Origin of the sequence: Niallia sp. FSL W8-1348 (genome assembly GCF_038006745.1) — a bacterium.
GTDB lineage: Bacteria > Bacillota > Bacilli > Bacillales > Cytobacillaceae > Niallia > Niallia alba.
In genome coordinates, this window is sequence record NZ_JBBOVV010000001.1 from 3,438,256 (window position 1) to 3,553,598 (window position 115,343).

Annotated in this window: 93 protein-coding genes, 1 tRNA gene, 1 other RNA gene, 3 pseudogenes and 1 other annotated feature (1 of these 99 running past the window's edge); of the genes and pseudogenes, 79 read left to right on the top strand and 19 right to left on the bottom strand. The window is 34.5% G+C overall.

Annotated features, from left to right (window positions below):
* The first annotated feature begins 106 nt into the window (after positions 1-106).
* The 4 genes from NST60_RS16215 (at position 107) to zupT (ending at position 4,301) form a co-directional block, all read left to right on the top strand.
* A complete protein-coding gene (locus tag NST60_RS16215) occupies positions 107-883 on the top strand; it encodes a sulfite exporter TauE/SafE family protein (protein WP_169189095.1) in 777 nt (258 codons plus the stop codon).
* Between the two features lie 308 nt (positions 884-1,191).
* Positions 1,192-2,709, top strand: coding sequence for a flavocytochrome c (locus NST60_RS16220; protein WP_016203406.1), 1,518 nt, complete (start codon positions 1,192-1,194; stop codon positions 2,707-2,709).
* A gap of 197 nt (positions 2,710-2,906) precedes the next feature.
* Positions 2,907-3,158, top strand: a complete 252-nt coding sequence (locus NST60_RS16225; RefSeq protein ID WP_341099446.1) for a hypothetical protein — start codon at positions 2,907-2,909, stop codon at positions 3,156-3,158.
* Between the two features lie 333 nt (positions 3,159-3,491).
* A complete protein-coding gene (zupT, locus tag NST60_RS16230) occupies positions 3,492-4,301 on the top strand; it encodes a zinc transporter ZupT (protein ID WP_101729300.1) in 810 nt (269 codons plus the stop codon).
* A gap of 298 nt (positions 4,302-4,599) precedes the next feature.
* On the opposite strand, the gene NST60_RS16235 is transcribed toward zupT, so the two are convergent.
* A complete protein-coding gene (locus tag NST60_RS16235; RefSeq protein ID WP_016203403.1) occupies positions 4,600-4,821 on the bottom strand; it encodes a hypothetical protein in 222 nt (73 codons plus the stop codon).
* Positions 4,822-4,996: 175 nt separating this feature from the next.
* Between NST60_RS16235 and NST60_RS16240 the strand changes: the two genes are divergently transcribed.
* The 5 genes and pseudogenes from NST60_RS16240 (at position 4,997) to NST60_RS16260 (ending at position 8,671) form a co-directional block, all read left to right on the top strand.
* Positions 4,997-5,203, top strand: a complete 207-nt coding sequence (locus NST60_RS16240; protein WP_016203402.1) for a DUF1657 domain-containing protein — start codon at positions 4,997-4,999, stop codon at positions 5,201-5,203.
* Positions 5,204-5,292: 89 nt separating this feature from the next.
* Positions 5,293-5,421, top strand: a complete 129-nt coding sequence (locus NST60_RS16245) for a DUF1657 domain-containing protein (RefSeq protein WP_224427649.1) — start codon at positions 5,293-5,295, stop codon at positions 5,419-5,421.
* A gap of 96 nt (positions 5,422-5,517) precedes the next feature.
* Positions 5,518-6,376 (top strand): annotated as a pseudogene (locus NST60_RS16250) (DUF421 domain-containing protein).
* A gap of 92 nt (positions 6,377-6,468) precedes the next feature.
* On the top strand, positions 6,469-7,155 hold the full coding sequence (rpiA, locus tag NST60_RS16255; protein WP_224427650.1) for a ribose-5-phosphate isomerase RpiA: 687 nt from the start codon (positions 6,469-6,471) through the stop codon (positions 7,153-7,155).
* Positions 7,156-7,444: 289 nt separating this feature from the next.
* On the top strand, positions 7,445-8,671 hold the full coding sequence (locus tag NST60_RS16260; RefSeq protein WP_101729296.1) for an NAD(P)-dependent malic enzyme: 1,227 nt from the start codon (positions 7,445-7,447) through the stop codon (positions 8,669-8,671).
* Positions 8,672-8,758: 87 nt separating this feature from the next.
* Here NST60_RS16260 and NST60_RS16265 read toward each other — a convergent pair whose 3' ends face one another.
* Positions 8,759-10,096 carry a nucleobase:cation symporter-2 family protein gene (locus NST60_RS16265; RefSeq protein WP_016203397.1) on the bottom strand — a complete coding sequence of 446 codons (1,338 nt, stop codon included), beginning with the start codon at positions 10,094-10,096 and terminating at the stop codon, positions 8,759-8,761.
* 134 nt (positions 10,097-10,230) lie between these two features.
* Positions 10,231-11,880, bottom strand: coding sequence for a PucR family transcriptional regulator (locus NST60_RS16270; protein ID WP_169189091.1), 1,650 nt, complete (start codon positions 11,878-11,880; stop codon positions 10,231-10,233).
* A gap of 256 nt (positions 11,881-12,136) precedes the next feature.
* On the opposite strand from NST60_RS16270, the gene allC reads away from it, so the two are divergent.
* The 3 genes from allC to proS all read left to right on the top strand — a co-directional run bounded on the left by allC (position 12,137) and on the right by proS (position 17,591).
* Positions 12,137-13,372, top strand: coding sequence for an allantoate deiminase (gene allC / locus NST60_RS16275; RefSeq protein ID WP_169189090.1), 1,236 nt, complete (start codon positions 12,137-12,139; stop codon positions 13,370-13,372).
* Positions 13,373-13,915: 543 nt separating this feature from the next.
* Positions 13,916-15,145: a pyridoxal-phosphate-dependent aminotransferase family protein gene (locus tag NST60_RS16280; RefSeq protein WP_169189089.1), complete on the top strand. Its 1,230-nt coding sequence runs from the start codon at positions 13,916-13,918 to the stop codon at positions 15,143-15,145.
* Between the two features lie 703 nt (positions 15,146-15,848).
* Positions 15,849-16,065: a binding site (T-box leader), on the top strand.
* A 92-nt stretch (positions 16,066-16,157) separates the two neighbouring features.
* Positions 16,158-17,591, top strand: coding sequence for a proline--tRNA ligase (proS, locus tag NST60_RS16285; RefSeq protein ID WP_341099448.1), 1,434 nt, complete (start codon positions 16,158-16,160; stop codon positions 17,589-17,591).
* A gap of 100 nt (positions 17,592-17,691) precedes the next feature.
* Here the strand turns inward: proS and NST60_RS16290 are convergent, their stop codons facing one another.
* From NST60_RS16290 to NST60_RS16320, 7 genes are all read right to left on the bottom strand, one after another.
* On the bottom strand, positions 17,692-18,570 hold the full coding sequence (locus NST60_RS16290; RefSeq protein WP_341099450.1) for a cation diffusion facilitator family transporter: 879 nt from the start codon (positions 18,568-18,570) through the stop codon (positions 17,692-17,694).
* 206 nt (positions 18,571-18,776) lie between these two features.
* Positions 18,777-19,628, bottom strand: coding sequence for an RsiV family protein (locus NST60_RS16295; RefSeq protein WP_169189086.1), 852 nt, complete (start codon positions 19,626-19,628; stop codon positions 18,777-18,779).
* 15 nt (positions 19,629-19,643) lie between these two features.
* Complete coding sequence (locus NST60_RS16300; RefSeq protein WP_101729287.1) at positions 19,644-20,129, bottom strand: RNA polymerase sigma factor; 486 nt, start codon at positions 20,127-20,129, stop codon at positions 19,644-19,646.
* 323 nt (positions 20,130-20,452) lie between these two features.
* Complete coding sequence (locus NST60_RS16305; protein ID WP_341099455.1) at positions 20,453-21,829, bottom strand: MMPL family transporter; 1,377 nt, start codon at positions 21,827-21,829, stop codon at positions 20,453-20,455.
* Positions 21,830-21,974: 145 nt separating this feature from the next.
* On the bottom strand, positions 21,975-23,090 hold the full coding sequence (locus NST60_RS16310) for an IS4 family transposase (RefSeq protein WP_100525938.1): 1,116 nt from the start codon (positions 23,088-23,090) through the stop codon (positions 21,975-21,977).
* 133 nt (positions 23,091-23,223) lie between these two features.
* Positions 23,224-24,066, bottom strand: coding sequence for an MMPL family transporter (locus tag NST60_RS16315; protein ID WP_341099457.1), 843 nt, complete (start codon positions 24,064-24,066; stop codon positions 23,224-23,226).
* A gap of 120 nt (positions 24,067-24,186) precedes the next feature.
* Complete coding sequence (locus NST60_RS16320; RefSeq protein WP_101729285.1) at positions 24,187-24,816, bottom strand: TetR/AcrR family transcriptional regulator; 630 nt, start codon at positions 24,814-24,816, stop codon at positions 24,187-24,189.
* 371 nt (positions 24,817-25,187) lie between these two features.
* On the opposite strand from NST60_RS16320, the gene adhE reads away from it, so the two are divergent.
* The gene (gene adhE, locus NST60_RS16325; RefSeq protein ID WP_016203387.1) at positions 25,188-27,800 is read left to right on the top strand and encodes a bifunctional acetaldehyde-CoA/alcohol dehydrogenase; all 2,613 of its coding nucleotides are present in this window, start codon (positions 25,188-25,190) and stop codon (positions 27,798-27,800) included.
* Between the two features lie 69 nt (positions 27,801-27,869).
* On the opposite strand, the gene NST60_RS16330 is transcribed toward adhE, so the two are convergent.
* Complete coding sequence (locus NST60_RS16330; protein WP_016203386.1) at positions 27,870-28,895, bottom strand: HD-GYP domain-containing protein; 1,026 nt, start codon at positions 28,893-28,895, stop codon at positions 27,870-27,872.
* 259 nt (positions 28,896-29,154) lie between these two features.
* Here NST60_RS16330 and NST60_RS16335 point away from each other — a divergent pair, with 259 nt between their 5' ends.
* The 21 genes from NST60_RS16335 to NST60_RS16435 all read left to right on the top strand — a co-directional run bounded on the left by NST60_RS16335 (position 29,155) and on the right by NST60_RS16435 (position 52,746).
* Positions 29,155-29,436, top strand: a complete 282-nt coding sequence (locus NST60_RS16335) for a hypothetical protein (RefSeq protein WP_016203385.1) — start codon at positions 29,155-29,157, stop codon at positions 29,434-29,436.
* A 989-nt stretch (positions 29,437-30,425) separates the two neighbouring features.
* Positions 30,426-31,289 (top strand): STAS domain-containing protein, encoded by an 864-nt coding sequence (locus NST60_RS16340; RefSeq protein WP_101729282.1) that lies wholly within the window; start codon positions 30,426-30,428, stop codon positions 31,287-31,289.
* A 16-nt stretch (positions 31,290-31,305) separates the two neighbouring features.
* Complete coding sequence (locus tag NST60_RS16345; protein WP_016203893.1) at positions 31,306-31,539, top strand: CsbA family protein; 234 nt, start codon at positions 31,306-31,308, stop codon at positions 31,537-31,539.
* Positions 31,540-31,890: 351 nt separating this feature from the next.
* Positions 31,891-33,870, top strand: coding sequence for an excinuclease ABC subunit UvrB (uvrB, locus tag NST60_RS16350; RefSeq protein ID WP_169189082.1), 1,980 nt, complete (start codon positions 31,891-31,893; stop codon positions 33,868-33,870).
* 8 nt (positions 33,871-33,878) lie between these two features.
* A complete protein-coding gene (gene uvrA / locus NST60_RS16355; protein ID WP_212117437.1) occupies positions 33,879-36,755 on the top strand; it encodes an excinuclease ABC subunit UvrA in 2,877 nt (958 codons plus the stop codon).
* A 512-nt stretch (positions 36,756-37,267) separates the two neighbouring features.
* Complete coding sequence (locus NST60_RS16360; protein ID WP_169189079.1) at positions 37,268-38,392, top strand: DUF4097 family beta strand repeat-containing protein; 1,125 nt, start codon at positions 37,268-37,270, stop codon at positions 38,390-38,392.
* 137 nt (positions 38,393-38,529) lie between these two features.
* Positions 38,530-38,883, top strand: a complete 354-nt coding sequence (locus NST60_RS16365) for a phage holin family protein (protein ID WP_169189078.1) — start codon at positions 38,530-38,532, stop codon at positions 38,881-38,883.
* 339 nt (positions 38,884-39,222) lie between these two features.
* Positions 39,223-40,152, top strand: coding sequence for an HPr(Ser) kinase/phosphatase (gene hprK, locus NST60_RS16370; protein WP_016203888.1), 930 nt, complete (start codon positions 39,223-39,225; stop codon positions 40,150-40,152).
* A 91-nt stretch (positions 40,153-40,243) separates the two neighbouring features.
* Positions 40,244-41,056 carry a prolipoprotein diacylglyceryl transferase gene (gene lgt, locus NST60_RS16375; protein ID WP_169189077.1) on the top strand — a complete coding sequence of 271 codons (813 nt, stop codon included), beginning with the start codon at positions 40,244-40,246 and terminating at the stop codon, positions 41,054-41,056.
* A gap of 11 nt (positions 41,057-41,067) precedes the next feature.
* A complete protein-coding gene (ppaX, locus tag NST60_RS16380) occupies positions 41,068-41,730 on the top strand; it encodes a pyrophosphatase PpaX (RefSeq protein WP_040343729.1) in 663 nt (220 codons plus the stop codon).
* Complete coding sequence (locus tag NST60_RS16385) at positions 41,727-42,260, top strand: acyltransferase (RefSeq protein ID WP_169189076.1); 534 nt, start codon at positions 41,727-41,729, stop codon at positions 42,258-42,260. Before ppaX ends, NST60_RS16385 begins: the two co-directional genes overlap by 4 nt.
* A 401-nt stretch (positions 42,261-42,661) precedes the next feature.
* A complete protein-coding gene (locus NST60_RS16390; RefSeq protein ID WP_016205491.1) occupies positions 42,662-43,786 on the top strand; it encodes an IS4 family transposase in 1,125 nt (374 codons plus the stop codon).
* Positions 43,787-44,313: 527 nt separating this feature from the next.
* Complete coding sequence (locus NST60_RS16395) at positions 44,314-45,498, top strand: ATP phosphoribosyltransferase regulatory subunit (RefSeq protein WP_169189716.1); 1,185 nt, start codon at positions 44,314-44,316, stop codon at positions 45,496-45,498.
* Positions 45,495-46,139, top strand: coding sequence for an ATP phosphoribosyltransferase (gene hisG, locus NST60_RS16400; RefSeq protein ID WP_101729275.1), 645 nt, complete (start codon positions 45,495-45,497; stop codon positions 46,137-46,139). Before NST60_RS16395 ends, hisG begins: the two co-directional genes overlap by 4 nt.
* 18 nt (positions 46,140-46,157) lie before the next feature.
* Entirely contained in the window at positions 46,158-47,426 is a 1,269-nt protein-coding gene (gene hisD, locus NST60_RS16405) for a histidinol dehydrogenase (protein ID WP_341099465.1), read from the top strand.
* A 73-nt stretch (positions 47,427-47,499) separates the two neighbouring features.
* A complete protein-coding gene (hisB, locus tag NST60_RS16410) occupies positions 47,500-48,087 on the top strand; it encodes an imidazoleglycerol-phosphate dehydratase HisB (RefSeq protein ID WP_169189074.1) in 588 nt (195 codons plus the stop codon).
* The gene (gene hisH / locus NST60_RS16415) at positions 48,088-48,711 is read left to right on the top strand and encodes an imidazole glycerol phosphate synthase subunit HisH (protein ID WP_341099466.1); all 624 of its coding nucleotides are present in this window, start codon (positions 48,088-48,090) and stop codon (positions 48,709-48,711) included. It begins immediately after the preceding gene.
* A 5-nt stretch (positions 48,712-48,716) separates the two neighbouring features.
* Entirely contained in the window at positions 48,717-49,445 is a 729-nt protein-coding gene (hisA, locus tag NST60_RS16420; RefSeq protein ID WP_169189072.1) for a 1-(5-phosphoribosyl)-5-[(5-phosphoribosylamino)methylideneamino]imidazole-4-carboxamide isomerase, read from the top strand.
* Positions 49,446-49,486: 41 nt separating this feature from the next.
* Positions 49,487-50,245 (top strand): imidazole glycerol phosphate synthase subunit HisF, encoded by a 759-nt coding sequence (hisF, locus tag NST60_RS16425; protein ID WP_101729270.1) that lies wholly within the window; start codon positions 49,487-49,489, stop codon positions 50,243-50,245.
* Positions 50,242-50,886, top strand: a complete 645-nt coding sequence (hisIE, locus tag NST60_RS16430; RefSeq protein WP_341099468.1) for a bifunctional phosphoribosyl-AMP cyclohydrolase/phosphoribosyl-ATP diphosphatase HisIE — start codon at positions 50,242-50,244, stop codon at positions 50,884-50,886. The genes hisF and hisIE overlap by 4 nt, the downstream gene beginning before the upstream one ends.
* Before the next feature lie 345 nt (positions 50,887-51,231).
* Positions 51,232-52,746 carry a tetratricopeptide repeat protein gene (locus tag NST60_RS16435; protein WP_341099469.1) on the top strand — a complete coding sequence of 505 codons (1,515 nt, stop codon included), beginning with the start codon at positions 51,232-51,234 and terminating at the stop codon, positions 52,744-52,746.
* A gap of 122 nt (positions 52,747-52,868) precedes the next feature.
* Here NST60_RS16435 and NST60_RS16440 read toward each other — a convergent pair whose 3' ends face one another.
* Positions 52,869-53,117 carry a hypothetical protein gene (locus tag NST60_RS16440; RefSeq protein WP_016203874.1) on the bottom strand — a complete coding sequence of 83 codons (249 nt, stop codon included), beginning with the start codon at positions 53,115-53,117 and terminating at the stop codon, positions 52,869-52,871.
* A 146-nt stretch (positions 53,118-53,263) separates the two neighbouring features.
* On the opposite strand from NST60_RS16440, the gene NST60_RS16445 reads away from it, so the two are divergent.
* Both NST60_RS16445 and trxB read left to right on the top strand, forming a co-directional pair.
* Positions 53,264-53,611, top strand: a complete 348-nt coding sequence (locus tag NST60_RS16445; protein WP_169189068.1) for a helix-turn-helix domain-containing protein — start codon at positions 53,264-53,266, stop codon at positions 53,609-53,611.
* 273 nt (positions 53,612-53,884) lie between these two features.
* A complete protein-coding gene (gene trxB / locus NST60_RS16450; RefSeq protein ID WP_016203872.1) occupies positions 53,885-54,835 on the top strand; it encodes a thioredoxin-disulfide reductase in 951 nt (316 codons plus the stop codon).
* 274 nt (positions 54,836-55,109) lie between these two features.
* On the opposite strand, the gene NST60_RS16455 is transcribed toward trxB, so the two are convergent.
* Positions 55,110-56,063: a nuclease-related domain-containing protein gene (locus NST60_RS16455; protein ID WP_169189066.1), complete on the bottom strand. Its 954-nt coding sequence runs from the start codon at positions 56,061-56,063 to the stop codon at positions 55,110-55,112.
* 169 nt (positions 56,064-56,232) lie between these two features.
* Here NST60_RS16455 and NST60_RS16460 point away from each other — a divergent pair, with 169 nt between their 5' ends.
* The 5 genes from NST60_RS16460 to NST60_RS16480 all read left to right on the top strand — a co-directional run bounded on the left by NST60_RS16460 (position 56,233) and on the right by NST60_RS16480 (position 60,059).
* Complete coding sequence (locus NST60_RS16460; RefSeq protein ID WP_016203870.1) at positions 56,233-56,691, top strand: NUDIX hydrolase; 459 nt, start codon at positions 56,233-56,235, stop codon at positions 56,689-56,691.
* A gap of 22 nt (positions 56,692-56,713) precedes the next feature.
* Positions 56,714-57,595, top strand: coding sequence for an RNase adapter RapZ (rapZ, locus tag NST60_RS16465; protein WP_016203869.1), 882 nt, complete (start codon positions 56,714-56,716; stop codon positions 57,593-57,595).
* Entirely contained in the window at positions 57,592-58,548 is a 957-nt protein-coding gene (locus NST60_RS16470) for a gluconeogenesis factor YvcK family protein (protein ID WP_341099471.1), read from the top strand. Before rapZ ends, NST60_RS16470 begins: the two co-directional genes overlap by 4 nt.
* Positions 58,549-58,688: 140 nt before the next feature.
* A complete protein-coding gene (gene whiA / locus NST60_RS16475) occupies positions 58,689-59,633 on the top strand; it encodes a DNA-binding protein WhiA (RefSeq protein ID WP_169189063.1) in 945 nt (314 codons plus the stop codon).
* A gap of 177 nt (positions 59,634-59,810) precedes the next feature.
* On the top strand, positions 59,811-60,059 hold the full coding sequence (locus tag NST60_RS16480; RefSeq protein WP_212117394.1) for an HPr family phosphocarrier protein: 249 nt from the start codon (positions 59,811-59,813) through the stop codon (positions 60,057-60,059).
* Positions 60,060-60,418: 359 nt separating this feature from the next.
* Here the strand turns inward: NST60_RS16480 and clpP are convergent, their stop codons facing one another.
* Positions 60,419-61,024, bottom strand: coding sequence for an ATP-dependent Clp endopeptidase proteolytic subunit ClpP (gene clpP, locus NST60_RS16485; RefSeq protein WP_101729262.1), 606 nt, complete (start codon positions 61,022-61,024; stop codon positions 60,419-60,421).
* A 446-nt stretch (positions 61,025-61,470) separates the two neighbouring features.
* On the opposite strand from clpP, the gene NST60_RS16490 reads away from it, so the two are divergent.
* Positions 61,471-62,808: an ISLre2 family transposase gene (locus NST60_RS16490; protein ID WP_100525934.1), complete on the top strand. Its 1,338-nt coding sequence runs from the start codon at positions 61,471-61,473 to the stop codon at positions 62,806-62,808.
* A 206-nt stretch (positions 62,809-63,014) separates the two neighbouring features.
* Positions 63,015-63,086, top strand: a tRNA-Arg gene (locus NST60_RS16495).
* 92 nt (positions 63,087-63,178) lie between these two features.
* Here the strand turns inward: NST60_RS16495 and NST60_RS16500 are convergent.
* Complete coding sequence (locus NST60_RS16500; RefSeq protein WP_341099474.1) at positions 63,179-63,673, bottom strand: cysteine hydrolase family protein; 495 nt, start codon at positions 63,671-63,673, stop codon at positions 63,179-63,181.
* A 434-nt stretch (positions 63,674-64,107) separates the two neighbouring features.
* On the bottom strand, positions 64,108-65,223 hold the full coding sequence (locus tag NST60_RS16505; protein WP_016205139.1) for an IS4 family transposase: 1,116 nt from the start codon (positions 65,221-65,223) through the stop codon (positions 64,108-64,110).
* A 460-nt stretch (positions 65,224-65,683) separates the two neighbouring features.
* On the opposite strand from NST60_RS16505, the gene NST60_RS16510 reads away from it, so the two are divergent.
* From NST60_RS16510 to NST60_RS16540, 7 genes are all read left to right on the top strand, one after another.
* Entirely contained in the window at positions 65,684-66,700 is a 1,017-nt protein-coding gene (locus tag NST60_RS16510; RefSeq protein WP_016203864.1) for a sugar-binding transcriptional regulator, read from the top strand.
* 54 nt (positions 66,701-66,754) lie between these two features.
* Positions 66,755-67,765 (top strand): type I glyceraldehyde-3-phosphate dehydrogenase, encoded by a 1,011-nt coding sequence (gene gap, locus NST60_RS16515; protein WP_016203863.1) that lies wholly within the window; start codon positions 66,755-66,757, stop codon positions 67,763-67,765.
* Between the two features lie 112 nt (positions 67,766-67,877).
* Positions 67,878-69,062 (top strand): phosphoglycerate kinase, encoded by a 1,185-nt coding sequence (locus NST60_RS16520; RefSeq protein ID WP_016203862.1) that lies wholly within the window; start codon positions 67,878-67,880, stop codon positions 69,060-69,062.
* 35 nt (positions 69,063-69,097) lie between these two features.
* Positions 69,098-69,859, top strand: a complete 762-nt coding sequence (gene tpiA / locus NST60_RS16525) for a triose-phosphate isomerase (protein WP_016203861.1) — start codon at positions 69,098-69,100, stop codon at positions 69,857-69,859.
* Positions 69,852-71,387, top strand: a complete 1,536-nt coding sequence (gene gpmI / locus NST60_RS16530; protein WP_341099475.1) for a 2,3-bisphosphoglycerate-independent phosphoglycerate mutase — start codon at positions 69,852-69,854, stop codon at positions 71,385-71,387. Before tpiA ends, gpmI begins: the two co-directional genes overlap by 8 nt.
* 27 nt (positions 71,388-71,414) lie before the next feature.
* Positions 71,415-72,710 (top strand): phosphopyruvate hydratase, encoded by a 1,296-nt coding sequence (eno, locus tag NST60_RS16535; RefSeq protein ID WP_016203859.1) that lies wholly within the window; start codon positions 71,415-71,417, stop codon positions 72,708-72,710.
* Between the two features lie 158 nt (positions 72,711-72,868).
* The gene (locus NST60_RS16540; RefSeq protein WP_341099476.1) at positions 72,869-73,786 is read left to right on the top strand and encodes a tyrosine-type recombinase/integrase; all 918 of its coding nucleotides are present in this window, start codon (positions 72,869-72,871) and stop codon (positions 73,784-73,786) included.
* 133 nt (positions 73,787-73,919) lie between these two features.
* Here NST60_RS16540 and NST60_RS16545 read toward each other — a convergent pair whose 3' ends face one another.
* The gene (locus NST60_RS16545; protein WP_341099477.1) at positions 73,920-74,261 is read right to left on the bottom strand and encodes a helix-turn-helix domain-containing protein; all 342 of its coding nucleotides are present in this window, start codon (positions 74,259-74,261) and stop codon (positions 73,920-73,922) included.
* Positions 74,262-74,511: 250 nt separating this feature from the next.
* On the opposite strand from NST60_RS16545, the gene NST60_RS16550 reads away from it, so the two are divergent.
* From NST60_RS16550 to ssrA, 17 genes and pseudogenes are all read left to right on the top strand, one after another.
* A complete protein-coding gene (locus NST60_RS16550) occupies positions 74,512-75,168 on the top strand; it encodes a hypothetical protein (RefSeq protein WP_341099478.1) in 657 nt (218 codons plus the stop codon).
* Between the two features lie 581 nt (positions 75,169-75,749).
* A complete protein-coding gene (locus NST60_RS16555; RefSeq protein ID WP_341099479.1) occupies positions 75,750-76,715 on the top strand; it encodes a hypothetical protein in 966 nt (321 codons plus the stop codon).
* 479 nt (positions 76,716-77,194) lie between these two features.
* Entirely contained in the window at positions 77,195-77,620 is a 426-nt protein-coding gene (locus tag NST60_RS16560) for a recombinase family protein (protein WP_341099480.1), read from the top strand.
* A 367-nt stretch (positions 77,621-77,987) separates the two neighbouring features.
* Entirely contained in the window at positions 77,988-79,217 is a 1,230-nt protein-coding gene (locus tag NST60_RS16565; RefSeq protein ID WP_341099482.1) for a hypothetical protein, read from the top strand.
* Between the two features lie 3 nt (positions 79,218-79,220).
* Entirely contained in the window at positions 79,221-79,754 is a 534-nt protein-coding gene (locus tag NST60_RS16570) for a hypothetical protein (RefSeq protein WP_341099484.1), read from the top strand.
* Positions 79,739-81,658 carry a hypothetical protein gene (locus NST60_RS16575; protein ID WP_341099486.1) on the top strand — a complete coding sequence of 640 codons (1,920 nt, stop codon included), beginning with the start codon at positions 79,739-79,741 and terminating at the stop codon, positions 81,656-81,658. The genes NST60_RS16570 and NST60_RS16575 overlap by 16 nt, the downstream gene beginning before the upstream one ends.
* Positions 81,659-82,005: 347 nt before the next feature.
* A complete protein-coding gene (locus tag NST60_RS16580; protein WP_144546919.1) occupies positions 82,006-82,452 on the top strand; it encodes a VOC family protein in 447 nt (148 codons plus the stop codon).
* A 364-nt stretch (positions 82,453-82,816) separates the two neighbouring features.
* The gene (locus NST60_RS16585) at positions 82,817-83,956 is read left to right on the top strand and encodes a serine hydrolase domain-containing protein (protein WP_341099489.1); all 1,140 of its coding nucleotides are present in this window, start codon (positions 82,817-82,819) and stop codon (positions 83,954-83,956) included.
* A gap of 514 nt (positions 83,957-84,470) precedes the next feature.
* Entirely contained in the window at positions 84,471-85,571 is a 1,101-nt protein-coding gene (locus tag NST60_RS16590; RefSeq protein ID WP_341099491.1) for a hypothetical protein, read from the top strand.
* Between the two features lie 16 nt (positions 85,572-85,587).
* Positions 85,588-87,033 carry an AAA family ATPase gene (locus NST60_RS16595; RefSeq protein ID WP_341099492.1) on the top strand — a complete coding sequence of 482 codons (1,446 nt, stop codon included), beginning with the start codon at positions 85,588-85,590 and terminating at the stop codon, positions 87,031-87,033.
* A 263-nt stretch (positions 87,034-87,296) separates the two neighbouring features.
* Entirely contained in the window at positions 87,297-87,566 is a 270-nt protein-coding gene (locus NST60_RS16600; protein WP_341099493.1) for a hypothetical protein, read from the top strand.
* 403 nt (positions 87,567-87,969) lie between these two features.
* A pseudogene (locus NST60_RS16605) lies at positions 87,970-88,086 on the top strand (hypothetical protein); the annotation flags it as partial.
* 334 nt (positions 88,087-88,420) lie between these two features.
* The gene (gene secG, locus NST60_RS16610; RefSeq protein ID WP_031540682.1) at positions 88,421-88,654 is read left to right on the top strand and encodes a preprotein translocase subunit SecG; all 234 of its coding nucleotides are present in this window, start codon (positions 88,421-88,423) and stop codon (positions 88,652-88,654) included.
* Between the two features lie 250 nt (positions 88,655-88,904).
* Positions 88,905-89,648 carry an alpha/beta hydrolase gene (locus NST60_RS16615; RefSeq protein ID WP_341099495.1) on the top strand — a complete coding sequence of 248 codons (744 nt, stop codon included), beginning with the start codon at positions 88,905-88,907 and terminating at the stop codon, positions 89,646-89,648.
* Positions 89,649-89,714: 66 nt separating this feature from the next.
* A complete protein-coding gene (rnr, locus tag NST60_RS16620) occupies positions 89,715-92,006 on the top strand; it encodes a ribonuclease R (RefSeq protein ID WP_407939869.1) in 2,292 nt (763 codons plus the stop codon).
* A gap of 116 nt (positions 92,007-92,122) precedes the next feature.
* Positions 92,123-92,590, top strand: coding sequence for an SsrA-binding protein SmpB (gene smpB / locus NST60_RS16625; RefSeq protein WP_016203855.1), 468 nt, complete (start codon positions 92,123-92,125; stop codon positions 92,588-92,590).
* 167 nt (positions 92,591-92,757) lie between these two features.
* Positions 92,758-93,093, top strand: a transfer-messenger RNA (tmRNA) gene (gene ssrA / locus NST60_RS16630).
* Between the two features lie 520 nt (positions 93,094-93,613).
* On the opposite strand, the pseudogene NST60_RS16635 reads toward ssrA, so the two are convergent.
* Positions 93,614-93,903 (bottom strand): annotated as a pseudogene (locus NST60_RS16635) (transposase); the annotation flags it as partial.
* A 345-nt stretch (positions 93,904-94,248) separates the two neighbouring features.
* Here NST60_RS16635 and NST60_RS16640 point away from each other — a divergent pair.
* The 12 genes from NST60_RS16640 (at position 94,249) to NST60_RS16695 (ending at position 113,949) form a co-directional block, all read left to right on the top strand.
* Positions 94,249-95,796, top strand: a complete 1,548-nt coding sequence (locus NST60_RS16640; protein WP_016203854.1) for an ABC transporter substrate-binding protein — start codon at positions 94,249-94,251, stop codon at positions 95,794-95,796.
* Positions 95,797-95,934: 138 nt separating this feature from the next.
* Entirely contained in the window at positions 95,935-98,958 is a 3,024-nt protein-coding gene (locus NST60_RS16645; protein ID WP_341099498.1) for an extracellular solute-binding protein, read from the top strand.
* On the top strand, positions 98,936-99,898 hold the full coding sequence (locus NST60_RS16650; protein WP_016203852.1) for a carbohydrate ABC transporter permease: 963 nt from the start codon (positions 98,936-98,938) through the stop codon (positions 99,896-99,898). The genes NST60_RS16645 and NST60_RS16650 overlap by 23 nt, the downstream gene beginning before the upstream one ends.
* A gap of 19 nt (positions 99,899-99,917) precedes the next feature.
* On the top strand, positions 99,918-100,796 hold the full coding sequence (locus NST60_RS16655) for a carbohydrate ABC transporter permease (RefSeq protein WP_236681264.1): 879 nt from the start codon (positions 99,918-99,920) through the stop codon (positions 100,794-100,796).
* 1 nt (position 100,797) lies between these two features.
* Positions 100,798-102,822 (top strand): YIP1 family protein, encoded by a 2,025-nt coding sequence (locus tag NST60_RS16660; RefSeq protein ID WP_101729259.1) that lies wholly within the window; start codon positions 100,798-100,800, stop codon positions 102,820-102,822.
* Entirely contained in the window at positions 102,816-105,086 is a 2,271-nt protein-coding gene (locus NST60_RS16665; protein ID WP_016203848.1) for a DUF5696 domain-containing protein, read from the top strand. The genes NST60_RS16660 and NST60_RS16665 overlap by 7 nt, the downstream gene beginning before the upstream one ends.
* The gene (locus tag NST60_RS16670) at positions 105,083-105,943 is read left to right on the top strand and encodes a carbohydrate ABC transporter permease (RefSeq protein ID WP_016203847.1); all 861 of its coding nucleotides are present in this window, start codon (positions 105,083-105,085) and stop codon (positions 105,941-105,943) included. The genes NST60_RS16665 and NST60_RS16670 overlap by 4 nt, the downstream gene beginning before the upstream one ends.
* Before the next feature lie 50 nt (positions 105,944-105,993).
* The gene (locus NST60_RS16675) at positions 105,994-106,935 is read left to right on the top strand and encodes an ABC transporter permease subunit (RefSeq protein WP_051993973.1); all 942 of its coding nucleotides are present in this window, start codon (positions 105,994-105,996) and stop codon (positions 106,933-106,935) included.
* Positions 106,936-107,123: 188 nt separating this feature from the next.
* Positions 107,124-108,905, top strand: a complete 1,782-nt coding sequence (locus NST60_RS16680; protein WP_341099502.1) for a glycoside hydrolase family 66 protein — start codon at positions 107,124-107,126, stop codon at positions 108,903-108,905.
* A gap of 430 nt (positions 108,906-109,335) precedes the next feature.
* Complete coding sequence (locus NST60_RS16685; RefSeq protein WP_169189058.1) at positions 109,336-111,123, top strand: cache domain-containing sensor histidine kinase; 1,788 nt, start codon at positions 109,336-109,338, stop codon at positions 111,121-111,123.
* A 4-nt stretch (positions 111,124-111,127) separates the two neighbouring features.
* On the top strand, positions 111,128-112,675 hold the full coding sequence (locus NST60_RS16690) for a response regulator (protein ID WP_016203843.1): 1,548 nt from the start codon (positions 111,128-111,130) through the stop codon (positions 112,673-112,675).
* 14 nt (positions 112,676-112,689) lie between these two features.
* On the top strand, positions 112,690-113,949 hold the full coding sequence (locus tag NST60_RS16695) for an extracellular solute-binding protein (protein WP_341099505.1): 1,260 nt from the start codon (positions 112,690-112,692) through the stop codon (positions 113,947-113,949).
* Between the two features lie 658 nt (positions 113,950-114,607).
* Here the strand turns inward: NST60_RS16695 and NST60_RS16700 are convergent.
* Positions 114,608-115,343: the 3' portion of a GntR family transcriptional regulator gene (locus tag NST60_RS16700; protein ID WP_101729258.1), read on the bottom strand. 416 nt of this gene lie beyond the right edge of the window; only the last 736 of its 1,152 coding nucleotides appear in the window; its start codon lies off the right edge, out of view; its stop codon occupies positions 114,608-114,610.

Here is a 115,343-nt window from a genome sequence, read left to right on the forward strand (position 1 = left end):
CAGGGGGTGGCAATTTTTTTGCTCAAAAAGCCCTCTATTATAGGATATAATAGCCTATTTCTATATAAAGTTTTGACAATACGTTTTCTAAAGAGGGGGGATCTATATGGATATTAATTTCATCATCACTATTTTCACAATTGGCTTTATTGGTTCCTTTCTTTCTGGAATGTTAGGAATAGGAGGAGCCATTATAAATTATCCAATGTTATTATATATTCCAGTAATTTTAGGGGTGGGTCATTTTACATCACATGAAGTTTCAGTAATTACAGCCATCCAAGTGTTCTTTGCGACGCTTGGTGGTGTTTGGGCTTATCGTAGTGGCGGATATTTAAATAAAACATTAATTGTTAATATGGGAATTAGCGTTTTAATTGGGAGTTTTATTGGGGGAATGAGTTCCACTCACATGTCGGATAGTGGAATTAATATCGTATATGGCATTTTAGCTATTATTGCTGTTATTTTAATGTTTGTACCTAAAAAAGAAATCGATGCTAACCGTTTAGATCAAGTCAAGTTTAATAAATGGCTAGCTGCTTCATTTGCCTTTATCGTAGGTGTAGGATCAGGTATTGTAGGAGCAGGAGGAGCATTCTTATTAGTTCCTATCATGCTTGTCCTATTAAAAATACCAACAAGAATGACCATTGCATCATCCTTAGCCATTACGCTTATTTCATCAATAGGAACTGTCTCAGGAAAAATCTCAACAGGCCATGTACCTATATTGCCTTCTCTTATTTTGGTTGTTGCCAGTCTGATTGCTTCACCTATAGGAGCTAACGTTGGAAAAAAGGTCAATACAAGGGTCTTACAAGGAATAATGGGAATTTTAATTTTAGCGACAGCAGTGAAGACTTGGATGGAAATATTATAAATATTTATTGATTAAATAAGTCTCAATCATAGCATTAAGACAGGAGATATTAAATCGTCTAAAATAGTGTGGATAAAATTACTTTAGATAGCAATATGTATTTAATCTAGTTAAAATAACTCAAGCTGTCGATAACCTTTTCAAAAAAGAAAATCGACAGCTTTTTTGATTCCTACCTTTTCTAGAATTAAAAGGAATTTTTAATTTTTTGTGAACTTATGCACAAACTATAATTATGATGCTATACTTTGGTAGAGGAATGCATCAGAGCAATTAACAGATTATGTAATTTTAATGGAGGAAAAAAGATGAAAAAGAAATTAACAGCTGCTTTTATTTTTGCTTTTTCGCTAGTGCTTGTTCTTGCTGGCTGTGGAAATGATAAAGCGAGTAACACGTCAAAACAAGAAAAAGAAGAAAAGGAAGCTGAAGCTGTATCAGGAGCATCTCAAACGAGCTACACACCGTATGAAGAACTTAAAGATAGTTATGATATTATTATTGTTGGAGCTGGTGGAGCTGGAATGACAGCTGCATTGGAGGCAAAGGAAAAAGGATTAAACCCAGTTATTTTTGAAAAAATGCCGGTTGCGGGAGGAAATACAACAAAAGCCTCTTCCGGAATGAATGCTTCTGAAACTAAGTTTCAAAAAGAACAAGGTATAGAGGATAATAATGATAATTTTTATGAAGAGACATTAAAAGGTGGACATGAAACAAATGATAAAGAAATGTTACGTTTCTTTGTTGATAACTCTGCAAGTGCGATTGAATGGTTAGATTCAATTGGTATTCGTTTGAATAATTTAACTATTACAGGTGGAATGAGCGAAAAACGTACCCACCGTCCTGAAGATGGCTCAGCGGTAGGACAGTACATAGTAGATGGGCTATTGAAAAATGTGCAAGAAAAAGGCATTCCCCTATTCGTTAATGCAGAAGTGAAGGAAATAACGGAAAATGATGGAACTGTAAATGGAGTTAACGTTTTATTCAATCAAACCGATGAAAAAACAATTACTGCTAAAGCAGTCGTTGTCACTACTGGTGGATTCGGTTCTAATATGGAAATGATCAAAGAAGTAAGAAGTGATTTAGGAGACTATGTAACAACAAACCAAGCTGGTAGCACTGGTGATGGAATTAAAATGATCGAAAAATTAGGCGGGACAACAGTTGATTTAGATCAAATTCAGGTCCATCCAACTGTGCAACAAGATGAATCTTACTTAATTGGTGAAGCTGTTCGTGGCGAAGGAGCAATAATGGTTTCTGCAGATGGAAAAAGATTTTCCAATGAATTAGATACACGTGATAAAGTTACTGCAGCAATCAATGAGCTTCCAGAAAAATCTGCATATTTAGTGTTTGATGCTGGTGTGAAATCTCGTGCGAAAGCTATTGAACAATATGAAAAAATGGGCTTTGTATTAGAAGGGGAAACAATCGAAGCTCTTGCTGAAAAGATGAATGTTTCTGCTGAAGAGTTAAAAACAACGCTAGAAACATGGAATAGTGCTGTTAACAGTAAAGACGATAAAGCTTTTGGAAGAACAACAGGAATAGAAAATGATTTATCTACTGCACCTTTCTATGCAATAAAAATTGCTCCAGGCATCCATTATACGATGGGAGGAGTAAAAATTAATACAAATACAGAGGTGCTTAATAAAGAGGGAGAACCAATCCCAGGATTATTTGCCGCAGGAGAAGTAACGGGTGGTCTGCACGGTGAAAATAGAATCGGCGGAAATTCAGTTGCTGAAATTATTATCTTTGGTCGTCAAGCTGGTGTGAAATCCGTTGATTATGTAAATGCACAATAAGTATTATAAATTCAAGTAAAAGTTTAGCTCTGCTGGACTGTACTATAGGGGATGTAAAAGGTTCAAATCGCTTTTGATTTGAACCTTTTATTGTGCAATTATTGATTATGAAGTGAATGTTCGACTGTATGGATCATTTGCGGACATTGGACAATCTCTTTCTTTCATACGCTAAATGCAAAGGGGCGATGGAAGAAATGAATGATAATAGAAAAGAAGTAATTATTGTAATTATAGAACTTTCGCAAATGAAAAGATTTTTTATGATGGATATGGGGATTGGTACCTTGTCATATTATTTAGTTAAAATGATTAATGGGAATATCATTATTGATTTAATTGGAAGTACTATTATTACAGAAGGAGTAAAAAGAGTGTATAAAGGGATGAATAATAAAGAAAAAAAACAATCAAATAAATTTCAAGATATAGATTTCGAAAATACATAAAAGAGAGGAAAGAAATTTACTTTTTTACGTATAATTTAAATAAGTTATCTTAATGGTTCCATCAATGGGGGGACTTTCATTCCCTACTCATGGTTAGTCGAACTATAGTAGATATCCCATCTATCTTTCTCGATTTTTCATAAGCTTACGGATGAGTCTTACTATCCGTTAAGAGTGGGATAAATACAATTTACACATAATATGTATATATGGATTGACGAATATTTGGATTTTGGTTAAAATTTTTCCTAAGAGAAACATTTTTAAATCAAGATATAATTTTTATATAAATGAAAAAACGTAGAAACTACAGAAAGATTAAGGGGGATTTAAATGCCCGAAAATTTATTGATTGCCTTTGGTTTAACCTTATTAGCAGGTCTTGCTACGGGAATAGGAAGTATGCTTGCTTTTTTTACTTCAACGACGAATACGAAATTTCTTTCATGGATGCTTGGATTTTCTGCCGGAGTCATGATTTATGTATCAATGATTGAGATATTTGTAAAAGCAAAAGATGCGCTAGTCGGATCATTGGGGCAACAAACCGGTAATTGGCTTACCGTTGCAGGATTCTTTGGAGGAATCTTGCTAATTGCTTTAATTGATAAATTTGTACCAGAGCAAGGAAACCCACATGAGTTAAAGAAAGTAGAAGAAATTAATAAATCAAATGTGAAACAGACAGACCATTCTTTATTAAAAATGGGAAGTTTTACAGCACTAGCTATTGCTATTCATAACTTTCCAGAAGGAATTGCAACCTTTACTGCAGCTTTACAAGATCCAGGGCTAGGTGTAGCAATTACAGTCGCAATAGCAATACATAATATTCCAGAAGGAATCGCAGTAGCAGTGCCCGTATATTTTGCCACAGGTGATCGAAAAAAGGCATTTAAGCTTTCCTTTTTATCAGGATTAGCAGAACCAGTTGGCGCATTAGTTGCTTTCCTCATCTTAATGCCATTTCTAAATGATGTTATGTTCGGTCTAATATTTGCAGCAGTTGCAGGAATCATGGTATTTATTTCTTTAGACGAATTATTACCAGCTGCTAAGAAATACGACGAAGGACACCTCTCGATATACGGTCTAATAGCTGGAATGGCAGTCATGGCAGTAAGCTTGTTGTTGTTCATATAACATTGTTGAAATAGGCTGTTTTCTAAAGGATTGTTGTTTTTTCAATAGGGAAAAAGAATTAGTTGGAAAAATGGAGCAGCCGGAATACACGAAGACGCCACGAGGATTAGCGAGACAGTCTGAGACCCCGGAAGCGAAGCTGAGGAGGCTTAAGCTTAGCCCCACGGAAAGCGAAGTGTATTCCGGCTGCGGGTAATCGCAACAAACTTTACGAAAACAGCAGGTCTCATTAAATGAACAAACAAAAGCTTCCAAGTTTTTACGACTTTGGAAGCTTTTTATTTTACAATAAAAATCATCATTCCCTCTTTTCCAATAAATTATTTTCTTTTTCCATTTTCACCACTTCTAATTTTAATTTATCCGTTTCTATTAAAAAGTTTTCATGTTTTAATCTTTCAAGCTCCAATTGATCCTTTAACATAGCATGGTTAAGTTTTGCCTTTTTTTCCAAATGATCAGTTATGATACCGGCTAGGGGAATGGAGAATACAGCTAAAACAATAATGATAGTAATCATTTTTTTAACTCCCTTATTTTTGTTTTACTAATCATACGACAATAGCCTTCAAAAGTTACAAAATTAGCTAAAGATATTTTCTCTCTCGAATTGGAAACATTTTAACGGAATAACAAAGGAATTAAATGAAATCATATAAGAGTAACAAAAAAATTTAAGGATGGTGGCAGCTGACATGACTGTAATTACAAATGTAAAACAAACAATCGCTGGGCTAAAAAGTGCACAAGCAAGTTTAGAAACCTTTGCTTTATCCACAGATAACCAATCGGCAAAGCAGGTATATCAGACTGCTGCGCAACAAACACAACAAATTATTGATTCCTTAAATCCACGTTTACAAGAAATCGAGCAAGAAGAACCACAATATGCTCAACAATAATTCATGCTAGCAAAAAATCGAGAAGCCGTTTTCGAGGAGAATTGACTTCCCTTCTAATTCAACGGCTTCTCTTTTATTGGAGGGAAGGTATGACGGTTGCATCAAATGTAAAACAGACTTTAGCGAGTTTAAAAGGAATTGAGTCACAGCTATCTGCTTTTGCTTTGAATTCCATGGAAGAAGAGGCCCAAAAGGCTTTTCATGACGCAATGGTATAAGTTGGAGAGATTAAAAACGATATTCAATTAAGGGTGTATCAATTAGAGCGAGAAGAAAAGGAATATAGTTCTTCATAATAACGGGATGGTGAAAACATGTTAGCAGTAGTTTTGCGTGCTTTGCTATTTGTAATTGTTCTATTTATTACAACAAAGCTATTAGGAAAAAAAACATATCTCCCAGCTGTCACTTTTTGAATACATAGCAGGTATTACACTGGGAGATATAGCAGGAGAGGTAATTTTAAATTCTAGTCTTAGTGTTATGCATGGGATTCTTGGGATTTTTGTATTTGCAGTAATATCATATTTAGCTGATGTGATTTCCTTAAAAAGTAAGAGATTGCGTAATGTGATTGAAGGAACTGGAACAGTCTTAGTGGAAGATGGAAAGCTGTTGGAGGAAAACCTGAAGAAAGAGCATTATACAATTGACGATTTCTCTACATTATTGCGACAAAAAGACGTTTTTAGCTTAGCTGAAATTGATTATGCTATTCTCGAGCCAAAGGGAATGCTTAGTGTTTTACTGAAAAAGGAAAATAGACCACTTACCCCTAAAGATTTAAATATGAAAATGCCAAGTGAAAAAGCACCACAAACGATTATTATGGATGGCAATATCGTTTACGATTCTTTAAAAAAAGCAGGAAAAACACCGGCCTGGTTGCATATGGAATTAGAAAAATTAGGTGTAACATTAGATAATGTATTTCTAGGGCAGGTAAACTCATATGGAGAACTAACCATAGATATATTTGATGATAAAATCAAGCTAGCAGAGGCACAGGAAAGACCACTGTTGCTAGCAACAATAAAAAAAGTAGAAGCAGATTTAGAAATGTTTTCGTTGCAAACAGATAATCAAGAAGCAAAAGCCATGTATAGAAAAAATGCAGATAAAATGGAGCAGGTGATAAATGAAGTGAAAGTTTATTTAGGAGATAATTTCTAATGAAAAATAGATGAAAGAGTAGGAGTTATCATCTATTATAGAAGGAAGATAACTATTTAGATAAATATAAAATAAGTGTGTAGGTGAATAAGATGGATAGACAGAATGAAAAAGCGTTAGTAGGGGAAGCAGCAGTTATTCAATTTGTAAAGGATGGAATGGCAGTTGGACTAGGTACAGGCTCTACAGCTTATTATGTTATAAAAAAAATGGGAGAAATGATTAAAGCTGGCATGAAACTAAAAGGAGTTGCAACTTCAAAAGCCACAGAAAAATTAGCAATTGAATGCGGAATTCAATTGATTGATATAAATGAGGTAGAAGAATTGGATCTTGCCATCGATGGAGCGGATGAAATTGATGCTAATTTCTATGCCATTAAAGGGGGAGGCGGAGCATTGTTGCGAGAGAAAATAATTGCTAATGCTGCTAAAACCTTTATTGTTGTTGCTGATGGAAGTAAAAAAGTCCAATCATTGGGTAAATTTCCTCTCCCTATTGAAGTGGTTCCCTTTGGCTATAAACAAACCGAGAGAGCAATCCGCAAATTTGGCTGCAAAACAGAGATACGGGAAAAAGATGGGGAGATTTTCGTAACAGATAACGGAAATTATATTGTGGATTGTTCTTTTTCTAGTATCCAAAATCCCACTCAATTACAGCAGGACTTGAATAATATAGTAGGGGTAGTAGAAAATGGCCTCTTTATTGATATGGTAGACGTATTAATTTCTATTAAGAAGCATAAAGAAATTAGCGTAGAATATGTTAAAAATTAACGCTTTGGAAAAGGACGTTAGTGGATTTTAATGAGTATTGGAAAGTACTCCGTTTTTACAGACAGGTGATCCTTGCTATTTCGGAAAGGACAACTGTCCGTAAAAAATAAGTCTATCTAAATTGATTTGAGCAGATTTTAAGATATTCTTTATTTTTTCTTGAAAGCGTTTCTTTTTTTAATTATACGGTATATCATCTTAGATAGGGAGGGGAATCCTTATCAAGAAATGCGGCCAATTGAAGGCAGCAATCATGTAAGAGGAAAATGCGCTAAAAGGGAGAGATAGAATGTCTTTACGAGAAGATGCTTTACATATGCATCAAGTCAAACAAGGGAAATTGGAAATCCAGGCGAAGGTGGAAGTGAAAAATGCCCAAGATTTAAGTTTAGCCTATTCTCCAGGGGTGGCAGAACCGTGTAAAGAAATTTTTGAAAATCCGGAAAAGGTATATGATTTTACGATGAAAGGCAATATGGTTGGTTTAGTAACAAATGGTACATCTGTACTTGGTTTAGGGAATATTGGAGCAGAGGCATCCCTTCCAGTTATGGAGGGGAAAGCAATCTTATTTAAAAGCTTTGCGGGGGTAGATGCTTTTCCGATTGCCTTAAATACAACCGATGTAGATAAAATAGTTGAAACAGTTAAACTGATGGCACCTACATTTGGCGGGATCCATTTAGAGGATATTGCTGCACCACATTGTTTTGAAATAGAAGAACGACTAAACAAAGAACTAACAATTCCTGTATACCATGATGATCAGCACGGTACTGCCATTGTTACATTGGCAGGGTTAGTCAATGCTCTTAAGATTGTTAAGAAAAAAATGAATGATTTGAAAGTTGTTATAAACGGGGCTGGTGCATCGGGAATAGCTATTTCAAGGCTTCTCTATTCTTATGGTGTAACTAATATGATTATATGTGATACTAAGGGTGCGATATATGCTGGAAGGCCAGTTGGCATGAATTCAGCAAAAGAATCTGTAGCGGTATACACAAACGCTAAGGGAGAAAAAGGCTATTTAAGTGATGTAATGAAAGGAGCGGACGTATTCATTGGTGTTTCTGTTGCAGATACCTTAACAATAGAGATGGTGCAGACGATGAAGGAAGATGCGATTATCTTTGCCATGGCTAATCCGGTACCAGAAATAAGTCCCGCAGATGCAAAAGCAGCAGGTGCTATTATAGTAGGAACAGGACGATCTGATTTTCCGAACCAAGTGAATAATGTATTAGCATTCCCAGGTATTTTTCGTGGCGCTCTTGATGTTCGTGCAACTACAATTAATGAAGAAATGAAAAAAGCAGCTGCTGAAGCCATTGCAGCTTTAATTGCGGATTCAGAGTTGACGGCGGATTATGTAATTCCAAGTCCTTTTGATCCCAGAGTAGCTCCAGCTGTAGCAGCTGCTGTTGCAAAAGCAGCCATGGAAACAAATGTAGCTAGAATTCAAGTTGATCCAGAGCAAGTGAGATTGAAAACAATGAAATTGACGGCAATATAGAAGTAAATATAGGTACTAATAAAAGAGGCTAGTTCAATGAACTGCCTCTTTTAGTTAGACTGCGAGTGATAACAACGAAAACAGCCTTTATGAAATGGTATGTGTTTCACTTACCTCTTGTTTGTTAAGAAGGGAGGCACTAGTGCTTTTTTTACTTGCTTTTACATTAAAAAGAAGATTTAAGAAAATCGCTGCTAGACTTCCAGTAATAATTCCATCACTTACAATAATACGAAGTGCAGAGGGAAGTTGATCAAACAGTGTAGGAACCGCTGTTGCACCTAAACCAATGGAAATGGAACAAGCCATTATTAATAGGTTAGCTTGATTCGTGAAATCAACTTTGCTCAGCATTCTAATGCCAGAAGCAACAACCATCCCAAACATAACAACTGTTGCCCCTCCCAAAATTGGTGTAGGAATAATAGTCGCAAAAGCGGCGATTTTAGGAATAAACCCTAAGAAAACGAGGATCCCACCTGCTGCGATAACGACATTTACAGTTTTGACTTTTGAAAGTTGCACAAGACCGACGTTTTGGGCAAAGGTATTATACGGAAATGCATTAAAGAGCCCACCGATAGTAATTGCTAGACCTTCCGCGCGATAACCCCTCGTTAAATCTTTTTCACTTAGTGGCGTATCGGTAATTTTACTTAGTGCAAAAAAAACTCCAGTTGATTCTATGACAATGACTAAACCAACAATTAACATCGTAAGAATCGGGCCAATTTCAAAGCTAGGAGTTCCAAAATAAAATAGTTCAGGGAAATGGAACCACCCAGCCTCTTTTACTGGGGAAAGATTCACTTTTCCAAGAAAGGCAGCAACAACAGAACCTACTATAATTCCGATTAAGACAGATAATGATTGCATAAATCCTTTCGTGAAACGGTTTAGTAAAAGAATGAACAATAAAACACCGAATGAAAGCAGCAGATTTTCAATGGATCCAAAATCGTCACTTGTTGCACCGCCGCCCATATTTTTAATGCCTGATGGAATAAGCGATAATCCAATAATTGTTACAACAGTTCCGATTACAACAGGAGGAAAAAGCTTTGTAATTTTGCTGAAAAAAGGAGCACAAATAATCATGAACAGTCCAGTAATAATAATGGCTCCATAAATTGCTGTTACCCCATAATTTGTACCAATTGAAATCATTGGGGTAACAGCGACAAAGGAACTACCGAGTATAACAGGTAAGCCAATTCCTAAATATTTATTTTTCCAAGCTTGAAGCAATGTAGCAATACCGCATGTTAATAAATCAATTGCAACAAGGTATGCAAGTTGTTCTGTGGTTAAATTTAATGCCCTACCAACTAATAGTGGGACCAGTATAGCACCTGCATACATCGCTAGCACATGCTGTAGTCCTAAAGAAAAAATTTTCAAACCCTTTTCTTCGCTCTGAGCCATTATTTACACTCCTTTTCTCCTTTGTGTTAGAAATGATAACACGTATAGTTATGTTAATTAACATAATAGTTAGCAAGGAGAAAGAAGTCATTGGTTATATTGTACAAAATATTTAGAAAATATAGATTATATATCTAATATATTGGCGTCTGTTTTTTTCTTTCATTTGTTTTTAAAATCGATTTTATCCGGAAAGCAAAGCGAAGATGGAAGGTAGTTTCAGGATCCTTTAGGCTTTTTCCTAATAGTTCTTCGCATTTCTCCAATCGATAGATTACTGTGTTGCGATGGACATAAAGACGTTTTGCAGTTTCGGAAATTTGACAATGGGTCTCTAAGTAAACAGAAAGTGTGTTGAGTAGTATTTGTTCTTCGTCCTGCTGATGATTGCTTGAGAATGCTTGAAAAATATGATCATAAAATTCCAGAAGGTCCTTTGTTGGAATGATTCTTAACATTTCAAAGACATCCTTTGGGCGATGGATCTGAATAAAAGGCGTATTTCCAGAAAGGTTTCCAGTATGTAAAGCACTAAGAGCTTCTCTATAAGCATTAGGTAAATTTAAGAGTTGCTGGTAAACGTTGCTTATACCAAGTGACATATGTCTTTTAAAGGTGTTTGCAATATAACTTTGAATATTTTGCAAATAAGGAAGAATGGAGCTGTCTAGATCATAAGAGGAATGCACGACTTCCATGATAAGAATACAATGATCATCTTTTATAAAAAGCTGGGAAGCGAAAGGTGCTTTCTTTATTTCAGTTTCTAAGAATTCATAAATATAATCGATTTCTACAGAATGTTGGGTAAAGGATTTATATTGCTCGCTGCTATCCATTTTGCCTATGATTGCGATGGAAGCTTGTTCTCTCTTTAAGGAAAATTCTTTAGCTCTACTTTCGATTTCCTCAGCAAAAGTAAACTTTCCTTCCACAAAATGAGTGAAGAAATCATTTCTTGCTCTTCTGGTATATTGTTTAACTGTGTTTTCCCTCATTAGTTCAAAGGAGAGGACGTTAGTTGCTTGTTCAATTGTAAGAAGTAAGCTTTGGTCTTCTAGTGGGATTTCCCCTAGCACAACTAAAAAAGCTGGTTTTTTCATGTGCGTATAAATAGGGAAGATAGTAAAAACCTCTTCTGTATTTCTGCTCGAAAAATAAGAATAGGGCGAGTTTGGTAGTAAAAATTCAAATCCACTTGTATGGAGCGAACTAAAAAAGTTCTCAATGGAATTTCTATTATAAGAAGAAGTATGCAGCTGAAAATGTGCATCAAATAAGACAATACGCTTGTTAATCATATGAGATAAGTCATCAACAAGTCGTTTTATACCTTTCCCTTTTAGTATATGTTGTGTGAATTTACGATGGGTTTCAAATGCTGTAGTTAATTCTGCTGTTCTCTGACTCAACATATAATTTAAAGAGGCATTAACGATTTCACCAAGGGATGTTTCTAAAGGAATTTCTAAAAGTGGAAAGCCTTTATCATTGGCAAATTGTATCGCTTCATTTGGTATATGTCCTAAAAATCTTTTTGATTTAATTCCTAAAGCAGTACAATCTTTTTCCTGCATACTTTTTATTAAAGAAAGCAAGACACCAGGCTTATCTTTTAGGTGGTAGGCAGTAGTGACTAGTAAATCGTTCGGGTTTAAGTAGTCCACGATATCAGGTGCATCCATCATTGTAATATGCTTTATTTCTTTATTTAATCCGGTGTGACCTGCAATTACTTCTACTTTATCAAAGACAGGTTTCTGTAGAATTTCTGCTAATTTCATCGTATTCCTCCTAAAGCAATTTCTTTATTATCAATAAATATAATTTAGTTATGTTACACAAAGTATTTAGATAATTCTAACACTTTATCTAATGTATTGCTAGAAGGTGCTTATTAAAATAATGGTTACATAATAATAGCGCGTAGTTAATGTTTTTATATATCAGAAAAATATTATTGGAAAATAACAAAAAGCTTCCGTAGGTTTTAGGTGTATTTTGAATGAATAGGGTGAATCAGCGAGAGGAGCGATAGAAATGAAGACATCTATTGATATAGATACAAAAGAGGTGGGTGAGTGGATAGACTGGCTGGCTGGATTTGGATACACGAAAAACGGTGGGGTTACACGACTTCTCTATGATGAAAATTGGCGGTTAGCGCAAAATTCCCTTTTTCAAAAAATGAATGAAAGTGGTTTAAAGACACATTTTGATGGTGTCGGCAATCTGTTTGGCAGGCTAGATGGGACGGAAAAAGGCGAGAAAACTATTTTAACAGGTTCCCATATTGATACAGTTATAGATGGTGGTAAATATGATGGTGCATATGGAATAATTGCAAGTCTCATTGCTGTAAATTATTTAAAGCAACGCTATGGATCACCCCAAAAATCGATAGAAGTTGTATCTCTATGTGAGGAAGAAGGGAGTAGATTTCCTTTAGCATTCTGGGGATCTGGATCAATTACGGGTAAGTTTAATAGGGAGGATTGCTCTGGTTTATACGATACGAAGAAGGTTTCATTTTCTCATGCGATGAAATCCATGGGATTGCAAACAGATAAAGAACAAGTAAAACGAGATGATATTGATTGCTTTATAGAAATGCATATAGAACAAGGTGCTGTATTAGAGAAGGAGAAAAAGTCCATTGGCATTGTCTCCCATATCGTTGGACAAAGAAGGTTTACTATTAAAGTAAAGGGCGAGAGTAACCATGCAGGTACAACACCAATGCCTTATCGGAAGGACAGTATGCATATCGCAGCCGAATTAATTACATATGCACTCAAACAAGTTACCGAAATTGACTCTCAGTTAGTTGCGACAGTTGGAAGAATACTTGCAATACCCAACGTTCCCAATGTTATTGCGAAAGAAGTTACCTTTACATTAGATGTTAGGCATCACCAAGAAGAAGTGCTAGATTACTATTGTGAGAAAGTTTTTGCTTGTTTTGAACAGAAATGTAAAGCAGCTGGCATGAATGTGGAGTGGGAGCAATGGCTGGATGTTAAGGCTGTTGCGATGGATGATAAATTAACAGAACTAGCCTATACAATTGTTCAAGAAATGGATATTCCTTATCGAAAAATGATCAGTGGAGCAGGACATGATGCACAAGTCTTTGGAACATACTGTTCGACAGCGTTAGTATTTGTTCCAAGTGTAGGGGGAATCAGTCATTCACCAAAGGAATACACAAAACTGGAAGATTTAACGAGAGGCATTATAGTACTAATTGAATTATTGTATCGATTGGCTTATTAAAATGTTAGCCAGTGAATGAACGCCAAAAAAGCAGAGGAGCAAAGGGAAAAGTGGTGTTCATCAAGCGAATGAACGCCAAAAAGCAGAGGATCAAAGAGAAAAGTGGTTTTCATCAAGTGAATGAAAGCCAAAAAGTAGAGGAGCAAAGAGAAAAGTGGTGTTCATCGGGTGAATGAAAGCCAAAAAGCAGAGGCGCAAAGGGAAAAGTGGTTTTCATCAAGTGAATGAAAGCCAAAAAGCAGAGGAGCAAAGGGAAAAGTGGTGTTCATCAAGCGAATGAACGCCAAAAAGCAGAGGAGCAAAGAGAAAAGTGGTTTTCATCAAGTGAATGAAAGCCAAAAAGCAGAGGCGCAAAGGGAAAAGTGGTTTTCATCAAGTGAATGAAAGCCAAAAAGCAGAGGAGCAAAGGGAAAAGTGGTTTTCATCAAGCGAATGAAAGCCAAAAAACAGAGGCATAAGGGGAAAAGCGGCGTTCATCAAAAGTAAAAATAAAACAAATTAATCTAGCGCTTTCAAAATATAGATAAAGAAAGGATGTAAACAATGACTTTTTCAGAATTAAGCACACCCTTAAGAACGATTATGACACCAGGACCAGTTGAAGTGGATCCGAGAGTGTTAAGGGCATTGAGTACACCGATTTTAGGTCAATTTGATCCTGCGTTTACGGCTATTATGAATGATGTGATGGGAATGATACAACAAGTTTTTCAAACAAAGAACCAGTGGGCATTTCCGATAGATGGGACATCAAGATCAGGCCTTGAAGCTGTATTGGCCAGTGTCATCGAGCCAGGAGATAAAGTGTTAATCCCTATTTATGGGAGATTTGGACATTTATTAACAGAGATTTCCGAAAGATATGGTGCAGATATTCATTTGCTTCATTGCGAATGGGGAGAAGTTTTTGATCCAGACGTAATTATTGCGGAAATGAAAAAAGTGAAGCCGAAAATTGTTGCTCTTGTTCATGGAGAAACATCAACTGGGTGCATGCAACCGTTAGAAGAGGTTGGCAGAGCATGTCGTGAACAAGATATTCTCTTTATCGTTGACGCGGTTGCGACAATTGGTGGAGTAGATGTTCAATCAGATAATTGGTATATAGATGCAGTTATAGGTGGAAATCAAAAATGTTTATCTGTGCCATCAGGCAATGCTCCAATCACTTATAATGAACGCATTGAAAAGGTATTAAATGCGCGGAAAAAAGTAGAACGTGGGATAGCAACCGATAGTGAATTAGCAGAGAAAAAAATGCATGCTCCTATTCGTTCCAATTATTTAGACTTAGCACAATTACAGGATTATTGGAGTCCAAGAAGATTGAATCATCATACAGAAGCAACTTCGATGTTGTACGCACTATATGAAGGTTTAAGAATAGTATTAGACGAAGGCTTGGAGACTAGATTTGCGCGTCATCAATACCATGAACAAGCACTAATCGAAGGAATAGAAGGAATGGGTCTTGAATTGTTCGGTGATAGAAGATGGAAACTGCCAACTGTAACATGTATTAAAGTACCAGAAGGAATCGATGCAGAGTCTGTACGGAGTATGATGCTCCAGCAATTCGGTGTAGAAATTGCAAGCTCCTTTGGTCCTTTACACGGGAAAATATGGAGAATCGGAACGATGGGCTATAGCTGCCGAAAAGAAAACGTCCTATTTGTGCTTGCCAGTCTAGAAGCCTGTCTCATCAGACACGGAGTGAAAATCCCAGCTGGTCAGGCACTCCAGGCAACATTAGATTTTTATTCAAGAGATTAGAAGGGATACTATAAAGTGAAACTTCCATCAGTGAGGGGTTTCCGTCCTCCCCCACTGATGGTTAGTTGAACCAATCGGACCTTTACGGACAGTTGATCTCCCACCTTTCTTTCTCGTATTCTCCTATGCTTGAGGGGGAGTCTTACTGTCCGTTAAGAGTGGGATAAAGTGAAACTTCTATCAGTGGGGGGGCCTTCCTCCCCACTGATGGTTAGTTGAACCAATCGGACCTTTACGGACAGTTGATCTCCCACCTATCTTCCTTGTATTCTCCTAAGCTTGAGGTGGGAGTCTTACTGTCCGTTAAGAGTGGGATAAAGTGAAACTTCTATCAGTGGGGGGGGCCTTCCTCCCCACTGATGGTTAGTTGAACCAATCGGACCTTTACGGACAGTTGATCTCCCACCTTTCTTTCTCGTATTCTCCTATGCTTGAGGGGGAGTCTTATTGTCCGTTAAGAGTGGGATAAAGTGAAACTTCTATCAGTGGGGGGGGGCCTTCCTCCCCACTGATGGTTAGTTGAACCAATCGGACCTTTACGGACAGTTGATCTCCCACCTATCTTCCTTGTATTCTCCTAAGCTTGAGGTGGGAGTCTTACTGTCCGTTAAGAGTGGGATAAAATAGTTTCTAAAAAGAATAAAAAAAATCCATATTGACAATAATGTTTCTATCCGATATGATTTTTCACAAAGAAATGAATAAAGAAACTATAAAAAGGAATAGTATGCAGCAATGTCTATTAAAGAGAGGGTCTAAATGCTGAAAGGACCTATAGGCTCACCTGTTGAACCTGCCTTTTTCGTTCTGTATCGAATAGACTTTGTTTAAAAAGATTCAGCGGTTCAAGACCGTTAACATGGAAGAGTGTAAAGCTTTGCTTTGAATTAGGGTGGTACCGCCATTATTTGGTCCCTAATGAATGGCAAAGCTTTTTTTTATGGTCTTTTTTCAAAGAAAAGGCCAATCGAAATATTTTTAAAAACGACTAATAAAATAGGAGGCCCCTAAAATGGCAAAGGATTTTGTAAAAAGCATTACCAGTATGGAAGACGATTTTGCCCAGTGGTATACAGATGTTGTAACAAAAGCAGAACTAATTGATTATTCCAGTGTAAGAGGTTCGATGATCATTCGACCATATGGAACGGCAATTTGGGAGAATATTAAAGAAGCATTAGACAAACGTATTAAAGAAACAGGTCATGAAAATGTCTATATGCCATTATTTATTCCTGAAAGCCTTTTACAAAGAGAAAAGGATCATATCGAGGGATTTGCACCAGAAGTAGCATGGGTTACACATGGCGGAGACGAGGAATTAGCAGAAAGACTTTGCGTGCGCCCAACATCAGAAGTCCTATTTGCAGAGCATTATAAAAATATCATTCATTCCTATCGTGATCTTCCAAAGCTATATAATCAATGGGCAAATGTAGTACGATGGGAAAAGACAACTCGTCCATTTTTACGTACATTGGAATTTTTGTGGCAAGAGGGGCATACATGCCATGAAACAGAAGAAGATGCAGATAGAGAAACCATTCAAATGCTTCAAGTCTATGCTGAAATATGCGAAAAATACTTAGCACTTCCAGTTATTAAAGGGCGTAAAACAGAAAAAGAAAAATTCGCAGGTGCAAAATATACGTATACGATTGAAAGTTTGATGCATGATGGAAAAGCATTGCAATCAGGAACCTCTCATAATCTAGGTGATGGCTTTGCTAAATCCTTTGGCATTCAGTTCTCGGATAGAGACGGAAACCTCCAGCATGTACAACAAACATCATGGGGCTTTACTACTAGAATTATTGGTGCAATGATTATGGTTCATGGCGATGACCGTGGTTTAGTAGTACCGCCAATGATTGCTCCAACGCAAGTGATGATTGTACCAATTGCCCAGCATAAGGAAGGTGTATTGGATTTTGCTTATGATTTACAGAAGAAATTAAGCAGTACAATCCGCATTGGCATTGATGCAAGCGATAAAAAGCCAGGCTGGAAATTTAATGAGTATGAAATGAAAGGAATCCCTTTGCGTTTAGAAGTAGGACCAAAAGATATGGAGAAAAACCAAGTAGTTCTTGTGAGAAGAGATACAGGAGAGAAACAATTTGTCTCGATGGAAGGATTAGAAGAAACAATTGCGCAATTATTAATCGAGATTCAAGACAATTTGTTAAAGAAAGCCACAGATCATAGAGAAGAAAACACTCATACTGCTTTAAATTTTGATGAATTTAAACAATGGACAGTGAAAGAAAAACCAGGGTTTATTAAAGCGATGTGGTGCGAAGATCAAGCGTGTGAAGACAAAATAAAGGAAGAGACAAGTGCAACATCTAGATGCATGCCTTTTGAACAGGAAGCAATCGCCGAGACTTGTGTATGCTGTGGTAAAAAAGCAAGTAAATTAGTGTATTGGGCAAAAGCATATTAATTTTTGATGTGATATAAATAGAAAAACGAAGGATACGGATTCCTTCGTTTTTTCATTCTTAATAGGCAGTAAGACTCTCGCTGCTTGCTGGAAGTTTTCTTTACTGTTTTTCTTCGTCTGGCTCAATATGGACATGTACCTCTAACACATTAAATTCATTTATTAAAGCATTCTCTACAGCAGAAGAGATATCATGGGCATCGGTAATATCTAGTTTCTGATTAACAGTAATAACAACATCCACGACTGGACTGTTCCCATAGTTTCTCGCTTTAATTTCTTTTACAGCTTTAACGCCATCGGTATGTAAAATGGTCTTTTTATAGTTGTCAATCAATAGAACATCAAATCCATCTGTTAAATAGTGAGTTGTTTCTCGGAATATTCCCCAGGCTGTTTTACAAATTAACAGGCCGACAATACAGGCTGCTAGTGGATCTAAAAAGCCTAAGTTTATTTGTGCTCCAAAAATACCAACAGCAGTCCCAAAGCTAACCATCGAGTCGGAGAAGTTATCTTTTGCAGCTGCCTTTACAGCTTGGCTATTTATTTTCTTCCCTAATCGTAAATTGATGCGATAGACGAAGAACATAACCGTACCACATGCGATAGCTGTATAAGCTGCCACTAAATCAGGTGCTTGTCTTGAATGAGTAAAGAAAGACGATACTGCTTGGAATAATACTTGCAAACCCACGCTCATCATAATGAAAGAAGCAATTAACGAAGCGACAGTTTCCGCTTTCCAATGACCATAAGGATGATCTTTATCGGCTGGTTTTTGGGATAGTCGCAAGCCGATTAGAACGGCAACTGAAGCAATAATATCGGTGAAATTATTCCAACCGTCTGCTTTCAATGCCTGGGAACCAGAACTGTTCCCAATAAATAATTTCACAGAAGCTAAAATAATATATGTAAAAATACTTAATATAGCAGCTCGTTCGCCGAGTTTTAAGTCTGCATATTTTTTATCCATCACAAACGCCCCCTTAACTAACCCACTAATCATATCAAGTCATTATAGGGTGGGTCTAGAGCAACGTTTTTATACATATCAACAAAAGTGTTAGCAAGAGAAAACAGTTTGACAGAGGAAAACTTTTCATCCATAAAAAAGAAAAAGTCAGAGGGAATGAGATATGTTCGTTCCTCTGACTAAGTCTATTGAACCGATGCTTATGTTTACTTTATATATAAATCACTTACTAAATGATCTTTTATGATTTCTGTCGGAATAGGAAACTCGATCGTACCCATATAACCTGGTGCTACCTCATATTCATCAAAGCAAATCACTAATTGATGGTTTGTGTTTATATAGAAGTTTTGAGAGCTATCGATTTTTTCAAATCCATCTGGATCGTTTTGATTTTTTATGAAGTAATTTCCGGTCTCTGCTTTTATTTGTTGATTCATTTCATTTAAAATATACTCACTGATCGAATTAATATAGGATTCATCCTTAAATAAGCTAGGTAACGTGATTAATAGTTCGTTTTGCTTATCGATTGTAACATAGTGAATAGTTTCTGCAGCCGATGCCTTTATTTCTGTTGTATATCTACCAAGGGAGAATATTAAATCATCATCTGTTTTAACGATATAGCCACTTTCAAGTGAATAGTTTCCAGCTTCATTTGCTGTTTCTTGTTGAAATTTAGCATAAAGCTCTTTTGATTCTTGTACATATTGTTGGTTTAATGCATGTGAAAGAGCTTCATTCTCTAAGCCAGTTACTTTAGGAGTTTTTAAATTTAGCTGACTATTTTCCTTCGTTTCTTTCCATTCTGCTATTGTAACGACTTTAATGACTTTGTTTAAAAATGGAATATCTGCTAAGGTGCTTGCTGCTGCTGGACTTATATTAACTGTCGTAATTAATAAAAGAATGGATGCTGCTAGGAAGATAGCATTATGTGAAATTCTTTTTAAAGTACGATGCCTTTTAATGGACTTAAGTATTCGCTTCTCAAGTTCCTCTGGAATTGCAACACTTAAATATTCATTTTTCATATCCTCAAATTTTTTATCCATTATATTCCTCCATCATTATTTCATTTCTATGCGTAGTATTTTTAGTGCTTTATAAAGCTTCGTTTTGACTGTATTAATATTTTCGCCTAATACAGAAGCAATTTCCTCCAGCTTTAAATCTTCAAAAAAACGAAGGATAACAATTGTTTTGTAAGATGGAGGAAGCTGATTAATAGCTTGTTCTAAATCTAAATTTTTGTAAGTATCGACTGAACTTGAAGCGAGTATTTCCAGATTTTCATCGTCTGTAACATGCCATCGTTTCCTTTTTCGCAAAAAATCAAGAGAGGTAGTAGCGACTATTCGATAAAACCAACTTTTCATCATAGAAATATCCTTTAATTGGTGCTGTTTTTTAAGTGCTTTATGAATAGAATCTTGGACAATATCCAAGGCATCTTCTTGATTTCGTACATAGGAATATGCAAATCGATAGAAGCTTGCTTTATTATCCATAATAAATGCAATTAACTCCGTTTCTTTTTTATTTTTGTTAAACATACAAGAGCTCCTTTATGGAATTAAATACGTAATAACTTAAGTTTTACAAGTGATAGACGGATGGGAAGAGGGTTTTGTTTTAAGAAATTGAAATTTATTTAGAAAAAATGGAGAAGGCTTTTTTAAAACTATGCTTTTTTTATTTAGGATAAGCAAGGGTGAGAGGAGTAAGTTTGAAGATAAAAATTCCTCCAAGGCTTCTCTTAAAATAAGCTTGGAGGATTGAATAAAGTGAAACTTCTATCAGTGGGGGTTTTCCTTGCTCCCCCACTGATGGTTAGTTGAACCAATCGGACCTGTACGGACAGTAAGAGTGGGATAAATTATTCGTTTTCTTTTACATGAATTTTCTTGCTTGGCCAAAAGACAGCATTTCCTAATAGGGAAGTAATTCCTGGTACTAAAAAAGGTCTTACAATAAAAGTATCTAAAACAATTCCAATAGCCGTTATCGTTCCAAAGTGGACAAGTACTTGCATAGGTAAAGTAGTCAATACCATAAAGGTAGCAGCTAAAATAACTCCAGCAGAAGTAATAACGCCACCTGATTCTGCAACGCCTTCTTTCACTGCTTGTAAGAGCGGCATCTCTTTGCTTTTCTTCCATATACTTGAAATCATAAAAATATTATAATCTTCTCCTAATGCCACGATAAATACGAAGGAGTACAACGGAATTAACCCTTGAATTGCTTCTACGCCAAAACCATAATGGAGAATAATCCATCCTAGACCTAACGCACTAAAGTAGGAAAGAAGAACAGATGCGATTAAATAGATGGCTGCCGTAATGGAGCGTAGATAAATAAGTAAAAGGATGGCAATCATAACTAAAATAACCGGAATAATTAGTTGGGCATCTTCGTTTGTTACTTCTCTTGTATCATATTGTTCTGCAGTAATTCCAGAAAGCCAAATTTTATCCTTTGGATTTTTAATGCCACTATCTTGAAGTTTCTGTTCCAATGTTTCACGAATAGTTGGTAGTTTATCCATCGCTTCATTCGAATAAGGATTGTTTTGGAGTTCCAAGGAATACTTTACTAATTCAGGGTTGCTTTTACCTATTTCAGCCTCTGATACGGTGGCGATAAAATCCAATTCTTTTAAGGATTCCTCCACTTTTACATCTTTTCCTTCTGTATTAATCATAACAGAGACTGGAGCGAGTTCTCCCGCATTAAAGTGATCTTCAATTAAAGCAAATCCTTCTCTAGAAGGCATATCATCAGGGAAAGAGGACAATAAGTCATACGTATACTCTGTTTTAAGGGAAAATAGAGCAAAAAAACCAAGCAATATTGTCGTTAGAATCGTCACTTTCCATGGATGTTTTGTTACCATAGTACCAATCGCGTTTCCAAGTGATTTTCTTTGATTAGGTAATTTATTTGCACCTTTTTTTAATAATAATTCCTCTGTTTTAGGAACGAATGGATAAAAAGACAATCTTCCGATAATAGATAGAATAGCAGGTACTAGACTCAGACTCGCAATCATCATAATAAGGATAGATAAGCTAAATGGGATAGCAAATCGATGGACAGCGCCATACTGAGCTAATAATAATACAAGGAGGGAAAACACTACTGTTAAGCCACTCATTGCTACTGCTCCGCCGGAACGTTCCAGTGCTTTTTGCATCGCAATTTCTTTTATAGATTCTTTTGTTAATAAAGTTCGATATCTACTAATTATCACTAGTGTTGCATAAATGTTGTTAGAATATTCAGTTTAAATATGTCCCCTGTTAAGAGCCAAAAAAGTAAATACCCAACTAAAGGTGGATCCATCCATTTGGAAATTTTTTTACAATTAGACTTAAGAGACGACGACAATTTGTTTATTAAGGAATGGTTTTTCCTTCAATCTTTCGAAGCCAAATATGTGCTGGTTTCCACAAAGCTGCCCGTAAATATCGGCTAATTTGTAGGGTTTTTCGTTTACTTTTTGTCTCGATTTGTGCGAGAACATGCAGGCAAAAAACAATAAGTGCGATAAACACTTGATTCTGAATTGCCCATTCGCTTTGGCCGTAAAACTTTTTGATATGGAGATGTTGTTTAATCCATTTGAAAAATAACTCAATCGCCCAGCGTGATTTATACATCTTTGAGATTTCTTCAGCACTTAAATCAAAACGATTTGTGATTAAATGAAGCTCATTTCCTTTTGAATCAATCACTTTTAGAAGACGAAAGTAATTTTCGGCACGGTTTTGCGTCGTACCAATCAACACCATTTGATCCGACAAAACAGATGTATTCTCGGGTAGTTTAAAATCGTAAACCTCCCGTATGACTGCGTTTTTTCGCAGCCTAGAAAGGAAAAAGTAGCCGTCATCTGTCATCCGATCAAAGCGTTCGTAGTCTAAGTAACCACGGTCAAACACATACATACATTCCTTGTCATCAACCATTACTTCAAGCTGACCGCGGTCATGTTCTTTGGCCGTTGTCATAATGGCCTTTTCGGGATAGGATATACCTTTTTCCATAAACACAAGGCGTAAGTGCAATTTAACACCCGCTTTTGTTTTGCGGAATTTTGCCCATTTATGATTAGTCAAATTGAGAGGCAATGTGCTTGAATCAATGATTTTTAATGGCATCACAAGTTTCGTGTTGTGCGTTTTGGCATGAATTTGTGAAACTAAATCAAGGAAAAGCTTTTGGAATAAGTCTGGATTCATGCCATTTAAACGGCGTGAGAGTTGGGAAATACTGATAGAATCAAGATCAATGCCCTTTTGCAGTTGATCATCGAAAAGACAATCGCTCAGCGCATGCAGACTTTCGACTTCTTCTAGCTGCGCAAAAAGTAATAATTTTAGAAATGACTCTGTCGTTAGTTTTTTCGTATAGAAATCTAATTTCAACGTTTTCACGTTTTCTTCAAATAATTGAAGATTTATTGGTGAAAACCATTGTCCAAATGAAGTTTTTCGTGTAATCTTGTCCATGCGATAGTCCTTTTTAGTGGATTTGGACGGGTTACCACCTAACTTATCCATTATAAAGGACTTTTTCTTTGCATAAAATGATAAAATTGAACATTTCAAGTATTTTTAATAGTTAAATTAAATTAACGCAACACTAGTGACTAATTATGAATAAACAATAGTCTGTACCAGCTCCAAAAAGTAATACAGTCATTATGGCAATGCTCTGAGAATCGAATTCAATCCATCCTAACTCTCCAAAGAAGCCAAGTAAAGGGCTGATTACTCCATAGGCGATACCAACTCCAATTAAAGGAATTAACGCTAACACTGGAGAACGGTAAATGATGAGCAAGCAAATTAATACAATAATAACAGTGCCTATAAGTAATGATAAGTCACCTTGGCTAAATAGCTCTGTAGCATCAATAGAGATGCCGACAGGACCAGTCGTTCTCGCATGTAATTTCGTATCGTCTTTTAATGTAGTATTAAAAGGATTATCCTCCAATATGTCGTTTGCAACAGTTTCTAGTTCTTTCATACTTACTTTTAGTTCAGTTGTTGCTAAGTTGTTCTCAAATAATATAGGGAGAACTATAGTTGTTCCATCTTCGGAAATTTGTTTTTTTATTGCCTCTAAAGGTAGTTGATGATAAGGAATAATCGTTTCCTGATGAATAAGTGGGTCCTCTGTTAATTGGTTGGTAAGTTTCTGAATTTGTTCTAAATCTTGATCGGATAAGCCGGTTGATCGAAACCATGCAATTAACGCAGGAGTTCCTTGTTCATTAGAAAATTCCTCTTTCATTTTTTCTTCAGCCTGCTGTGATAAAGCGGTAGTTGGAATATTTCCAGCCAAATCATTTTTTTGGGAACTAGCTTGAGGTAGGAGCATGCTTAATATCCCGACAAGGAGAAGCCAAGAGATTAATGTGATCCACTTTCCCGTTTTACTAGTTACCGCGGCAAAATAACGATAAATATAATGTTTCATTTTTCCACTCCTTAAAAGCGTAACTTATCAATCGATAAGCAGGTTCTAAAAAAACTTATCAATTGATAAGTTGAGTATATATTTATTTTTGCAATAAATGAAGTGTTTTTTGAAAGAACATTACCTATTTACTAGTCCAAATAAAAATAGGTGAACGATTAACTTTGCTTTCCGCTTAATTTCCTTTTTTTGTTGTTCAGTGGAAAGTTGTTTCATATAAGCAGGTTGCATGGCTGTTTGAATGTATTGAAGAAACATTAACGCAATTTCCTCGCTATTACTCTCTATGGTTTGAAAGGAAATACTGTCATTGCTCTTTTCTTCTAGATCAAACACTTGAATAATGGGTTTTAAAAATCCCTCTTGCCAGCGAATTCTTAATTGCGTTTGTATATCATTTGGCATTTCATGTTGTAAGTCGTGGAACATTTGCATTAAATCTTCTTGATAATTTTCTAAAAAGTAAATAGCGATTTGATAGATACATTCTTCTAGATTTTGAAATTCTTCCGTAATTTTTAATAGAGCGTGTTCTGTTTGTTGAATAGAGGTATTAATTACTGCTTTATAAATGTCTTGCTTATTCTTAAAATGGTGATATAAGGCTGGCTGTGTTATCCCACAATGTTCTGCAATCATTCTTGTACTAACTTTTCGATATCCTAATTCCATAAACAGCTGATAGGAGACACGGATAATAAATTGATAGGTATCATGATTAGCACTTGTTCTATCTATTTTTTTATTCACATTGTAAACCCTTTCATTGTTGATTTTATCACATTTTATATTATAGAAAAAATAAGGGGATTTTTCAAATTTGTATAAAATGTGAACAACATTGTGAAAAAATGCACAAAATTTTATGAATAGGCTTGAAGGTTTCAGCAAGTCGTTATATGATTAGTTTGTAAAGAAAAACAACAAGAAACTACGAAAAGATGCAACAAGATTGTAGGAAGTTAGTAGGCAAAGTTAACTACTATATTAGTAGTTTTTCTTTAAAGAATTATTTGTGAAAATATTCACAAATAGACTACTTGGATAAAGTGGTTTTTTCTTTAAAGTAATTTGTGAATAATTTCACATTATAATTATTCTCTATATTGGAGGGATCTACGATGTCAGTTGTTGAAAAAGAAGTAAAAGCGAAAAATGAGCAAGTAGATGTGCAAGCAGTTATTGATGAAATGGCGGCGAAAGGGAAAAAAGCTCTAAATGAGTTTATGTCCTTAGATCAAGAGCAAGTAGATGAAGTTGTAAAAGCAATGGCTCTTGCCGGTTTAGATAAACATATGTATCTAGCTAAACTTGCTGTTGAAGAAACGGGAAGAGGCATTTACGAAGATAAAATTACAAAGAATATATTCTCGACTGAATATATCTACCATAATATTAAGTACGATCGTACCGTTGGCGTAATAAATGAAGACCAACAAACAGGAATTGTGGAAATTGCTGACCCAGTCGGTGTAATTGCAGGGGTAACACCTGTTACAAACCCAACATCTACTACTATGTTTAAAGCAATTATTGCTATAAAAACACGTAATCCAATTATTTTTGCTTTCCATCCATCCGCACAGAAATGTAGCAGTGAAGCAGCAAGAATCTTAAGAGATGCAGCTGTGAAAGCAGGGGCACCAGAAAACTGTATTCAATGGGTAGAAAAACCTTCTATTGAAACAACAAAAGCGTTAATGAACCATAATGACATTGCTTTAATTCTTGCAACTGGTGGACCAGGAATGGTTAAATCTGCATATAGTTGTGGAAAACCTGCACTTGGTGTTGGAGCTGGTAACGTACCTTGTTATATCGAAAAAACAGCAAAAGTAAAAAGAGCAGTGAATGATTTAATTCTTTCTAAGACATTTGATAATGGAATGATTTGCGCATCTGAACAAGCTGTAATCATCGATAAAGAAATATATGATGAAGTCAAAAATCTATTGATAAGAAATAGTTGTTACTTCTTAAACAATGAAGAGCTAGCAAAAGTAGAAAAACTAGTAATCAATGAAAATACATGTGCAGTAAATCCAGATATCGTTGGTAAATCTGCTCATTATATCGCTGGTTTAGCAGGAGTAAAAGTTCCAGAAGATACAAAAATTCTTCTTGCAGAATTAGAAGCAGTTGGACCAAATTACCCGCTATCAAGAGAAAAATTGAGTCCAGTACTTGCATGCTATAAAGTAGAATCAACAGAAGAAGGAATCAAACGCGCAGAAGAAATGCTAGAATTCGGTGGATTAGGACACTCAGCTGTTATTCACTCTGAAGATCCAAAAGTAGTTGAAAGCTTTGCGTTAAGAATGAAAGCATGCCGCATCATCAACAATGCACCATCTTCTCAAGGCGCAATTGGTGACATCTACAATGCCTTCATGCCATCTTTAACACTTGGCTGCGGATCTTATGGTAAAAACTCTGTATCTACTAACGTAACAGACATTCATTTATTGAATGTTAAAAAACTAGCTAAAAGGAATGTAAATATGCAATGGTTTAAAGTTCCATCAAAAATTTATTTTGAGAAAAACTCTGTACAATATTTACAAAAAATGAAGGATATCTCTAGAGTATTTATCGTAACAGATCCATACATGGTTAAATTCGGATATGTAGATAAATTACTTTATAACTTAAGAAAACGTTCAAACCTAGTGCAAGTAGAAGTATTTTCAGATGTTGAGCCAGATCCATCTATTGAAACAGTTGTTAGAGGAACAGAAATGATGGCTAAATTCCAACCAGACTGCATTATTGCGCTTGGTGGTGGATCTCCAATGGATGCAGCAAAAGGTATGTGGTTATTCTACGAACATCCAAATGAGGAGTTCTTCGGATTAAAGCAAAAATTCTTAGATATCCGTAAAAGGGTTTATAAATATCCTTCTTTAGGTGGAAAAGCTAAATTTGTTGCAATTCCAACTACTTCTGGTACTGGATCTGAAGTAACATCTTTCGCAGTAATTACAGATAAAGAACAAAATATTAAATATCCATTAGCAGATTATGAATTAACACCAGATGTAGCAATCATCGATCCACAATTTGTTATGACAGTTCCACCAGCAGTTACAGCAGATACTGGTATGGACGTATTAACACATGCGGTGGAAGCATATGTATCTAATATGGCCAATGACTATACAGATGCATTAGCTGTGAAAGCAGTTCAATTGATATTTGAATATTTACCAAGAGCATATCGTAATGGTAATGACGAAGAGGCTCGTGAAAAAGTGCATAATGCATCTACAATAGCTGGTATGGCTTTCGCAAATGCTTTCTTAGGAATTAACCATAGTTTAGCTCATAAATTAGGAGCAGAATTCCATATTGCCCATGGGCGTTCAAATGCTATCTTAATGCCACATGTTATCCGTTACAATGCGGAGAAACCGAAGAAGTTCACAGCGTTCCCTAAATATGAATACTTTAAAGCAGATGAACGCTATGCAGAGCTTGCAAGAATTCTAGGATTGCCAGCTAATACAGTGGAACAAGGTGTAGATAACTTTGTGAAAGCAGTAATCAGACTTGGAAAAGAGTTAAATATCCCAATGAGTATTGCAGCACAAGGAGTAGATGCAAAAGAATTCGAAGCAAAAGTAGATTATTTAGCAGATCGTGCCTTTGAAGATCAATGTACAACAGCAAACCCTAAATTACCGTTAGTAACAGAATTAGCAGATATTTATCGCAAAGCATATAAAGGGGTTTAAAAATCTTAATCAGTAAAAATGGCCAAATCATTCGTGATTTGGCCATTTTTATTGGTGGAATAATTATTATTAATTTGCTAATCCAGAAATTTTCAAAGAGGACGCCCTACGTAAGTCTATATAAGCATCCTTTTGACGAACTAATGGTAAATGTGGTTCATTTTGATGGATAAAAATGATTTCTGCTATTTCATTATTGGATAAGGTGACCTTTTTAAAAAGTTGTTTCCGCATAATAAAATTGGTGAAAGGTATAACAATAGCAGGATTTAAAGCATTCCCATATGATTCATTCACTAATTCATAGATGGCTTCAAAGTGAGATTTCTTTTCTTTATAGGTATAAGCAGAGCACATGCTATTAAAGCTGTCTGCTACGGAAACGATTTGAATTAGGAAAGGAATCTCCTTTTCCGTTCGTTGAGATGGATAGCCTTTGCCATTTATTTTTTCATGATGTAATAGAGCAGTTCTTGATATTAAAATATCCAATTGAGCAATTTGAAATAACATACTTTTTCCATATATCGTGTGTTTTTGGATTTCCTTATATTCTTTTTGGGTCAAGCGATTCTGTGCTTCTATAATAGATGAATCGATTTTTAGCATGCCGATGTCGTGAAATAACCCCATTTGACTAAGTAAGTGACATTGTTTTCTAGATAAGCCTAGTATTTTTCCGATAATCGCTGAAATAACACCAACGTTAATACTATGTTGATAAATATAGTCTTTTGGCGAAGTTTCTTGATGAATAATTTCTAAAATATTTAATTCTTGCAGGGAAAAATCTATTATTTTTTCATAAGTATGTAGAAGATTTTCAACCTTGCTATCATCCTGTTCTAGTATATGATGGAAGGTTTGTTTCACTTCATCTAATAAACTAGTAAATGTATCACTTACGGAGACAGGTGAGGTTTCTTCTGTAGAGCTAATTACATCAAATGGATTTACTTGATGCTTCGTGAGCAATTCTACATGTTTCTTTGTAAGAGTTGCACCCTTTTTTAGTAGAAATAAACCTTCAATGGAGTTAGAATAAACATCTTTTTTTATACGATACCCAATAATATCTTCCGTTCCTTTTTCCATATCATTTGTCTCCTTTATATAATGGTCATATTGCTACGTCGCATCCCCTTATTAGTAAATATTACCTTACCTCCATCTTGGATAAAACAGACTTTTTAACTAGTTGGAATAATTCTTTTTGCCTATTTTAGTAGAAGTTACTAGGGAATAAGGCCTTTGACATTGTTTTCCTATTATAATAGCTATATATTGACCAGAAAATATAGAAGGAATTGACCAGATTAGAAGATATAAGACGTTTTTAGAGAGGAGAATACACATGAATAAAAATCTATCGAAATCGTTGCTTATACATAAGGAAAAGAAATATCAATACCATATAAATCTTATTCATAATGAATTAATGAAATATCACACGATAAAAATACCTAATCAAAATATCGAAATTAAAAATCAGGAGTTAGAAGATTGGATTATAGAAAAACTAAGCCCAGAAGAAATTGATGAGATCATCTTTTTATTAGAAAATGCGAAGAAAAGAGCATCATCTGTGAAACCAATCTTTCAAGTGATTGCAACGAGTCTATTAAAAAATGTCTAAGTTGTTCCTTTTCTCTCTTACGAAGAAAAGGCTTCTTGCTTGTTTCACTATGGCGACAACTATATAATAGTATATATTTATCCCACTCTTAACGGACAGTAAGACTCCCCCCTTAAGCTTCTGAGAATACGAGGAAGATAGGAGGGAGATCAACTGTCCGTAAAGGTCCGATTGGTTCAACTAACCATCAGTGGGGGAGGAAGGAAAACCCCCCACTGATAGAAGTTTCACTTTATCCCACTCTTAACGGACAGTAAGACTCCCCCCTTAAGCTTCTGAGAATACGAGGAAGATAGGAGGGAGATCAACTGTCCGTAAAGGTCCGATTGGTTCAACTAACCATCAGTGGGGGAGGAAGGAAAACCCCCCACTGATAGAAGTTTCACTTTATCCCACTCTTAACGGACAGTAAGACTCCCCCCTTAAGCTTCTGAGAATACGAGGAAGATAGGAGGGAGATCAACTGTCCGTAAAGGTCCGATTGGTTCAACTAACCATCAGTGGGGGAGGAAGGAAAACCCCCCACTGATAGAAGTTTCACTTTATCCCACTCTTAACGGACAGTAAGACTCCCCCCTTAAGCTTCTGAGAATACGAGGAAGATAGGAGGGAGATCAACTGTCCGTAAAGGTCCGATTGGTTCAACTAACCATCAGTGGGGGAGAAAGGAAAACCCCCGACTGATAGAAGTTTCACTTTATCCCACTCTTAACGGACAGTAAGACTCCCCCCTCAAGCTTCTGAGAATACGAGGAAGATAGGAGGGAGATCAACTGTCCGTAAAGGTCCGATTGGTTCAACTAACCATTAGTGGGGAGGAAGGAAAAACTCCACTGATGGAAGTTTCACTTTATTTACAAATGCGAAGAATGCAATTCAAAAAAGTAAGAACGACTAAATATAGTGGTGAATATATCGATTTTTTCTATGAGAATTTGATATTATAAAATGCAATGAAGCATTGTTTCTTGAATTAGGAGGAGAAATAGTTGGAACCATGTATGCAAAGCCTATATACCTTTTTAAATGATCATCTTGTAGATATGCGCAAGGAATGGTTAAACAAAATAGAAAATAACCCATCTAACTTTTATTCAATCAATAAATCAGCAGAGAATACAGAAGAACTAATTACAGCCCACCAAATTCTTTTGGAAAATGTGATTAAGGTTTTTATTGAGGATGAAGCTGTATATTCAGCAAATATTTCTAAATGGGCTGTTAAAGTTGCAGAAAAACGTGCGAAAGATTTAGTTCCTATTTTGGAATCAATTGAACAGCTTAACACGGTTAAAGGAATTCTTATATCTTATGTGGAGAAGTTTTCAGAGGAATCTACTGCTCATTTAACAATAACTACCTTGTTTGAATGGATACGTCTCATCCATTATGCTTTTGATTTATTTGTAAATATATTTATTGGCTCTTACGATGAATACAAATTCCAGCAATTAACTGCACAACAAGAAACCATTTATGAATTAAGTAGTCCGGTTATACCGATTACAAAGGGGATTGGTGTGTTGCCACTAATTGGCGATATTGATACAAAGAGAGCGCAATTAATTATGGAAAATACATTGAAAGAATGTAATGAAAAACGATTTAATCATTTATTCATTGATTTATCAGGTGTACCACTAATCGATACAATGGTTGCCCATCAAATATTTCAAGTTATTCATGCTTTGCGATTAATTGGCGTAAAAGGATATCTTTCTGGGTTAAGACCTGAAGTCGCACAAACAGCTATTCAATTAGGCGTTGATTTCAGTCATATTCCAATTTTTAATAATTTAGCCAGTGCGCTTGGGAAGTTCGGTCTAACGGTCAATGAAGTGAAATATGTGTAAATAGAGGTGTATGTAGATGGGAAAATATCTAGCTGCCCTATTTTTTCCGTGTTTATTAGTAATCCTATTTTCAAGAGCGACTTATTATCCAATTATCGGCTTAGTTTTAACCGTCGCCTTAATTGCTGCTTCCGTTTATAGAGGATATACTGATACATTTTTGCTCATTGTCGTCGATGCTTTTTCCATGACGGTTGGCTATATGATTAGTAGGAAATGGAAAGATCGGTTAGCAAATAAAGATGCTTGAGTTTAAGTTGAAAAAAAGAAAAAAGAATAGAGAAGGAGAATGACTAAACGAATTTACGTCGATAAAGATGATAGGTATTTTCGTTAGTCATTTTTTTATGGAATTTTGCTTTTTAATACAGATGAAAAGCGTGATAAAATAAATCGAATGTTTGTTCTCTTTTTTGTGGTTTGAAAAGGATGGTTTGTGGTAGAATGGTGATATGTTGATTACATAGCTTAAATGGATAGAGTGGAGACTGTTAAACGAATGTGGTTTTACATTTAAAGGACCATAAATAAATCTTTATCATAGAGTGTCAAAGAAATGTACGAACGGGAATAGAAAGTATACAGATCGGAGGATGGTTTAGTGAGTCATGATTTTGAGTTAGTTTCAAAGTATACTCCTCAAGGTGATCAGCCAGGAGCGATAGAAAAACTAGTATCAGGTATTCGAGCAGGTGACAAAATTCAGACGTTGCTAGGGGCAACTGGTACTGGTAAAACCTTTACAGTAAGCAATGTGATTAAAGAAGTAAAAAAGCCAACGTTAATCATTGCTCACAATAAAACATTAGCTGGTCAATTATATAGTGAGTTTAAGGAATTTTTTCCTAATAATGCAGTAGAGTATTTTGTTAGCTACTATGATTATTACCAACCAGAAGCATATGTCCCACAAACAGATACATTTATCGAAAAGGACGCAAGCATCAATGATGAAATCGATAAACTTCGTCATTCAGCAACATCCTCTTTATTTGAAAGAGATGACGTCATCATTATTGCCAGCGTTTCTTGTATTTATGGATTAGGTTCTCCAGAAGAGTATCGAGAAATGGTTGTATCGTTAAGATCGGGGATGGAATTAGAAAGAAATCAATTGCTGCGTAAATTAGTTGATATCCAATATGATCGAAATGATATTGATTTTAAACGGGGAACATTTCGTGTTCGCGGGGATGTAGTGGAAATTTTCCCGGCATCTCGTGACGAACATTGTATCAGAGTAGAGTTTTTTGGAGATGAAATTGACCGGATTCGCGAAGTAGATGCATTAACAGGAGAGATATTAGGGGAACGAAACCATATTGCTATTTTTCCTGCTTCTCACTTCGTAACAAGAGAAGAAAAAATGAAAATAGCGATTGAGAACATTGAAAAGGAATTAGAGGAACAATTAGAAAAATTAAGAGCAGATAATAAATTATTAGAAGCTCAACGGCTAGAACAACGCTCACGTTATGATTTAGAAATGATGAGAGAGATGGGATTCTGTTCTGGAATAGAAAACTATTCAAGACATTTAACATTAAGACCTCCTGGATCTACTCCTTATACTTTGTTGGATTATTTTCCAAAAGACTTTCTTCTTGTTATCGACGAATCTCATGTTACATTACCGCAGATTAGAGGAATGTATAATGGTGACCAAGCACGGAAAAATGTGTTGGTAGATCATGGTTTTCGCTTACCATCAGCCCTTGATAACCGTCCGTTGACCTTTGGAGAATTCGAGAAGCATATTAATCAAATGATTTGTGTATCTGCAACACCTGGCCCATATGAAATTGAGCATACTCCAGTTATGATTGAACAAATAATTCGTCCGACTGGATTACTTGATCCGACGATTGACGTTCGGCCGATTGAAGGACAAATTGATGATCTAATTGCTGAGATTCATGAAAGAATTAAACGAAATGAACGGGTATTGGTAACAACACTTACGAAAAAAATGTCAGAGGACTTAACTGATTATCTGAAAGATATAGGAATTAAAGTACAGTATTTGCATTCCGAAGTAAAAACGTTAGAACGGATTGAAATTATTCGGGAATTACGTCTTGGAAAATATGATGTACTAGTAGGAATTAACTTATTAAGGGAAGGACTGGACATTCCAGAGGTATCATTAGTCACAATTTTAGATGCTGATAAAGAAGGTTTCCTTCGTTCGGAGAGATCGTTAATTCAAACAATCGGGCGAGCAGCAAGAAATGCTAATGGTCATGTCGTCATGTATGCAGATAAGATGACTCATTCCATGGAAGTTGCCATAAGTGAAACGAAAAGACGTAGAGAAATTCAAGAGAAATATAATGAAGAACATGGAATAATTCCGCAAACGATTCAAAAAGGCATTAGAGATTCAATCCGTGCAACACAGGCAGCAGAAGAGCCAGAAGAATATGCGGCATCTACTAAACTTGATAAATTGACGAAAAAAGAAAAAGAGGCAATGATCGCACAAATGGAGTCAGAAATGAAAGAAGCAGCCAAAGCTTTGAATTTCGAAAGAGCAGCAGAGCTTCGCGATCTATTGCTTGAATTAAAGGCTGAGGGGTGAGAGAAGCAATGGCAAAAGATAAACTTATTGTAAAAGGTGCAAGAGCAAACAATTTAAAAAATATTGATATAACTATCCCAAGAGATCAATTAGTAGTCATAACCGGTTTATCTGGTTCTGGGAAATCTTCCCTCGCTTTTGATACCATATATGCGGAAGGACAACGAAGATATGTAGAATCTTTATCTGCTTATGCTCGTCAGTTTTTAGGGCAAATGGATAAGCCAGATGTTGATTCGATTGAAGGATTATCACCGGCTATTTCCATTGATCAGAAAACAACAAGTCGAAATCCACGTTCTACTGTTGGGACAGTAACGGAAATTTATGATTACTTAAGGTTATTATACGCAAGGGTTGGGAGACCAACTTGCCCAGAGCATGGAATTGAAATTTCCTCACAGACAATTGAGCAGATGGTTGACCGAATCCTAGAATATCCTGAAAGAACGAGACTTCAAGTTTTAGCACCTGTAGTATCAGGGCGCAAAGGGACTCATGGGAAAGTGCTTGAAGATGTGAAAAAGCAAGGATATGTTCGATTACGTATTGATGGAGAAATGCATGAAATTGGCGATGATATTTCTTTAGAGAAAAACAAGAAACATAATATTGAAGTAGTTATTGATCGTCTAGTTGTAAAAGAGGGAATTACAGCTCGTTTAGCAGATTCATTAGAATCAGCATTACAATTCGGAAATGGCAAAGTTATTATTGACGTTATTGGACAGGAGGAATTATTATTTAGCGAGCATCATGCTTGTCCAATTTGCGGTTTCTCGATTGGCGAATTAGAACCTAGACTTTTTTCCTTTAATAGCCCATTTGGAGCGTGTCCAGATTGTGATGGACTTGGAAATAAATTAGTTGTTGATGTGGACTTGATTATTCCTGATTGGAATTTAACTTTAAAAGAAAATGCAATAGCTCCATGGGAATCCATTAGTTCTCAATACTATCCACAGCTTCTTGAAAGTATATGTAATCATTATGGTATTGACATGAATATACCAGTTAAGGATATTCCTAAAAACCTAATGGACAAAATTCTTTATGGATCTGGAAAAGAATATATTCATTTCCGTTACGAAAATGATTTTGGTCAAGTGAGAGAAAATGATATTCAATTTGAGGGCGTTATTCGAAATGTCGAAAGAAGATACAAGGAGACAAGTTCTGACTATATTCGAGAACAAATGCAAAAATATATGGCAGAACAGCCTTGTCGTACATGTAAAGGATATCGTTTAAAAAAAGAAGCCTTAGCTGTATTAATTAATGGACAGCATATTGGGAAAATTACGGAAAAATCAGTTGTGGAATGCTATCAATTTATGGAGCAGGTTGATCTAACAGACAAGGAAAAACAAATTGCTAATTTGATTCTTAGAGAAATAAAAGAGCGAGTTGGATTTTTAATAAATGTTGGGCTGGATTACCTAACATTAAGTAGAGCTGCAGGTACCTTATCCGGTGGTGAAGCACAGAGGATTCGTTTGGCGACACAAATTGGCTCAAGACTCACTGGTGTGCTCTATATTCTAGATGAGCCTTCCATCGGTCTTCATCAAAGAGATAATGATAAATTAATTGATACATTAAGACAAATGCGCGACATAGGAAATACATTGATTGTTGTAGAGCATGATGAAGATACGATGATGGCTGCAGACTACTTAATTGATGTAGGACCTGGTGCTGGTGTCCATGGAGGAGAAATTATTTCAGTCGGAACTCCTGAGGAAGTAATGAATGATTCAGAATCGATAACAGGTCAATATTTATCAGGGAAAAAGTTCATTCCACTTCCGTTAGAAAGAAAGAAAAGTGATGGCAGATTTATTGAAATCACTGGTGCAAAAGAAAATAATTTAAAAAATGTAAGTGTAAAAATCCCACTAGGAATGTTTGTTTCTGTTACAGGTGTTTCTGGTTCAGGGAAAAGTACATTGATTAATGAAATTCTCCATAAAAGCTTAGCCCAAAAGCTTAATCGTGCAAAAGCGAAGCCGGGTGCGCATAAAGAAATTAAGGGGATCGAACAATTGGAAAAAGTCATTGATATTGATCAGTCACCAATTGGACGAACTCCAAGGTCGAATCCTGCCACTTATACTGGAGTGTTTGATGATATTAGAGATGTTTTTGCAACAACTAATGAAGCAAAAGTACGAGGGTATAAAAAAGGTCGTTTTAGTTTTAATGTCAAAGGCGGAAGATGTGAAGCTTGCCGTGGTGATGGAATTATAAAAATTGAAATGCATTTCCTACCAGATGTTTATGTTCCGTGTGAAGTCTGTCATGGAAAGCGATATAATCGCGAAACATTAGAAGTGAAGTATAAAGGAAAAAATATTTCTGACGTATTGGAAATGACAGTGGAAGATGGTGTAGCTTTCTTTGAAAACATACCGAAGATTCATCGTAAACTCCAAACAATTGTAGATGTTGGTTTAGGATATATTAAGCTAGGACAGCCAGCCACTACTTTATCAGGTGGAGAAGCTCAAAGGGTAAAATTAGCTTCAGAATTACATCGACGTTCTACTGGTAAGTCTTTTTACATTCTTGATGAGCCGACTACGGGCTTGCATGTTGATGATATTTCAAGATTGCTGACTGTCCTGCAACGATTGGTAGAGAATGGCGATACCGTCCTTGTCATTGAGCATAATCTTGATGTTATAAAGACGACAGATTATATTATCGATTTAGGACCAGAAGGTGGCGATAAAGGTGGTACAATCTTAGGATCCGGAACACCTGAAGACATTGCCAATTTAGAAGGCTCCTATACTGGTAAGTATTTAAAGCCAATTTTAGAAAGAGATCGGCAAAGAATGAAAAAAAGTATCGAAGAAGCAGAGAAGATTGCTACAACTTAATATTGAATAAAGAGATGGGGAGAGCAGATGAGTCGACTTATTAAAGTTGCTCACCTACCAGAGGGCCTCGTCTCTTTTTCATTTCTTATAGAGAAATTCTTCTGAAATAGAAAATAACTACATAAAATAAAAAGGATTCTTAGCAAAGAATATATTCGAAATGAAACTTTTAGAAGGGATGATTCGTATAAAAATACAGAAGCCGATAATATGAAGGTTACTGAATGTTTGAGGCAATTTGTATTAATAGTAAATGCAGCCAATAAATATCATTAAAAGTAGTTATTTTCAAAAAAATGTTGCTTTTCATTCTTTGTTCTAAATCGGGAGTGAAATGGAGCGATTAAGTTTTTGCGTTTAGCTGTTTTCTAAAAGGTTGTTGTTTTTTTCAATAGAAGAAAATAATCTTATTTTTGATTACATTCATTTTATAATGTGCAGTTTCGTATCTTATCTAATTTAGGTGGAGGTTTTAAAGGAATAAAATCGTTCATTTTTGAGGAGGATTTAAAGTGGCAGATGAGAAAAAGCGAATTTTAGAACTAGTGGAAAGTGGCAAATTGACCGTAGATGAAGCATTAAAGCTAATGGAAAAGGTTGATGAAGTAAATGAGAAGAAGTCACTCAATGAAGACGAAAAGAAAATATTAGAAGATTTTCAAGAAGAAACAAAGTTTCATGAAAAGAAGAAAGAAACAAATTCAAATTATGGATTTAATTTTCAATCTGCGAAAGATAAGCTCTTTGACTTTGTTGATACAACGATAAAAAAGGTGAAGGAAGTAGACCTAGATTTAAACTTTGGTCATTTTGAAGAAGTTTCTCATATTTTTCAATACAATAATATCACACCAAAAAAGTTAGATATTGATATTCCAAATGGAGAAGTGGAGCTTATTCCATGGGATCAAGAAGAAGTTAGTATTGAATGTAAAGCAAAGGTATATCGCGTAAATTCGTTAGAAGAAGCAAAAAATGTGTTTTTAAAGGAAGTAGATGTAATTGTAGATGATGAGAAATTACTAGTAAAAACGAATCATAAATGGATGAAGGTAAAAACGCAAGTTTATATCCCACAAACTTCGTATGAATCAGCCATCGTTCGTTTATTTAATGGACCCATTACTACATTTGATGTTAAAGCGGAAAAATTGTATGCTAAAACGGCTAATGGTAAAATAATGTTACAGGCTGGTGAAAATAAAAAAGTAGAAGCGGATGCGGCAAACGGCAGTATTAAAGTCGAAAAAGGCAATATAGAAAAACTTGACGCTGAAACGATAAATGGATCGATTACAGTTGAAGGTTATTTTAATAAAGTCGATTTACAATCCTTTAACGGCAGTATTTTATGCACAAACCATTCGGAAACATGTGAAGTGTTTGAACTTCAAGGAACAACAGGTAGTATCGAGGTAAGCTTACCAGAAACATTAGCGGTTAGTGGAGAGTTAAAAACGAATTTCGGTGGATTTAATGTAGAGTTAGAGGGTATACAAATAGTAGAAGAGAAAAATGAAGTTCTTCAAAAGACGTTACAATTTAAATCGATACAATCAAGTGAGCATCATACAAAAATTGATGCTAATACAAAAACAGGATCGATTAAAGTGAAGAAGATTGAAAAAAATAATTAATTATAATAGAGGAAACCGATAAGGTAATTAAACTCGGGATGGAAAAACATATGCGAATTTCTAATTCTGTTCGTTTAGATTGTTTTTTCCCTATAACCAGTATCGGTTTCTACTATGCTTAATGAGGAGTAATTGGAATGAGATGGATAGTAGGAATACTAATTAATGCTATTTTCTTTGTAGCATTGGCTGGTTTATTTCAAGATCAATTTTATTTATCAGGGATTGGTGCTGCGATTGGAGCAAGCGTTATTTTATCCTTGCTAAATATTATTGTTAAACCAATATTAATTTTATTGACATTACCTGTAACAATTCTTTCGCTAGGACTATTTTTATTTGTCATCAATGCTATTACATTGTCATTAACAGACAGATTGATGGGAGACAGTCTTGAAATTTCAAGTTTTGGTATGTGCTTGCTTTTTAGCATTTTACTTTCACTTTGCAATATAATTGTTCAAAATACAGTCCTTCGAGAAAAAGGGTAAGAGGCTGCCAGATATAGAAGTGGAAACTATTCCATTGCTTTATCTGGCAGTTTTTTTGTCTTTTTATCCTACTGTTAACGGATAGTAAGCTGCGGAAAATCGAAGAAGATATCCGTTAAGTACAACAAATCATTAGGAGGGGATGAGGAAAAAAACTATTGATGAAAGTTTTCTTTATTTTAGAATACCTTTTCCTAATAATTTGACTGAATTCTAGCATATATTTATCTTTTAATGCTAAAATAAGGTGAATATGGAATTATAAATAATGACTAAAATTAAACAGTTTTTTTCTGTTTATAAAAACTTAACAGCAAGGACCTTTAAAGGAGGAGCTTCATGGCGGCAAAAGTACTAATAAAAGATGTGATTGAAGAGTTTGATTTAGAAATTGTAAGTGGAGAAGAAGGTATTAATCGACCAATTACAGTTAGTGATATATCAAGACCAGGTTTAGAAATGGCTGGTTATTTTAACTATTATCCTGCAGAGCGTGTTCAGCTGTTAGGTAAGACTGAACTTTCCTTTGCAGAACGATTAAGTGAGGAAGAAAGAGCAAACCGCTTAACGAAATTATGTAGTGATACTACTCCAGGAATCATTATTACGCGAAATATGGAAGTACCACCGCAATTAATCGAAGCATCAGAGGAATTAGCAGTACCAGTATTACGTTCTAAGCATAAAACATCGCTTTTTTCCAGTCGACTTACTAATTTCTTGGAAAGAAAACTAGCGCCTACTACGGCTGTTCATGGTGTTCTTGTTGATATTTATGGTGTGGGCGTGTTAATCACTGGTAAAAGTGGTGTAGGTAAAAGTGAAACAGCTCTTGAGCTTGTTAAGCGTGGACACCGATTAGTGGCTGATGATTGTGTGGAAATAAGACAAGAAGATGAAAACTTAATTGTCGGCAGTTCACCAGAACTAATTGAACATTTATTGGAAATTCGTGGTTTAGGGATTATTAATGTAATGACTTTATTTGGAGCAGGGGCTGTGCGAACGCACAAAAAGATTTCATTAGTTATGTCGCTAGAACTATGGGAACAGAACAAGCAATATGACCGTTTAGGCTTAGATGAAGAAAAAATGAAAATAATTGATACAGAAGTAACGAAGCTTACAATTCCAGTTCGCCCAGGACGAAACTTAGCGGTCATTATTGAAGTAGCGGCAATGAATTTCCGCTTAAAACGCATGGGCGTGAATGCAGCAGAACAATTCACAAATAAACTAAATAATGTTATATCGGACGAAAGAAAGTAAATAGATGGTAGAAAAAGGGAACTAAAAGGTGAGATAAAAGTAAAATATTTATTATGCCTTTAAACATTCCTTGGGAATAGGAGGAAATCAGATGGAAGATATACGACCAATTGATCCAGTTGCATTTTCATTAGGACCAATTGATGTCCGCTGGTATGGACTTATAATCGGTTCAGGATTGATTCTTGCGCTAATTATTGCAATGCGCGAAGGGAATAGGAGAGGACTTGGAAAGGATGACTTTCCCGATTTAATGCTATGGGCTATTCCAATCTCGATAATATGTGCAAGAATTTATTATGTCATTTTTGAGTGGAGCTATTATAAAGACCACCTAGGAGATATCCCGAAAATTTGGAATGGTGGTATTGCCATTCATGGGGCTTTAATCGGAGCTGTCGTTACTACTTATATTTTTACAAAGAAAAAGGGCATATCTTTCTGGAAAATGGCAGATATAGCAGCACCAAGTATTATTCTTGGACAAGCAATTGGCCGCTGGGGAAACTTTATGAACCAAGAGGCCCATGGCGGGGAAGTAACACGATCGTTTTTAGAAGGATTGCATTTACCAACTTTTATCATTGATCAGATGTATATTAACGGAACATACTATCATCCTACTTTTTTATATGAATCATTATGGAATATTGTTGGATTCGTGATTTTACTAGCTTTACGAAAAGTAAATTTACGTAGAGGAGAAATATTCTTATCTTATGTTATTTGGTATTCGATTGGAAGATTCTTTATAGAAGGAATGAGAACAGACAGTTTAATGATTGGTGAATTACGAATGGCTCAATTAATTTCTTTAGCTTTAATTGTTCTTTCTGCTGTCACAATCGCTTATCGAAGAAAAGCAGGATTGGCACATGAACGTTATTTAGATACAAATGGTTAATAATAGAAAGGATGTTTCGGTTGACTGGAAAGATTAATACAGCATTATTTGATTTAGATGGGACGCTAATTAATACAAATGAATTAATTATTTCCTCTTACTTACATACATTAAATCATTATTACCCAGGAAAATATGAGCGAAAAGATGTCATTCCTTTCATGGGGCCTCCATTATTAGAAACATTTGAATCGATTGATAAATGGAGAGCGCCAGAAATGATGACGATGTATCGTAGTTATAATATTGAAAATCATGATAAAATTGTCACCATTTTTGATGGTGTATATGATGCAATCAAAGAACTGAAGCAAAGAGGCTTTAAGCTAGCGATTGTTTCAACGAAATTATCAGATGTAGTAGAAATGGGTCTTAAATTAACAAAATTAGATGAGTTTTTTGACGTAGTGGTTGCTTTGGATCATGTAACAAAGGCAAAGCCAGATCCAGAGCCAGTCCTTCTTGCACTTGAAAAATTAAAGGCATCCCCGTCAGAAGCGATTATGGTCGGAGATAATAAACATGATATATTGTCAGGAAAAAATGCGGGTACTTTAACAGCAGGTGTAGCTTGGACACTAAAGGGGAAGGAATTCTTACAGGAATACAACCCTGATTATATTTTTGAGAATATGAAAGATATCCTTTCTATTCCTGAAGTCCAATCATCATGAGAAAGACGACAAGATATCCGGTAAGTGGACCAAACTCGCTGTGGCATGTTTATAAAACGGTCCCTTTTTTAAAAGTAATCAAAAATTTTATCGTTATCCAGACAGCAAGATATATGCCTTTTTTAAAAGCTAAGAACTGGATGTACCGCAAGCTTTTGAAAATGAAGGTAGGAGACCAAACTTCTTTTGCTTTAATGGTAATGCTAGATATTATGTTTCCTGAAAAAATCAGGGTAGGCAAGAATAGTGTCATAGGGTACAATACAACCATTCTTGCTCATGAATATTTAATAGAGGAATACAGGATAGGTGAGATTGAAATTGGCGATGAAGTAATGATAGGTGCCAATTCAACGATTCTTCCTGGTGTGAAAATCGGTGACCGTGCGATTGTCTCTGCAGGTACACTAGTACATAAAGATGTTCCCGCTGGATATTTTGTTGGCGGAAATCCGATGCAAGTCATTTATACTGCAGAACAAATGGAAGAGCGCAGAAAAAGCGAGCCTTCCTATGTAATGGATGAATAAATAAAGTAAACCTATCTTCCGTTATTCCAAGATTTATTATCTTTGAGTAACGAATAGATAGGTCTTTTTAAAAATTTCAGAATTAATAAAAAATATATGTTAAGCAATTACTTTATCTCACTCATAAAGACTATCTCAAGCTGCGGAAAATCGAAGAAGCTAGGTGGGGAATAAACTGTCCGTAAAGGTTCGATAAGTGCAACTAACCATCAGTGGTGTTGAGGAAAAAACCCAACTGATGGAAGTTTACTTTATATAGTTGGGGTCACTAGTGTCGCATTAAAATAATTCAACATAGCTAAATAAATTAAATTTTCCGCAAATAAACTTTTCTATAAAAAAAGCCTTTATAATGGGTTGGTGGTAGTAACCTATCCAAATCCAAAATAAAGGACTAACGCATGGATAAGTTTACACGAAAAACATCATTTGAACAATGGCTTTCACCTATTTCCAACAATTTGTTAGAGGAACAAGTGAAAAACTATCAATTAAATTACTATACGAAGAAGCTGCATATGACTTCCTTTTTGAAATTACTACTATATGCACAACTCCATGAAACGGAGAGTTTGCGTGCATTAAGTGATTGCGTGTTTTCAGAAGAATTACAAAACGCCACTCAACTTGATTCCATTAGTTTCTCTCAACTGGGTAGGCGATTAAATCTGGTTCCAACGGAGTTTTTCCAAACTATTTTTCTTGATTTAGTCAAGCAAATTCATCGGAAGACTGATTTTCAAGCGAGACGAAAAACGACAACACCTCTTAAAATTATTGATTCCAGTACATTACCATTAAACTTGAACAACCATAAGTGGGCAAAATTTCGAAAAACCAAATCTGGTGTGAAGCTCCATCTACGCCTCGTATTTATGGAAAAAGGTCATTCCTATCCAGATCAATCCGTGCTTACAAATGCCAACGAACATGACCGAGGCCAGCTTGAGATCCTGGTCGATGACAAAGAATGCATGTATGTGTTTGATCGTGGATACTTGGACTATGAACGATTCGATCGCATGACAGATGAAGGCTATTTCTTCGTCTCTCGACTGCGTAAAAATGCGGTTGTACGTAGCCTTGAAACACTCTCGTTACCAGAAGATTCTTCTGTGTTATCGGATGAGATGGTCGTCATTGGAACCACACAAAATCGATCGGAGAATGTTTTCCGTTTGATCAAAGTATGGGATACAAAAGGAAATGAGCTACACTTGTTAACGAATCGTTTTGATTTAAGTGCGGATGAAATCGCTGAACTTTACAAATCACGGTGGGCCATTGAACTGTTTTTCAAATGGATGAAACAGCATTTGAATATCAAAAAATTCTTTGGACAGAGTGAACAAGCTGTGCACAACCAAGTGTATATAGCGATGATCGTCTATTGCTTGAATGTACTGGCTCAACGGAACACGAAAAGTAAGCGATCGTACTTACAAATTAGTCGTTATTTGAAAGCAGCTTTATGGAAACCGGAACACATTTGGTTGAGAAAAATAGGGGGAAACACTGTCCCATAAGCCAATCACTGTCTCTATCACACTCGCCACAAGGTATAGTAAAAAAATGGATGTTTACTACCTATGTTTAATCATCTTTCTTTTTACTCAAAAGTAAGGATAATTAATAACGGAAAATTCCGTCAATGTTTATGCGACGCTAGTGAGTTGGGGTTTTATTAATTAGGCTGTTTTCTAGAGGATTATTATTTTTTCAATAGGAAAAATGAATTAGTAGGAAAAATGGAGCAACCGGAATACACGTAGGCTCCTGTGGGATTAGCGAGACAGTCTGAGACCCCGGAGGCGAAGCTGAGGAGACTTAGCGCGAGCCCCACAGAAAGCGAAGGGTATTCCGGCTGCAGGTAATCACAACAAACTTTACGAAAACAGTCATTAATTAAAATAATAATTTTTAGAAAGATCCAATAAATGAAACTTTTCTCTTGACCTATGATAAGGCGAAGAGTACACTAAAAACAACTCTTTAATTTGGTAGTATATTAGCGAACTAAAGCATTCTGAATTTTAAAACACGAGGTGTAATGATGAGTAGCTTATTTATGTTTGAAAAGCCATTAGGCATGAGAGATACATTACCAGCGATTTACGAAAGAAAATATAAAGTAAAACAAAAGATAGATGTAGAAATAAAAAAATGGGGCTATCAATTTATTGAAACTCCGACATTGGAATACTATGAAACAGTTGGGACAGCGTCTGCTATTTTAGATCAGCAGCTTTTTAAATTACTGGATCAACAAGGACATACACTTGTACTTCGCCCAGATATGACAGCCCCGATAGCGAGAGTAGCGGCATCTAAGCTTTTATCAGAAGAATTGCCATTGCGCCTTGCTTATAATGCGTCTGTTTTTCGCGCGCAGCAACGAGAAGGAGGGAGACCAGCTGAATTTGAGCAAATAGGCGTTGAGTATATTGGCGATAAAACAATTAGTGCAGATGGAGAAGGGATTTCTTTGCTTATTTCCTCTCTCCAACAAGCTGAAGTAGACAATTATCAAGTATCAGTTGGACATATAGGGTTCGTCCAGGCGTTTTTTCAACAAATCCTTGGAACGAAAGAAAGAGCAGATAGTTTAACGAAATATTTATATGAGAAAAACTATGTCGGATATCGCCAGCATGTCGAACAGCTTGCTTTATCAAGCATTGATAAACAGCGACTAAATGATTTCTTAAAGCTTAGGGGAAGTGAAGAAGTTATAAGTCTTGCTTATCAATTAATAGAAGGAAATCAGGGGGCAAAAGCAATTGATGACTTAAAGCAGCTTTGGGAAATTCTTGTTGATTATGAAGTAGCAGATAGAGTGACATTTGATTTATCCCTTGTTAGTCATATGAGTTACTATACTGGTATTGTCTATGAAGTTTATGCAGAAGGGGTAGGTTTTCCGATTGGGAGCGGCGGACGCTATGATTTATTATTAGAGAAATTCGGAAAAAGAACTGGAGCTACTGGGTTTGCTATTCGGGTTGATCGATTATTAGAGGCACTTGGGAATGGGAAAAAACCAGGAACTATTCAATGCATTTTATTCAGTAATGAGCGTAGAAAAGAAGCGTTCCAATTAGCGCAAGAAAAGAGGCAAGCTGGAATCCATGTCATTACGCAAGATATTAATGGAGTTAAAGATGTGGATGCTTGTACGAAGCAATACAGTGAAATCATCCTATTGGTCGGGAAAAAAGGAGTGGAGGTTGTCAAATGAATGAGATGTTAACTATCGCCATGCCGAAAGGAAGAATATTCGAAGAGGCAGCTGACTTATTAAGAGATGCAGGCTTTCGTTTACCAGCAGAATTTGATGACTCCCGTAAATTAATTATTGATGTCGAAGAAGAAAACTTCCGCTTTATCTTGGCCAAACCAATGGATGTTCCAACATATGTGGAGCACGGGGTTGCAGACTTAGGAATCGCTGGGAAAGATGTTATGTTAGAAGAAGAAAGAGATGTATATGAATTATTAGATTTACATATTAGTGCATGTTATTTAGCAGTAGCAGGTCTTCCTCATACAGAGCTGAATGAAATTGCGCCAAGAATTGCAACGAAATATCCAAATGTTGCAGCAGCTTATTTTCGTGAACAAGGATCTCAAGTAGAAATCATTAAACTTAATGGTTCAATCGAGCTTGCGCCAATCATTGGCTTAACAGATAGAATCGTAGATATAGTTTCGACGGGAAAAACCCTTGTAGAAAATGGTCTTGTTGAGTACGAAAGAATTGTAGATATCACCTCGAGATTAATTGTAAATCCGGCAAGCTATCGATTAAAGGATAAACGAATTAGTGAATTGGTAGAAAGAGTTCAGCAAGTAGTAAAGGCGAATTTAACAGTGAAATAACTAGAAAGGGGTTTCTAGATGAGGATTGTGACAGATATAGAGAATATTTGCTTAAAGCGTTCTGTTGATGCTGGATCAGAAGAACAGCGAAAAGCAGTTATGGAGATAATGGACCAAGTCAAAAGAAAAGGTGATCAAGCGCTTATAGAATATACAAAAAAATGGGATGGCGCCGAGCTGACAAGTCTCCTAGTAAGGGAAGAAGAGATAGCGACTGCTTACGATCATGTTGAAACGGAAATGATTTCAATAATGAAGGAAGCGGCAGCCAACATTAAAGAATACCATCAAAAACAGCTGAAAACTTCGTGGAACTTTACCCAAGAAAACGGATCAGTCCTTGGTCAAAGGATTCTGCCTCTAGATTCAGTTGGTGTATATGTACCTGGTGGAACAGCAGCTTATCCTTCATCCGTGTTAATGAATGTGATTCCAGCTTTAGTTGCAGGAGTGAAACGAATTGTGATGGTATCACCACCAAATGAGAACGGCAATCTTCCTAGTGCAGTTTTAGTGGCAGCTGATATAGCGGGGGTAAAAGAAATTTATAAAGTAGGAGGAGCACAAGCTATAGCAGCATTAGCTTATGGGACAGAGTCGATTGAAAAGGTTGATAAGATTGTTGGTCCTGGAAATATTTTTGTTGCCCTTGCAAAGAGAGAAGTATTTGGAGATGTAGCGATAGATATGATTGCTGGTCCGAGTGAAATTGCCATCCTAGCAGATGCAACAGCAGTTGCTAAAGAAATCGCAGCAGATCTATTATCACAGGCTGAGCATGACGAAAGAGCTTCATCGGTTCTTGTCACAACATCTATTTCATTAGCAGAAGAGGTTATTAATGAAGTGGAGCAACAGTTAAATGATTTACCAAGAAAAGAAATAGCGAAAAAATCAATTGATCAATATGGGTTGATAGTAGTCGTTAAAACACTAGATGAAGCCACCACAGCAATTAATACAATTGCTCCAGAACATTTAGAAATAATAACAGAAAATCCATATGATATCCTCGAAAACATTCGCCATGCTGGCTCTATATTTATAGGGAGATATAGCTCAGAACCAGTTGGAGATTATTTTGCTGGAACAAACCATGTACTGCCTACAAATGGAACAGCAAGATTCTCCAATCCATTAAATGTGGACGATTTTCAAAAAAAATCTAGTATTACCCATTACAGTGAAGCAGCCTTTAAAGAAAATGCCTATAAAATAGCCAAATTTGCACGATTAGAAGGTTTAGAAGCCCATGCAAGAGCAATAGAAGCACGATATGAGGAGTAGTTGCTATTTACAAAAAATTGGTTAGATTGAGACTTGGAATCGATTAAAATACCTACATAAAGGGGGAAGAAAAATGGGAAGAACCGCAGCGGTTAGTAGAAAAACAGGAGAAACAAACATTCAGTTATCATTAAATATAGACGGAGAAGGGGTTTCTGAAATCGATACTGGTGTACCGTTTATGAACCACATGCTTGATTTATTTACAAAGCATGGGCAATTTAATTTAACAGTCCAAGCAAATGGAGATATCGAAGTAGATGATCACCATACAACAGAAGATATAGGGATATGCCTCGGAATGGCACTAAAAGATGCTCTAGGAGATAAAAGAGGTATAAAGCGTTATGGAAATAGTTTTGTACCAATGGATGAAACATTAGCACAAGTAGTGATCGATTTAAGTAATAGACCTCACTTAGAATTCCGTGCAGAGTTCCCGAGTGATAAGGTCGGAACATTTGATACAGAACTTGTGCACGAATTTCTTTGGAAATTAGCTTTAGAAGCTAGGATGAATCTTCACGTTATTTTACACTACGGGAAAAATACTCACCATATGATAGAAGCAATCTTTAAAGCATTGGCGCGTGCTTTAGATGAAGCAACGACCATCGACCCTAGAATTAAGGGGATTCCTTCCACGAAGGGAATGCTGTAAATGATCGGGATTATTGATTATGGAATGGGAAATTTGTTCAGTGTTAGCAAGGCATTAGAACGATTGAATGCGCCTTATTTTATTTCAGAGGACAAAGAAGAATTGCTCCAGGCAGATGCATTAATTCTTCCTGGTGTAGGAGCATTTAAAGATGCGATGGAAAAACTGAAGGAAACGGGCTTATCTGAAATGATTCATACATTTGTCGAGAACGGTAAACCTTTATTAGGAATTTGCCTCGGTATGCAGTTACTGTTTGAATCAAGTGAAGAGAATGGCTTAAGCGAAGGTTTAAAGTTATTGCCTGGCAAAGTGATACGCTTTTCAGGTATCTCCAAAGATGGTACGGCATATAAGGTACCTCATATGGGGTGGAATAAGCTTCATTTTAAGAAAGACTCATTAGTAACACCTAACATGGATGATGATTTTGTTTATTTTGTGCACTCTTATTATGCAGATACAAAAGAGGAAGTCATTATTGCAAGCTGTTCGTATGACAAAGAAGTTCCAGCAGTAGTAGGACGAAACAATGTATATGGTATGCAGTTTCATCCAGAGAAGAGTAGTAAATTGGGTATGCATTTATTAAGTAACTTTGCGAATCTAATACAGAAAGGATGACCCACATGACCTTTACTTTATACCCTGCTATTGATATGAGGGGCGGAAAGTGTGTCCGTTTGCTTCAAGGAGATTATGAAAAGGAAACAATCTATGGTGATTCTCCTTTTGATATGGCCAAAAGTTTTGTAGAACAAGGAGCAAAATGGATACATATGGTTGACCTTGATGGGGCAAAAGATGGCAAAAGAGTAAATGATCAATTTGTCATTGAAGCAGCTAAAAAATTAGGTGTTCACGTGCAAATCGGCGGCGGCATTAGGCAAGAAGCAGACATTGTTCATTATTTAGAGAATGGTGTAACGCGAGTAATCATTGGAAGTATAGCCGTTTCACAACCAGACTTTGCGATGGAAATGATTCGTAAATATGGGGATGGAATTGCAATTGGAATTGATGCGAAAAATGGTTATGTAGCAACGCATGGATGGCTATCTACTTCTGAGGTGAAGGCTGTGGAGCTTGGGAAACGCTTTGCAGATGCCGGAGCAGAAACTTTTATTTTTACAGATATTGCTACAGATGGAATGCTAAGTGGACCAAATGTTGAGGCGATTGAAGAACTGGCGATCGTAACAAAAAAAGAAGTAATCGCTTCAGGTGGTGTAAGTAGTATGGAGGATTTGAACCGACTAAAGGAAATTTACGTTAAAGGTGTCGGTGGTGCGATTATCGGTAAAGCATTATATGAAAAAAAATTCACACTGCAAGAAGCATTGGAACAAGTGTATTAACAAAGAGAAAGAGAGAGCTCATGGTGAGAGGGGGTTTAATAATGTTAACGAAGCGAATCATCCCATGTTTGGATGTAAAAGACGGCCGTGTTGTAAAAGGAATCCAATTTGTTCAATTAAAGGATGCGGGTGACCCAGTTGAATTAGCACGCTATTATGATGAACAAGGTGCAGATGAACTCGTGTTTCTTGATATTTCCGCTTCACATGAAGGAAGAAAAACAATGGTAGAAGTCGTAAAGGAAGTTGCTTCCCAGCTTGCTATTCCTTTCACTGTTGGGGGAGGCATTCATTCATTAGAGGATATGAAGAAAATTCTTCGGGCAGGTGCGGATAAGGTATCTTTAAACACAGCAGCCGTGTTAAATCCCTTATTAATTGAAGAGGGGGCCAATTTTTTTGGTTCTCAATGTATTGTAGTAGCAATTGATGCTAAATACGATATAGAGCTCAGCACATGGCGTGTTTATACACATGGCGGTAGGAATCCTGTAGATAAAGATGTGATTACTTGGGCAAAAGAAGTAGTCGCTCTGGGAGCAGGGGAGATATTATTGACAAGTATGGATTCAGATGGAGAGAAAAGTGGCTTCAACCTAGCTTTGACAAAAGCGGTAAGTGAGGCGGTTTCTGTTCCCGTAATTGCTTCAGGAGGAGCTGGGAATGCCAAGCATTTTGAAGAAGCATTTAAAGAAGGAATGGCCGATGCTGCACTAGCTGCCTCTATTTTTCACTATAAAGAAACATCCGTGCATGAAGTAAAAGAATACTTGAAGGAAAAAGGAGTGCTTGTTAGATGAAAGTAGAGGAATTGAATTATGATGAAAAAGGATTAATTCCTGCTATTGTGCAAGATGCTGCTACGAAAGAAGTGCTAACACTTGCTTATATGAATAAGGAATCCTTAGAGAAATCTTTGCAAACAGGGGAGACATGGTTTTATAGCCGTTCTCGTCAAGAACTTTGGCATAAAGGGGCAACAAGTGGAAATACACAGCAAATTGTAGAAATTAAATATGATTGTGATCAAGATGCTTTAGTAGTATGTGTTAAGCCTAATGGACCAGCTTGTCATAATGGAACCAACAGCTGTTTCGTAGAGAGTGTCTATCAAAATAAGGAAGCAATCGAATCTAATGTTTCAGACTATCAAATTCTCGCAAATCTAGAGAAAATTATAGAAGAAAGAGATATTAACCGCCCTGAAGATACATATACAACGTATTTATTCGAGAAGGGAGTAGATAAAATATTAAAGAAAGTGGGAGAAGAAGCAGCAGAAGTAATTATTGCTGCAAAAAATCGAGATGTAGAAGAACTCAAATGGGAAGCATCTGATCTGATTTACCATTTATTTGTCTTATTAAGAGAACAAAAATTGCCATTTTCCGATATTTTAAAGGTGTTGGAAGCACGTCATGAAGAAAAGCAAGGGAAGTAAGGGAGAATATTTATTTAATTTATATCTTGGTAAATTTATTATCTGAGGTCAGTGCTCGCTTTTCAGGAGCGAGCACCGAGCCGCTAGAAATACTTTAATCTCATCAAGAATCCTCAATAAGTGAAAGCAATAGTATTTTGCTTCCATACTCTTCCCTAATAACATCCCGTTTTTCTAACGATAGCTAAATATTCTGTTTAAAACCGTACACTTTTTTCCCAAAAGGGCATTGACTCTTCTCCGAATTGTATATAGTATGGTATACTTGTTTGGTTAACAGGAACAATTTATTTTAGCTTGCATTTAACTCTTGCTTTAAAAGGGAACATATATATTGGAGGATTTATGAATAAAAACTCAAATAGAGTACAACCGGTGGGTAAACTTATTACATTTAATCCTACAGGCGAATTTTATTTTAACAAAGGAATTAAGGCATATCATCAAAGAGATTATTATAAATCCCTTAAATATTTGCAAAGAGCACTGGCTTTAGAACCGGGAGAACCAATGATTGCATGTCAGCTTGCAGTCGTATATGCAGATATTGGAGAATATCAAAAATCTAATGAGCTTCTCCATGTTATTATCGAAGAATTAGATGAGGATATGGTTGAGTGTTATTATTTCCTAGCGAATAATTACGCCCATTTGGGATTTTTTAAAGATGCATATTATCATGCAAAACTATATTTAAGCTTGGATAAAGACGGAGAGTTTGTAGAGGACACGGAAGACCTTATGGAGGTTTTATCTCTGGAATCGGATGAGTTGGAGGAAGAGGAAGCCAACGAGGAAGAAGACCTAATTACGAGACAAGAGCAGGCGAGATCATTGCTTGAGTCTGGCAACTTTGCAAAAGCTGTGGAAGTATTAACGAAGGTCATTCAAGATTATCCAGAATATTGGTCTGCTTATAATAATTTAGCGTTAGCTCATTTCTACCTTGGTCAATCGGAAAAGGCTAGTGAGATTTTAGAGCATGTATTAAGCAACAATGTTGGAAACCTACATGCATTATGTAATAAACTTGTATTTGCATATTACCAAAATAATGAAGTTCACGTCAAAGAAATGGCAGCCATTTTAAAGAAAATCAATCCTATTTCAATAGATCATCAATTTAAACTTGGCTCTACTTTTGCTTTAATTGGCGAATATGATACTGCTTATTTCTGGTTGAAGAAAATCTATAAACAGGGATTTCAAGGAGACGGTTCTTTTTATTATTGGTTATCCTATGCAGCTTATTACACAGGGAATAAGCAAACGGCAAAAAAAGCTTGGAAAAAAGTAATAGATGAGCATCCTGAGAAAGAAGGGCAAGAGCCTTGGAACAATTTAGAATATAAGATTAGTGGTTTTGAAGAGCATCTTAGTTCTATTTTGAAAAGGTTTGAAAGCAGTCACGTAGAGGAAAGACTGTTTGCTACTTTCTTAACTTCTGTATCTAGTCAAAAGGATAAAATTCTTTCTTCTTCTGCAATACAGCAAAAGAATGTTCTTACGCAAATAGAGAAAGAGTATTTAGCCTTTGTTAAGACTGGTAACGAGATTGAGGATCCATACTTATATGTTGCGCATCATACTGCTGAACAAATTTATACAAATTACCATCCGATTGGTACAGAAGAGACGAGTTTGTATTTATTATGGTTCTCAGCAATCATGGAAATGCAAAGTGCAGGAATGTTATTAAAAAATTGCATTGCTAGTGCAGCGGCTATTGACTATTTATGGAATCAGGCGAAGACGAAAAAGACACAGCAAGAAATTGCTGACCAATATGGGCTTTCAATAACCACTTTACAGAAATATATAAAGTCATTGAAATCCTTTATGCAACCCATCTATAGTTAAGATTCCATCATCTTTGCTGTCTTATGTATTAAAAATGATGACGTATATATAAGCAGTCTGAGTCGTATAGAGTCTAGACTGCTTTTTTTAATGTCAACTAATTAAATAGATGATAAAAAGAGTTATAATGAATCTAATGATACATCTATTTTACGATATAAATACAACCCATTTATTACTGCAAGGATGTTAATGATATGGAGGGTGATTAATTCCATATGGTTAAATATTAATATGGAAGAACCACAAATGATGATACCGAAAAGAAGCATTCCCAATGCAGACCAAATCGGTATTTCCCTTGCCTTTATTTGCACCATTCCGCTTAAACCCCCATCTAGAGTGGACGATATCACTCCAATTAACAACATATTATCTCCTCCATTAAAAGTAACGTTAGGAATTAGGACATTTTTCTAAAAGATTGTTGTTTTTTCAATAGAATAAATTAAGAAACAGCCTAAACTAATTAAATATGATGGGGTAACCCCTATATCAATAAAAGGGAGAGTCGAAAATGAAAATTGGGGAGTTCGCAACGTTATTAAATACAACAAAAGAAACGGTACGGCAGTATGAAGAATTAAATTTATTGCAACCTCATAACAAAAAAGATTATGGCGATAAAGAAATTCTCGATTTTCAAGTGGTAAAAGAGCTACAGGAATATGGTTTTTCCTTAAAAGACATCCAGCTAATCTTTTCTTTAAAAGAAGCAGTAGACTGTGGGGATAAACAACTCATTGGTCAAGTTTATCAAATTTTTACAGGTCAATTAGAGAAACTTTTGCAAGAAGAAAAAGAAATACAAGAACGGAGATTGATTATAGAAAATGAGGCAAAGAAATTAAGGGATTTGCTATAGATAATCCTTTATCCCACTCTTACTGTCCATAAAGATCTGATTGGCTCAACTAACCATCAGTAGGGAAGGAAGGAAAACCCCCACTGATGGAAGTTTCACTTTATGATAACTTTTTCCACTTTGAGCAGATTTTTGGACGGATAGGGGATTAGTTTTATAGGATAGTAATAGATAATCATCCTTATAATAAGAAATGGACATTAATTCTTTTATATGAGCGTTAATTTAGTATAATAAATGCATTGGTTAGTTAATGGAAAGGGAGTTTTTGAAATGACGGAAGAAAAAATTTATGATGTTATCATTATTGGGGCTGGCCCAGCTGGAATGACAGCTGCTGTTTATACATCTCGTGCTAATCTTTCTACTTTAATGATTGAAAGAGGAATACCAGGTGGACAAATGGCGAATACAGAAGATGTAGAGAACTTTCCTGGATTTGAAAGTATTTTAGGTCCAGATTTATCTAATAAAATGTTTAATCATGCAAAAAAATTCGGTGCTGAATACGCATATGGCGATATTAAAGAAATAGTGGATGGAAAAGAATATAAAATAGTAAAAGCTGGTTCAAAAGAATTTAAAGCAAGATCCATTATTATTTCTACGGGTGCGGAATATAAAAAAGTCGGAGTTCCAGGTGAAAAAGAATTAGGTGGACGCGGCGTATCTTATTGTGCTGTTTGTGATGGTGCGTTCTTTAAAAACAAGCGTTTATTCGTAATTGGGGGTGGCGATTCAGCCGTAGAAGAAGGTGTATATTTAACTCGCTTTGCTTCCCAAGTTACCATTGTACATCGCCGTGACGAATTGAGAGCACAAAAAATTCTTCAAAAAAGAGCATTTGATAATGAAAAAGTAGACTTTATTTGGAACCATACCATTAAGTCAATCAATGAAAAAGATGGAAAAGTCGGTAGTGTGACACTTGTTTCTACAGTGGATCAAACAGAGCAGGAATTTGAAGCAGATGGCGTGTTTATCTACATTGGCATGGTTCCACTGTCTAAGCCGTTTGAAAGCTTAGGAATTACAAATGAAAATGGATATATTGAAACGAATGATCAAATGGAAACAAAGGTTCCTGGCATCTTTGCAGCTGGTGACATTCGTGAAAAAACACTCCGTCAAATTGTTACCGCAACAGGTGATGGAAGTATCGCTGCGCAAAGTGCTCAGCACTATGTAGAAGAGTTAGCAGAGTCATTAAAAGAAGCGTATTAAAAGTGTCATTCCGTTTTAATTGGAATGTAACAGTAGTGAAACATATTTGGGGTATCATATAAGTAGAAATTGACCCCCTTTTAAGATATATTTTTTGCATAGGCCCAACATGGAGCCTATGCCTTTTTTTGTGGATGTGACCAGATTTTTGTTTTGGCTGATAAGCATTATTTTTCGCGAATAACTGGTATGTTTTAGCGAATACTTTGTTTTTTTCAAGAATTTTAGAGGGAATTTCGCGAATATAGTGTTAAATGACGTAAATACTTTTATTTCATTCCAAAAAATCTTTTGTCGGGTAATAAATTCTTCCTCGATTTTCACCTGTATAAGGTAATTTCATCGAAACAAGAAGTCGATTAGCCGTATCTTTGGAAGAAATATGGACAAATTCACGAAATTCCTTACTAGTAATAGAAGGTTTGATTAAAAGGAAATAATCTTCCACTGCTTTTATATGGGCTTTTTTATCAAATGTGGAACAGGATGGACAAAACCAGTTACGCTTTTTTCTAATCATCGCAAATGCTTTGCAGTGAGGGCACTGAACACCTGTTATAATATCCTTTTTGCTTATATTGTATTTTTCCAATACATTAGTATTATCAGGACTATGATGCTTGCGGAGAAATTTGGAGATTTTACGAAGGCTCTTTTCATCTAGAACATTTCCTTTATATTTTCTTTGTAATTGATCCCATTTTTCAAGAAAACTATGGCTGTGGAGAACATGACTTTTTATCGAGGGATTTCCTTTTATGATAGTAGACGGTTTGGAAATAATAACGATGGGTTCAATAGGAGGAATAGTAAAGTGGCTTTTTCGTAAGAAAGATTCTAATTGCCGCTTTAATCTTTTTACTTGAGAGATTGGATCCAAGTAGCCTTCTTCTTGATTATTTCGAATTCGGGTAAATTGGTTTAAGGTTGTATCAAATAGTAATGTGCCTAAATAGTTTTTACAATCAATAATAATAAAAAAGAAATGTGTCAGTAAGAGATAGTCTATTTGAAAATAAGATTTCCCATCATATAAACGAAGATTATGAATAATAAAGCATTCTTTATCTGGGATAAAATCGAGATAATAGGTTAGTTCCTTTTCTCCTTTATAGCCGCGCAAATGAATAGAAACATCTTTTTGGATGGCCGAATATTTATCTCCGCGTTTTAAGAGTGCTTCTAATTTTCTTAACTTCAAACTTTTTTTAACAAGATTAACATACAAGAAAACCCACATCCTTATTCTATAGATTATCTAAATTATTCTCTGTAATGAATAAAGAATCCTCCATAATTGGAAAAGGCAATTTATTGTGAGGGCATGACAATAATAGTATAATAAAAGGAATGGTTAAAAGCAGTGCCTACATATAGAGAAAATTGGGGTGAATAATTTGCAACGTGTGACAAATTGTTTGTTACTTAAAGATAATAAAGTCTTATTGCTACAGAAACCAAGACGTGGTTGGTGGGTAGCACCTGGCGGGAAAATGGAGCCTGGAGAATCTGTGAGAGATTCCTGTATTCGCGAATACAGAGAAGAAACAGGTATTTATTTAAGAAATCCTAACATCAAAGGTATATTTACCTTTATTATAAAAGATGGAGATAAGATTATTTCGGAGTGGATGATGTTCACCTTTTTCTCTACGAATGCAGATGGTGTCAATGTAGATGAATCAGCTGAAGGGAAAATTGTCTGGCACGATTTAGATGATGTGAAAAACTTGCCGATGGCTGAAGGCGATTATCATATTTTAGATTACATGATCCATGGTAATGGAATTATCTATGGAACCTTTACTTATACACCAGATTTCGAATTAATTAGTTACCGATTAGATCCAAGCTAAAGATTTATTAGGGGGAATTAAAATGAGTGCAAGTGAACCACAAGTCGTAATCATCACAGGAATGTCAGGAGCGGGAAAAACAGTCGTTATCCAAAGCTTTGAAGACTTAGGATTTTTTTGTGTAGATAATTTACCGCCTACACTTTTACCTAAGTTTCTTGAACTTATGAAAGAGTCGGAGAATAAGATGAATAAGGTTGCTCTTGGGATGGATTTACGGGGCAGAGAATTTTTTGATGATTTATTCGCTGCACTAGATGATTTAGCAACTTCCTGGGTTGTACCGAAAATCCTTTTTCTAGATGCTGATGACAGCGCCCTAGTTAGAAGATATAAGGAGACTAGAAGAGTTCATCCCCTTGCACCATCTGGACTTCCTTTAGAAGGAATTAAATTGGAACGAGAAATGTTAGAAGAGCTCAAAGGAAGAGCGCAAATTATTTATAATACATCTCAAAGCTCTCCTAGAGAACTTAGAGAAAAGATTTTAAAAGAATTCTCTGTTAATAAACAATCCATCTTTACTGTAAATGTGATGAGTTTTGGATTTAAGCATGGACTTCCTATTGATGCAGATTTAGTATTTGATGTGCGTTTTTTACCAAACCCTCATTACGTTGAGCATATGAGACCAAAAACTGGGTTAGATGTCGAGGTATCCAGTTATGTGTTGAAATGGACAGAGACAGGCCAATTTTTAGAAAAGGTAATTGATTTACTAACATTTATGCTGCCTCAATATAAGAGAGAAGGAAAATCACAGCTTGTTATTGCAATTGGCTGTACTGGGGGACAGCATCGGTCTGTTGCATTAGCTGAATATATCGGCCATCACTTTGAAAAAGAATATAATATTGCTATTGCTCACCGTGATATGGAGAGGAGAAAGGACCAACAGGCATGAGTGAAAAGGAACAGCCAAGAATAGTAATCATCGGAGGAGGAACTGGCCTTTCTGTGCTTCTACGTGGACTAAAAAAATATCCAGTAGACATTACGGCAATAGTAACAGTAGCCGATGATGGAGGAAGCTCTGGAAGACTAAGAGAGGATCTTGATATCCCTGCTCCTGGAGATGTTCGCAATGTGTTAGCGGCATTATCCGATGTAGAGCCCTTAGTGGAGGAAATGTTTCAGCATCGATTTACTAATAGTAAAGACTTAGATGGACATTCATTAGGTAATTTGATCTTAGCTGCCATGACTTCCATTACTGGTAATTTTACCTATGCGATTCAAGAAATGAGCAAAGTACTAAATGTTCGTGGTAAAGTATTACCTGCAACTAGTCATAGTGTTATTTTAAATGCATTAATGGAGGATGGAACGGTTGTGGTAGGAGAATCCAGTATTCCGAAGGTTGGGAAGAGAATAAACAAAGTTTTTCTAACCCCAGAGGACTCTGCACCACTTCCTGAAACCATTCATGCTATCGAGCAAGCAGATTTAATTGTAATTGGACCTGGAAGCTTATATACTAGTATCTTGCCAAATTTGGTAGTCCCAGAAATCAAAGAGGCAGTCCGAGAAGCGAAAGCAAAAAAAGTATATGTATGCAATATTATGACACAGGCAGGAGAAACATCCGATTATACGGCAAGTGATCATGTGAAGGCGTTATATGAGCATGTAGAAACACCGTTTATCGACACTATTATCGTGAACAAAACGAACATACCTGCAAATGTACAACAAAGATATGATGAAGAAAAAGCAAAGCCTGTGGTTTTTGATATAAATCGGCTTGAACGAATGGATCTAGATGTAATAGCAGGTGATATCATCAAGCTTGATCAAGGTGTTATTCGCCATAATACAGTAGAAGTGGCGAAGATTCTTTATTCCATTATTGAATGAAGAAAGAATGGCTTTTTAGACAAAGGATATTTATAGGAAATCAAGTTAATAACGGTCTAAAAGCAACGGATTCCATTAAAAAAAATATATTTAAGAAAGAGCCTAAGAACACCTGCTTTTTTCTATAAGGGGGGAAGGATATGTCTTTTGCTTCAGAAACAAAAAAAGAATTAACAACAATTGAAGCCAAAAATTGCTGTGGAAAAGCAGAATTATCAGCACTGATTCAAATGAACGGGACACTTTCCTTTTCCAACCAGAGGCTAGTTGTGAATATACAGACAGAGAATGCGGCTATTGCAAGAAGAATTTACACCCTAATAAAAAGGTATTTTGACATACCAGTTGAATTATTAGTTCGCAAAAAGATGCGCTTGAAAAAGAACAATGTTTATATAGTGCGTATTTCCAATCATGGTAAAGAAGTGCTGGAGGAGCTAAGTATTCTTAAAGAAGGTTTCGTGTTTACTCATGAAATCTCTCCAGAGTTAATTAAGAAAAAATGTTGTAAACGATCCTATTTAAGAGGGGCCTTTTTAGCTGGTGGCTCTGTAAACAATCCAGAAACATCTTCATACCATTTAGAAATTGCTTCTTTATACAAAGAACATATCAATGCACTTAGTGATTTAATGAATACATTTGGGTTAAAAAGTAAGACGTTAGAAAGAAAAAAAGGGTTTATTGCTTATTTAAAAGAAGCAGAAAAAATAACCGAATTTCTTAATATTATTGGTGCGCATGGAGCGCTTCTACGTTTCGAAGACATTCGAATTGTTAGAGATATGAGAAATTCAGTAAATCGATTAGTTAATTGCGAAACGGCCAATTTAAATAAAACAATTGGAGCAGCATTAAGGCAAGTCGAGAATATCCGTTATATTGATAAAACGGTTGGGTTACAAATTTTACCTGATAAACTTAGAGAAATTGCAGAACTTCGCGTAGCTTATCAAGATGTTACGTTAAAAGAATTAGGTGAAATGGTATCTTCTGGTAATATTAGCAAATCCGGTATAAATCATCGGTTAAGAAAAATTGATGAAATTGCAGATGCTCTTCGTCGTGGAGAAGCAGTAAAATAATTGGAATGGATAATATATCAAGACAAGGGTATATATTATCCATTTTTTATTGCTACCTAAACTTTATTATCAGAAAAATTCATCTAAACTGAATATTCTTCTCTCTGAATACAGCAAAAAACTCATTTTCCTTGTATAATAGATATATTACTATTTTGATGAAGGGGAGAATGTTCGATGGTGGAACAAGAAATTACTGTAGATTTAAAATCAGGTCTACAAGCGCGACCTGCAGCTTTATTTGTACAAGAGGCTAGCAATTATTTATCAGAAGTATTTATTGAAAAGGAGGGAAGGAGAGTAAATGCAAAAAGTATAATGGGGATAATGGGATTAGCCATTAATTCTGGGGCAACAATAAAATTAATTGTTGATGGTAGTGATGAAGTGGAAGCGCTTCAGAATTTAAAAGGGTTGCTAAAGTGAATTTTTTATAAAATATAAAAAAGACTGTTCCAAAGAGGAGGATTTTAGAGGTAATATCCATCTATTCTGAGTGGTTCATTACCTATAAAAATCTAAGACCTTTGTTTGAAACAGTCTTTTTTTTTAAGGCTGTTTTCGTAAAGTTTGTTGCGATTACCCGCAGCCGGAATACACTTCGCTTTCCGTGGGGCTCGCGCTGAGCCTCCTCAGCTTCGCCTCCGGGGTCTCAGACTGTCTCGCTAATCCCACAGGAGTCTACGTGTATTCCGGCTGCTCCATTTTTTCAACTAATTGTTTTTTCGATTGAAAAAACAACAATTCTTTAGAAAACAGTCTTTTTCTAATGACTAAGTGATGTTTTATTTATTTTTTTTGTCTTCAAGAGAATTGCGGCTGATAACATGGTCAACTAAACCATATTCTTTAGCAACTTCAGCAGTCATAAAGTTATCGCGTTCTGTATCTCTTGCAATCACATCAATTGGTTGACCTGTACGCTCAGATAAAATACCGTTTAATTTATCACGTAAGAATAAGATACGTTTCGCAGCAATCTCAATTTCAGTTGCTTGACCTTGTGCTCCACCAAGTGGTTGGTGAATCATTACTTCACTATTTGGTAAGGCATAACGCTTGCCTTTTGCACCAGCAGCAAGTAAGAATGCACCCATAGAAGCAGCCATACCAATACAGATTGTTTGAACATCTGGCTTAATATATTGCATAGTATCAAAAATGGCCATTCCAGCAGTAATGCTTCCACCTGGGCTGTTGATATAAATAGATACATCTTTTTCAGGATTTTCTGTTTCTAAAAATAAAAGCTGGGATACGATAGAGTTAGCTACATTATCATCGATAGCACTACCAAGCATGATAATACGGTCTTTTAATAAACGAGAGTAGATATCGTAAGCACGTTCTCCTCTATTTGTTTGCTCAATAACTGTAGGAATTAAATTCATTTAAAATCCTCCTTTTTAATAATCTGTTCGAAAAGCATAAGTATTTGTTTCTTCAGTAAGATGAAAAACATCCAAACTGTATGTATTCCTAATGATACACGGATGGTCAATTAAGGTCAAACATTAAAGCTTGAATAACCCAAAATATCATTCGACATCTTTTTTAGAGATGGGAGAGATATAAGGCTATTAGTAATAACCATTCTTTTATTTCGTCTACAATCCTTTCTCCATGATACCCATTGCTCCTTTTTTTAAACAGTATGAGTAAAATGTTTGTGGGAGAATAAATATCCTTTTTGTCTAGTTGGGGGACGAGTCCCCCAACTAGACAAAAAGGCCACCAAGCGAAAGCGCGGTAGCTGGAAAAAATTAAGTATTAAAAAAGAGAGCTTCCTTTTGTAAAGTAGAGTTTGACTAGAATACTACGAAAAGGAGAGGCTCTCATGAATCAATGTAACACAAAAATGCCATCATTAAAAGAATTGGAAAAAACTTTATTTCGAACACTACAAATGACCTTTCAAGAAATCCTTGTTCAAACATTAGAAAATTGGGATCTAGAGATTGCTCAGCAACGAGACAAAAGAAGATTTGCTTTACGAGATAAACGAGAAATACGAGTAGATACAGCGTTTGGAGCAGTGGAGCTGAAGCGTAATTATTATTTCGATCGTGTAACCAAAAAATATATTTGTCTGTTAGATCATTATTTACAGTTTCAAGGGAATAAAGGGTTTAGTCCACTATTAGAAGAATGGGGGCTAGAATTAGCGACAAATGGTTCCTCCTATCGAAAGGCGGTGGAAACGTTCGAACAATTTTTAGGCTATTCGGCGATGAGCCACGAAGCATTACGGCAACATCTTCTTCATACAAGCGTACTTCCCGCTAAGGAAAAACGTCCTTTTCAAAAGGTGTTGTTTGTCGAAGTAGATGGATTATATGTGAAGAGTCAAGAAAAGAAAAAGCGTGGATGGGAGTTGAAATTCGCCGCTGTACATGAGGGATGGAAAGAAAACGGAAAGCGAGTCAGGCTCCGAAATAAAAGGCATTTTCTCTATGAAGAAAAAGAACCCTTTTGGGAAGCTTTTGAAACATTCTTACAGAATCATTATGCGTATGATCCAACCCAAACCTTGCTTATTATTAATGGCGATGGAGCAGGCTGGATAACGGCATGTCGGGAGTATTTTCGGGAACGCGCCTTTTTCACCATGGACCGTTTTCATGTCGCTCGTTCGATGAAGCAACTAATGAAGAGCCATCCTCGATACCGCTACATGAAAAGAGCGTTAAAAAACTACCAGGTAGAAACATTACTTCTAGAGTTGAATAGCGCAGTAGGAACAATGGATACACCAGAAGAAGAAGAAAAACTAGCGCATTTCCTCGGCTTTTTAACGCATCATCAGGAAACCATAAAAGATTACCGTAGTTGGTTACAGGAGAAAGGCGTGGACACGACAGCGTATCGTCCAATGGGAAGTGCAGAAGCAATGATGAATCAATTAGCCAAACGATTAAAAAATGGAAGAGCATGGAGCAAAAAAGGCGTCATGAGCATGGCACGTTTGTGGATTGGGTTGAAGGATGATCTATCTATCCAAACGATATATGGAAAATGGGAAAAAGCCACGGAAAAATCAAAGAAAGAGCATCGACCGAAAAGAAAAATACCCACAAAATTAGTAACAGAAACCGTGCGTCAGAACATGCCATACTTAAATCAAGCGATTGGAAAACCCGTTCACTTTGCCTTACAGGGATTAAAAGGTTTTTAAAAAATGAGAGAATCAACAGTTGGAAGAACAAAACCAATTGGAAAGCGGATACAAACTTAGAGGTTTTACTTTATAAAAAAGGGAGCTAAAAAAACTCCCACAAAAACTTGACTCAATCTTTTAAACATCGTCTATTGCATAAAAAGGGAACTTCGCTTATAATATGAAGGCGTAACTTTCATGTTACAGTGCTTTATTTTTATTATGCCCTCGTGGTGCAACGGATAGCACGTAAGATTCCGGTTCTTAAAATGGGGGTTCGATTCCCTCCGAGGGCGCTAATAATGTTTAAAAAAGGTTTTTTGAGTTTTTCGTTTTCCAGGCGATCTCTTAAAAAACCTTTTTTTGTTGTGTTAATTTCTATGATGTATTATAAAAAAGTTAAAAATCGATTATTCCATAGCTTCTCATGATGCTCAATAATTGTCTTTGCTCCTAGTAAATCGTTATTTAGTGTAGTGGTTAGACCTTTTTTCATATACAAAGAATATCCTAAGCCATGGGCCATTCTAATTGTTGTATCAACACAATATTCCGTTTGTGCTCCACAGATTTCAAGTGTATTTATTTTTAATTCCAATAATTTTGCATTTAAATCAGTATTGTAAAAGGAATTGGCGTGTGTTTTGTTAATGTAAATATCTGTATCTCTTGCGTCTAATTCAGAAAATAAATTCCATTCTTTGGTGTTGAGAATCAATTCTTGGTCATTATGTTGAATAAAGATAATGGTATAATTCAACTCTCTGAAAACTTGAATTCTTTCATTAACGCCCTTAATAACATTATCAAGATTATAGAGGGGGGTATTAGAAGGCTGTACGCCTACTTGTAAGTCAATAACGATTAAAGCTTTATTTTCCATCTCCTATTCTCCTATCCTCCTATCCTATAATTTCTTTTCTTCGAAAGGTCTGTTCTGTAGATTTAATTTGAATGAGTGAAGAGATACTTCAAAAATAAGTATGACATAACAGGCACAGCATTGTTACCCTCTAATAAGTTCATCTTATTATTTTTGCTAATCTAAAAAAGAAGATGAAGAAAAATGCAACTTATAAGTTGCTGAATAAGATGAAGGATTTCAAAATTAATAGAAGAATATCATTTATATTTCTTCCTTATTATTCTGAAATAAAGTATCAGATTTCACTAGTGTTGCGTAAATAGTGTCATAATTTTCAGTTTAATTGTTTACTCTACTTAGAGCCAAAAAAGTAATTACCTTTCTAAAGGCGGCTCCTGTCCATTTGGAAATTTATTTACAATTAGACCTGTGCAACGACAACAATTTGTTGATTAAGGGATGGCTTTTCCTTCAATTTTGCGAAGCCAGACATGTGCTGGTTTCCACAATGATGCCCTTAAATAACGGCTAATTTGCAAGGTTTTCCGCTTACTTTTTGTTTCGAGTTGTACCAGAACATGAAGACAAAAAACAATAAGTGCGATAAACACTTGATTTTGAATCGCCCATTCACTTTGACCGTAGAATTTCTTGATATTGAGATGTTGTTTAATCCATTTAAAAAACAGCTCAATTGCCCATCGTGATTTATACATTTCCGATATTTCTTCGGCGCTTAAGTCAAAACGATTTGTGATTAAATGAAGTTCATTACCTTTTGAATCTATTATTTTTAGAAGTCGAAAATAGTTTTCAGCTCGGTTTTGAGTTGTACCAATCAACACCATTTGATCCGACAAAACAGATGAATCCTTGGGTAGTTTAAAATCATAAACCTCCCGTACGACTGCGTTTTTTCGTAGCCTAGAAAGAAAAAAGTAGCCTTCATCGGTCATGCGATCAAAACGCTCGTAGTCTAGATAACCTCGGTCAAACACATACATGCATTCTTTATCGTCAACCATAATCTCAAGTTGACCACGATCGTGTTCGCTTGCCGTTGTCATCACGGCTTTTTCGGGATAGGATTCTCCCTTTTCCATAAATACAAGGCGTAAGTGTAACTTTACGCCTGCCTTAGTTTTGCGGAACTTCGCCCATTTATGATTGGTCAAATTTAGTGGCAAAGTACTTGAATCAATAATTTTTAACGGCATGACAAGTTTTGTGTAGTGTGTTTTGGCGTGAATTTGTCCGACTAAATCAAGGAAAAGTCTTTGAAACAAATCTGGATTTAGACCATTTAAACGGCGCGAGAGCTGAGAAATGCTTATAGAATCAAGGTCGATTTCCTTTTGAAGATGATCATCAAAAAGGCAATCACTTAACGCATGAAGACTTTCAACTTCTTCTAATTGTGCAAAAAGTAATAGTTTTAGGAATGATTCTGTCGTTAACTTTTTCGTATAGCAATCTAATTTCAATGTTTTCACCTGTTCTTCAAATAATTGAAGATTAATTGGCGAAAACCATTGTCCAAATGAAGTTTTTCGTGTAATCTTGTCCATGAGATTGGTCCTTTTTTAGTGGATTTGGACGGGTTACCACCTGACTTATCCATTATAAAGGACTTTTTCTATGCATAAAATAATAAAAGTGAACATTTCGAGTATTTTTAATAGTGAAATTAAATTAATGCAACACTAGTGATCAGATTTATATAAAAATGTTTCATATACTTTAATTACTTCCATTTCTACTTCTACGGAGAAACCAATAAAACTATTTCAGAAAAAACGAGAAAAAATTGATGGATAATAATTAATTTTATCCAAATAATAAGAAAAGAAAGAACGACACTTTTTCGTCAAATTTTACAAAAAATAGACACATATCAGTTGAATTCATACTATACTGGTGTTAGAATTGTTCTTGTAGCAGGGAAGTTATTTTTTTTGTAGTATCCGGGACGTAAAATGTCTATGCGGGACTTCTGACGACCACTGTAAGTGAAGGAGCGCAACAAGCATGGTTTCATTTATTGAGATTCAAAAAAGATTATTACCTGATTTACTTACAGTTATGCAAAAAAGGTACTATATTCTTCAATATATTAAGAATATGCAGCCTGTCGGAAGAAGAAGTCTGGCAGTGAGCCTAGGACTGACCGAAAGAGTCTTGAGAAGTGAAGTCGAGTTTTTAAAAGATCAACAGCTTATACATATTTCAAACATCGGCATGACAGTCACTTCAATAGGGGAAGAAGTGTTGGAAAGTCTTTCTAGTGTAATGAGAGAAGTAACGGGTATTAACGAAATGGAGCAGCTATTGCAAAAAAAACTTGGCATTAGCCGGGTTATTATCGTGGCTGGAGACAGTGATCATTCTCCATGGGTAAAAAAAGAATTAGGACTTGCGACAGCAAATTGTATGAAATCTCTTCTAAAAGGAAATAATATCATCGCAGTTACTGGTGGGACTACTATGTCTTCCGTTGCTGAAGCGCTAACGCCTAGTATTGCTGATGGCGAATTATTATTTGTTCCTGCTCGTGGCGGAATAGGAGAAGATGTCAAAAATCAGGCGAATACAATTTGTTCGATGATGGCAGACCATACATCATCAAAACATCGAGTTTTATATGCTCCAGATGAGGTCAGTGAAGAGGTGTACAAAAGCATTTCTACAGATCCTCGTATAAGTGAAGTATTAAAACTTATTCGTTCAGCAAATCTTCTAGTTCATGGGATTGGCGAGGCGCTTACAATGGCAAATCGCAGAAATACTAGCAAACATGATCTAGAAAAAATTAAAAATGCAGAAGCTGTTGGTGAAGCATTTGGGTACTACTTTAATGAAGAGGGAGAGGTTGTCCATAAGGTTCAAACAATTGGCCTGCGACTGGAAGACTTATCTTCTGTACCTAGTATTATTGCTGTAGCTGGTGGAGCATCAAAATCAAAGGCTATACGGGCTTATTTTAAAGAAGCACCGCCTTCAACTATTTTAATAACAGATGAAGGAGCCGCTAAAAAGTTGATATAATGGGTAATCCCTTTATATATTTAATACTCTTAAAATTAGAGGAGGAAATTTACAATGACAGTAAAAGTAGGTATTAACGGTTTTGGACGTATCGGACGTTTAGCATTCAGAAAAATCATGGAAAACCCAGAATTAGAAGTGGTTGCAATCAATGATTTAACTGATACTAAAATGCTAGCACATCTTTTAAAATATGATTCATCTCAAGGAACTTTCCAAGGTGAGATTGAAGTTCACGAAGGTTACTTCTTAGTAAACGGTCAAAAAGTTGTTACAACTGCTGAAAGAAACCCAGCTGACCTTAAATGGGGAGAACTTGGTGTAGATACAGTTATCGAATCTACTGGTTTCTTCACAACTAAAGAAAAAGCAGAAGCTCACATTCAAGCAGGTGCTAAAAATGTAGTAATCTCTGCTCCAGCTACTGGCGAAATGAAAACAGTTGTTTATAATGTAAACCATGAAATTCTTGATGGAACTGAAACAGTTATCTCTGGTGCTTCTTGTACTACTAACTGTCTTGCTCCAATGGCACAAGTTCTTCAAAGCAAATACGGAATCGTATCTGGTTTAATGACTACAATTCATGCTTACACTGGCGACCAAAACACTTTAGATGCTCCACATCCAAAAGGTGACTTCCGTCGTGCTCGTGCAGCTGCTGAAAATATTATTCCAAACTCAACTGGTGCTGCTAAAGCAATCGGTTTAGTATTACCTGAACTTCAAGGTAAATTAGACGGTGCTGCTCAACGTGTTCCAGTAAAAACTGGTTCATTAACAGAGCTTGTTACTGTTCTTGATAAAAAAGTTACAGTTGAAGAAGTTAATGCTGCAATGAAAGAAGCTGCTAACGAATCTTTCGGTTACACAGAAGAAGAGCTTGTTTCTTCTGATATTATTGGAAGTAGCTATGGTTCATTATTTGATGCAACTCAAACAAAAGTTATCACTGTTGGTGATCAACAACTTGTTAAAACTGTTGCTTGGTATGACAACGAAATGTCTTACACTAACCAATTAGTAAGAACTGTTAAGCACTTTGCACAGCTTGCAACAAAATAATTTCCCTTTTCAAATGGAATTTTGTGCGAGTTAATAAGCACCCCCTTTAATCAAACAGCGGAAACAATTTTGTTTCCGCTCTTTTAAAAATATGCAGTGGAGGGTACCTATAATGAACAAGAAAACAATTCGTGATATCGATTTAAAAGGGAAAAAAGCTTTTGTACGTGTTGACTTTAACGTACCAATGAAAGATCAACAAATCACTGACGAAACAAGAATTCAAGCTGCACTTCCAACTATTAAAGAATTAGTTGAGAGTGGTGCAATTGTCATTCTTGCAAGTCACTTAGGACGTCCAAAAGGCGAAGTAGTAGAAGAGTTACGATTAACTCCTGTAGCAAAACGTCTTTCTGAACTACTAGGTAAAGAAGTTGCTAAAGCAGATGAATCTTATGGTGAAGCTGTTAAAGCACAAATTAGCAAGTTATCTGAAGGTGATGTAATCCTTCTTGAAAACGTACGTTTCAATGCTGGTGAAGAAAAAAATGATGCAGAATTAGCAAAACAATATGCAGAGCTTGCAGATGTATTTGTAAATGATGCATTTGGTGCTGCACACCGTGCGCATGCTTCTACAGAAGGAATTGCTCATCATATTCCAGCTGTATCTGGATTATTAATGCAAAAAGAACTAGATGTTCTTGGCAAAGCTTTATCAAATCCTGATCGCCCATTTACTGCTATTATTGGTGGGGCAAAAGTTAAGGATAAAATTGGTGTAATTGAAAACCTTCTTGATAAAGTGGATAACTTAATCATTGGCGGAGGCTTAGCTTATACTTTCGTTAAAGCACTTGGTCATGAAGTTGGTCAATCATTATTAGAAGAAGATAAAATTGAACTTGCTAAATCTTATATGGATAAAGCAAAAGAAAAAGGCGTTAAATTCTATATGCCTGTTGATGTAACAGTTGCAGATGATTTCTCCAACGATGCTAACATCAAAACCGTTTCTATCGAAGAAATTCCATCTGATTGGGAAGCATTAGATATCGGACCTAAAACACGTGAAATCTATGCAGATGTTATTAAAAGTTCTAAATTAGTAATTTGGAACGGGCCGATGGGTGTTTTCGAATTAGATGCATTCGCTACAGGTACAAAAGCAGTAGCTGAAGCACTTGCTGAATCTCAAGATACATATTCCGTAATCGGTGGTGGAGATTCTGCAGCAGCAGTTGAAAAATTTGATTTAGCGGATAAAATGAGTCACATTTCTACTGGTGGCGGTGCTTCATTAGAATTCATGGAAGGTAAAGAACTTCCAGGTGTAGTGGCATTAAACGACAAATAATATCTTTATAGATATGCATGAAAGGATGTATAACCATGCGCAAACCAATTATTGCAGGTAACTGGAAAATGAACAAAACGCTTCCTGAAGCGGTTGAGTTTGTTCAAGAAGTAAAAGCTTCTGTTCCATCAAGTGAAAAAGTGGATACAGTTGTTTGTGCTCCTGCGTTATTTTTAGGACAATTAGTAGAATTAACAGATGGCACAGATGTAAAAATCGGTGCACAAAATATGCATTTCGAAAAAAATGGTGCATTTACTGGTGAAATCAGCCCAGTAGCATTAGAAAATATCGGTGCAAAATATGTAGTACTTGGTCATTCGGAGCGTCGTGAGTTCTTTAACGAAACAGATGAGTCTGTTAACAAGAAGACAATCGCTGCATTTGAAAATGGTTTAACTCCAATTGTTTGTTGTGGTGAAACACTAGAACAAAGAGAGAACGGCGAAACAAATGACTTTGTTGCAACTCAAGTAACAAAAGCGCTTAACGGCTTAACTCCAGAACAAGCAAAAGCAACAGTTGTTGCATATGAGCCAATCTGGGCAATTGGAACTGGTAAATCTTCTACTTCTGCAGATGCAAACGAAGTATGTGCACATATCCGTAAAGTAGTAAGTGAGCAATTCTCTCCAGAAGTTGCTGAACACATCCGTATTCAATACGGCGGTAGCGTTAAGCCTGAGAACATTAAAGAATATATGGCACAGCCAGATATTGACGGAGCATTAGTAGGTGGAGCTAGCCTAGAGGCTCAAAGCTTTTTAGCTTTATTGGAGGCAGGTAAGAATGAGTAAATCTCCAGTAGCTTTAATCATTTTAGATGGTTTTGCTTTAAGAAGCGAACGCATGGGAAATGCAGTAGCACAAGCAAATAAGCCTAATTTCGATAAATATTGGAACGCTTATCCTCATGCTACTTTAGTAGCTAGTGGGGAAGCTGTTGGTCTTCCAGAAGGACAAATGGGTAACTCTGAAGTTGGACATTTGAATATCGGTGCCGGCCGGATCGTATATCAAAGTTTGACTAGAGTAAATGTTTCTATCAGAGAAGGCGAATTTTACAAAAACGAAACTTTCGTTAATGCAATGAAGCATGTAAAAGAAAAAGGCAAAAATCTACACCTATTTGGATTATTATCTGATGGTGGAGTTCATAGCAATATTGAACATATGTATGCACTTCTTCGTCTAGCAAAAGAAGAAGGAATCGAAAATGTATATATTCATGGAATCTTAGATGGCCGAGACGTCGGTCAAAAGACTGCTGAAAAATACATTAAAGCTACACAAGAAAAAATCGCTGAATACGGTGTAGGTGAATTTGCTACGATTTCTGGACGCTACTATTCAATGGATAGAGATAAACGTTGGGATCGTGTAGAAAAATCATATCGTGCAATGGTATATGGAGAAGGACCAGTATATTCTGATCCATTACAAGTAGTAGAAGATAACTACAATAACGGAATCTTTGATGAGTTCGTACTTCCATCCGTAATCACAAAAGAAAACGGTGAGCCTGTTGCGACAATTAAAGATGAAGATGCGGTTATTTTCTATAACTTCCGTCCAGACCGTGCGATCCAAATTTCTAATACTTTCACAAATGAAGACTTCCGTTCATTCGATCGTGGAGAAAAACATCCAAAAAATCTTTACTTTGTATGTTTAACTCATTTTAGTGAAACAGTAAATGGGTATGTTGCATTCAAGCCAACAAACTTGGATAACACATTAGGTGAAGTCCTTTCACAAAATGGGTTGACTCAACTTCGTATCGCTGAAACAGAAAAGTATCCACATGTTACTTTCTTTATGAGCGGTGGACGTGAAGCAGAGTTCCCTGGTGAAAAACGTATCTTAATCAATTCACCAAAAGTGGCAACTTATGATTTACAACCTGAAATGAGTGCGTATGAAGTAACAGATGCACTATTGAAGGAAATTGAAGCAGATAATTTTGATGCAATCATTCTAAACTTCGCTAATCCTGATATGGTTGGGCACTCCGGAATGCTTGAGCCAACAATCAAAGCGATTGAAACAGTTGATGAATGTTTAGGAAAAATTATCACTTTAATTGAACAAAAAGGTGGTAAAGCAATTATCACAGCTGACCATGGTAATTCAGATGAAGTGGTAACACTTGATGGAACACCGATGACAGCACATACAACAAATCCAGTTCCTGTAATCGTAACAGATAAAAATGCTGAATTACGTACAGATGGTATTTTAGGAGATCTTGCTCCTACTATGTTAGATTTATTAGGACTTGATAAACCAGCAGAAATGACTGGAACATCTATTATTAAAAAATAAGTAATAAAATTAAAGGAGAGAATAAATATGCCTTATATTCAACAAGTTTATGCTCGTGAAGTATTAGATTCACGTGGTAACCCAACAGTAGAAGTAGAAGTATTAACTGAATCAGGATTCTTTGGTCGCGCACTAGTTCCATCTGGTGCTTCAACTGGTGAATACGAAGCAGTTGAATTACGTGATGGTGACAAATCTCGTTACCTTGGTAAAGGTGTTCTTAAAGCAGTAGAAAACGTAAACGAAGTAATTGCTGAAGCAATTATCGGTATGGACGTTACTGATCAAGTTGGAATCGACAGAACAATGATCGAGCTTGATGGAACAGAAAACAAAGGTAAATTAGGTGCTAACGCAATCCTAGGTGTATCTATGGCTGTTGCACATGCTGCTGCTGAAGTAGTAGGTCTTCCATTATACCGTTACCTTGGTGGATTCAATGCTAAACAATTACCAACTCCAATGATGAACATCATCAACGGTGGTTCACACGCTGATAACAACGTAGATTTCCAAGAATTCATGATCTTACCAGTAGGAGCTCCAACTTTCAAAGAAGCTCTACGTACTGGTGCTGAAGTATTCCACGCATTAAAAGCAGTTCTTTCTGCTAAAGGCTTAAACACTGCTGTTGGTGACGAAGGTGGATTCGCTCCAAACCTTGGTTCTAACCGTGAAGCATTAGAAGTAATCATTGAAGCAATCAAAAAAGCTGGATACGAGCCAGGTAAAGACGTATTCTTAGGTATGGACGTTGCTTCTTCTGAGTTCTATAACAAAGAAACTGGTAAATACGATCTTGCAGGAGAAGGCCGTACTGGTTTAACTTCTGAAGAATTAGTAAGCTTCTATGAAGAATTAGTTAGCGAATTCCCAATCATCTCTATTGAAGATGGTTTAGATGAAAACGACTGGGAAGGTCACAAATTATTAACAGACCGTATCGGTTCAAAAGTTCAATTAGTAGGTGACGATTTATTCGTTACAAACACTAAAAAATTAGCTGAAGGTATCGAAAAAGGAATTGCAAACTCAATCCTTATCAAAGTTAACCAAATTGGTACTTTAACTGAAACTTTCGAAGCTATCGAAATGGCTAAACGTGCTGGTTACACAGCAGTAGTTTCTCACCGTTCTGGTGAAACAGAAGATGCTACAATCGCTGACATCGCTGTTGCTACTAACGCTGGCCAAATCAAAACTGGTTCATTATCTCGTACAGACCGTATTGCTAAATACAACCAACTTCTTCGCATCGAAGACGAGCTTGGCGAGTTAGCAGTATACGATGGTCTTAAATCTTTCTACAACCTAAAAAAATAATTGAAGTTATAGAGAAATAACGGCTGAATTGTGTCGTACAAGGCACTTTTTAGAGGTCTGAACTATGCGATACAATAACATGAATTAAGTCGTACAAATATATTACTAAAAACCTCCTATTTATGTGTGATAATTCCACATTTATAGGAGGTTTTTTTATGTTAGTTAAAGATTTACAAAAGGAATTTATGTTTGATTTACAGATAAAGAATTACTCTACAAGAACAATAGAAACGTACAATTACAACATTGATCAATTGATGTCTTACTTAGAGGAACAGTATAGTATTAGTGAAGTAGAAGAAATTTCAACTGTTCATATTAAAAGGTTTGTTCAACATCAGCTTAATAGTGGGAATAAGTCCAATTACATTAACACTATAATTAAGTCCTTGAGAGCATTTTACAATTACTTGGTCAATGAAGAATATGTAAGTCACAATATTGTAGAGAGAGTAAAGTTCTTAAAAGAAGAAAAGGTTATTATAAAAACATTTACAGATAAAGAAGTAGCAGCTATGATTGCTTCTTATGATTTTAAATCATATTTGAACGCACGTAATAAGGTAATAATAGCTATGTTTGTAGATACAGGTATAAGAATGAGTGAACTTATTAACCTTCAATCTGACTGGCTTAATGAAACAAACATTAAAGTGTTAGGAAAAGGGGCAAAATGGAGATACGTTCCAATGAGTTTGATGTTAAAAAAATATATAATTAGGTTTGAACGTTTGAAGGAAGGCTATTTTAAGAATAAGTCGCTAGAGCATGCTAATTACTTTTTATCAAGAAGCGGTCGACCTTTAACAAGTGTACAAATACAAAATATTGTTAAAAATGCAGGTATTAAAGCTAAAGTTAGAGAAGAGATTAGATGTAGCCCACATACACTTAGACACTACTCTATTCAATCTAATCTAAGGAATGGGCTTGATTTGTATAGTTGCTCAAGGATTGCAGGACATGAGAATATACAAATTACTAAGCGGTATTTAATGGGTATTGAGATGGAAAATATATTAGAAATGGCATCAAGGTCTAGTCCTTTGATGAATATTAAAACGAAGAGGTAATATAATGTATGGGGTACCTTATCACCAAAATGGACTAGTAGTGATTGGACATAAGCCAATGCACAACTATCACTAGAATCTGTGTGCCTTTTATAAGTATTTCATAAAAAGCCCTTCAATAAAAGAGGGCTTTTTATGATTTTTTATAATCAATTATTTGCTTAATAATCTCATATAATTTTTTTTGTTCAGTGACATTCATATCTTGTAAAAGTTTAATTATTGATTGGAAAGGAAGAGAATCACTTTGCTCTAATTTTGGATTAATTATAGAAAAGAACTCTTCTAGGCTAATTTCTAGTGCAGTAGTAATTGTATAAAGACTAGAAATGGTTAAGTTCTTTTCCGCCCTTTCAATTTGTCCAATGTAGGTAGGATGTAATCCTGATTTAAATGCGAGTTCTTCTTGACTAATATTTTTACTTTTTCTTATTAATCGTATATTAGCTCCAATCACTTCAATAAAATTATCCATATATAGATACACACCCCTTTTACCTAAAACTAAACTCAAAGGGAAAATGTATCGATATACTATAGATATTATTTATAAATAATTATATACTAAAGATATAATTATTGAATTTTATGGATTCAGATAATTAAAATCTAATTGTTAAATGTTAGAGAAAAGAAGACATAAGAGAAGATGGTGGTAACAGCAAATAACTGAGTTTTATATATGATGAGAATATTTGTAATTACCAGATTATAGGAGGGGGAAAATGTTAATAGTAATGGTGATTTGTTTTCTTTTGGCAGGAATTTGTTTCTGGTTAGTAGCAATAGCAAATAAGGAGGAAAATAGAATTGAGGACATCCGTCAAGAAAATGTAAGTAAAATAATTGAAGACAATAAAATATGCGTTTCCAAAAGATTTGATATGAAGATGGTTTATACTTTGATACATGATAGCAAGAATAAGTTCATATGGTGCATTGTGCATTCAGAACCAAAAGTAGTGATTAAGCAGTTTAATTATTATGAAATATTGCAAGTTGAATTGAAAGAAGATGACGAAACAGCCAGTGTTTCATCAAGAACAAGCCAATTAGGAGGAGCTCTTGTTGGTGGGGCTTTAGCTGGAGGTGTTGGCGCAGTTATAGGTGGATTAAGCGGAAAGCAAAAGCAAAAAAGAATGGTTAAAAGTATAAAATTAGTATTAACATTAGATAATCTAGAATTTCCTACATATACTTTTGAGATTGGACGATTCCCTAATCCTGTTGACACCACTTTAAGAGAATACGTTAATGTTTATGATATAGCTTTTAACTGGTTTAAGTTATTAGAGGTGATAATTAAAAAGTCTGAAAAGGAATGTGGTACTCTTAAGAAAAACGAGTATCAATTTGATGAGAACAATGAACAAATGTTGTAGTTGATTAATTGTAGATTACAGTAAGGATAATAGAAAATTTTAATAAAATTGTGATTTTATCAAATAATCATCAAAACCGCTCTAATGAAAAATGACCATTTGAAAGAATATACTTAATTGAGCGGTTTTTTATACCACAATTCACTCTGAAAATCAATAGTAATCTAAGAGGGAATTTGACAAATTGCTAATTTTATGATATAATAGAATAGTAATCTAGATTGTATATGGATTATAGGGGATAAAAAACACATATCACATATTGAAACGAAAAACAAACACAATTTATCCTTGCCTTCAAAATGAGGGCTATTTTTTTTTTTTTTTTTTTTTTTTTTTTTTTTTTGAAAACGATTACATAGTAAAAAAAGGGGGGAGTAGTTATATGAAAATTAAAACAAGAGTATTTCTTCTGTTATGACAGAAAGGTAATGCTGTATTTAAAAGGTGAAATATTTAAATTTATAACATGTGCATTGCACGAAACAACTTATAACAAGTTTTGTTTATTCGTTAGAAATCCAGAAGTGGATAAAGCTTTAAGCATGAAGATAAGCAGTTAAAGAAAGGAATTAAGCAATATGGTAAAGAGATTAACGAAGTTAGAATTAAAGGGAATTGTACAATATGACAATAAAGAGAATTACCTACTAATGCCAAATGAAGTAATTGAAATGTTGGTAAAAGATGAAGAGTTAAATAAAAAGAAAGCACCTCACGTTGCGTTTGCCTATACATACTTATACATGATTACATGGCTATACAGATATGCGAAATATGGTGTAATGAGTTTCGAAGACGTTACAAAGTCAGCAATCTTAAAGATGATGGGAATTGCTGAAACAAGTAGTGAATATAACTATATCGTCAAAAAAGGTGGCGTACTTGACCGTTTAGGTTTAACAGCAACATTATCATATACAGAAGCACCAATAAATTGGTGGACAAATGAAGAAGATAGTCATGGATTTCCAGAGTTTACGTACTTTTATGAATTAGAAGAAACAATAAAACAAATGATTTTAAATGGACAAACGACAAAACGTAGGCAATTCAAAGAGCCTTTATTAGCAACTGGTTATAGAAATCCATTAAATGAAGAAGAGGGTGAAGAAGCTTACAATGGTACTTTCTATGAAGGAGGAAAGGAATATACACACCTAGTCGGTTTTGATGTATTTTTAGAGTGCATAACGAATCCTAGTTTGGGTTTTGTAGCATTTTATCTATATGCTTTTATTAAAGTACGTATGGGGGCAAATACAGAAGTTAGTATTTCACTAGAAGGTATCACAAAATATAGTGGTATACTTCCAACAACAAGAGACAAATACTTAAAAGAATTAAAAGGGTTTGGACTTATCCGTAGTTTGCCCGAAAATTACTGTTTAGAGCGTGGTGGATACCATACAGAACCAAGTACATATTGGGTAAAAGAAGCTACCGAATGGTTAAGTGTCCCAAACTATAACTTTCCAAAACGTAATGTTTACCATGTTTCAAAACATGTTGATTATGTTGAATCTAGTATGGAAATAACAGCGTAAAATAATGATTCTAAAAGGTACGATATTTGGTGTAAAGTAATATAAAAATTATCTAGAATGTATAATGTTAGGAATACTATATACAAAAAAATATATATATATTAATTTACCTCGAATTTCGTACTTTTTAGATTTTGGACAAAATTCTTCCTTTATGTATTCAATCCCCATAAAACATATTAAATACTTCTTACGTGTGAAAATCTGCTCAAATCCCCTTATTTAACGCTGTTTTGTCGTGTGATAAAACGTGAGAATATAAAGATACTAAAAACTGTTAAGCAAATAAGTAGGTGGAGAAACGACAATGAAATTTTGAATACGTCTTACCTTTATTGTGTCTAAAAGTTTCAATTTCTGAACAATGCAGTACGAATGTCTAAAAGTTAATCTGAAATTGACTTGTTTTCGTCTAGAAGTTAGTCTGAAATATATTGAATAGAAGTTTATAGATTTTTAGACAAATAGGGGTGTTTAGGGTGTCACTAATAGGATATGCACGTGTTTCCACTGTGGGTCAAGATAATGGATTGGAAACACAAAAGCAATTGTTAGTAGAAGCAGGGTGCAAAAGAATATTCTTTGAAAAGGTAACAGGGACTAGTACAACGAAAAGAAACGAATTAAAGGAAGCTATTCAATTCTTAGTTAAAGGTGATACCATAGTAATTACAAAGATTGACCGTTTAGCACGTTCAATAATTGACCTAAACAATATAGTCAAAGAATTAAATACAAAAGGGGTAAATGTTCATTTTTTAAAGGAAAATATTGAGTTTCAGTCGGGAGAAAATAATAATTCACTTCAAACGTTACTTTTTAACATTTTAGGTTCATTTGCACAGTTTGAACGTGACATTATTGTTGACCGTACAGGTGAAGGTAGGGAGCGAGTAAAGAAATAAGGTAAGCATATAGGAAGACCTTCACAGGATAAGAAATCAATCGAGAAGGCATTGAAGCTATATACTGAAAGAGAAACAAATGGAGTAAGCTTTAATGATATTGCAAAAATGACAAGTGTACCAAGAAGCACAATATAAGCAGTATTAAAGAAGATAAAAGGGTAGAGGGTAGTTAATTGAACTACCCTTTTTGTTTTTTTAGACATGGATAAAAATGTACTTTCAAAGGATTAGGGTATTTTAGAAGATTTGAAATTAAGGTGAATTTTTTCCAAAAAAATGAATATTAAGTACCAAAATATCATTTGCTTGATTATACTTATAGTAGTAGATATTTACCATTCAATTAGATGAAAGGGAACGTTTTATGGAATTAATTAATAGAGATGCTAGTGATAAATACAAGGGTTTTAGATACCAAAAATTACGTTTAGCTAAAAAAATGCTAGAACTAATAAAGGCTGATCTTAAAGCAAATATTATTGCGATTCCAGAATATAGGGATGACGGGTTTCTTATTGATAATCTAGGTAACTCTATTCTTGAACAAAATAAAGAATATAGTAATAATTTCACGATGAATAGTGTAGAGATTCAAAAATCTGTAGTGAATTTTTTGGATAACTATTTTGATTTGGATAAAGACCCCCATATAAATTATATATTTCATACCAATGTTAATTACGCAAAAGAAAGAGATAGTATTTTATTACAAAAACTTAACCTTAAACCATTAGACAAACCTATATTAGAATATTTAATAACTAATGACTTCAATGATAGTGTAATAGAATTTTTCTCTAAAATAATTATTGAATCGTATATCGAACAATATAAAATTGTTCCCAGTAAGCCAAGTACATATAAAGGAGTTTACGAAAAAATAATTGTGATGGACAAAGAAGAATGGAGAAAATTTCTAAAAAAATTAACATTTCAATTTGGTCAAGGAAATCTCGATGAACTGACAGTGGAATTGGAAAAGGAAATAAAAGAGTGTGAACTATATGATATGCAACATGTAAATAGAGAGCAACAAATTAGAAGTTGTTTATTAGAAAAAATTGATGAAAGAATGGCGCAGAAACACTTATTACAAAAAATCATGAATATAGATACGATAAAAACTATATTTTATGAAGTGGGTAGCAATATGAACCATTTAAAAATAGATGAAACCCATACATTTTGGTTAGAAATATATGAGGAATTGGAGGGTGAAAAAAATATTAGAAATATTCGAGATAAAATTGAAGCAGTATGTGCAAATTTTAAAGAAACAACACTAAAAAGATATAATAGGGAAGCAACTACTGTTCGAGATGAATTAAAGAATTATGATAAAAGACAAATAAATGCTTTAAGGTTTAGAGTTTATGAAAGTATGGAAAGGTATTTTGATGATAGGTTTCCATATAAGAAAACATACACTTTTGATGAGTTAAACTTAATAATAAAAGAAATTAAAAAGGTTGTTGTGGAGGATATACAAATATTGCGTGAAGATTATGATTATGGAGTGAAGAATAATATTACTATGGAAAAAATCGTTTTATTGTTAGTGGATGAGTGTTTTTATTCTTTTGATAAGGAGTAGTATATGGATAAGCAATTCGATAAGAAAAGACTGATGTATAATAAAAGTGAAGATTTATATTTTATAACATATAATATTATTTTAATATTATATCATTTGAAATGTATTAATTCTAAAAAACAGTTTAAGGATTACAGAAAGCTAGTATTTTTGATTCCTATAATTTCAGATGATAGAATGACGTCTATTTTTATAGATTACTACAAAGGGAATAATAAGCCAAATAAAGTTATATCTAATGTTATTAATAGGTTATATTATGATTCTATAGAAAATATAGTCCTAATTAGATACATATTAATGATATTGGAGAGCAAAGAAATTATTACATTAGTGAATGAAGCTAATAAAACCAATTTATATATTAATAAAATCGATGTTTGTGAATTATTGGTAAAAGATAGCAGGTTTACTAAAGAGGTCGGAAGGATAGAAACAATTAAGAATAACATTAATAGACTTAGTATAGTTAATTATATGACATTTGTGGATAATTTCTTTAAAGGAAATGGAGTAGCAATATGGGAAAATTATTAATCAATTCAGTTTTATACAAAGGAGAAAAGTATTATTATAAAAACGATAAATTACATAAAGGAATTAACCTACTAGTTGGAGATAATGAAAATGGAAAATCAACATTTACGTATTTAATTGTTTATGGGTTAGGGATAAATGTTGATTATTTTAATGAGAGTAATAATGAACCAATTAATGAAATAGTAGAGGATAAAAATAATTTTGTTGAACTCAATATCAGTATTGAAGATTCAGAATTTATATTAAGAAGAAATATCGGACAAAATTTAATTACTATTTACGATACAAAAGAAGAAAAGTATGTAACATATAGTTTAATTAGAAATGGTTATATATACAAAAAGGAAGAAAAGTCCTTTTCTGATTGGATGTTAGATAAGCTAGGAATAGATTTAATCGAGATATCTCAAAATTCTAATACTCATAAATTAAATTTTGAGGATTTAACAAGATTTATTTATTATGATCAAATTACAGATAATAGGAAAATAATAAATGAATTTGGTATTAGATCTTCAGATTTCTATAAGAACAGTAATATTATGAAAAGAAGCATTTTTGAATTATTGATGTCAGGATATCTGGATGAATATTATACAACATACTATAGGCTTAAACAGTTAAATATTAATTTACAAAAAGAAAAAGAAATTAATAAATCGCTTGAAATTGTTAAACAAAATATCTTAAAACAAACTGCTTTTATCGAAGGTGCGAATTTTGAAATTGAACTGGCAAAAATGAAAAGAGATAAAAACAGGCTTGAAACCATTAGGGAAGAATTAAAAGTGGAGGGGAGCTTCGGTTTTGAAGTTGGAGATAGACTTGTTGAATTACAAAAGGATATAGTAGCATTAACACATAAAATTAAAAATATCGAGTTTCAATTAGATAAAGCTGAAGAAAATTTAAACAAATCTAAAAGAGTTGGCGAAGATATCAAAAATGATATTGAACATATAGATAAAATACTATTTACTGCACAATATATAGATATTATTAATGAGGATGTTTGTCCTTTTTGTTTAGAGTCAATTAATTTAGAAGAAGGGCATTGTATTTGTGGATCAAATAAATTTTTAGATTTTAGTAGGTTTATCTATTCTGATAAAGAATATATCGAAATTATGAAATCTAAAATAAAATCTTTTGAAACAATAAAAGAAACTATTAGTGACTACAATGAGGAGTATAAAGCGTTAGAAAATAATTTGATAAAAACTAAGAAGGAACTTGACAGTAAAATAAAATCTATTAAGGAAATTACTAATGATTTACAATATAATTCTAATGCTAACACAATTGATGAAGTAACTAATAAAATTATTGAGTTAAAAGAGACGGAATCACAACTTCAATTATTGTTTGAGAAAAGTAAGGAAATAAAAAAATCTACAAGTAGTATTAATTTGCTAGAGAAGGAAATTAATAAAAACAAAGATCGATTAGCACAACTTCAGGAACAGAAGGATAATAACCTCCAAAAGAATATAGAAAAGTTTGAAGAAATTTATAGTAATTATCTTCATGATTTTTATAATAATGAGGGCAGAAACCATGAAGTAAAATTAGATAGAAATTATATGCCAGTTCTAGGTGAATATAGACATCAAAGTTTTAATGTTCCAAAGAGGTTATTTTATTACCTAACAATGTTAAAAATGTCACTCGATGAATCAATAAGCATTAATTTTCCGAAATTATTAATAATTGATACGATGAAGGACGAGGGTATAGAAATAAATAAATTAATTAAGTTATTTAGTTATTTTAATGAGTTTAAAGAAAAAGACTGCCAAATCATAATTACATGTGGCTATGATGAATATGTTGATTCACTAAAACCTTATTTAATTGATTGGTTAAGTGATGATGATAAGTTACTTAAAGAAAAAACGTAACAGATGGATCATTTATAAAAGATAAAAAGGAAAAAATATAAGGGGTGTGACCGCTTGAAAGAGATGACACAGTTTTTGCTTGATAAAGTGGGACACTTTTTTCCAATTTGAAACGTATATTTTTAATGTTAGCCTCTTTTTGGCTATTTCTAGAAAGAAATTAATGAATGTTTCAGTATTATAATTATGAATCGCCACTCTCAAGATAATGTATACATGCTAATATTTATACACATTTGTAAAGTTGTTCTTGCTGCACTAACGGGGCAGTATTGTTGAGGAAGAACTTTATTAAAATTAAAATAAAATGAGTAATTTTAAACATTGGGGATTGGGGGAAAAGGTCAGTGATAAAAGGACTGTATGAAGGACATTTACCAGTTATAGATTTAGAACGTTCTATCGAGTTTTATGGAAAACTAGGTTTAAAACTGTATAAAAAATATGAGAAAGTAGCCTTTTTTTGGATTGAAGAAGGAAAAAGTTGGATTGGTTTATGGGAAGGAGCAGAATCAAGAGTTCCTTATCACGTTTCATTGAGACATATTGCATTTTATGTTGAATTAGATGATATTAAGAAAGCAAAAAATTGGTTAAAGGAACGTGGGATTGAAGTAAGAGATGAATTTAATAGAGGAACAGAAGAAGCTGTGGTTGTACCTAATCAAGCACATGCAATGATTTACTTTGACGACCCAGATGGAAACCATTTGGAGTTTATTGCAAGATTACCAAAAGAAATTGACCAAACAGAAAAAATGTATTTGAGTGAATGGGAGAAATTGTACTTGTAACTAAAAATAGGTTTGTTTTTTACTCAATAAAATATTGCGAAACGTTGTACGTAAACTATCAGAAGCATTAATTTTAGGATTTAGGAGAATTTATGCTCCTGTTTTTCGGTAAATCTTTTGGAACTAGAAGGAGCAGTATTCCTGTAATAAATGTAAACTAGCTTATGTAAGAAATGGGGCAGGATAGTTCAGTGGGTATTATTGGTAAAAACCTAATTAAGTTGTTAAAATAAATAATTAAATAAATAAGGGGAAATTCATTTATGTACTCTATTTTTAGCTTTATATAACCCAGGATCAGAGGACCTCCAAAAATGATTGGAATGTACTAATAAAATCAGATCATAAATGGAGGAAATAGATAATGGATAAACAAGAATTAAGAAAAAAAGAGCTTGATAAGTTATTTAATTTCTTAGAGTGTAATCGGTTATTTAGTGGAGTTATACTTTTGTCTTTAGAAGGTAAAGTTTTTTACAAAAGGGCTATAGGAAGGAAATCCGATTCAGAAGAACATTCACTTGATTCAGTCTTTGAGATTGCATCTATTTCAAAGAGTTTTACTGCAATGGCAATCTTGATGTTAATCGACCAGAAAAGAATGGGGCTTGATGATGATATAACAAGGTATTTTCCTTCACTCCCGTATAAAGGTATTACTATCAAGAACCTTTTAAATCATACCTCAGGACTACCTGACTATATGGAGTGGTTCGAAGAAACATCAAACTGGGATCATAGTAGAATCGCTACAAATAAGGATGTAATAAATTACTTAAAAGAGCAGAAACCTGAAGTATTATTTGAAGTTAATGCAAAGTGGGAGTATTGTAATACGGGATATGTTTTGTTAGCAGAAGTAATTGAAATGGTTTCTGATCTAACTTATGGTAAGTTTCTTCAAGATAGAATATTTACCCCTCTAGAAATGAGAAATACATCAACGTATTCGCAATTTATAAATAATGAATTAGAGAATTTTTCTATTGGTTTTATCTATGATTGGGAAAAAGATTTATATTATCACCCTAATGAGTTAGTTGAGCATAAGTATGTTTACTTTTTGGATGGTATAAAGGGGGATGGTGGTATTAAGTCTACTGTTGATGATCTTTTCATATGGGAAAAATCAATATTAAATAATAAGCTAATTTCACAAGAAGCCACTAATCTCTTATTAGATCCTGCTTCTTTAATAGGAAACGTTACAACAGGATATTGCCCTGGATTGCATGATAATTATGGTGGGTATGGTCTTGGATGGAAGTTAGAAAATCATCCAAAATATAAGGACATTGTGCTACATGATGGTTACTGGGCAGGTTATTGTACAGGACTTATAAGTTACAAAAACTATAATAAGACCATTATCATGTTAACTAACCTAGATTTTAAAAATGATAAGTTAATAAAGATTCCACATATGGTCACGTTAGCTGTAGAAAAAGTATTATTTAATGAAACAGTGGATTTAGAAGAATTTAAGAAGTTAATCAATTTATAAGTAAAAAAGAAGGAGGGCTTTTCCCTTCTTTTTTACTACAAATATATTTGTAAAACTCAACTTTGTGAATCCATTCACTTAAACAAACGGGGGCTTTAGTAAAACAAATGAAGAGCAAAAAAGAGCCGAATTATGCAAGTTTTTATACACTACTTGTATATTTCGGCTCTTTTTATTTACTGCCATAAGATAGCTTTTATTACTAAAGAGAACATTTTATTCTAAATCTAATTTCCAATTAATTGTGTCACTTAAATGAGCAAAAACTGTTTCATTTTACTTGACGGTCACAAGGGGTTATTAAATTTTATAATATTTTATCGAAGAATTTATTGTAGGCACTCTTAAAGGGTGTCTTTTTTTTATGAAAACTGTGAGTGTGATAGTACAACCGTTCTTGCAATTTGAAAGAAATTTGAATTAGATAGATTTTAATTACTAGGATGTTATAATTAGATAGGATGAAAAACTTGTCATAAATTGGTCTTTTATGACTGAAAAGGGGAGGATTAATATGCCAGCTTTTGATTATTTAATTGAATGGGCGAGCAATATTAATTGGAAAAGATATGTCTTAAATAAAGTAGTAGAGCAGTCACAAGAGGATATTGAATTTCTAAAAAAGGAAATTATAGACATAAAAGAAAATAATAAAAATGTTGAACTTAAAGTACAAAAATCAAACCCAAATCATAACGATTTGAATTTATTGATAAAAGGCTTACAAAACCCTCGGAATATTAATGCGCTTTCTGAGAACAGTAAATTCAATTTAGGTAGTAATCTAAATGTATTTTACGGGGAAAACGGTACTGGAAAGTCTTCTTATGTTAAAGTGTTTAGAAAGTTAGCGAAAAACTATTTTACAAATGAAAAAACACTAGTATTACATCCAAATGTTTATAAGAAAGGTAATTTAGATTTAGTACAATCAATTGATATTACATATGAAATAAATCGAAACGAAAAAAGTGAGATAGTCGATATTAATATGTCTAATTCTGCTTTAAAAAATATAAATGTTTTTGATTCGGATTCTATAATTCCCTTATTAAATGAAAACCTAAGTTTTAGTATTCTCCCCCAAGGTTTTAATTTTTTCCAAGAAACAATTATACTTCTTGATAAACTAAAACATAGTTTTGAAGACGAAATTACTGAGTATAAAAATAAAAAAGGTAAAATTTTTAATGATTCTTCACTTCAAGTTATTAATGATGAGATAAAAGATATTCAGGAAAATTCAACGTTGGAGAGTTTTACTGAATATATCTCAAAAAAATATCCTCAAAATAAAAATTACGAAATTGAAATAACCGAACTTAACTCACAAATCAAGGAACTTACATCTCTAAATATAGAAGACGCTAAAAGGTTATTAAAAGCTCAAATAAGTAAGCTTGATTCTATAAATAAAACAATTAGCTTAGCTTCTACAAAATTGAATGAAGAAAATCTCCATAAAGTAAACATCTTAATTGACCAATTTCTAAGCAAAATTGCAGAAGAAAAAGTACATAATGAAAAGTTTAATAAGCAAATTCGTTTTTTAGAAAAGCTTAATAATGAATGGTTATACTTTGTGAAAAGCCGAAAGTGGAAAACAATACTATAACTCAATTGGTAAAAGTTTGCCGATTGAGTTGGATTTTTGTATTTTCTGTGGTCAAATTCTTGATGGTAAGCACGTTGAAATTATTGAAAATAATTTTAATCATGTTAATTCAACTATAATTCAAGAAAAAGAAAAGATTCAAAGGGATATTTTAAAAAACGATTTAAAAGAATTGAAGCTTACTTTTGGGGATGATGATAAAGAAATAATAGAGAAAGAAGCATTGGCTAATAAAATTCATTCAATAGTTTCTTTAATAAATAATAACATATCAATCTTTTCACAAGCTATAAATAAGGCTGAAATAATAGATTACTCAATTCAATTTGATTTTAGTAGTTTAACAGAAGAAATAACTGAAGAAATAGTTACCTTAAATGAAAGACTAAATAATTTAAATCAGTCAAATATAAGTACGAACAAAATAGTTGAACAATTAGAAAGTAAAAGGAAACAACTTGTTAGAAATTCCTTTATTAATAATAATATCGAATTATTTAAAGAGTGGTTTGAAATAAATGATAAAATTAATCAATTAACAAATATGAAAAAAGGATTTTCGACAAACACAATTACTAAAAAAGCAAAAGAAGCTTTTAAAGATTTAGTTGAAGAGAATTATGTAACAATTTTTAAAAAATATTGTAAGGAATTAAAAGTTAGGGATGTTGAAGTTAAACTTAAACCTCAAAAAGGGAAAACTTTTAGAAGTAAATATGTCGCTGAGGAAAAGTTTAAGATAACTGATATTATGTCAGAGGGAGAGCAAAAGGCTATTGCAATGGCTGAATTTGCAACTGACTTAAAAATGAGAAAAAATTATAATACTGTTATATTTGATGACCCTGTAACTTCCCTTGATTACAAAAGGACAGAAAATTTTGCTAAGTTAATATACAATCTCTCTAAAGATAGACAAGTCATTGTATATACTCATAATATTTTATTTTACTATTTTCTATACAATCAATGTGAAAGTGATAAGAATACTGAAAACAAATTTTATAAAGTTGATTCTTATGACCAAAATAATAAGGGGTTGGTATCTGAATCATTTAGTGGAAGACTAGATAGTATCGGTGATTTAAAGAAAAAAATAAATGGTTATAAGCAAAAAATAGAAAATAAAAATTGTATTGGTGATGAACTTGAATATAATATTTCTCTTGCTTATACAGAAATTAGAACATGGTGTGAATTAATTGTTGAGGAGGGCTTCTTTAAAAGTATTATTAGAAGGTATGAACCCAATATTCGTTTTACCAAGTTAAGTGACATTGATGGTAGTTTTATATATGAGCTTGAAACGGTTACCGATTTATTCAATCGTTCCTGTCGATGGATGATCGGTCATAGCCAACCTATAGAAACATTACATTCAAAACCAAATAGAGAAGATTTTTTTGAGGATTTTGATTATATAAAATCTATCACCAATAAATTCACAAGTGTAAAATGGTAACAAATTGATAATATATTACTACTACCCTTCTAATATATTAATATAAAAAAATATTAGATGACTTCAATTAATGATATAGTTCTATCTGGTATAACTGAGTTTGAAGCTGATATATTTAAAGAAAGTTGGAGGATATTGAGAAACTAAGAGAAGAGAGCGAAATACAGGAAGTTTTAAATAGTTTACAGAGAATTATAGAGATTTCAGTATGCTATTGACCTTTATAAAAAATTTTAAATAAAATGACAGTAAGAGAAATTGACGTGATAACTAAAATTATTAGACCAACTATATATAGAGCAGTAAAGGAAGGAAGTTTGGAATTAATAACTGACAAAGAGATAAGAAAAATTGTAATAAGCATTTTAAAGCTAATAAAAGAGGAATCTTTTATTGATAGAAAAGAATATGAGGACTTCGAAGTTAATTATATTAGTGAATATGAAGAACTTATTAATGAAAGACAGAATGAAAGTACTAACGTGGTTAAAGATGAACTAAAAAGAGAAATAAGCTTGTCCTATCTTATGTAATATTATTCGCTTCTTTGACATTAGCTGTAAATCAAAAGAATATGAAAAACTATCGCTAAAGAATGATATTAAATGCAGTTTTTATGAAAGTTCAAAGTTTTAGATTACCTTTAAATAACGAGTTATGGAAGGTATACGATTGTTTCCAAAAGAGTGCTCAGATAAATTATCTCAAATATCTAGAGAGTAGAGAAGAAGCAAATAATTAGAGATAAACATAAAATAAAAAATACTCTTTTATCAATATTTGAATTTAGAGGAGTATATGTTATATTTTAACTAGTTAGTTCAAACATAATATGAAGTACAGATTAACAAGATTTCTGAACTAATCAATACCATCACATATAAATAGGAAGAAACAAGTCTATAAATGTTGATTTAATCATGTTAATATAAAAATTCATTATCTCGTACAGACCGTATTGCTAAATACAACCAACTTCTTCGCATCGAAGACGAGCTTGGCGAGTTAGCAGTATACGATGGTCTTAAATCTTTCTACAACCTAAAAAAATAATTGAAGTTAAGCCTGTCTTAACTTGATAAACACTCTAGCTTTAGGAGTTTTCCTTTAAGCTAGAGTGTTTTTTTATTAATAGTGAAGGAAGAGGGGAAAGAAGAGCATCATCATTCCTCTGTGACCGAGAGCAAGAGAAACAGCAGGAAAAGGTAACAGAGAACAAACTAGCAAAGATCATCCCTTAATCAAGAGAGTTCTCTCTATTACCTACCATCAAAAAATACATTCTACTAATTATTATGATAAAGACGCGACATACTATTGTGACAAAACATAAAATATGATACATTTAAATTAATGTAGGTTGGTTTTAATGGAGGTGTTTGAGATGATACACACAGTTTTGATTACTTTATTGATTATCGTTGCAATTGCATTAATCGTAGTAGTACTTCTTCAAAATGGTAAGAGTGCTGGACTATCTGGAGCAATTTCTGGTGGTGCAGAGCAGTTATTTGGTAAACAAAAAGCACGTGGTTTAGAATTAATCCTTCACAATGCAACAATCGTTTTAGCGATTCTATTCTTTGTCTTAACGATTGCAGTTAGTTATTTTGATCTATAATAACGAAATTCGGTATAGATGAAAAAAACCTGGCCAGGAAAGGTCAGGTTTTTTTTCGGAAAACAAGTTGGTTCATACATAAGTGTTGATTAAAAAGACGGAACGACTATTAATGAAGTAATCAAATTACTGGATTCTTCTATTTCTTTTTTACTACAATAGAAGGATAGTTCTTTTTCTAACAAACATAGTAATTTAATTATATATAAGGACGAAGGAGAAGATAATAAGACAAAGGAGCGTTTATCTAATGAAAATAGTAGAACAGAAACCATTAACCTTTAAAGGAGATAATAAACGTGCAGTGCTTTTATTGCACGGCTTTACTGGGAATACATCAGATGTACGCTTGCTAGGTAGATATTTAAATACAAAGGGCTACACTTGCTATGTACCTTTATATAAAGGTCACGGGGTGCCACCAGAGGAATTAGTGGAATATGGACCAAAGGATTGGTGGCAGGATGTAACGGAAGCCTACCAGCATTTAAAAGAGATGGGATTTGAAGAAATTGCCGTAGGCGGTCTCTCCTTAGGAGGGGTATTTTCCCTTAAATTAGGTTACACTGTACCTGTAAAGGGTATCGTAACTATGTGTGCTCCAATGTACATTAAAAGTGAAGATGTTATGTATGAAGGCGTACTTGAATATGCTCGTAATTATAAGCAGCGAGAGAAGAAATCAGAAGAAGTTATTGAGCAGGAAATGGCTCAATTTAAGCCAATGAATACATTAAAGGAATTACAAAATTTAATCAAAGAAGTAAGAGAATCGGTTGATCTTATTTATTCACCAGTTTTTGTTATTCAGGCACGACATGATCAAATGATTGATACAAATAGTGCGAATATCATATATGAAGAAGTGGAATCGATTCAAAAAGATATTAAATGGTATGAAAACTCTGGACATGTTATTACACATGATAAAGAAAAAGAAAAAGTTTTTGAGGATTTCTATCAGTTTTTAGAAAAACTAGATTGGAATGAATAAGATGTAAAGGAGGTTTTTTGTTTGGAAGATATAATTAAGGAAAATGTCGAGAAGCTATTAACTTATATGAAAGATGAAGCATATAAACCACTAACCGTGCAAGAGCTAGAAGAAGCTTTCGGAATAGAGGATTCTTCTCACTTTAAAGATTTTGTCAAGGCACTTGTACAGATGGAAGAGAAGGGGCTAGTTGTTCGGACAAGAAGCAATCGCTATGGACTTCCAGAGAAGATGAACCTTATTCGGGGGAAATTAGCTGGTCATGCAAAAGGATTTGCTTTTGTTATTCCTGAAGAACAAGGCATGGATGACATTTTTATCCCGCCAAATGAAGTTAAAACTGCGTTAAATGGTGATATTGTATTAGCACGTGTCACTTCTGAAAGCTCTGGACAAAGAAGAGAAGGAACGATTGTACGAATTATTGAAAGAGGCGTACAGCAAATTGTTGGTACATATTCAGAGAGCAAGCATTTTGGCTTTGTAATACCAGATGATAAAAAAATCGCGACTGATATTTTTATCCCAAAAGGAAGTACAAAAGGTGCTATTGAAGGCCATAAAGTAGTGGTTAAATTAACTTCTTATCCAGAAGGCAGAAAAAATGCAGAAGGGGAAGTTGTTAAAATACTAGGACATAAAAATGATCCAGGTGTTGATATATTATCGGTAATACATAAGCATGGATTACCACTTGCTTTTCCTGATAATGTATTAGAGCAAGCAAACAGCGCGCCAGATACCATTGATGAAAAAGAAATTGCTAATAGACGTGATTTACGCAATGAAACGATTGTTACCATTGATGGTGCAGATGCTAAAGATTTGGATGATGCTGTTACCGTTACTCTTTTAGAAAATGGTAATTATAAACTAGGGGTTCATATCGCTGATGTTTCCTACTATGTAACAGAAAATTCCCCTATTGATGTAGAAGCAGAGGAAAGAGGTACGAGTGTTTATTTAGTAGATCGTGTAATTCCCATGATTCCTCATCGTTTATCTAATGGGATTTGCTCTTTAAATCCAAAAGTGGATCGTTTAACGCTGTCTTGTGAAATGGAAATTGCGCCAGATGGTGAAGTTGTGAATCACGAAATTTTTCAAAGTGTTATTAAAACAACAGAACGCATGACTTATGCAGATGTAAATTCGATTTTACATGATAAGGATGAAGCATTGAGAGAGAAGTATGAACCCCTTGTACCAATGTTTGAGCGCATGGAAGGGCTAGCAGCAATCCTTCGTAAAAAACGTATGACTCGTGGTGCAATTGATTTTGACTTTAAGGAATCAAAAGTAATTGTCGATGAAGATGGGAAGCCTCAGGATGTTATTTTAAGAGAACGTTCTGTTGCTGAAAAATTAATTGAAGAGTTTATGCTTGTAGCTAATGAAACAGTTGCTGAACATTTCCACTGGATGCAGGTTCCTTTTATTTACCGTATTCACGAAGATCCAAAAGAAGAAAAGCTAAGAAGATTTTTCGAGTTTATTACAAACTTTGGTTATATCGTGAAAGGTACAGCGAATTCTGTTCATCCAAGAGCGTTACAAGAAATAATTGAAGCAGTACAGGGAACACCTGAAGAGATGGTTATTTCAACTGTCATGCTGCGTTCCATGCAACAGGCGAAATACTATCCTGAAAGTCTAGGCCACTTTGGTTTATCAACCGAATTTTATACGCACTTTACTTCACCTATCAGACGGTACCCAGATTTAATCGTACATCGTCTAATACGTACGTATTTAATTGAGGGAGATGTTAGTTCGGCGATACAAGAAAAATGGAATAGCCGCTTAACCGAAATTGCAGAGCACTCTTCTAATATGGAAAGAAGATCAGTAGAAGCAGAGCGTGAAACAGATGAATTGAAGAAATCAGAGTACATGCTTGATAAAATTGGCGAAGAATACGATGGTATTATTAGCTCTGTTACGAATTTTGGAATGTTCGTAGAACTTACCAATACGATTGAAGGACTAGTCCATGTAAGCTATATGACAGATGACTACTATCGTTATGATGAACGTCATTTTGCCATGATTGGTGAGAGAACAGGGAAGGTCTTCCGCATAGGAGACGAAATTACTGTTCGAGTCGTAAATGTAAATAAAGATGAACGTGCCATCGACTTTGAAATTGTCGGCATGAAAGGAACACGCCGCAGAGATCCGAAGAAAGATGGCAAGGTATTCTCCACGGGCAGTGTCTCTCGTGCACCACGTAAAGGTAAATCAGACAAAGATGCTGATCGAAAAGGTAAATCAGGAGAATCCAGACGAAAAGGAAAGAATGATAGAAAACACTTTGAGAATGCACCAAAAGCAAAGAGAAAGAAAAAGAAACGTTAATAAAATAGATACATGATTGTATGGGGATTCTTTAGAATAAGGAAACCCCATGCAGGGGATGTTTGAACATTAGCGGTTCTTTTGTTAAAATTATTGGCAGAGTAGGGGGAAGAGATATGCCAAAAGGTGAAGGGAAATTAGTTGCTCAAAATAAAAAAGCAAATCATGATTATTTTATTGAAGAGACTTATGAGGCAGGGATTGTTCTACAAGGAACAGAAATTAAAGCAATTCGTGCTGGAAGAGTAAACTTAAAAGAATCGTATGCGCGTATTATTAATGGAGAAGTCTTCTTGCTTGGTATGCATATTAGTCCATATGAACAAGGAAATCGCTATAATCATGATCCATTAAGAACAAGAAAGCTTTTATTACATCGCAAACAAATTAATAAGTTAATCGGGGATACAAAAGAAGCGGGCTATGCTTTAGTTCCACTGAAACTGTATTTTAAAAATGGCTATGCAAAGGTTTTGATTGGTCTAGGTAAGGGTAAAAAGAACTATGACAAGCGTGAAACTTTAAAACGTAAAGAAGCAAATCGCAGTATTGAACGTGCTTTACGTGAAAGGCAAAAAATGTAATCCAAAACTTTACAATTGAAATACGCTCCAGTTATGTTATAATAATTTATGTCGATAAGACAACATAACTTTAAGCTCCTATTTCAGAGCTTCCGAAACGTTAAGCTTAAATGCTAAGAATCTTGTAATGTAACAATTACTTGATTTTATCCTTATAATGGGGACGCTACGGATTCGACAGGGATAGTTCGAGCTTAGGTTGCGAGTCGAGGGGATCGGCCTCGTTAAAACGTCAAAGCCTATAACTGGCAAACAACAAAACAACTTCGCTTTAGCTGCTTAATAGCGCTTAGCGGTTCCTCCCTCCATCGCCCATGTGGTAGGGTCAGGGACTCACTTTAAGTGGGCTACGCCGGATTCCACCGTCTGAGGAAGAAGGAAGAGAACAACCAGACTAGCTTATCGGACGCCTGTCAACAGGCAGAAGAATAAGCGAAATACGAATATGTTGACTACACTCGTAGAAGCTTAAGTGCCGATGTTTCTGGACGTGGGTTCGATTAATATTAGTCGCCTTGTGTGGTAACATGCAAGTGAAAATTTGGCTTTATCGGTGAAACCTAAGTCACATAGATTGTGATAAGGCAATGCCGAGCGGTATGTGAAGTAATTCAACAGCCGTGTATCGACTTATAGGCTGCCAAGGAACTTGGTAGTACTAGGATACGAAATGCTACTTTTAAGTAAATTTATATTTCGTATAAGACGCCAAAGGACCTAACTAAATATTACAGGTTCAAGATATAGTCAGTGCCATGACGAAAGCATGGAATTGCACGTCCCACCGTCTCCACCAAATACATATTTGGTGGTTTTTATTTTGTGTTTTTTGAACCAAAAGTTTGCCACTTTGGCAAGGTTAGGATTCAAAAAACTTTAGGCAAATAATTGCTTCAAAAAGCGAAGTTTTTTCTAGGAACTGTAGATTATACTATAGTTCACAGTTTGTAAACAAAAGGGAATCAGAATGTTTTCATTCTGATTCCCTTTTGTTATTCTAGTTTTTTCGTTACTTTATTGTATTTAGCATATTTCTGGACTGTACCAAGTCCAGTTTGCCATTTTCTTTAGGTTCATGGTGTATCGCCAGCATAGACAATTTTTTAAGTCCCCTTAAAGTTGTCCATCGCATGCCTTGCTCTTCTTTTGCAGCTGGGAAAACACGTTTAATTGTTTCTTTCGCTTGGCGTAAATCTCTTTATATCTTGTCTATGACGAAGATGATCTGCTTCCTCCACATACTTTTCCCATACATGTCTTTGTATGAGTTTTTGGTGGTTTTGACTTTATGCACATTGAGATAAGAAAGGACATATTTCTTGTGTTATGTGGATATTAAAGGAAATATCTCGTTGAAAAGGTGTCTTATATCTCTATTCAACAGTTTATATTAAGTAAACGTTTTCTTTTATAAAAAAAAATAAAAAATGAAGATAAATAATCCACTATTTCTAAAAATGTTAACGGTTTCAAAAAGATTAGTTATATAAGAAAATGGTTTTGTAACAGATAGAATAGATAAAAGGGGGAAAAGAAAGAAGTTATTTATCGCTACGCAGCAAGTTTACGTAAACGTTTACCTCGTGATGAATGACCATTTTTTCTGATTTTTTACTGTTACAAAAGAATCATTAAACTCATTATTGTGGAGGGTCACTATGAAAAAAAGATTGTGTTTATTCTTATCATTATTAATTGTATTTTCACTTCTATTATCTGCATGCTCTAATGATACAAAAACAGATGAATCTGAAAAAGAGAAAAATGATTACGCTGGTATTGTTGGAATTGATGAAGATGAAAACGGAGTTCCAGATTGGCAAGAAAAAGAAATTGAATTAGTTTATGCAAATAATTTTTATGGGGAAAATGATGAAACAAATCCAATGGTTCTTAATATCAAAAAGTTCATGGAAAAATATCCTAACATAACGGTAACAAGAGATCGTCAATTTACAGGAGAGATGGATGATTTCGAAAAAATGGAAGTATTAACAGCTAGAGCATCTGAAGGTACACTTCCAGATGTATTCTATTCCCCGTTAGCTGCAGAAGCCTATGATAGAGAGTTAACATTAGATTTAACTCCTTATATTGAAAGTGATGAAGAGGCAGATTCTATTTCCGATAATGCCAGAAGCTTTATGATGAGTTATGACGGAGAGGAAATATACGGTGTTCCTTGGATGTCTGTTTCTCAATTTCCAGCAATCAATTTAAAGCTATTAAAAGAGAATAATATTTCGATTCCTTCTTATGATTGGACTTATGAGGAGTATGAAAATCTTCGTAGTGAAGTGGCTCAATTAACACCATCTAAACCAATTTTTCCAGGTATTATTGACTTTTCAGAGCTTGGACCACACTATTTCGATAGCATTCCAAATGGGTGGAAAGGATATAATAGCGAAACAGAAAGATGGGATTTTTCTGGTAGTCCGAAATTTGGAGAATGGTTTGAGTTAGTTGCTAAAGAAGGCAAGCAAGGATTGCATTTCTATGATTTAACAGAAGAAGAACGTGTAAGTAAAGTTGGAAACTTAGGTTGGCCATGGGGAGACGGTTTAGAAGCGATTGGAAATGTATGGATGTATGCATTGAGTTCAGATGTTAATGAGCTAGTGAAAAATCGTGAAATGGATATAGATATTTATCCAATGCCACAAGCTCCTGAAGGTGGAAGCACAAGTTTACATGGGTATTATGATACATTAAGCATTTCTAGTTCTTTATCAGATGACCTAGTGAAAGCAGAAGCAGCTTTTCAATTAGTAAAATGGTTATCATTTGGGGAAGAAGGACTTCTGTCTAAATGGAGTTTAATTGACGAATATTCTGGTTTAGAAGAAGATGCTCCGTTACGTGCAGAAGATAGTTTAATGGACTTTATCCAAGGATGGCCAGTTACAACTGATAAGGATGTTTTAGCACAACACCCATTTGTTAAAGGATTCGCTGCAGATAGCCCGTTAGCAATATTCAATTTTGAAGCATTTAAAAGCGAAGAATTTCAACAACAGCTAAGTAATCCAATTCCATTCCCAAGAAATATGCCTGCTGTTGCAAACGCATTCAATAATTTAGATACTTGGACTTTAAAAAATAAAATTAAAGATGAGGGAGTTAGATTTGGCGATATTGCAGCTGAATGGGATGAAACAATGAATGCTTATTTAGATGACTACTTACGCCAATATAATAAATAACAATAGAGTAAAAAGAGAATGTCTGATAAAAACAGTAGCGACAATCTTTTATAAAAATGATCGAGTTGACTACGGATGAAAACGTTTTTAAAAGATGTTCTCTTTTAAAGGAAAATTTGATTGTTAGGTTGGGATCAAATGACATTAAAAAAGAAAATAATACTATTGATCTGCACGCTCCTAATCATAGCTATTTCAGTCGTTATGATAATAGGAAAAGGGAATTTAAAAAAAAGCACGGATGATGAATTAACAAAAATAGAACAAGAAAAAAGCATGGAAGCTATAGAAGCTTATATTAGTGGATTTAAGAGTGAAAGCAATTATTATACGGTGGAGAAGCAATGGCAAACGAAGAAAATTGCCACTCCCAGCAAGAAGTATGAATTAACACCAGAGGAAATGCAAGGTGGAAAACGATTTGATCCATCCCAAAGTGAAGGATATGGAAAAGATGTTATTCGTTTAGAGCCAAAGGATGAACTAACTTTTGATGTTGAAATAGATCAAGAAGGTTTATATGAGTTTTGGTTGGATTATTATATTTTACCAGAAACAAATCTATTAGCAGAAGTATCTATGAAGATTAATGATGAAGTACTATTTAATGAAATGAATAGTTTCAATCTTTCACTAGATTGGCAAACAGAGACACTTGATAAAGGGAGCAAATATGATCGATATGGGGATGAGCTAAGTCCTAAATCGAATATGGTTTTAGAATGGAAGAAAGAAGGGGTACTAGACCTTAATCATTTTGCATATGAACCACTTAAATTTAAATTAAATAAAGGAAAAAATACGATTAAGCTATCTGTAACAGAAGGGTATCTTTTAGTAGGAAATATAGAGATTGCAAATACTACATCTGATACGCCAACTTATGCTGAATATTATTCGGAAAATAAACAGGATAAAACAGATACTAATAAGTTGATTACGATTGAAGCAGAAAATATTTCGAAAAAGAACAAACAAAGCATCCGTCCAAAGTATGTGAGAGATCCACAAATAACGCCATATGATTATAAAAATAGAATATTGAACGTGTTAGATGGTTATTCATTTGGAGATTCTGGAGACCGTGTTCAATATAATTTTGAAGTTGAAGAAAGTGGATATTACAATATTACCTTAAAATACGCTCAAGATACAAATAATGGAATGCCGACCTTTAGAAGAATTGAATTCGATGGAAAAGTACCATTTAAAGAACTAGAACTATATATGTTTTCCTATTCTAGTAGCTGGAAAAATGAATTATTAAAAGATAATGAAGGAACACCTTTCTCCGTTTATTTAGAAAAGGGAGCTCATACGCTGACACTTTCCATTAATCATTCCAATGTAAAAGACATTTATCATGAATTATTGACTACCTTAGAAGCAATTGATTCTGTTTCTAAAGATGTGAAGAAATTAACAGGTGGAATTGTAGATAAAAAAAGAGAGTGGAGAATTGAACGATATATTCCAGAAATTAAAGAGTATTTAATTGGTATATCAGAAAGAATCGAAACTCAAAAGAAAGCACTTCAGGAACGTTATGGAATGGATGATCTTCCAATTATAAGTGAGCTAGAAATTGCTCAGAAAGTGATAAAAGAATTTATTAAGAATCCAGAAGACCTTCCGCATTATATGAATAAATTTATCGAAGATGAAACCTCCGCTTATTCTAGAATAAAAATGATCTTACCAATGCTAGTGTATAATCCAATGCATTTAGATAAGATCTATGTTCATACAGAAGGAGAAAAGATTCCAAAAGCAAATGCAAGGTTATTTACAAGCATCGTAGAGAGTACGAAAGCATTTACTTATTCCTTTTTTAATCCTAGATATAATCAAGAGGATGTAGTTGATGATGAAACCATTGAAGTATGGGTAAATCAATCGAGATTATACGTAGAACTTATGCAGCGAATGATAGATGAGGAATTCACACCAAATACAGGAATTAAAGTGAATCTATCTTTATTACCAGATGAAAATAAAATTATTCTTTCAAATTCCGCAAATAGTACGCCAGATATTGCATTAGGGGTAAGTCATGCGAGACCGTTTGAGCTTGCGTTACGTGGAATTATTGAGGATTTAAGTAAGTATGATGGATTTTACGAGTTAACAGAACAATTTAATCCAAATACGTTTGTCCCTTTTATTTATGATGAAGGGGTATATGCAATTCCGGAAACGCAAGATGTAAAACTGTTATTCTATCGAAAAGATATTTTATCGTTTCTAGGTGAAACACCACCACAAACGTGGGAGGATGTTGTTGGATTAGTGCCGATGCTTCAAAGGTATAATATGAATTTTTATACCCCACTTGGATCCAATAATTCATTCAAAGGATTTGATACAACTACGCCATTTATTTATCAGTTCGGCGGTAGATTATTTAATGAATTTGGAAATCAATCTGTGATCAATAAGGATGGGGCTTATGAAGCTTTTGATTTTATGACTAGTTTATTTACTGTCTACAATATTCCTATCACTACTTCTGAATTTTTCCAAAACTTTAGAAATGGAAAATCACCAGTTGGAATTGGAGACGCCAATACGTATATCCAATTAAAGTATGCTGCACCTGAATTGGCTGGACAATGGGGTGTTATGCCTATACCTGGTGTCGAAGATTCAAAAGGTGTTATCGAGCGATGGGATCCAACTTATGGAAGTACAGGGATCATTTTCAGCGATAGTAAAAAGAAAGAAGAGTCATGGGAATTATTAAAATGGTGGGCGAATGCTGATACGCAAAGTAACTTCTCTTATAATATTCAGTCCATATTAGGAAATCAATTTTTATATTTAACAGCAAATATCGATGGATTTAAGAAAAGTGCTTGGCCATCTGATTCCAAAGGCGAAATATTAGAGCAGTGGAATTGGATTCAAACAACTGGAAAGGTTCCAGGTGATTACATGGTAGAGCGTGAGATTAGTAATGCTTGGAATAAAGTAGTGTTTGATAAGGAAAATCCTCGAATCGCTATTGATCAGGCAGTGAAAATAATTGATAGGGAATTGGAACGTAAATTAACAGAGTTTGGTTATATGGAAAATGGAAAATTAATCAAACCGTATAAGGTTCCAACCATTGAAAATGTAGAAGAGTGGGTGAGAAGGAATGAAAAAGTACAGCAAGAATAAGCTGCCAAACGATGTTAGCGATACAGGAAAAAAGCGTAAAAGGATACATGGCATTTTTAGAAAAATAAAGGACTCTTCCTACTTTTTTATTTTTCCTTATGTCACTTTATTTACACTCCTTATCGTACTACCAGTGGTTGTGGCAGCTGTTTTATCCCTTACGTACTTTAACACAGTACAATCGCCTGAGTTTATCGGTTTCAAAAACTACATTGATTTATTTACAGGAGATACGGTATTCCTACAGAATGCAATCTCCAATATGTTAATTTATTCGATTATTGTTGGACCGCTTGGTTATATATTTGCCTTTTTTCTTGCGTGGCTATTGTCACAGGTTCCTCATCGAATAAGAACCATCTATACAGTTATCATTTATTCCCCATCCATTACAGGCCCTATTATGATGGGGGTTGTATGGAGGGTGCTATTTAGTGGGGACCAGGTAGGTTATATTAACTATTGGTTATTAGAATGGGGACTAATTAAGGAACCACTACAGTTCTTACAGGAACCAAGCTTATTGATGCCTATCATGATCTTTATTGGATTGTGGGGAAGTATGGGAGTTGGTTTTCTTGCGATGCTTGCAGGATTGCTAAATATTGACCGCTCCTTATATGAAGCGGCACATATCGATGGTATTCGTAATCGATGGCAAGAAGTATTCTATATTACGATTCCTTCCATGAAACCACAAATGCTATTTGGAGCAGTAATGGCGATTATCGGAACCTTTAATGCTTCTGGATTAGCAGCGACATTAAGTGGGGGAACCCCTCCACCACAATATGCTGGTTGGTTAGTTGTAGACCATGCAAATGATTTTGGTTTTACACGATACGAGATGGGGTATGCTTCAGCCATTACGGTTGTTCTTTTAATTATCGTCGTATTGTTCAATAAGATAAGCTATAAATTATTTGCAGAAAAAGATTGAAAGTAATTTCTTAAGTGAGGTGAGTGCTTTGGCAAGCTCCATAAAGTTTAATCCAAAGAAATTTCATAAGGATCAGTGGAAGTTCCATCTAACGTTAACTATATTATCCATATTTATGGGACTCCCTATTCTTTTTATTATAAACCATGCTTTTAAACCATTTACCGAACTATTTGCGTATCCACCTCGGTTTTTTGTAAGACAACCGACGTTTGAAAACTTTAAGCTATTGTTTAATTTTTCAGCAGAGTCTGGTATTCCGTTGTCAAGATATGTATTTAATAGTTTATTTACAACTATTTTAGTTATCCTTTTTACTTTACTAATTAGCTCTTTGGCAGCATTTGCTTTGTCGAAAATGGAGTTTAAAGGGAAAAAGGCATTGGATAAAATAAACACACTAGCTTTAATGTTTGTACCAGTGGCTGTAGCTATTCCAAGGTTCTTTATTATTGTAAATATCGGTATCTTTAATACGTATTGGGCACATATTATTCCATTGCTTGCGATGCCAATAGGAATCTTTTTATTGAAACAATTTATGGATCAAGTACCGAATGAATTGTTAGAAGCGGCAAAAATGGACGGGGCAAGTAATCTACGAATCTACTGGAGCGTTCTTCTTCCTTTAGTAAAACCAGCACTTGTAACGGTTGCAATCTTAACATTCCAAGCAAGCTGGGGGAATTCGGAAGGCTCTTCTCTATTTATGGATAAGGAGTCCATTAGAACGCTTCCATTCTATTTAGACACATTAGTAGCGCAATCTGGAAATATTGTTGCTGGCGCGGGATTATCTGCTGTAGCAGGGTTAATTATGTTTTTACCAAATTTACTGTTATTTATCTTTTTACAAAATAAAGTCATGAACTCCATGGCTCATACGGGGATTAAGTAATATGAGAAGGATATGGAAACTTACAATCATCATGCTTAGTAGTGTGTTTATCTTATTTTCCAGCAATACATCCGTATTTGCCCAATCCCCTTATTACACCTATACGAGTGACCATAATGGGAAGTTAATTGATACACAGACTGCTTATAATCCTGTGCAGCAGCTTGGCGTTATTAATGGCGAGCGATTAAAAACGGCAGAACATGCCTTTGTTGATGAAGAAGATTATATCTATATAACAGATAGTACACTAAATAAAGTATTTATATTAGATAAAGAATTACAATTTGTTAGAGAACTAACAAGTGAAAAGTTCTCTGCTATAAAAAGTACTTTTGTTACAGAAAATGAAATATATGTTGTGGACAGCTTTGAGAGCAAAATTTATGTGTTCGATAAAGTCACACATGAGTTAGTGAAAGAAATAGGGGAGCCTGATTCTCCTATATTTAAAGAAGGCTATAAATTTAGTCCAACGCATATTGCTGTAGATATTCGAGGTAATATGTACGTAAGAAATAATGAATCGGTTAACGGATTACTGATGTTAAATAGAGAAGGGGAGTTTATCACCTTTTTCGGGGCAAATCCTTTAAAGGTCCCATTATTGGATCAAATTCGTTCATTCTTTTTGACGAAAAAACAAGAAAAGAAATTAGAAAAGGTTTTTCCTGATGTTCCAAGTAATATTGCCATAGATGCAAAAGGGTTCCTTTATACAGTAACCTCTTCTGTTGAAAAGAATCCAATTAAGAAGTTTAATGTTTCTGGAACAAACTATTTCCCAGATAAAATGATTGGTACATTTGGAATGGAAAGTATCTTTGTTAGTAAGAACAATAATGTGTATGCAGTAAGTTCGGATGGGTGGATTTTTGAGTACAATTCAGAAGGAGATCTTTTGTTCTTATTTGGAGGAAAGGATTTTAGTTCTAGTAGATTCGGATTGTTAAATCGTCCAGTTAGTATTGCAGCAACTTCTACGGATGAATTGATTGTAATCGACCAAGGACAAAATCTTATTCAAACATACGCACCAACAAAGTTTGCAGATTCTGTTCATGAAGCAATGAATGCATACCAGGATGGAGAATACACAAACAGTAAAGATTTATGGGCCTATACATTAAAGTATAATTCTATCTTTGATAATGCTCATATTGGTTTAGGCGATGCATATCTTCGTGAAGGAGAATACCAAAAGGCTTATGAGGAATACAATGATGCCAATGATACAACAGGCATATCAGAAGCATTTTGGGAAATAAGACAAGAATGGTTTCAACAGCATTTACAAACTATTTTCCAACTGCTACTTGTAACCTTATTAGTTTGGCTCACAAATAAGTACTTGAATAAAAAATACCGCTATTTAGAGAAATTTGCTCAAAAATGGAACAGTCTCAAAAGATTCAAAATGGTGGATGATTTTCTATACATCTTCTCTTTTCTAAAAAGACCATTGGATGGTTTCTATGAAATTCATCGGGAGAAAAGAGTGGCTAAACGATCATCAACGCTTCTATTTATTCTTTGTGTAGGAGTATACCTTTTATACTATAAATATACTAATTTACTTTTTGTACCAGTAAATGAATATATTCTTTATGAATTAATGATTGTTGTATTTCTGTTCATCCTATGGCTAGTATCAAGCTATTTAGTAGCTACCATTAGTGATGGAGAAGGAAGTTTTTCTAGTGTATATAATGGTACCGCATACGTCCTAAGTCCGCTTATTCTTGTAGTTCCGATTGTAGTACTAGTAAGCAATGGACTGACTTTAGAACAAATTGTATTCTTTAAGCTTCCACTACAGGCTATGTTTGTTTGGATAGCTTTTATGCTCTTCTTTATGATAAAGGATATTCATAACTATCATGTGGGAGAAACATTTAGCGTGATTGTTAAAAGTGTATTCACTATGCTGATCATTGGATTGTTCTTATTTGTTCTATATTCAGTAGGTAATCAATTAATCAGCTTCTTGTTTGATGTGGTTACGGAGGTAAGTAAACGATGGTAAAAAAAAGAGGCATTTATGTTGTAAGCACTCTATTGCTTGTAGCAGTAGTTATTGGTCTAATCTATTGGGTGAACTCAAAAGATGTTGCTTATGGAATAGAAGTGGAAAAAGATCATTTTGAACAAATTACAGTAAATGATGAATTTATATCCTCCAAGTTTCAGTATGAGGAAACAACGATTCCATCTTCCTTTAAAAAGGTAGCAGAGAATGAACAATTAGAGCTTTATTTAGAAGAAGAAACGATTGCTATTGCAGTGAAACAAAAAAGTAATGGCTACGTTTGGTATTCTTATGATCTACAAGAAAATGTAGGAGAAAAAGAAGATAGCCAAGAAATTAAAAACTATATTCAATCAGGTATCTCCTTGATTACGTATGATAAATTTACACCTAATAGAAAAACGGCATTAGATAATAATGTAGAGAAATCGTATGAAATACTTGAAAACGGTTTTAAGAGTACTATTGACTTTACCACATTAAAAATAAAATTTGATTTATTTGTTACCGTTCAAGGTGGGGATTTGTTAGTACATGTACCAAGAGAAAGTATTGATGAATACAATCCAAATTTATGGAAGGCTGGAAACAATGATATTTCTTTAAGCGAAATGATTGTTTATCCGTTTTTTGGAAGTGTTCGTGAGAAAGAAGATGGCTATATAGTTGTTCCAGATGGATCTGGTGCCATTATTCGTTTAGATGAAAAGCCTAAATATAAGGGAGCATATTCTGCACCGGTTTTTGGTAAAGACACGGGGTATGAAAACATTGGAAAGTTAAGTGAAAAAAAACTATCTGTTAAGCAGTTGGAAAAAGTAAGCTTACCAGTATATGGAGTTGTACATGAAGTCGATAAGACGGGAGTTCTAGTTATAGCAGAGAGTGGAGATAGCTATGCTACTTATAACTATGAATCAAAGGATTCCACGACTCCGTTTTATCAATCTTATTTTTCCTATAATTATCGAACAACTTATGCTCAATTCCAAAGTCGGGTAAATGAAGAGCAGCATGTACTAGGATTTCAAAAAGACCCAAATTCTTTTGATTTAGTCCAACGATATGTATTTGTTGATGACTCTCAAGCCAATTATGTTGGAATTGCGAAAAAATATAGACAATTTTTAGAGAAAAAAGATGGGTTAAGTAAAAGTGTTTCTACCTCGTTTGAGAAGATCCCTATGAAAATTGATTTTATTACAAACGAAATGAGATTAGGAACATTAGGTTTAGAGACGATTCCAACAACGACGTATAAACAATCAGAAGAGATTACGAAAGACTTAATCGATAAAGGAATGGATAATTTATCGATTACGTATAAAAGCTATTTAGATAAATATAATAGCTATCGCTTTGATGTATTAGGGAAGCTTGGAGGAAAAAGAGATTTTCAATCTGCAATAGAATTCTTTAAAGAAAATAAAATTTCATTTCAATACTATTTGGATTATGCACAATCTTATTATGAAAAAACAAAGTTTACAGCTAGTAAAATGAACAGGCAGGATTTTTCAGTCTATAACACAAGTAAAAATCTATTAAACTTTATGAACAATCCTAAATATTATCAGAGTTTTGCTGAAAACGACTTAAAACAATTCAATAAATATGATATTCAATCTGTTGCTTTAGATGGGATGGGTGGAAATATATTTACTCATTATGACAAAGGAAAGATTGGAAGTAGTACAGAGGGATTGGAGTACTCGAAGCAGCTTCTTACTTATTTGCAAGAAAATAATGTGCAAACAAGTGTGTATGCTCCAGATGCCTACCTTTACAAATATATCGATAAATATTATGATGCACCAATTTATTCCTCTGAATTAATGGTAACTGACTCGACGATTCCATTTGTTTCGTTAGTATTGAGCGGGTATAAAGAGATGTATTCACCATATTTAAATTTTTCATCTAATGATCGAGATGAAGCGTTAAAATTAATCGAATTTGGTATTTATCCGTCCTATGTACTGACTGGAGAATCTACCTATTACTTAAAGGAAACCGCTTCAAGCAATATTTATGTTTCGCAAATGGAGCATATTGGTGAACGTATGAACGAATCGTATGATTTAATTAACAAAGCTTTAAAAGAAACGATTGGCAGTGAAATGATTAATCATATGATCATTGATAAAGGAATTGTCAAAGCTACGTACAGCAATAGTGTAGAGATTATCATCAATTATAATACAATCGATTATCAGCTTGACGGAGTGGAAATTAAAGCTAAAGGGTTCGTGATTCTATGAAACTAAGTATGAAACAAAAAAAAGCATTTACAGGTGTGCTATTTATTAGTCCATGGATAATAGGATTTTTGGCATTTGTTGCATATCCATTATATAGAACGATTTATATGAGCTTTTTTAATGTGATGTTTGGAAATAAAACTGGATGGAGCTACAAATGGGTAGGGTTGGAGAATTATAAAAGGATTTTATTTGAAGAAATTGATTTTGTAGTTGCTGCCCAAAACTTCTTTATTAGTACATTAATATATGTTCCGATTATTATTGCACTATCAGTTATTATTGCCATGCTACTGAATCAAAACATTAAAGGAAAATCTTTTTTCCGCCTGCTCTTCTTCTTACCAATTATTATATTGAGTGGGGAAATGATGGAGAATATGAGCACGTATGGAGGTATGTCCTTTTCGTCAAATCCATTGATTTTAGATGCTATCTCTATCGTCATTCCATCGGCAAGTTTAGTAAAGCTCATCGTCTCGACCTTTGAGTTAATTGTCCAATTATTATGGTACAGTGCAGTTCCAGTCCTTATCTTTCTAGCTTCCTTGCAGAAAATTAGCAAAGATATGTATGAAGCTGCGTCTATTGATGGGGCATCTAAATGGGTAGCCTTTTGGAAGATTACCTTGCCGACCATCTACCCTTTAGTTAGTTTATGTGTGGTTTTCTTAGTAGTTTTCCTAGCTAATTTTGATACAAATCCTATTAATGGAATTATATTAGAATCGAAATATGATGGTTCAAGAAGAGATGGATATGCATCCGCACTTTCCATTCTTTATACCTTTGTTCAAATAGCTCTAATCGGGATTCTATATTTTGGCACACGGAGTAAAAAGAAAGAGGCGAGGTGAGTAAAGTGGGGAGTAGCATACTAGAAACGTATAATCAGTGGCAGGAAAAAATGAAAAAGATAATTCCACCAGTAAAGAAAAAACTATTCGGGATGAATATGAGTGATGGGATTCTATATAAAGTAGCAACTTACTTAGTATTGATTATTTTTGGGTTTGTGTTTCTTTATCCAATAATTTATATGTTTTCTGTAAGTTTAATGTCCAATTTAGATTTAGTGGATAATAGTATTGAATGGATTCCAAGTAGCTTTTATACCTTTAACTATGAGATGACATGGAAAGCGTTAAAACTACCAGGTTCTTATTTAACAACTATTTTGTTAGCAGGAACATCGACACTATGTGTGATTATCTCATCTGCGATTATTGGTTATGGATTAGCAAGATTCGATTTTAGAGGAAAGAATTTAGTGTTTATTTTAATGATATTTACGTATATCGTACCAAAAACACTCTTTTTCATTCCAAGATTTCAAATATTTACGGAATTAGGTCTAAAAGGGAATATTGGGGCATTAGCAGTCCCTGCTTTAACAGGGCAAGGGGAACAAGCAGCACTGTTCATTCTGATATTTTTTCAGTTTTTTAGAATGATGCCGAGTGCTTTAGAAGAGGCAGCATACTTAGATGGAGCAGGCCCGATTCGAACATTTTTGACGATTGCCCTTCCAATGGTGGGTCCAGCATTTATCATTGTTGGAGTGTATGCCTTTGCACTATATTGGAATGAGACATTTTTAACATCTTTCTATTTAGATGGAAAGATGCAAACGGTACCGATTTTATTAGGAGATATTCAGGAAAGCTTTGGTCAAGTAGCTCAATCGAGTGGTGGTGGGGATTTCGACAAAAATCCAAATATGAACTTTACAGAGGCTAAGGCGTTTGCTGGTACATTAATTTCTATCCTTCCTTTAGCACTTATGTACCTTGTTGTGCAAAGATGGTTTGTAGAAAGTATTGATAAATCGGGTATTACTGGAGAATAAGCTTGCTTTATTGGAAAAGTAAGAGTGAATGAAAGAAATCAGGTGGAGAGTCTCCACCTGATTAAAATATCTCCTCATTATTATTTTGGAGAGAGATAAAAAATGGGATTCGACATCATCAAAGATCGTTAGCTGTATTGGTATTTGTGTATGAAAAAAATAATTTCGAAAGATTGGAGTCGATAGATATGGCAAGTAAAAAGACGAAGTGGACGGTTCTTATTACTTTACTATTAGCAGTGCCTACACTTATCTCTTGTAAATCAAACGCTTCTGATTCATCACTTCCTAATGTGGAGAATCCTGGTCAATGGATAACAGGGGTACATACAGATAAGGCAGTGTATACTCCAGGTGAGAAGATAACCTTTCAGCTTACCTTTCAAAAGGAAGTGGAAAAAGGCGATTTAATTATTAAATATAAGCATCTTGCAGAAGATGTGGAGGAGCAGAAGATACAATTAACGAATGCAAGCACGTATTCCTGGGAATGGGATCCAGGTAAGGATGACTATAAAGGATATATGGTTGAAGTGTTCTTGAAGGATGGAAAGAAGACGTTAGACCATCAGAATATTGCTGTAGATGTATCCACTGATTGGAGTAAATTTCCTAGATATGGATATCTTGCGGATTTTCCTTCCATGAGTGAAGAAGGACAGCAAAAGGTGATTGATAATTTAAATAGATATCATATTAATGGGCTCCAGTTCTATGATTGGCTTTATCGACATGATCAGCCTGCTAAGATAGAAAATGGAGTACTTGCAGAGGAATGGAATGATATTGCTAATCGTGTAGTTTCTAAGCAAACAATTGAAAATTATATTAAATTAGCACATGACAAAAATATGAAGGCGATGAATTATAATCTCCTTTTTGGTGCATTTGAGGGATATGAAGAAAATGGGGTAGAAAGAGAATGGGGAATCTTTAAAGATGCAGAAGGCAAGGTTCAGGATTCTCATGATCTTCCAGACTCGTGGGCTAGTGATATTTATTTAATGGATCCTTCTAATCCAGAATGGCAGGAGTATATTATAAACACCCAAAAGGATGTATTTCAACATTTAGACTTTGATGGTTGGCATGTCGATCAATTAGGGGATAGAGGAAGACTTTGGAATGGAAAAGGAGAAGAAATAGATCTTAGTAAAACCTATACGCCTCTTCTTGAAAAAGCAAAGCAAGAGCTACAAAAAGATATCGTAATGAATGCAGTTGATCAATATGCCCAAAAAGAGATTGCAGAAGCACCTATTAATTTTATGTACTCTGAAATATGGAGTGCGCCAACGTATGAATCTGTAAAAAAAGTAATTGATCAAAATGATTATTATAGTAATGGGGAGTTAAATTCTGTCCTTGCAGCTTATATGAATTATGAGCTTTCTGATTTTCAAGGAATGTTCAATACGCCAGGGATTTTAATGACGAATGCCGTTATATTTGCTGCTGGTGGATCTCATTTAGAATTAGGGGAGAATATGTTATCAAAGGAATATTTTCCGCACAAAAATTTAACAATATCCACAGAGCTGAAGGAGCAGTTAGTTCATTATTATGATTTTCTAGTAGCCTATCAAAATCTTCTTCGTGATGATGTGAAGGAAATTACAAAAATGGTGAAAAGTGAAGAGAAAGAAATAAAGAACTATCCTGCAGTAGGGTCTATTTGGAATTTCACAAAAGCAAAAGATAAGAAAGAAATATATCATTTGATTAACTTTACAGATGCAACAACACTAGAATGGAAAGATAATCAAGGAATACAGGCAGAGCCGCAAGAAATCAAGGATATTCCATTAACCATAGATGTGAAAGAAGAAATTGATAAAATATGGGTGGCATCTCCTGATATCAATCATGGCTCTGCACAAGAAATTAAATTTAAGCAAAAGGATGGAAAAGCGACAATTACCCTTCTATCATTAAAATATTGGGATATGGTTGTTGTAGAGTATAAATAAACGCCATTTCATAAGCAAAGATAGTAATGTATGACATAAAAGGTAGTTCAAAAGGGTCTAACCTCAAAAGTGATCTCCATTTGTAGTGAATTTAAGTACTTCAGTTACTACAATTGAATGGGATAATTACTTTGTGTGTTTTGACCCTTTGTTTAAGGATATGGAAGTTTTCTGAGATCTGAAGGATGTCTAGATCAACCGCCTATCAAACTTCAGGATCCACTCTTTTGCGTAAGCCAATATTGAATTGACTACGCTCTTCATGTTTGTCGATGCCCCTCCAGTTTGTACGGCGATGAGCAAGGCGCTTACGTTTTTCTTATAGGAAACCCAACTCTAACGAAAACGTTTACGAAAATAAAAGAAAACAATAAAATGTATGCGTTTTTATGATAGGATTATAGTGAAGAAAGGACGAGAGAGGGATTGTATGCTAATATACAACTGGTTAAAAGATCATTTCACCGTAAAAGTAGTTTTCACCATTTTAATCGTTGGTTTAATCCCTGCTATTTTTATTAGTTCTTTAATTTACCTATTTTCCAAAAATATGATTAAAGATAGAGTAAGAGAATCATCACAACTTATTACACAACAAGCTGCTGCTGCGCTTTCACATATTTTTACCAGTGGAACAGATCAGTTGGATCAAATATATAGCAATATTTCACTACAAGAAATGGTTATACAAGATACTGATCCAACCATTTCTTCTTTTGAAAAGACGAAAAACAATGAATATATAACATCAGTATTAAATGCTAGTATATATTCTAGTTCCTTCGTACGTGCAATCTATGTATTGAAAGAAGATGGTACAAATTGGGGGAGTGGCTCCTATTCTCCCTATAAAAGAGAACGAATAAACTTGTTAGAACAGGAGTGGGTGAAAGAGGCTACCGAAAAAGACGGAGAATCGGTTTGGAGTGGATTAACCTATGATTATTTAAGTGGTGCAGGCCAATCGAATGAGTTGTTTTTACCAGTTAGTAGGGTGATGAAAAATTTTGATACATTACAAAACATAGGATATATTCAAGTACTTATTGATGGAAGGGGTATATTGGATATACTAAATAAGTTAAAACTAGGAAATTCAGGTGTTTTTTTTGTAGTGGATGAGAAAGCAGAAAATATTACAGTAGACCCAACATTAAATCATTTGAATCAAGGTGTAACGAAGCAAGCATTATTGAAGCAAATTCAAAATGGCAATAGAGAATTTGAATTTGTGGATCATGGAGTTAAATATTATGGAATAAAAGAAAAAATAAATAATGGCTGGTTTCTTATTGGGGTTGTACCTGTACATGAGTTAACAGGTGAATTACAAAAGATTCGTGAGATTGCTTTATGGAGTAGCTTATTAATTGGTATTGTAGCCATTATTATAGGAAGTATATTGGCGAGAAAATTTGTCCAGCCGATTAGTCAGTTGACTATTCAAATGAAAAGTGCTGGGAATGGAAATTTCAACGTAAGAACAAAGGTAACTTCCAATGATGAAATAGGAATACTAAGTAAGCAATTTAATAAAATGATACAGGAAATAGAGCATTTATTACAACAAATTAAGAAAGAACAAAATCAAAAAAAAGAAGCAGAATTACGTGCGATTAAACATAGAATTCATCCTCATTTCCTATTTAATACACTAGGTACGATTCGATGGTTAATTAAATTTAACCAAAATGAAAAAGCAGATATGGCGTTATCCTCATTATTAACATTATTAGAAGTAAGCATGGGGAAAAAAGGGACCTTTATTTCTGTGAAAGAGGAATTGGAAATCGTAAAAAAATTTATGATTATTTTACAAATCCGTTACGAGCAAGAATTTCGTCTTGTTTTAGATATAGATAAGGCTACAGAAGAATTTATGATTCCAAGTATGCTGCTACAGCCTATTGTTGAAAATGCAATCTTTCATGGCATTGTCCCAACGGAGAAAGAAGGACTTGTAAGAATAACTGGGAGAGCAATAGATAATGGGGTGGAAATTATCATCTCTGATAATGGAAAGGGTTTTGATACGAAACTATTAAATGATATGGAGAATCTCTCCGAATCTAATAATAAAATACTGGGAATAGGATTTCAACATATATATGATTCTGTCAGACTTTATTTTCATCTTACTTCAAAGATTGATGTACAAAGTGGTCAAGAAGGAACAACAGTGAAATTGTTATTGCTACTACCTAGAAGGGAGGAGTAAGTAGATGCATCAAGTCGTAATCGTAGATGATGAACCGATTATTCGTTTTGGGCTAAAATCTTCTATAAAATGGGAAGAGGAAGGATTACATTTAATAGGGGATTTTTCTAATGGAAAACAAGCATTAGATGCCATTCAAAAGCACCATCAAGTAGATATACTTATTACAGATATAAAGATGCCAGTAATGGATGGGATTCATTTAATGAAACAAGCATTAGCATTATTTCCAAAATTAAAAGTAATTTTAGTTAGCAGCTATAATGATTTTGAATATATAAGAGAAGGGCTACAGTATGGAGCGATTGATTATGTACTAAAGGCAAGTCTAGAACCAGATGCTTTCTTACAAATAATAAAAAAATGTACAAAAAAGCTAAAAAAAGAAAAAGAAGAAGAGGAGGCATTAAGAATTGCCAATCAAACAAACTTGTTGCTAGAGAAAAAGAAAATGGCACAGGAAGTTAGAAAAGTATTGCTTGGGGAAACAGAAGTGAAAAAATTAACACAATTTTTCCCAGATGATAGCTCCTTTATAACTATTTATATCAAAATGAAAGATATTCAAAAGGTAGAGGAAGAGAAAGGCATCTTATATAAAAGTTTACTATTAGAAGAAATACAAGCTTTGTATTATGAAGAACATGGGAAAGGGATTCTCTTTCCAATAAGTGATGTGGAAATGTTTTATCTATGCCCAATAGAAAAAGATCCTATAGAGGTCATTCATTATTTACAAAAATTGATTACTAAAATTACAACTATTTCTTTTTATTATGGATATAGGACGATTGAGCATTTGTATGATCTCCCAATTGGTTATCAAAGAAGTTATATAGCTTGTAGCAAACATTTTTTTGAGCCTAATCAACTACAATTTTGTTATGATGACGAAATAGATGGAAAGATAAAAACAGAGAGTGTAAATTATGAAAAATTAAAGGCACTTTTATTTCCATACGAAGAAACAAAAGCAAGAAGTATTCTGGAAGAAATATTTATACACTGGAGACAACAGAAATATACACCAGATACTGTTCGAAAAGAGGCTTGTGAGATTGTTAGCATTTTATTTATGAATAAAATAGAGGTTACACAATGGATGGAACATATGGAACGGGTAAAGACCGCAGAATCCGTTCATTCCGTCATTCAAATACTATCGTCTTTTTTTGATTTATATGAAGAAATTAGTCATAGTACATGGAAAAAAACATATACGGAAAATGAATTGGTGGAAAAGGCTCTTGAATATATTCATGCGAATTTCACAAAGGAATTAACGTTGCAAATTGTTGCTTCCCATATTCATATAAGCAGAAATTATTTTAGCATTTTATTTAAACGATTAGTTCATCAAAATTTTATTGACTATGTAATTGAATTGCGTATTAAAAAGGCGAAGGGGTTGTTAAAAAATTCCACAAAAAAAATCTATGAAGTGGCAGAAGAATCTGGGTTTAATGATGTAAAATATTTTAGTAAGTTATTTAAAAAAGTAACAGGAATGTCGCCAGGAGAATATCGGATTTACAAGCAGAATGGAGGATAAAGAGGGTGCTGACAATGTTCAAAATTCGATCAGTTTTATTGTTTTTTGGAATATGTGCTTCTCTAGTAGGTTGTGATAATACATCTATTATTAATAAAAATGACGAGGTGAAACAAGGAGATAGCGGAAAAGTTCAACTTGTTGTTTGGCATACCTATAATGAAAATGAAACAAAGATTTTTGAAAATGAAATTATTCCGATATTCGAACAGAAATATCCATCTATTGAAATAAAGCCTGTAAGTCAGTCCTATAATTCCCAATTGATGTCTGCTCTTATTTCCAAGGCTTCTGCTAATAAGCCGCCAGATATTATTAGAATGGATATCACTTGGGTATCTAAGTTTGCCGATTTGCATTTGCTCTATCCAATTAATCAATTCGGGGACTTTGAACGTGTTAAAGACAACTTATATCCAGTCCCGTTACAAACTAGCTTATACCAGGGACAATACTATGGGTTACCAGTGAATACAAATACGAAAATTGCTATTTATAATAAGGAGCTATTAAAGAAATATCATATTGAAAAACTGCCAGAGACAATGGACGAATTAATGAAAATTATTGAAAAAAATCCAGTGCTTTTAGGCATGGCTGGAATGAATGCATGGCAGAGTTTACCATATTTTTATGGACTTGGTGGGAATTTATTAAATGATAGGAATACAAAGGCAACAGGTTATTTTAATAGTGAAGAAAGTATACAAGCAGTTGAAAAAATGTTAGCGCTTTATCAACAAAAAAAGCTTAACGAAAATACAATTAGTGGAAACTACGATTTGTGGGATGGGCTTTTATCAGAGAAGTACATCATGATTGACGAAGGTCCTTGGTTCTATAATGTGAATGCAAAGGAACAGATAGATTATATTATCAGTCATACGGTAGCTGCACCTTTTCCTGGAAGCAAAGATAGAAGATCTGTTTTAGGTGGAGAGGTACTTAGTATAACGAAAGGGACAGAGCATGTAGAGGAGGCGTGGGAATTTGTGAAGTGGATGACCACAGAGGAACCTCAAAAAAGGTTTTTAATGGAAGGATTACTTCCAACAAACAAAACCGTATTGAAGGATGAGATGGTGGAGGAATATCCTTATTATAAAGCGTATGTACAGAGCATCGATCAATCCTTTTTACGACCACAAATTGCAGAGTGGAGGAAAATAGAAAGCATCTATACGGAATGCTTAAAGCAAATATTTTCTGGACAAACGAATATAGAAGAGGAATTAACCAAAGCAGCAAGGAAAATGGATTTGGTATTACAGTAAATAAGTTGGAGCATGGGGAGAGATTCTTTACTACATTATTCGTTAATGCGATGAAGAATCTGTCTCCATGACCAAGTGTCTGTTTATTGAATCATTTTGGAAATATTCTTTGCTGTACTGCATTAATTTTCTACTAATCGCTTTATCCTCTCTAATAAAATATATTAATGGTCATGGCGATGCACTTGCCGGTTTTATTCCGGTGTTTAAGAATATGTATCCGTTTTTTTTTAGAGGCACACCAATTGTTAGTTGCTGCGAATATTAACAATGGTGAATTATCTATAAATGGAAAATATTCCTAAATTAAAATTTGTATGTTTTCTGAACTTCGTATTGCGCTCTATTGTTAATACAGGTTGGGGGTAGGATGACTTATTAAGGGAGTAGTGGGACAGGTGAGAATTCAAAGAAGCTCACCTCCCAATCCGTGGAAAAGTAGGAGCAATCTATAAAATAAAAAGCTTTATCCCTTTTTATTAGTGTAAGACTAAGTGATGTAAGCAATGTAAATAGCTTTGGCAGGCTGTCGATAAACGCAAGCTTCTCCAAAGGCTTCATGCATTGAAAGATAACCGTTCTAGATCATCCTGAAAATTTGTGTTCTTTTAGTTTAACTCCACTCAATGTAAATAACTTTGTAACTTTGCCGCAAGAGTTAATTCCTTTTTTTTGAAATAAAGGTGGTGGAAATCCCCAATTTTAAGCGTCCATTTAGAACTTTTTTTATTATTTTTTCAGGAGATTGAATTTGTTGTAAAACTTGTTTAACGGCTGCTTCCCCCATCTCATATTGTTGCTGTTCAATATGAGTAAATGCAACATCTTCTTTACTAAATAGATTTGCTGGATAGTCAAAGCAACAAATAGAAAGTTCATTAGGGATGTTCTTATCTATCTGCTGACAAGCCTGTTTTATTAGCTGTGCAATATTATATTCTGCTGCTACAATTGCCGTCATTTGAGGCTGACTTTGAATAAAATTCATTATTTTCTTTTGATCAGATTTTATTGATTCGTAATAATTTGGAATAACAGATTGGATGAAACTTTGTTGTAAAGCCTGATCCATTTTGACTTGATTAGCCGCATGTGCCTGAATATATCCTTGAATCCTCTCCTTTACACTAGAGACAAGATTCGTAGATGTTAGAATACCAATATTTTTATGCCCAAGTTCCATAAGATAAGAAGTTAATTTCTCTGCTGCTTCGATATTATTAGAAGTAATGCACGAAATAGGTAAGTTATTTAGTGTTCGATCAATCACAATTATAGGGAATTTTTTTGCTGCTAAGTCTAAAATAGTTGGAGCAAGAAATTGGGATGATGATGGCAATAAAATAATGCCATCAATGTCAGATTGAATGAATTCTCGGATTATTTCATCTTCT

Bases quoted from the DNA above. Each gene is read 5' to 3' on its own strand.
- NST60_RS16215 (WP_169189095.1), top strand. From the start codon at position 107: ATGGATATTAATTTCATCATCACTATTTTCACAATTGGCTTTATTGGT.
- NST60_RS16220 (WP_016203406.1), top strand. From the start codon at position 1,192: ATGAAAAAGAAATTAACAGCTGCTTTTATTTTTGCTTTTTCGCTAGTG.
- NST60_RS16225 (WP_341099446.1), top strand. From the start codon at position 2,907: ATGAATGATAATAGAAAAGAAGTAATTATTGTAATTATAGAACTTTCG.
- zupT (WP_101729300.1), top strand. From the start codon at position 3,492: ATGCCCGAAAATTTATTGATTGCCTTTGGTTTAACCTTATTAGCAGGT.
- NST60_RS16235 (WP_016203403.1), bottom strand. From the start codon at position 4,821: ATGATTACTATCATTATTGTTTTAGCTGTATTCTCCATTCCCCTAGCC.
- NST60_RS16240 (WP_016203402.1), top strand. From the start codon at position 4,997: ATGACTGTAATTACAAATGTAAAACAAACAATCGCTGGGCTAAAAAGT.
- NST60_RS16245 (WP_224427649.1), top strand. From the start codon at position 5,293: ATGACGGTTGCATCAAATGTAAAACAGACTTTAGCGAGTTTAAAAGGA.
- rpiA (WP_224427650.1), top strand. From the start codon at position 6,469: ATGGATAGACAGAATGAAAAAGCGTTAGTAGGGGAAGCAGCAGTTATT.
- NST60_RS16260 (WP_101729296.1), top strand. From the start codon at position 7,445: ATGTCTTTACGAGAAGATGCTTTACATATGCATCAAGTCAAACAAGGG.
- NST60_RS16265 (WP_016203397.1), bottom strand. From the start codon at position 10,096: ATGGCTCAGAGCGAAGAAAAGGGTTTGAAAATTTTTTCTTTAGGACTA.
- NST60_RS16270 (WP_169189091.1), bottom strand. From the start codon at position 11,880: ATGAAATTAGCAGAAATTCTACAGAAACCTGTCTTTGATAAAGTAGAA.
- allC (WP_169189090.1), top strand. From the start codon at position 12,137: ATGAAGACATCTATTGATATAGATACAAAAGAGGTGGGTGAGTGGATA.
- NST60_RS16280 (WP_169189089.1), top strand. From the start codon at position 13,916: ATGACTTTTTCAGAATTAAGCACACCCTTAAGAACGATTATGACACCA.
- proS (WP_341099448.1), top strand. From the start codon at position 16,158: ATGGCAAAGGATTTTGTAAAAAGCATTACCAGTATGGAAGACGATTTT.
- NST60_RS16290 (WP_341099450.1), bottom strand. From the start codon at position 18,570: ATGGATAAAAAATATGCAGACTTAAAACTCGGCGAACGAGCTGCTATA.
- NST60_RS16295 (WP_169189086.1), bottom strand. From the start codon at position 19,628: ATGGATAAAAAATTTGAGGATATGAAAAATGAATATTTAAGTGTTGCA.
- NST60_RS16300 (WP_101729287.1), bottom strand. From the start codon at position 20,129: ATGTTTAACAAAAATAAAAAAGAAACGGAGTTAATTGCATTTATTATG.
- NST60_RS16310 (WP_100525938.1), bottom strand. From the start codon at position 23,090: ATGGACAAGATTACACGAAAAACTTCATTTGGACAATGGTTTTCACCA.
- NST60_RS16315 (WP_341099457.1), bottom strand. From the start codon at position 24,066: ATGAAACATTATATTTATCGTTATTTTGCCGCGGTAACTAGTAAAACG.
- adhE (WP_016203387.1), top strand. From the start codon at position 25,188: ATGTCAGTTGTTGAAAAAGAAGTAAAAGCGAAAAATGAGCAAGTAGAT.
- NST60_RS16330 (WP_016203386.1), bottom strand. From the start codon at position 28,895: ATGGAAAAAGGAACGGAAGATATTATTGGGTATCGTATAAAAAAAGAT.
- NST60_RS16335 (WP_016203385.1), top strand. From the start codon at position 29,155: ATGAATAAAAATCTATCGAAATCGTTGCTTATACATAAGGAAAAGAAA.
- NST60_RS16345 (WP_016203893.1), top strand. From the start codon at position 31,306: ATGGGAAAATATCTAGCTGCCCTATTTTTTCCGTGTTTATTAGTAATC.
- uvrA (WP_212117437.1), top strand. From the start codon at position 33,879: ATGGCAAAAGATAAACTTATTGTAAAAGGTGCAAGAGCAAACAATTTA.
- NST60_RS16365 (WP_169189078.1), top strand. From the start codon at position 38,530: ATGAGATGGATAGTAGGAATACTAATTAATGCTATTTTCTTTGTAGCA.
- hprK (WP_016203888.1), top strand. From the start codon at position 39,223: ATGGCGGCAAAAGTACTAATAAAAGATGTGATTGAAGAGTTTGATTTA.
- lgt (WP_169189077.1), top strand. From the start codon at position 40,244: ATGGAAGATATACGACCAATTGATCCAGTTGCATTTTCATTAGGACCA.
- ppaX (WP_040343729.1), top strand. From the start codon at position 41,068: ATGTTTCGGTTGACTGGAAAGATTAATACAGCATTATTTGATTTAGAT.
- NST60_RS16385 (WP_169189076.1), top strand. From the start codon at position 41,727: ATGAGAAAGACGACAAGATATCCGGTAAGTGGACCAAACTCGCTGTGG.
- NST60_RS16390 (WP_016205491.1), top strand. From the start codon at position 42,662: ATGGATAAGTTTACACGAAAAACATCATTTGAACAATGGCTTTCACCT.
- NST60_RS16395 (WP_169189716.1), top strand. From the start codon at position 44,314: ATGAGTAGCTTATTTATGTTTGAAAAGCCATTAGGCATGAGAGATACA.
- hisG (WP_101729275.1), top strand. From the start codon at position 45,495: ATGAATGAGATGTTAACTATCGCCATGCCGAAAGGAAGAATATTCGAA.
- hisD (WP_341099465.1), top strand. From the start codon at position 46,158: ATGAGGATTGTGACAGATATAGAGAATATTTGCTTAAAGCGTTCTGTT.
- hisB (WP_169189074.1), top strand. From the start codon at position 47,500: ATGGGAAGAACCGCAGCGGTTAGTAGAAAAACAGGAGAAACAAACATT.
- hisH (WP_341099466.1), top strand. From the start codon at position 48,088: ATGATCGGGATTATTGATTATGGAATGGGAAATTTGTTCAGTGTTAGC.
- hisA (WP_169189072.1), top strand. From the start codon at position 48,717: ATGACCTTTACTTTATACCCTGCTATTGATATGAGGGGCGGAAAGTGT.
- hisF (WP_101729270.1), top strand. From the start codon at position 49,487: ATGTTAACGAAGCGAATCATCCCATGTTTGGATGTAAAAGACGGCCGT.
- hisIE (WP_341099468.1), top strand. From the start codon at position 50,242: ATGAAAGTAGAGGAATTGAATTATGATGAAAAAGGATTAATTCCTGCT.
- NST60_RS16435 (WP_341099469.1), top strand. From the start codon at position 51,232: ATGAATAAAAACTCAAATAGAGTACAACCGGTGGGTAAACTTATTACA.
- NST60_RS16440 (WP_016203874.1), bottom strand. From the start codon at position 53,117: ATGTTGTTAATTGGAGTGATATCGTCCACTCTAGATGGGGGTTTAAGC.
- NST60_RS16445 (WP_169189068.1), top strand. From the start codon at position 53,264: ATGAAAATTGGGGAGTTCGCAACGTTATTAAATACAACAAAAGAAACG.
- trxB (WP_016203872.1), top strand. From the start codon at position 53,885: ATGACGGAAGAAAAAATTTATGATGTTATCATTATTGGGGCTGGCCCA.
- rapZ (WP_016203869.1), top strand. From the start codon at position 56,714: ATGAGTGCAAGTGAACCACAAGTCGTAATCATCACAGGAATGTCAGGA.
- NST60_RS16470 (WP_341099471.1), top strand. From the start codon at position 57,592: ATGAGTGAAAAGGAACAGCCAAGAATAGTAATCATCGGAGGAGGAACT.
- whiA (WP_169189063.1), top strand. From the start codon at position 58,689: ATGTCTTTTGCTTCAGAAACAAAAAAAGAATTAACAACAATTGAAGCC.
- NST60_RS16480 (WP_212117394.1), top strand. From the start codon at position 59,811: ATGGTGGAACAAGAAATTACTGTAGATTTAAAATCAGGTCTACAAGCG.
- clpP (WP_101729262.1), bottom strand. From the start codon at position 61,024: ATGAATTTAATTCCTACAGTTATTGAGCAAACAAATAGAGGAGAACGT.
- NST60_RS16490 (WP_100525934.1), top strand. From the start codon at position 61,471: ATGAATCAATGTAACACAAAAATGCCATCATTAAAAGAATTGGAAAAA.
- NST60_RS16500 (WP_341099474.1), bottom strand. From the start codon at position 63,673: ATGGAAAATAAAGCTTTAATCGTTATTGACTTACAAGTAGGCGTACAG.
- NST60_RS16505 (WP_016205139.1), bottom strand. From the start codon at position 65,223: ATGGACAAGATTACACGAAAAACTTCATTTGGACAATGGTTTTCGCCA.
- NST60_RS16510 (WP_016203864.1), top strand. From the start codon at position 65,684: ATGGTTTCATTTATTGAGATTCAAAAAAGATTATTACCTGATTTACTT.
- gap (WP_016203863.1), top strand. From the start codon at position 66,755: ATGACAGTAAAAGTAGGTATTAACGGTTTTGGACGTATCGGACGTTTA.
- NST60_RS16520 (WP_016203862.1), top strand. From the start codon at position 67,878: ATGAACAAGAAAACAATTCGTGATATCGATTTAAAAGGGAAAAAAGCT.
- tpiA (WP_016203861.1), top strand. From the start codon at position 69,098: ATGCGCAAACCAATTATTGCAGGTAACTGGAAAATGAACAAAACGCTT.
- gpmI (WP_341099475.1), top strand. From the start codon at position 69,852: ATGAGTAAATCTCCAGTAGCTTTAATCATTTTAGATGGTTTTGCTTTA.
- eno (WP_016203859.1), top strand. From the start codon at position 71,415: ATGCCTTATATTCAACAAGTTTATGCTCGTGAAGTATTAGATTCACGT.
- NST60_RS16540 (WP_341099476.1), top strand. From the start codon at position 72,869: ATGTTAGTTAAAGATTTACAAAAGGAATTTATGTTTGATTTACAGATA.
- NST60_RS16545 (WP_341099477.1), bottom strand. From the start codon at position 74,261: ATGGATAATTTTATTGAAGTGATTGGAGCTAATATACGATTAATAAGA.
- NST60_RS16550 (WP_341099478.1), top strand. From the start codon at position 74,512: ATGTTAATAGTAATGGTGATTTGTTTTCTTTTGGCAGGAATTTGTTTC.
- NST60_RS16555 (WP_341099479.1), top strand. From the start codon at position 75,750: ATGGTAAAGAGATTAACGAAGTTAGAATTAAAGGGAATTGTACAATAT.
- NST60_RS16565 (WP_341099482.1), top strand. From the start codon at position 77,988: ATGGAATTAATTAATAGAGATGCTAGTGATAAATACAAGGGTTTTAGA.
- NST60_RS16570 (WP_341099484.1), top strand. From the start codon at position 79,221: ATGGATAAGCAATTCGATAAGAAAAGACTGATGTATAATAAAAGTGAA.
- NST60_RS16575 (WP_341099486.1), top strand. From the start codon at position 79,739: ATGGGAAAATTATTAATCAATTCAGTTTTATACAAAGGAGAAAAGTAT.
- NST60_RS16585 (WP_341099489.1), top strand. From the start codon at position 82,817: ATGGATAAACAAGAATTAAGAAAAAAAGAGCTTGATAAGTTATTTAAT.
- NST60_RS16590 (WP_341099491.1), top strand. From the start codon at position 84,471: ATGCCAGCTTTTGATTATTTAATTGAATGGGCGAGCAATATTAATTGG.
- NST60_RS16615 (WP_341099495.1), top strand. From the start codon at position 88,905: ATGAAAATAGTAGAACAGAAACCATTAACCTTTAAAGGAGATAATAAA.
- rnr (WP_407939869.1), top strand. From the start codon at position 89,715: ATGAAAGATGAAGCATATAAACCACTAACCGTGCAAGAGCTAGAAGAA.
- smpB (WP_016203855.1), top strand. From the start codon at position 92,123: ATGCCAAAAGGTGAAGGGAAATTAGTTGCTCAAAATAAAAAAGCAAAT.
- NST60_RS16640 (WP_016203854.1), top strand. From the start codon at position 94,249: ATGAAAAAAAGATTGTGTTTATTCTTATCATTATTAATTGTATTTTCA.
- NST60_RS16645 (WP_341099498.1), top strand. From the start codon at position 95,935: ATGACATTAAAAAAGAAAATAATACTATTGATCTGCACGCTCCTAATC.
- NST60_RS16650 (WP_016203852.1), top strand. From the start codon at position 98,936: ATGAAAAAGTACAGCAAGAATAAGCTGCCAAACGATGTTAGCGATACA.
- NST60_RS16660 (WP_101729259.1), top strand. From the start codon at position 100,798: ATGAGAAGGATATGGAAACTTACAATCATCATGCTTAGTAGTGTGTTT.
- NST60_RS16665 (WP_016203848.1), top strand. From the start codon at position 102,816: ATGGTAAAAAAAAGAGGCATTTATGTTGTAAGCACTCTATTGCTTGTA.
- NST60_RS16670 (WP_016203847.1), top strand. From the start codon at position 105,083: ATGAAACTAAGTATGAAACAAAAAAAAGCATTTACAGGTGTGCTATTT.
- NST60_RS16675 (WP_051993973.1), top strand. From the start codon at position 105,994: ATGAAAAAGATAATTCCACCAGTAAAGAAAAAACTATTCGGGATGAAT.
- NST60_RS16680 (WP_341099502.1), top strand. From the start codon at position 107,124: ATGGCAAGTAAAAAGACGAAGTGGACGGTTCTTATTACTTTACTATTA.
- NST60_RS16685 (WP_169189058.1), top strand. From the start codon at position 109,336: ATGCTAATATACAACTGGTTAAAAGATCATTTCACCGTAAAAGTAGTT.
- NST60_RS16690 (WP_016203843.1), top strand. From the start codon at position 111,128: ATGCATCAAGTCGTAATCGTAGATGATGAACCGATTATTCGTTTTGGG.
- NST60_RS16695 (WP_341099505.1), top strand. From the start codon at position 112,690: ATGTTCAAAATTCGATCAGTTTTATTGTTTTTTGGAATATGTGCTTCT.